This is a genomic window from Magnetovibrio sp. PR-2 (genome assembly GCF_036689815.1).
Lineage (GTDB): Bacteria > Pseudomonadota > Alphaproteobacteria > Rhodospirillales > Magnetovibrionaceae > Magnetovibrio.
Genome location: NZ_JBAHUR010000011.1, coordinates 56,009 through 138,285, shown reverse-complemented (window position 1 = coordinate 138,285; position 82,277 = coordinate 56,009). Strand labels below are relative to the sequence as shown.

58 protein-coding genes, 2 tRNA genes and 1 pseudogene (1 of these 61 cut by a window edge) are annotated in these 82,277 nt (G+C 52.7%); 19 read left to right on the top strand and 42 right to left on the bottom strand.

Features of this window, described 5'->3' with window-relative positions:
* Positions 1-322 precede the first annotated feature (322 nt).
* Entirely contained in the window at positions 323-2,950 is a 2,628-nt protein-coding gene (locus V5T82_RS13735; protein ID WP_332896224.1) for a hemerythrin domain-containing protein, read from the top strand.
* Here the strand turns inward: V5T82_RS13735 and V5T82_RS13730 are convergent.
* The 8 genes from V5T82_RS13730 to V5T82_RS13695 form a co-directional block, all read right to left on the bottom strand.
* Positions 2,947-3,378 carry a type II toxin-antitoxin system RatA family toxin gene (locus V5T82_RS13730; RefSeq protein ID WP_332896223.1) on the bottom strand — a complete coding sequence of 144 codons (432 nt, stop codon included), beginning with the start codon at positions 3,376-3,378 and terminating at the stop codon, positions 2,947-2,949. The genes V5T82_RS13735 and V5T82_RS13730 overlap by 4 nt on opposite strands.
* Before the next feature lie 5 nt (positions 3,379-3,383).
* Positions 3,384-4,241, bottom strand: coding sequence for a bile acid:sodium symporter family protein (locus V5T82_RS13725; RefSeq protein ID WP_332896222.1), 858 nt, complete (start codon positions 4,239-4,241; stop codon positions 3,384-3,386).
* 50 nt (positions 4,242-4,291) lie between these two features.
* Positions 4,292-5,233 carry a 1,4-dihydroxy-2-naphthoate octaprenyltransferase gene (menA, locus tag V5T82_RS13720; protein WP_332896221.1) on the bottom strand — a complete coding sequence of 314 codons (942 nt, stop codon included), beginning with the start codon at positions 5,231-5,233 and terminating at the stop codon, positions 4,292-4,294.
* 107 nt (positions 5,234-5,340) lie between these two features.
* Entirely contained in the window at positions 5,341-7,452 is a 2,112-nt protein-coding gene (locus tag V5T82_RS13715) for a site-2 protease family protein (protein WP_332896220.1), read from the bottom strand.
* Positions 7,453-7,461: 9 nt separating this feature from the next.
* The gene (locus V5T82_RS13710; protein ID WP_332896219.1) at positions 7,462-8,796 is read right to left on the bottom strand and encodes an efflux RND transporter periplasmic adaptor subunit; all 1,335 of its coding nucleotides are present in this window, start codon (positions 8,794-8,796) and stop codon (positions 7,462-7,464) included.
* Between the two features lie 3 nt (positions 8,797-8,799).
* Complete coding sequence (locus tag V5T82_RS13705) at positions 8,800-9,561, bottom strand: efflux RND transporter periplasmic adaptor subunit (protein WP_332896218.1); 762 nt, start codon at positions 9,559-9,561, stop codon at positions 8,800-8,802.
* 30 nt (positions 9,562-9,591) lie between these two features.
* Positions 9,592-11,520 (bottom strand): TolC family protein, encoded by a 1,929-nt coding sequence (locus tag V5T82_RS13700; RefSeq protein WP_332896217.1) that lies wholly within the window; start codon positions 11,518-11,520, stop codon positions 9,592-9,594.
* Positions 11,521-11,657: 137 nt separating this feature from the next.
* Positions 11,658-19,040: a DUF4347 domain-containing protein gene (locus tag V5T82_RS13695; protein WP_332896216.1), complete on the bottom strand. Its 7,383-nt coding sequence runs from the start codon at positions 19,038-19,040 to the stop codon at positions 11,658-11,660.
* Between the two features lie 674 nt (positions 19,041-19,714).
* Between V5T82_RS13695 and V5T82_RS13690 the strand changes: the two genes are divergently transcribed.
* Positions 19,715-20,653, top strand: a complete 939-nt coding sequence (locus V5T82_RS13690) for a phage minor head protein (protein ID WP_332896215.1) — start codon at positions 19,715-19,717, stop codon at positions 20,651-20,653.
* Here the strand turns inward: V5T82_RS13690 and V5T82_RS13685 are convergent.
* The 13 genes from V5T82_RS13685 to V5T82_RS13625 form a co-directional block, all read right to left on the bottom strand.
* The gene (locus V5T82_RS13685) at positions 20,614-21,627 is read right to left on the bottom strand and encodes a tetratricopeptide repeat protein (protein ID WP_332896214.1); all 1,014 of its coding nucleotides are present in this window, start codon (positions 21,625-21,627) and stop codon (positions 20,614-20,616) included. The genes V5T82_RS13690 and V5T82_RS13685 overlap by 40 nt on opposite strands.
* A 62-nt stretch (positions 21,628-21,689) precedes the next feature.
* On the bottom strand, positions 21,690-22,043 hold the full coding sequence (locus tag V5T82_RS13680) for a hypothetical protein (RefSeq protein WP_332896213.1): 354 nt from the start codon (positions 22,041-22,043) through the stop codon (positions 21,690-21,692).
* A 134-nt stretch (positions 22,044-22,177) separates the two neighbouring features.
* Positions 22,178-22,253 (bottom strand) — tRNA-Phe (locus tag V5T82_RS13675).
* A gap of 100 nt (positions 22,254-22,353) precedes the next feature.
* A complete protein-coding gene (locus V5T82_RS13670) occupies positions 22,354-22,572 on the bottom strand; it encodes a DNA gyrase inhibitor YacG (protein WP_332896212.1) in 219 nt (72 codons plus the stop codon).
* Between the two features lie 21 nt (positions 22,573-22,593).
* Entirely contained in the window at positions 22,594-24,057 is a 1,464-nt protein-coding gene (locus V5T82_RS13665; RefSeq protein WP_332896211.1) for a ribonuclease E/G, read from the bottom strand.
* Between the two features lie 9 nt (positions 24,058-24,066).
* Entirely contained in the window at positions 24,067-24,666 is a 600-nt protein-coding gene (locus V5T82_RS13660) for a Maf family protein (protein WP_332896210.1), read from the bottom strand.
* Between the two features lie 84 nt (positions 24,667-24,750).
* Positions 24,751-24,969 (bottom strand): translation initiation factor IF-1, encoded by a 219-nt coding sequence (gene infA / locus V5T82_RS13655; protein WP_331896949.1) that lies wholly within the window; start codon positions 24,967-24,969, stop codon positions 24,751-24,753.
* Positions 24,970-25,075: 106 nt separating this feature from the next.
* Entirely contained in the window at positions 25,076-25,516 is a 441-nt protein-coding gene (locus V5T82_RS13650) for an arsenate reductase ArsC (protein ID WP_332896209.1), read from the bottom strand.
* Positions 25,517-25,531: 15 nt separating this feature from the next.
* Complete coding sequence (locus V5T82_RS13645; protein ID WP_442917726.1) at positions 25,532-26,005, bottom strand: UPF0262 family protein; 474 nt, start codon at positions 26,003-26,005, stop codon at positions 25,532-25,534.
* 16 nt (positions 26,006-26,021) lie between these two features.
* Entirely contained in the window at positions 26,022-27,320 is a 1,299-nt protein-coding gene (gene hisD / locus V5T82_RS13640) for a histidinol dehydrogenase (RefSeq protein WP_332896208.1), read from the bottom strand.
* Positions 27,304-27,978 (bottom strand): ATP phosphoribosyltransferase, encoded by a 675-nt coding sequence (gene hisG, locus V5T82_RS13635; RefSeq protein ID WP_332896206.1) that lies wholly within the window; start codon positions 27,976-27,978, stop codon positions 27,304-27,306. Before hisG ends, hisD begins: the two co-directional genes overlap by 17 nt.
* A gap of 83 nt (positions 27,979-28,061) precedes the next feature.
* Complete coding sequence (gene murA / locus V5T82_RS13630; RefSeq protein WP_332896205.1) at positions 28,062-29,354, bottom strand: UDP-N-acetylglucosamine 1-carboxyvinyltransferase; 1,293 nt, start codon at positions 29,352-29,354, stop codon at positions 28,062-28,064.
* Between the two features lie 104 nt (positions 29,355-29,458).
* On the bottom strand, positions 29,459-29,626 hold the full coding sequence (locus V5T82_RS13625) for a hypothetical protein (RefSeq protein ID WP_332896204.1): 168 nt from the start codon (positions 29,624-29,626) through the stop codon (positions 29,459-29,461).
* 134 nt (positions 29,627-29,760) lie between these two features.
* On the opposite strand from V5T82_RS13625, the gene V5T82_RS13620 reads away from it, so the two are divergent.
* The 3 genes from V5T82_RS13620 (at position 29,761) to V5T82_RS13615 (ending at position 32,863) form a co-directional block, all read left to right on the top strand.
* A tRNA-Thr gene (locus V5T82_RS13620) sits at positions 29,761-29,835 on the top strand.
* Positions 29,836-30,216: 381 nt separating this feature from the next.
* A complete protein-coding gene (locus V5T82_RS18260; protein ID WP_442917723.1) occupies positions 30,217-30,378 on the top strand; it encodes a hypothetical protein in 162 nt (53 codons plus the stop codon).
* Positions 30,379-30,685: 307 nt separating this feature from the next.
* Positions 30,686-32,863: an ankyrin repeat domain-containing protein gene (locus tag V5T82_RS13615; RefSeq protein WP_332896203.1), complete on the top strand. Its 2,178-nt coding sequence runs from the start codon at positions 30,686-30,688 to the stop codon at positions 32,861-32,863.
* A gap of 128 nt (positions 32,864-32,991) precedes the next feature.
* Here the strand turns inward: V5T82_RS13615 and V5T82_RS13610 are convergent, their stop codons facing one another.
* Genes V5T82_RS13610 through V5T82_RS13595 form a run of 4 tightly spaced genes read right to left on the bottom strand, consistent with a single transcriptional unit; the run spans position 32,992 to position 35,015 of the window.
* A complete protein-coding gene (locus V5T82_RS13610) occupies positions 32,992-33,345 on the bottom strand; it encodes a hypothetical protein (protein WP_332896202.1) in 354 nt (117 codons plus the stop codon).
* An 11-nt stretch (positions 33,346-33,356) separates the two neighbouring features.
* Positions 33,357-33,626: a hypothetical protein gene (locus V5T82_RS13605; protein WP_332896201.1), complete on the bottom strand. Its 270-nt coding sequence runs from the start codon at positions 33,624-33,626 to the stop codon at positions 33,357-33,359.
* Positions 33,627-33,657: 31 nt separating this feature from the next.
* On the bottom strand, positions 33,658-34,761 hold the full coding sequence (locus V5T82_RS13600) for a tyrosine-type recombinase/integrase (RefSeq protein WP_332896200.1): 1,104 nt from the start codon (positions 34,759-34,761) through the stop codon (positions 33,658-33,660).
* A complete protein-coding gene (locus tag V5T82_RS13595) occupies positions 34,761-35,015 on the bottom strand; it encodes a helix-turn-helix domain-containing protein (RefSeq protein ID WP_332896199.1) in 255 nt (84 codons plus the stop codon). The genes V5T82_RS13600 and V5T82_RS13595 overlap by 1 nt, the downstream gene beginning before the upstream one ends.
* 127 nt (positions 35,016-35,142) lie before the next feature.
* On the opposite strand from V5T82_RS13595, the gene V5T82_RS13590 reads away from it, so the two are divergent.
* Positions 35,143-35,904, top strand: coding sequence for a helix-turn-helix domain-containing protein (locus V5T82_RS13590; protein WP_332896198.1), 762 nt, complete (start codon positions 35,143-35,145; stop codon positions 35,902-35,904).
* 262 nt (positions 35,905-36,166) lie between these two features.
* Here V5T82_RS13590 and V5T82_RS13585 read toward each other — a convergent pair whose 3' ends face one another.
* The 4 genes from V5T82_RS13585 to V5T82_RS13570 all read right to left on the bottom strand — a co-directional run bounded on the left by V5T82_RS13585 (position 36,167) and on the right by V5T82_RS13570 (position 40,277).
* Positions 36,167-36,598: a hypothetical protein gene (locus V5T82_RS13585; protein ID WP_332896197.1), complete on the bottom strand. Its 432-nt coding sequence runs from the start codon at positions 36,596-36,598 to the stop codon at positions 36,167-36,169.
* Positions 36,599-36,669: 71 nt separating this feature from the next.
* Positions 36,670-36,903: a hypothetical protein gene (locus V5T82_RS13580; protein ID WP_332896196.1), complete on the bottom strand. Its 234-nt coding sequence runs from the start codon at positions 36,901-36,903 to the stop codon at positions 36,670-36,672.
* Positions 36,896-37,354, bottom strand: coding sequence for a type II toxin-antitoxin system PemK/MazF family toxin (locus tag V5T82_RS13575; protein ID WP_332896195.1), 459 nt, complete (start codon positions 37,352-37,354; stop codon positions 36,896-36,898). Before V5T82_RS13575 ends, V5T82_RS13580 begins: the two co-directional genes overlap by 8 nt.
* Before the next feature lie 79 nt (positions 37,355-37,433).
* The gene (locus V5T82_RS13570; RefSeq protein ID WP_332896194.1) at positions 37,434-40,277 is read right to left on the bottom strand and encodes an AAA family ATPase; all 2,844 of its coding nucleotides are present in this window, start codon (positions 40,275-40,277) and stop codon (positions 37,434-37,436) included.
* A 286-nt stretch (positions 40,278-40,563) separates the two neighbouring features.
* Between V5T82_RS13570 and V5T82_RS13565 the strand changes: the two genes are divergently transcribed.
* From V5T82_RS13565 to V5T82_RS13550, 4 genes and pseudogenes are all read left to right on the top strand, one after another.
* The gene (locus tag V5T82_RS13565; RefSeq protein WP_332896193.1) at positions 40,564-41,109 is read left to right on the top strand and encodes a hypothetical protein; all 546 of its coding nucleotides are present in this window, start codon (positions 40,564-40,566) and stop codon (positions 41,107-41,109) included.
* A 142-nt stretch (positions 41,110-41,251) separates the two neighbouring features.
* Positions 41,252-41,899: an AAA family ATPase gene (locus V5T82_RS13560; protein WP_332896192.1), complete on the top strand. Its 648-nt coding sequence runs from the start codon at positions 41,252-41,254 to the stop codon at positions 41,897-41,899.
* A 3-nt stretch (positions 41,900-41,902) separates the two neighbouring features.
* Positions 41,903-42,199 carry a hypothetical protein gene (locus tag V5T82_RS13555; protein WP_332896191.1) on the top strand — a complete coding sequence of 99 codons (297 nt, stop codon included), beginning with the start codon at positions 41,903-41,905 and terminating at the stop codon, positions 42,197-42,199.
* Between the two features lie 32 nt (positions 42,200-42,231).
* A pseudogene (locus V5T82_RS13550) lies at positions 42,232-42,862 on the top strand (transposase); the annotation flags it as partial.
* Positions 42,863-43,159: 297 nt separating this feature from the next.
* Here V5T82_RS13550 and V5T82_RS13545 read toward each other — a convergent pair.
* Positions 43,160-48,778: an RICIN domain-containing protein gene (locus V5T82_RS13545; RefSeq protein WP_332896190.1), complete on the bottom strand. Its 5,619-nt coding sequence runs from the start codon at positions 48,776-48,778 to the stop codon at positions 43,160-43,162.
* Positions 48,779-49,051: 273 nt separating this feature from the next.
* On the opposite strand from V5T82_RS13545, the gene V5T82_RS13540 reads away from it, so the two are divergent.
* Positions 49,052-50,107 carry a helix-turn-helix domain-containing protein gene (locus V5T82_RS13540; protein WP_332896189.1) on the top strand — a complete coding sequence of 352 codons (1,056 nt, stop codon included), beginning with the start codon at positions 49,052-49,054 and terminating at the stop codon, positions 50,105-50,107.
* A gap of 4 nt (positions 50,108-50,111) precedes the next feature.
* Here the strand turns inward: V5T82_RS13540 and V5T82_RS13535 are convergent, their stop codons facing one another.
* The 3 genes from V5T82_RS13535 to V5T82_RS13525 form a co-directional block, all read right to left on the bottom strand.
* Positions 50,112-52,628: a hypothetical protein gene (locus V5T82_RS13535; RefSeq protein WP_332896188.1), complete on the bottom strand. Its 2,517-nt coding sequence runs from the start codon at positions 52,626-52,628 to the stop codon at positions 50,112-50,114.
* A 43-nt stretch (positions 52,629-52,671) separates the two neighbouring features.
* A complete protein-coding gene (locus tag V5T82_RS13530) occupies positions 52,672-54,621 on the bottom strand; it encodes a secretin GspD/PilQ domain-containing protein (protein ID WP_332896187.1) in 1,950 nt (649 codons plus the stop codon).
* 182 nt (positions 54,622-54,803) lie between these two features.
* Positions 54,804-59,996: a ricin-type beta-trefoil lectin domain protein gene (locus V5T82_RS13525; RefSeq protein WP_332896186.1), complete on the bottom strand. Its 5,193-nt coding sequence runs from the start codon at positions 59,994-59,996 to the stop codon at positions 54,804-54,806.
* A 525-nt stretch (positions 59,997-60,521) separates the two neighbouring features.
* Between V5T82_RS13525 and V5T82_RS13520 the strand changes: the two genes are divergently transcribed.
* Entirely contained in the window at positions 60,522-61,589 is a 1,068-nt protein-coding gene (locus V5T82_RS13520; RefSeq protein WP_332896185.1) for a helix-turn-helix domain-containing protein, read from the top strand.
* Between the two features lie 108 nt (positions 61,590-61,697).
* Here the strand turns inward: V5T82_RS13520 and V5T82_RS13515 are convergent, their stop codons facing one another.
* Entirely contained in the window at positions 61,698-61,910 is a 213-nt protein-coding gene (locus V5T82_RS13515) for an SH3 domain-containing protein (protein ID WP_332896184.1), read from the bottom strand.
* Between the two features lie 30 nt (positions 61,911-61,940).
* The gene (locus tag V5T82_RS13510) at positions 61,941-67,529 is read right to left on the bottom strand and encodes an RICIN domain-containing protein (protein WP_332896183.1); all 5,589 of its coding nucleotides are present in this window, start codon (positions 67,527-67,529) and stop codon (positions 61,941-61,943) included.
* Between the two features lie 212 nt (positions 67,530-67,741).
* On the opposite strand from V5T82_RS13510, the gene V5T82_RS13505 reads away from it, so the two are divergent.
* The 3 genes from V5T82_RS13505 to V5T82_RS13495 all read left to right on the top strand — a co-directional run bounded on the left by V5T82_RS13505 (position 67,742) and on the right by V5T82_RS13495 (position 71,600).
* Positions 67,742-68,794 (top strand): helix-turn-helix domain-containing protein, encoded by a 1,053-nt coding sequence (locus tag V5T82_RS13505; protein ID WP_332896182.1) that lies wholly within the window; start codon positions 67,742-67,744, stop codon positions 68,792-68,794.
* Positions 68,795-69,645: 851 nt separating this feature from the next.
* Positions 69,646-70,062, top strand: coding sequence for a sulfur globule family protein (locus V5T82_RS13500; RefSeq protein ID WP_332896181.1), 417 nt, complete (start codon positions 69,646-69,648; stop codon positions 70,060-70,062).
* A gap of 161 nt (positions 70,063-70,223) precedes the next feature.
* Positions 70,224-71,600, top strand: coding sequence for a helix-hairpin-helix domain-containing protein (locus tag V5T82_RS13495; protein ID WP_332896180.1), 1,377 nt, complete (start codon positions 70,224-70,226; stop codon positions 71,598-71,600).
* 35 nt (positions 71,601-71,635) lie between these two features.
* Here V5T82_RS13495 and V5T82_RS13490 read toward each other — a convergent pair whose 3' ends face one another.
* Positions 71,636-72,547 (bottom strand): DMT family transporter, encoded by a 912-nt coding sequence (locus V5T82_RS13490; protein ID WP_332896179.1) that lies wholly within the window; start codon positions 72,545-72,547, stop codon positions 71,636-71,638.
* Between the two features lie 43 nt (positions 72,548-72,590).
* Here V5T82_RS13490 and V5T82_RS13485 point away from each other — a divergent pair, with 43 nt between their 5' ends.
* The 4 genes from V5T82_RS13485 to elbB all read left to right on the top strand — a co-directional run bounded on the left by V5T82_RS13485 (position 72,591) and on the right by elbB (position 75,655).
* Positions 72,591-73,427: an N-formylglutamate amidohydrolase gene (locus tag V5T82_RS13485; RefSeq protein ID WP_332896178.1), complete on the top strand. Its 837-nt coding sequence runs from the start codon at positions 72,591-72,593 to the stop codon at positions 73,425-73,427.
* Between the two features lie 21 nt (positions 73,428-73,448).
* Positions 73,449-74,585 (top strand): carboxylate-amine ligase, encoded by a 1,137-nt coding sequence (locus V5T82_RS13480; protein ID WP_332896177.1) that lies wholly within the window; start codon positions 73,449-73,451, stop codon positions 74,583-74,585.
* 94 nt (positions 74,586-74,679) lie between these two features.
* Positions 74,680-74,922 carry a DUF2312 domain-containing protein gene (locus V5T82_RS13475; protein WP_332896176.1) on the top strand — a complete coding sequence of 81 codons (243 nt, stop codon included), beginning with the start codon at positions 74,680-74,682 and terminating at the stop codon, positions 74,920-74,922.
* 46 nt (positions 74,923-74,968) lie between these two features.
* The gene (elbB, locus tag V5T82_RS13470) at positions 74,969-75,655 is read left to right on the top strand and encodes an isoprenoid biosynthesis glyoxalase ElbB (protein WP_332896175.1); all 687 of its coding nucleotides are present in this window, start codon (positions 74,969-74,971) and stop codon (positions 75,653-75,655) included.
* Between the two features lie 47 nt (positions 75,656-75,702).
* Here the strand turns inward: elbB and V5T82_RS13465 are convergent, their stop codons facing one another.
* The 6 genes from V5T82_RS13465 to V5T82_RS13440 all read right to left on the bottom strand — a co-directional run.
* Entirely contained in the window at positions 75,703-76,095 is a 393-nt protein-coding gene (locus V5T82_RS13465) for a response regulator (RefSeq protein ID WP_332896174.1), read from the bottom strand.
* A 105-nt stretch (positions 76,096-76,200) separates the two neighbouring features.
* A complete protein-coding gene (locus V5T82_RS13460; RefSeq protein WP_332896173.1) occupies positions 76,201-76,635 on the bottom strand; it encodes a CBS domain-containing protein in 435 nt (144 codons plus the stop codon).
* Between the two features lie 170 nt (positions 76,636-76,805).
* Positions 76,806-79,718 carry a phosphoenolpyruvate carboxylase gene (locus V5T82_RS13455; protein WP_332896172.1) on the bottom strand — a complete coding sequence of 971 codons (2,913 nt, stop codon included), beginning with the start codon at positions 79,716-79,718 and terminating at the stop codon, positions 76,806-76,808.
* Between the two features lie 126 nt (positions 79,719-79,844).
* Positions 79,845-81,179 (bottom strand): class I SAM-dependent RNA methyltransferase, encoded by a 1,335-nt coding sequence (locus tag V5T82_RS13450; RefSeq protein WP_332896171.1) that lies wholly within the window; start codon positions 81,177-81,179, stop codon positions 79,845-79,847.
* On the bottom strand, positions 81,176-81,775 hold the full coding sequence (locus V5T82_RS13445) for an ABC-type transport auxiliary lipoprotein family protein (RefSeq protein WP_332896170.1): 600 nt from the start codon (positions 81,773-81,775) through the stop codon (positions 81,176-81,178). Before V5T82_RS13445 ends, V5T82_RS13450 begins: the two co-directional genes overlap by 4 nt.
* Before the next feature lie 20 nt (positions 81,776-81,795).
* A protein-coding gene (locus V5T82_RS13440) for an MlaD family protein (protein ID WP_332896169.1) crosses the window boundary here: on the bottom strand, positions 81,796-82,277 show its 3' portion. 454 nt of this gene lie beyond the right edge of the window; 482 of the gene's 936 nt are visible here — the last part of the coding sequence; its start codon lies off the right edge, out of view; its stop codon occupies positions 81,796-81,798.

Here is an 82,277-nt window from a genome sequence, read left to right as displayed (position 1 = left end):
AACTGTCCATCGGCGTGCTCCTCATCGTCACCGGCATCGCCATATTCACAGGTTCCTTAGCCGAAGTCTCAAACTGGATCTTGGAAACATTCCCCGCTTTTGGTGAAGTGGGTTAGATGAACCTTCGTGCCATAACGCACAGGCACACTCCCCCCTCATCTTCCCCTGAACCAATAGAAAAGGGCCCCTTATATGAAGGGGCCCTTTTTATTTTCCGCCCCTGCATTTGCCGTGAAGGGGATCGAATGGTATGCTGAATTAGACAGACAAAAAAACAACAAACAAAGCCTAAAACAGATGTGCATCCAGTAGGGCAAAAAATATGCTCAACATTCGAAAGTCCGTTGTTGATAACGGAATCTTCTGGGTTGAAATCCCACAGGCCGACGTGCGGATCTTGTGTGGCTCTCCCGAAGATAGTGTAAAGCACCTCATCCGGCGCGGTTTTATCAATTCGATCGAAGAAAACGAGGTCGTTTACGAGACCGGCCCGAACGCCATTTTGCTGTCCGACACGGCGACGCAAAATGGGCGGTTTAGCAACTTGGCCGAATTCCCGGTCCTACAAATGCTCTATCGCCAAGGCATGATCATTCCCGGCCACCCGGGCAACCGGGGCGTGAAACCGATGTTGATCGGGTCCGAGGTCCAGACTCGTGCCCAGGTCGACTATATCTTTCGCGGCAACTATGGCCTCATCAGTGAAGAGGAGTTGATCTCTGCCGGGGCCAGCCCCAGCGAAGCCAAAGACCTCATGCGTTTGAAGTTGAAGTTTGCGTTCGGGGCCATCAAATCACCACGCGAAATATTGGACATCTGCGTCGTTGAAGATGACATCGCCCATGTGCGCAACACCGTGTACATCCAACGCGTCGAATCCAATGTCTTCGAGATTTCTTATGCAGGTGAGACGGTTGAGGTTGACCTAAACCTTGCCCCCGGCACGCGCTATGAACCGCCCTATAACTTAGGCTTTCATGCTCTGGAGCGCGAATATTTTACCGTCATCCATTCCGGCGATGGCGATGGTTGGGATGTCAACCGCCCGACCATGTCGTCTATCGTCATGTACCAAGGACGCATCTATTTAGTCGATGCCGGGCCCAATATAGAAAACACGCTCAAATCTTTGGGCATCGGCATTCCCGAAGTCGAAGGCCTGTTCCTCACCCACGCACACGACGATCATTTTTGCGGCATCACAACGTTGATGCGCACCGAAAAGCCGATCAAATTTTTATCCACCACGTTGGTGCGCGCATCGGCGTTGAAAAAACTATCGGCTTTGATGAGCATGGATGAGTCCGAGTTCGACCATTTTTTTGAATTCGTCGATTTGGCACAAGGTGAATGGAACCCGGTACGCGGGCTAGAAGTAAAGCCCGTATTTTCCCCGCACCCGGTCGAAAACACATGCCTGTTGTTCCGCGCCATGGACAGCGAGGGCTATAAAACATACGCACACTTGGCGGACACGACATCCTATAAAGTCTTGCAAAGTTTCGTCACCGAAGACGACGACGCACCGGGCATTTCGCAAGAGATGTTTGACCGTGTGAAAGAAACCTATGAAGAAACGGCGAGCATCAAAAAGATCGATATCGGCGGCGGCATGATCCATGGCGAAGCCGATGACTTCATCAATGACCGCTCCCCCAAAATCGTCTTGGCACACCGCGCATCACCGCTCACGGAAAAAGAACGCAACATCGGTGAGGGCGCACCATTTGGCACATTGGACAACCTGATCGTCGGCAGCCAGGAATATATCTATCAGAATACGGCGCGCCATTTGCGGCTCTATTTCCCGAAGTTGGAATCCCACAACCTCCAATCTTTGATGAACGGCAAAGTGGTTCAGTTCAACCCCGAGACCTTCTTGGTGAAAGAAGGCACCATTTGTGAAGCGCCGATTTTGTTGATCTCAGGCCAAGTCGAACGTCTTGCCAATGACGGCAGCCAACCAGCACAACTGTCGGCGGGCTATATCATCGGCCAAGATTCGTTTTTGAACCAAGAGCCCCTAAACACAACATATCGCTCAACCAGTTTTGTCACGGCCATTTACCTACCGCGCGCCCCGTTTGCGAACCTGTTTGATCAAGGCTACCTGCATCTGGGTGATCCAGCTTTGTTGCCAATGCGCTTGTTCATGGAGCGCAATCACATCTTCAATGACAACATCTCCCGCCATACCTTAGCTGGGTTGGTGAGTGAAGCGTCCGAGCTGAAGGTTTCCAATGGCGAGAGCCTGAATTGGGATCGCGGAGATAATCTTTATCTGATCCGCAGTGGGTGTTTGAAGTTGGTTGTCAACGGACGAGAACAAGGCATTGCCGAAGCCGGAGACTGTGTGGGCGAGACCTTTATCTTATTTGGCGTGCGCCCGGTCTATCAAGCCGTTGCAGATGGAGATGTGGATGTTTTGTGCCTGTCGACTGACCAGCTGTCCGCAATCCCGGTGGTTCGCTGGAAGCTACTCAACATCTATAAACGGCGCATACATGATCTGGTTATCCACACCGATCAGCTCGGTCATACGTTTGAATGGGGCGACGATTATCTGCTCGACATCAAAGAGATGGATAGCCAACACAAAAACCTTTTCCACTTAGCTGACAAGGTCATGGAAAACCTCAACTTGGGCGCTGACGGACAGGAGGCTCAAGTTCAAGCACTCAGCGACTTGATCGAGGCCAGTGAAAAACACTTCGAAAACGAAGAAACCTTTTTGTCGGGCATCCATTACCCTCAACTCGATCATCACGGTGGTCTGCACGTGCGCTTGATCACTGATATTGAAACCATCCGGACGCGCATTTTGGGCGGAGAACGAATCTCTCACGCCGAATTCAGAAGCTTCTTCATGTCCTGGATCACCTTCCACATCTTAGGTGAAGACTTCCGCTATGCCCGCTACCAAAAGTCGATGATGAATTTCAGCATCTAAGTTTTATAACGTTGTTCAACCTGCCTGAGAAATGCCTTTTCGATGACTTCGGCTTCTGTGCGCACTGAATCAGAGACCATGTGCCCTAGGATCGGCAGGGCAACATCCACAGCCATCGTGAATTGCACCTCTGTCAGGGCTCCCTTCGGCCAAAAGGCCCAAGACAATCTAAATGAAGGTGTTTCAACGTCTACGGTTTCGATGTCGATCCGATGAGGCTGGTTCAGCACGGCACGGGTGCGAAACCGAAACGGAAAAAGTCCCCAGCGAAACACGTTGTCAACCCAAAGCACATCACCGTCCTGTTTGACAATTCTGGTCGCCACACAGTTTTTGAGGAAACGCGGATAATCTTTGATATCGGCAGCGACTTCAAACAACTGTTCAGGACGATAGGGAACGCGGCGATGGAGGTGAATGGGTGTCATGGCCCCTACTCCGCCGCCACTGTTTTTTTGGTGCGACGTACCCAAGCAATCAAACCCGCCGCCGTTACACTCATAATTAAGGCATAGGTAATTGCGGGAACGACCAATACGGGATTTCCCAACACCGTGACAGCCACAAAAATCGCCAAAGCTGCATTTTGCAACCCGCACTCCATCGCAATGGCGACACGATCCGCATGCCCTAAGCCAAGGGACAAAGCCGTGAACAGACCCAATCCCATGGTCGCGATATTGAGGGCTATTAGGCGTGGGCCGATCTCCGCAAAGTGTTGAACGATGTTATCCATTTGCCCAATAAAGGCACTCACGACGATGATCGCAAAGATGCCCGTTGCAGCTCGCCGTGCAGGCATGTGAACGGCTTGAACCAAGTCCGGCCAACGCGCGAAAAGCACCATACCCAGCCCAATCGGTACGGCTGTCACCAATATGACGGAGCCCATAATCTGTCCGATGGGCATGTGAATGTCTTGGCCTTCGCCTAACAACACAACTTGGCTCAAACCCAATATCAACGGCACAGTGACCACGCTCAACACGCTTGTGATGGCTGTCATGGAAACGGACAAGGCCGCGCTTCCCCCGGCTAAAATCGTCAGTAGATTAGATGTGATGCCACCCGGTGACGCCGCAAGGATCATAACCCCCACGGCAAACTCAACACGGCCATCATAGCCAACCAACACCGCCAAGCCGATCATCGGCAACAAAACAATTTGATTGAGCAAACCAACAACGATTGCCCGGGGGTGGCGAACGATACGGGTAAAATCTGCCACCGTCAGGCCAAGCCCGATGGCGAACATAATTAAACCCAGACCAAGGGGAAGAAGGATATCCATCCGTGTGCTGTTTAACCCGCTTTGCTCTCATGGAGCCTGTATCATAAGTCTTAAAGCGGCATCAACACCACCCCTAGCGCTGAACTCAGCGCAAGTAGGATTTGGCCCAAAACAGTGCGCGCCAATAAAGGGTTGAGTTGGGGTGCGCTGGGCAAACGCCTAACCGCACGGATGGTTTTCAGGGTAAAGAAAAAAGCCCCAAACCCAAACAGTGCGCCTGGACCGATGATTTCCACCGCGACCCCTCCCACAATTAAGACAAACGGTGCCAGCATAACAACCGCATACAACCGCCTAGCTGCAGTGTCACCGATCAAAATCGCCAAAGTCCGTCGCCCTGCTCGCCGATCGCTTTCCATATCCCGAATGTTATTGAGCATAAGAACGGCTGCTGCGGGGAGCCCCAGCACCCCACCCCACAGGTAAGTGGAAGTGGGAACATGCCCAATCAATAAGAACACGGTGCCGCCCACGGCAAAAAAACCGAAAGAGAGCAGGACGGCAACTTCACCCATTGGGGTATGGGCAATGGGCGCAGGGCCATGGGAATAGAAGTACCCCGCAAACAAAGCTGCCAAACCGCCAAATGCAATGGGCCAGCCCCCTGTTTGGGCCAAATACATGCCGCAACACAGGGCGATGAAAAAGGCCAGAAATCCCGCAATCCTCACTTGATGAGGTAAGGCCCAGCCCGAAGCCGTAACACGGGGCGGACCCAGACGCTTGGCATTATCCGTGCCGTTCGCATGATCGGCTTCGTCATTGAATAAATTGGTCCCCACCTGAATGGCAACCGCGCACAGGAGAATTATAAAGGGAATTTCAAGGTGCTCGATCTCGCCAGAGTTTTGCAAAGCCAGCGCCGTCGCCAAAATAACCGGACTGACGGCCAAACCCAGTGTCTTTGGACGAGCGGCCACCCACCAAAGCTTCAGCCCAGTGGGCTTGTCGGCTTGTAGGTCATCACAAAAAGCGCGGTCCTCTGATTGCATATTTACGCCCTATTTGGTTCGCTTCTCACCACACTATAAACACGCTTCAGGGCGATCCCAAAAAGAGTTTCCGCTTGTTGTTGATCCCTTTGTTTTAAAGGCCCGGATTAAAATCCGCTTTCGCGAATGAGCACGCCCCATACGCGGCGCACAGCGCGCACCAAGAGGCTTTCGGAGACAGCGTCAATATGTGCCGTGCCGCGCAGCACCATGCTGGGGGGGGGGGCAGGGTTGGCCAAGTCTAGGCTGACCCGATAGATACCCTTTAAAGGGATCAGCTGTTGTTGAGTGTTGGCTTCCACAGCAATTTCTCCACCGTGGATTGAGGCCAGGTATTTCAGATCCAATTGCGACGTGTTCACATCCGACACCGTGCGCACCTTGAGCGCAATCGGCGACAGCGTTGGGTCCTCGGCGTAAAACATGGCGTTTGCGCCTCCGCTGATGGCGCGGATGTCTGCATCGCTGACAAAACCCGTGACCTGAGACGCCGCCTCGCCAACGATTTGCACTAACGGTGTACGCGCGTCTACCCAGAGGCCTGGGCGTAAAGCCTCGATCACATCGCGAACTTGACCATCAATGTGCGCGCGCACGCTGAGTTTCGCATGCTGTTCCAACAACCCGGCCCGATCGGCGCGTTCTTGCTCCAAACGCCTGCGGATGACTTGAATGTTTTGTGCGTCTTCCAAACCCGCAGCTTCACGCCGGGCTTGCAATTCCAACAGGGCGATGTTGCGCTTAACCTGAGCCAAATTGTGATCCAAGTCCGGGGCCGATAAGACCATCAACACATCGCCCGCTTTGACGGATTGTCCGCGCTCAACGTTCACAGAACGCACTTCGCCCGGGACCGGAGCAAAGACCAGCGAACGGTCTTGTGCTTCCCACACCACAGGCACGCTGACCGTCGTCTGCCAAGGCACCACCAAAGCCAACAGGCCAAAACCGATAACCGTGACCATCACCACTAAGTTGGCGTTCCACGTCAACGCGGTGCGCCGTTTTTTCCATTCCCCGATCTCTTTGGTGATGGGCAGCACGATAAACCACAGGATTTCAACCGCGAATAGGATCAATCCCAAAATCTTGAAGAAAAAGGCATAGACCAATACAGCGATGCCCAAAAACAAGAAAAAGCGATACACCCACGTCGCGAACGCATAGGCAATCAGGCCGTTGCCAAGCCTCTGCCCAAACGGTTCGGGCGGGGCTTCACCAAACGCAAACAAACGCTCGCGCATCCACCACTTGGCATAGGCAAAGGCGCGGTTTTGCATGTTTTCTACATCGAGGTAATCTGCCAACAAGTAATAGCCGTCAAAACGCATGAACGGATTTAAGTTCACGCCAAGGGTCATCACCCATGTCAAAGTCGCCGTAATAAACGCCGCGCTGCGCATAGGCCCGTCGGGTAAGAAGCTCCACAGCATCGTCGCCACCACGGCCAAACCCAGCTCGGCGATCATGCCGGCCGCACCGATGGCGAGGCGTTGTTTTCTATCCGTTAGCCGCCAAGCGTCGGACGTGTCGGTGTAGAGCACCGGCCACATCACCAAAAATGCAACGCCCATGGTCGGCACACGACAGCCATAGCGCACCGCAGTGTAGGCATGCCCCAGTTCGTGAACAATCTTGGCCGCGATCAACGCGAACCCATACCACACCAGACCCTCGGCGGTGGTGAAGTGTAAAAAGGTCGTGAAGAACCCATCCCACTGCCCAACCAAGAAGTACCCGCCCAGCATCAGCAGAACCGCAAAAACCCAAAGGGCGGTCCGCCCCATGAATGCAAACGCAACGCGCTGGGTGGCCTGCAAAAACGATTGAGGACGTACCAGCGGAATGCGGAAAAACAGATAGTTGTGAACCGCCCATTTGCCCCAAGACAGTTTTGAGGCGTTGCGGATCTCTTCAATTTCGTCAACGCTGGCTTTGGAAGAACGCTTAATCAGCATGTTGGTGCGCAAAAATTGCACCAACCATTCGAAATCTTGGGGCTGGGGCCGCAGACGAGCTGTCTGTTCAACGGCTTGGGTGATTTTGTTCACATCTCCAAGCCCCCAATGGCGCAAGATGCCAAAGGCCATCTGGTCAATGCGGTAATAGCGATTGCGCAGCGGATCGTAAATGGTCCAGCTTGGTACGCCGTTTTGGGCCTTAGGTCCCGGCACCAGTTCCAAGTCGTCGCGCAGGTGTGGCAAGGCTTGTGTGGTCATGGCCCACTCCTAAACGCCCAGCCATTGACGCAAAGCCGACAAGGGGCGACGGAACAGGTAGAAGAACAAGAATACCTTTTTGCCTTCTATCTTCGCCATGCCCCGCAAACCGATACGCGGTGACGTGCCATCTGCAAACGTCGCAACCAAACGATAGCTCAACACCCCCGATGACGTGACTTCGGCCTCATACCCCGCGTACGCCAACACGGCGTCAACCGGTATCAAAGGGTCGCGGTCTAAAAACAGGCGGACAGGTGCCCCGGTCTCCAACACGACGGCGTCAGCGACGGGCAATTCGATTTGCAGTTTGGTCTCATGAGGTTTAGCGATCAACATCACCCGCTCACCCGTGGTCACGGGCCGCCCTTCCAGGCCCGCCACATCGCGGAACACCGCAACACCGCCTTGTTCGGCGTAAATGTCTTTGCGTTGCACTTGGGCGTGAATAAAGTTGCGCTCAGCCTCGCTAAGTTTCACCTGTGTTTCCAACACCGCCACCTCGGCGTTACGCTCCGCATTGCGGAACGCGCCCTGGCGTGCGGTGCGCAGAGAGGTGCGGGCAACCAGCAACTCTTCTTGTGCAACATCTAACTGGCCGGACAGTTCCGTGTCGTCAAAACTGAACAGCAAATCGCCTTTTTTGACATGGCTGTTGGGCTCGATGTGAACGGTTTCCACCACACCGTTCATGGGTGCTGCGACCAAAACCGGGTCTTTGGCAACCACTTCTGCCGGGGCCAAGGCCGTTTGCGTGACCGGGATAAATTGAACCGCCAAGGCAAGTGCTGCAACAATCTGCGTTGTGCGCCCTAAGGGCAATCGCCGACGCCGCCCCCATGTTCCCAGCTTTGCGTTCCACGCGTGTGCCCAAGCGCCCATGAGGTTTTCAATCAACGAGCGTTCGATTTCTGACAACGCCTGGTCTGAAGCAATTAACATGCCGCCACTGACGTGGCCTTCTTCAGCCAAAAAGGGACACCACAATATATTGTTCGGCAGCCAGTGCAAAGCAGCGTCACGTTTCGCCGCACCCCAACTGTTCACATCCACAACATGCAAACGGTTATATTTTGGATCGTCTTGCATATCGGCCGCCATGGATTGCAACCAGCGGACCATCGGCGCGTTCGCATCGGGGGTGGGCACGTCGGATATGGTCTGAACTTTGGGTCCGGTGCGTGTCGCCATGGTGAACACCACAGCTTGGCGAATGGGCACAAGATCGCGAATGCGGTTTGCAAAGACGTAACCTAGAGCGTCCAACGTCGGGGCGTTGCGGGCTTCTTGTTCCAATTGAAGAAACGAAACGTACGCATTGTTTTGACCTGTAGGAACCGTCATGACCTAGGGCCTTTGGAACGTTACGGTGCCGCTCATCCCGGCCATGAGCTTTGCAGTGATGTCTTCCAGCTCACCGTAAAGCGGAACCGATTGACCAACCGCATCAACCAAAGCGCCCACGCGCGCAACCCGACCTGGGATGACGGTGCCGGTTTCATCAACCAAAAGGGTAAACGGCGCGTTGATGTCCAGCCAAGACAACCAAGATGACGGCACCACGATTTTCAATTCTAACCGTTTGTCATCAATGATGCTCATAATCGGCTGGTCAACACTCACGGCTTCATGTTCGTGCGCAGCCAGTTCGACAATACGGCCGTCAAAAGGTGCGCGGATATGGCAGCGTTCCACCGGGAATTGCGCGCCGTCGGCTTCGCCTTTGGCTTTTTCATATTCGGCTTCGGCGATTCCGACTTCGTAGGGCCCGACGGAATCCAATTCAGCACGTTTGCGCACCGTATCCAAGGTCAGCCGTACGGCTTTGAGTTGGGCCTTCGCGACTTTTAAACCCGCTTCGTACGCGCGGCAATCGAAGCGGATCAGCGTGTCGCCTTGGGCGAAGGCTTCACCTTCGCGAAACGGAACCTTTTCAAGGCGGCCCTTTACTTCACTGCTCAAGACCAGTTCCGCAACAGATTGAACGAGGGCTCGCGCCTCAAAGCTTGGCGACGCAGAACCGCCACTCTCTTGCGCAAAAGCGCCCCAACCCAAAGGCAGGGGCGCTATGCAACACAACACCATCAACAGTTTTACAGCAGCATTCATGTCTTCTCACCGCTTTTTCACCGATTGGTGTTAAAACAACTCTCCAAAAAATCCAGCCAAACCCCGCTCTTGAACACCGCTGTCGGCAGATGAAGCTGAGGTCTTTTGCACATTTGCACGCAGCTCCAGTCCGTCCCAGTTGCTGTACATGTTGATGACAGCGTTCGGGTTGGTGCCCTTAGGCGTGGCGCGATAGGCCACCTCCACCGGTTTAGACACAGGCTTCACAGCAACGGGCGTTTTCACGGGTGCTTTAGCGGGCGTTTGAACAGGTGCTTTGAGCGGTGCTTTAGCGGGCACGGCAGCCTTGATGTTTAGCGAGGCTTGCTCTTGGGTTTGAACGGGCGCTTTGACCTGAGTTTTTGCCGGCGCAACCTCAGACACTTTGCGCGGCGCTGGCTCCGGTTGGGCTTCGGCCACGGGCAATTCGATCGTGCCCGTAAACCACTTCTCGTTCACAACCTTCAGCGCTTTGGACAAGGTGCCCAAATCGTGAGCCTCAACCGCATCGGGCAGCGGGTCGGCACCGACGGATACATAAATCCGACCCACCGAGTTGCGCATTTCTGCAAACGCGATGTCGCGGCGCAGCTCCGACAGCAAGGCGTCAAGCTCGGCGCTGATGGTTGTACGCTCGCCACCTTGACCGGAACGCACGTTCGATTGCGTTTTGTCGAAGATCGACAGTTCAACTTCGTTCAGCTCGTTCGCGGTTTTGTATTCACTCACCGCTTGCGAATACCCTGCCACCGCCACGTGAACCTGGCTCATCACCGCCATGCTCAACGCCATACGACGAACCTTAACCACGTCCGTGCGGGCTTTCGCCACCGCGACTTTTTGTGGACCGGTGAACACGTCAAACAAGTTCGACGTAATGGTCGAGCCCCAGGAGAACCAATTTTGTTCCCACGCATAGGAGTTGCTGTCGAAGTTCCAGGCCGTGTTGACCTCGATCCCCGGGATCATATCCATGTATTGCAATCGCACGTCTTTGTGCGAGATGCGATCTTGATAGCCCTCTACTCGCAGCTCCGGACGATGCAGCAGAGCCGCTTTTTCCAGCGTCTCAACGTCCAATTTCAACGGCGGTATACCCGTCGGAATAGCGCGGGCATCTAACTTGTAGTTGGTGCCGACCTTTAAGTTCATCAAAGCCGCCAAGTTGTATTTGGCCGTGTTCAACTCACGACGCAAAACCTTCAACTGACGAAGTGCGTCAAGCAAATCGCGGCGATAGCGCAGGGCCGACAGCGGTTCTTCGGAACCGTTGCGTTGTGCCTTGCGGGCATTGTCCAAGGCGCGATTGACCCTAGCGGTCAGCGGACCGATTTTTTGCAGCAAACGTTCGGCAGATACCGCGTTCCAATAGGCCACACGGACGTTTTGAATGACGGTTTGCAACACGGTGCGGCGGCGCTCTTGCGTGATCAACATGCGATCCGCTTGTTGTTGGGCGCGCACATAGCTCATGCCCAAATCCAAGATGTTCCACGTCAGCGTCAAATCTGCCGTTTTCAGGTCGCGATCAGAAGACCCCGAGCTTTCCAAAGATTCCGAACCGTTGGACAAGGAAACGCTGTTGGAACCCAAATGGTTATTGCGGCCGGTGTAGCCCGCACGCGCGGTCAGGTTCGGCAGCAAGCTCAAATTCGCAGATGTCAGTTGGTGTGATGCCAGCGCATTTTCCATCACCTTCAGACGGTGATCCAAGTTGTACTTGATCGCGCGCGCCATGGCTTCTTCCAAGGTGATCGGCCCGGTGATGGGCTCTTGATCTTGGAACAGCTCGCCCACATCTTTTTCAGCGCGTTTGGCGTGATCGGCCAAGCTCAAGGGATCGGGTTTTACCGTACACCCGGCAATACCCAAAGCCACGCCGACCAGCAAAACCGCGCGAAATGGCGACGACTTGCGGACGGGGAGCGTCCCGCAGCCCTCTTGTCCCTTCTTATTCAATCTGAAGGGTACAGTGTTTGTGTGTTCAGTGCCCAAAACCCACCTCGTCAATACAATGCACCGGAGCAGAGCATCCCCGGCTAATCTTTAAATTCATAACGTTATGGACGTTAAACACTGCCCATAACACGTCTAAGTTACGAAGCCAATCGTTCCATGGCTTCCACCAATTTATCCAAACTGGACTGTTGCGTTTGTGCCGCAGCTGCCAGCTGATCCGTAAAGCTCGTGCGTCCACCGGGCTGGAAGAACGCGCCTTCCTGTGCACCGGCCTCACCTTGGCCTTGACCCTGGCCTTGACCGTTTTCATTGCCTTGGCCGTCTTGACCTTGATTATCTTGGCCTTGATTATCTTGGCCTTGGGGCTCACCACCTTGTCCGGCGTCACCGCCTTGAGCTGGAGGTTGTCCACCTTGGCCTTCACCGCCTTGGGCTGGAGGTTGAGCGCCTTGACCCTCACCACTTTGCCCCTCACCGCTTTGACCTTGACCATCTTGGCCCTGACCATCTTGGCCCTGACCGCTTTGACCTTGACCATCTTGGCCCTGACCGCTTTGACCTTGTCCGTCTTGACCTTGAGCACCGTCACCAGCACCCGGTTGGCCTTGACCCGCCGGACCTTGGTCACCACCAGCGCCGCCTTGACCACCCGCAGCGGGTTGGCCGCCATCACCGCCGCTAGCCGAAGCACCACCGACACCACCGACACCTGCAGGAGCACCGCCACCTGCGGGAGCAGCACCGGTACCGCCAGCATTTCCACCTGTAGCACCGCCACCAAGACCGCCGCCCGGAGCGCCACCACCTGCGGCACCGACACCAAGACCGCCGCCAATACCACCACCTGTAGCACCACCACCTGTAGCACCGCCACCAAGACCGCCGCCCGGAGCGCCACCACCTGTAACACCGACACCAAGACCGCCGCCCGGAGCGCCACCTGTAGCACCGCCACCAAGACCGCCGCCAATACCACCACCTGTAGCACCACCACCTGCACCGCCACCTGCAGCACCGCCAAGACTGCCAAAGCCGCCGCCAATACCACCGCCCAGGCCGCCGCCAATACCACCGCCCAGGCCGCCGCCGATACCACCGCCAAGACCGCCAAGACCGCCGCCGCCGATGTTGCCGAAGCCGCTCAGACCGCTGTTTCCACGGCCACCTGGTCCATCATTGTTAGTATTTCCATTACCGTTGCCGCTGCGGTTCCCCTCGACCAACCTGTTGATGATCGTGTTTTCATTGCCCGGAGTGTCGCCGCCGTAGGTGTAGCCGGGCGTTGCATTGGGATCGGCTAAGGTCAAGCCGCCGCCGGCGCCGCCGACCGCATCGCCGCCTGCATCACCGCCCGTGTCGCCACCCGGACCATCGATACCGCCTTCATTGCCGCCGTCACCGCCGCCGTCTCCTTCACCACCAAAGCCACCTTCACCACCGCCGTCACCACCACCATCACCCGCAGGAGGCGTCGGCGCAATTTGGGAAACGTTGAGGTTGTTGGTCGTGGTGGTCGTCGGATTGGTAGCGCTGACCGTCACCCGCGCCGCCGTGGACGTTGTGCCGCCAGCCGCGTCGGTTACCGTGATGTCAAAGACCGCATTCCCAGCCGAACCGGCCTGGAACTTCAAATTTTGTAACAAGGTCGCGATACGGGCCGGTGTTGCATTGGTCGAGTTAAAGGTGATCTTCAGGCTGTTGCCGCCTTGCCCCGTATCCGTGTTGTCCACCGTACCGATGGCCGTGCCACCGACAGAGATTGTGTCGCCACCCGCCAACACACCACCGCCGGACGTACTGGTCACATTGGTGCCGTCAACGGTGAAATTCGCCGTAGCCGGCACCGTGCCCACTTTGGTGAGAGAAACATTACCACCGTTAAAGTGTGTGCTATCCGCATCCGTTATGGCCGCATCGGCACCTGCATCGATATTCACTGCTGTCGTTGGGGTCGCAGACACGGAGCTGCCACCAATCCCGCTGACGACAGGTGCTGCGTTTGCAACCGTCACCGTTACATTACCCGTGGCTGTTTTCGCACCACCAGAACCTTGGGCAACTGTGGTGCCGTCACTGAACGTCCAGTCCAATTGCTTGTTGCCAGCAGCTTCAGCCGTCGCGGCAGAGTACGCAATCTGTTGAATGGCGCTGTCCACCAAGGCCGAAGTGGCGCTGGCATTGAACGTCAACAAGAGTGTGCCGCCGGAGTTCGTTGTCACGGTGCCGATGGACGTGGTTCCGACCTTCAAAGCCCCGCCCTGGGTCAGAGTTGCGTTGTCTGCAGCACCATACAACGTGCCGGATCCGGCAAATTGATCGTTCGCGCTGGCCCCGCCGTTGCGCACGATTTGTAGCGTGGCACCATTATAATTGTTGCCATTGTCCAGCTCGGCATCAGCCAAAACGACGTTGGCGTCCAACACCACTGCCGAACCACCTTTGGTGAAGCTCGGCGTTGCGTCCAGCCCGGTCATGGTCGGCGTGTCGTTCACTGCCGCCACCGTCACCGTCACGGAACCGGTTGCAGTCTTCGCCCCACCGGAACCTTGGCTGATGGTCGTGCCGTCAGAGAACGAATAGTCGATCTGAACGTTACCCGATTCCGTGTTCGAAGAATTGGCATAGGTGATTTGCTGGAGCGCGCTGTCCACCAGGGCAGAGGTCGCACTGCTGTTAAACGTCAACAACAACGTGCCGCTGGAATTCGTCGTCACCGTACCAATGGTCGTCCCGCCCACGGTCAAGTTGCCGCCTTGGGTCATGGTCGACAGCGTGCCGGTGTGCGCGAACGTGTCGTTGGCGCTGGCCCCACCGTTGCGCGACAAGGTCAACGTCGCACCATTGTAGTTATTGCCCGCATCCAGTTCCGCATCCGAAAGGGTTGCATTGGCGTCCAACTGAACCGCCACGTTTTCGTTCGGGTTCGGTGTGGCGTCCAAGCCTGCAAAGGCCGGGCTGTCGTTGACGGCGCTCACATTAATGGTCGCGGTTGCCGAAGCCCCGGTGTTGGAATTGACGTCCCGTCCCGCAAACGTGATGGTACGCGCCGTCGTACTTGGAGCTTCTGACGTATTGTTAAAGGTGATTTCGCGGATCAAGGCTTGATAGTTTGCGGCTGTCGCCGAACCGGACAAGGTGATCACACTGGCAGACGTTTCCGTAACCGTAATGCCGTTGACCACATCACCGTTGTTGCGCACGCCGACTTTCAAAATATCACCCGTCTGTGCATTGGTGAGCGTAACAACAAACTGATTGAGGTTATCGCCATCGGGCTCGGTCACGGTGGCGGCGCTCGCGATGGTGGTCGCGCCGTCACCTTCCGTAAAGGCCACTGTGACGCCGGTGCCGGACGTCGCACCATTCAAATCGGTGACAGGAGCCGTCACCACGCTGACGGTTGCCGCCGCCGTGCTGGAGTTTCCGTCGCCGTCGTTACCCACCACATTCACCGTGCGGTTGCCCGTGGTGATGTCTGCCGCTGCATCCGTGTTGTTGTAAACGATGCCGCGCAAAATGGTTTGATAAACGCTGGTCGAAGCGGCGCCCGTGATGGACAGAACGCCGGTCCCGCTCGTATAGCCCACCGTCAAGCCTGCGTTGGTCGCCGCCGTGGTTGCCGTGGAGTTCAGCGCCAAGCTTTCAACGCTGTCGCCATCGGGCCTGGACGTGAGTGTCGCCGTTAAGCTGGCTTGCGAATCGCTGGTATCCACATCGGAATACGTGGCATCCGTATTGGCGATGGTGACGGTCGAGCCCCCAGCCGAGAAGCTGGTTGAATACGTCACACCGCCTGCGGATGCATCCAAGTCAACTACGGGAACGTCGTTGACAGCTGTTACGGCTTGAGAACCGGTAGCCGTGCCACTGGAATAGGGCGTTGCATTGCCGTTGGTGGAGGTGTCGGCATAGCGCGCTGTGGTGCCGCTGGACGCCGTGCCAGCGGTTTGGTCCCAACCGCGAACGGTCATGGTCGCCGTTTCCGCGTTTTGGCTATCGGGGACATAACGCACATAGGCTGCGGGCGCCAACAGCAAGGATGTCGCCGCAGCAGGTGTGTTGCCCGACGCAAAGCTGGTCCAAGTGCCGTCCGTGCCATTGGTGCTGTCGTGGGAGAACTGCCACGTGCCATTGCCGGACGTCCCCGTCACGGCAACACCTAACGTGTTGCTGTCCGCATCCGAAGTCGTCAAACCGGCCACGACGGTCGAGACCGTCACACCCGTCGCTGTGGTGTCTTCATTGATGGATGAGAAGCTATACGTTCCCGAAGCCACAGGTGCTGAGTTGACGATAGACAGGTTCGACGTATCTGCCGTGGTCGTGGTGTTGCCCGCGTTGTCCGTCGCGGTGACCGACGCGTTCAGGTTCGAGCCCTTGGTCGAGCCCGTCACAACCGTGTAGCTCGCACTCCACGTGCCGGAGCTGTTGGACGCCGCGACCGCAGCCCCACCGCCAAAGGCAGAGAAGTTCACCGTCACACCGGAAATGGTGTCGGAGTTGTTGTCGCCGCCTGCGGTGTTGTTCCACGCCACCGTAATGGTGTCGCCGACAACGTATGCACCACCTGTCCCGCTGCCCGAGCTGGTGACCGAAATATTGCCGTCGGAAACCGTTGGGTTGACGCTGTCGACCGTGGCGTTGGTGGTGTCCGCCGTCGTCGTGGTGTTGCCCGCGTTGTCCGTTGCGGTTGCCGAGACGTTGACGTTGGTGCCGTCAATGGCGCCTGCCGTAATGGTATACGTCGCGGTCCAGGTGCCAGTGCTGTTCGATGCCGCAACAGCTGCGCCGCCGCCAAAGCCGGAGAAGTTCACGGTCACACCGGAAATGGTGTCGGAGTTGTTGTCGCCGCCCGCCGTGTTGTTCCACGTCGCGGTTACCGTATCGCCAACCTTAAACGCGCCACCTGTACCCGATGCGCCGGAAATGGACAAATTGCCATCCGACACCGTCGGTGCGGTGTTGTCCACCGTGGCGTTTGTGCTATCCGCCGTCGTGGTGGTGTTGCCCGCATTATCCGTCGCCGTGACCGAAACGTTCAAGTTTGTGGAATCAATGGCACCCGCCGTAATCGTATACGTCGCCGTCCACGTGCCCGAGCTGTTCGAAGCCGCAACCGCTGCGCCGCCACCAAAGGCAGAGAAGTCAACCGTCGCTGAAGAAATGGTGTCCGAGTTGTTGTCGCCGCCCGCCGTGTTGTTCCACGTGGCCGTCACCGTGTCACCAGTTTTAAACGCACCACCCGTACCCGACGCGCCGGAAATAGAGATGTTGCCGTCCGTCACCGTCGGGGCGACACTGTCCACCGTCGCATTGGTGCTGTCTGCCGTGGTCGTGGTGTTGCCCGCATTGTCCGTCGCGGTTACAGAGACATTGCGGCTGGTGGTATCAACCGCGCCGGCCACAATTGTATACGTTGCGGTCCAGGTGCCGGAACTGTTGGACGCGGCAACCGCAGCCCCACCGCCAAATTGCGAGAAGTCCACCGTCACGCCGGAAATGGTGTCAGTGTTGTTGTCGCCACCCGCTGTGTTGTTCCACGTTGCGGTTACCGTGTCACCGATTTTATACGCGCCACCCGTGCCCGATGCGCCGGAGATGGAAATATTGCCGTCCGTCACCGTCGGTGCAACGCTGTCGACCGTCGCATTGGTGCTGTCTGCCGTCGTCGTGGTGTTGCCAGCATTATCCGTCGCCGTAAACGAAATGTTGCGGCTGGTGGCGTCAATGGCGCCTGCCGTGATGGTGTAAGTCGCCGTCCAGGTGCCGGAGCTGTTCGAAGCTGCAACAGACCCACCGCCACCGAACGCAGAGAAGTCCACCGTTGCCGAAGAGATGGTGTCGGAGTTGTTGTCGCCGCCCGCCGTGTTGTTCCACGTGGCCGTTACCGTATCGCCAACCTTATACGCACCACCTGTTCCAGACGCGCCGGAGATGGAAATGTTCCCATCCGTCACCGTCGGCGCCTGGTTATCGGCGGTGAGGTTGGAGGTGTCTGCCGTCGTTGCGGCCGTGCCATCCGTTGCCGTCACCGAAACGTTCAAGTTGGTGCCGTCAACACTGCCCGACGTGAGGGTGTAGCTGGCCGTCCAGGTGTCTGAACTGTCCGTAGCCGCGACCGCCGCCCCGCCGCCAAACGCCGAAAAGTCCATGGTAACCCCGGTGATGCCGGAGTTGTTGTCACCACCCGCCGTGTTGTTCCAACTGGCCGTGATCGTATCGCCGACCTTGTATGCACCGCCCGTGCCGCTTCCCGAGCTGGTGATGGAGATATTGCCATCTGAAACCGTGGGGCCAGATGTATACGTTTGGGTCGCCTTAAAGAAAAAGTCATAGCCCGACGCCACAAAGCCTCCTGACAGATAGGGCTTGCCGCCTGAATAATTGTCGGTGCCTGAGTTGTAGCGATAGATCCCAATGCTTGTATCACCCGAGCCAAAGGCGATGGTATAGGTGCTGCCGCTGGTAATCGATGCAGGCGAGGAAAACGTCAGGGTTCTCATATCCGCCGTCGATCCAGCAGCGGTAGCGTCGGCTTTAGCCCAGACCTGACTGGCCAACGCCGTACCGGACACAGCTTCACCACTGTAAATCGATACCGTTACGTCCGAGGTCGGCTGTGTTATAAGCAGAAAACTGACACTGGTGAGTGTGCCGGTTTGGGTTGCCGTAAACGATTGGGCAATCTGCGCACCGGTCGTACTATTACTCGGGGTGGCATACGCGTACTCGATCGTATCTGTTAACAACAGCCCGTCATAAACCGCCGTTTCATCATCCAAGGCCGTATCGGTTTCAATGATGCCGCTACTGGCCTCCAAGTCCCAATCGCCACCTAAGTCCGCTGAACCGGTCAAGTCATCGGATGCAGCAATGTCTGCACCTGTCGCCGTTGCTAAGGCATCAATAAAGTCCTGCCCGGCACCGTCGGCACCGACGTTACAGCCATACAGCAGCAAATCGCCATCCGCTGACAACGCATCGCCGATGGTCAAAAGCGCATCTTGGCTGTCTTCGAGATTGTCCAGCGTGAGGGCACCCCCGGAAAAGTTCAGCGCCCCGGTCTCGCCGTGGGTGATCAGGTGCACAGCATCAACACTGCTGTATCCTGACAGGGCCTGGGCCAGATCGTTCACATCCGCGCCCGGCTCCAACAAAATGACGTCGAGGCTCGGGTCCACACCGTCCAAAAGGGTTTGATAATCTGCAATTGACGAATCGATAACCACGACTTCGTTGCGTGCTGCATCATTTTGTCCGGAAGACACCGCCTGGGCCAAATTCTCGTCTTGGTCGTTGTTTTGCGACGCAACCGATTCGGCCGCCGTTTGCTCTGCCACCTGGGCTCCGGTCGCGCCGCCTGCGGCGTCGAACATAAACCGGGGCTCCAACGCCAAAGCCATGGGCGCGCGTGACGGCCAAGCGGCCTCAGCACCTAACTTGCTGGTATTGCTAACTATTTCATCAGCATGAGTCGCACGCATATGCTTGCGAATGTATGACGCAACAATCTTATTCAATCAACTTCTCCCCCCAACCTTAAAGCTGGAGCACGCGCAAACAGGGTGGCGCCCATGTAAACGTGCACTAACAATAGATATTTACAATATAAAGTAAAGTAGTTTAGGTCTTGCACGCAAATTTACGTAAAGCGGCATATCATATATATATTCATATTTTCAGTCTGTTGCATCCATAATCCGGTACATTATGCGCGCAACTACACGTCCTTGGGATATGACCCGTCGACACAATCATTCAGAACCAGACCACACCTAAACTGGGGGAGCAGATCATAAATGATTTCCGAGGAAAAATGGTCGAAAACAACCATGATTTATCTTTAGAGCCAGCACCATAATGGTGCCCAGGGGCGGATTTGAACCACCGACACGCGGATTTTCAAGGGGGCAAAACTTTTAATCCTTTCGATAGGTATTTATTCCTTACTTTGACGATTTTTCGATATACCTTTATTCCAAAGTGCCCGTCGGGCCCTCTGTGTTTGTGGTGGTTACACCCACACCGGGGATAACCCGAAACGGATAACGCTTCTCACAAAATTGTTTTCATCGGCGCACGCCGGATGAAGTGCCTGAAAAACGGCATGTCGTTTTACGACCACTTTGCCCTCCCGAACCGTAGATGTGTTTTGGGCCGTGACCGCGTGCGCCTTCAGCAGAGGGACTTTGAGATGTCACCTTTTTATCAACTGCAGTCTACCATTGGGCCGACGCACAACATGAACTTGACCGATGTTTTGGAAATGAAAAAAGTCCTCCACCAACTCGGACTTTATGAAATTCCAACGCACGGCCTGACGCAATATCCGGATGAAGCCTTTATCAAAGCCATTCGGGAATTCCAAAGTGGAAACGACTTACAGCCTGACGGTGTGATGAAACCGGATGGGCCGACGGTTCGCACCATGGAATACCGCTATGACGAGGATCAGGCTACCCCAGAAACATTGCTTCAAATCGGGCCCGCCGATGACAACGCGGTACGCACTCTTCAAGACGTAAAATCAAACAATAAAGGCTCCTACATCTGGCGCACCCGAAGCGATGGTAAGGTGCGCTCGTCTCATGCCGATCGTGATGGCAAAATCTTTTCCTGGGACAGACCGCCCGAAGGTGGACACCCTGGTGAAGCCTATAACTGCCGCTGTTGGGCGGAAGAAACAGTTGTGGATTGTGATTATTGGAGGCGATTAATTGAATCCACGGAGATCAATCTTCAAAAGGCACTTGAGGACTTCAACAAAGCCGATCAAATCTACAATGAAGCAAAGGCTGCATTAAAGATATTGGAGGATAAATGCCACAACGCTTTGGACGCAACTCCGGGAAGAATCGGCGGATCTATTGCTGAAGGCGTGATTATTGGTGGAGCTATAGCAAGTTGGCCTGGAGCGGTTGCTGGAGGAGCAAAGGGCTTAGGTGATGGTATAAACGAAGCTACCAAAGATATTACTGAATCTTGCTTGCTATCTATTGAAGATAGCCAAGAGCAAGCAAACTATGACAAAGCAAAGAAAGAGCGCGACTCCATCGAGTTTTGGATTGACTCATATCGCAAAGATATAGCCGCCTACCGTGAAGAGTACGAGCAAGGGGGCTGTGAAAACTGAGGAAGCTCACGACTTAGGCGAAGCGCTGCTACCTTTTGGTCAGCCCACCACTTTTTGCTTTCCCTGTCCTCAAGCAAGACCTGAGGCGCCAAAACCTTCAATTGCTCAGATACGCCTGCACCAAGTTTTTGTGCCATAAGTAAGGCGTAGTATGCATTGGGGAGGTGTTTTTCAAAAACATCTCCTTTTTGCAATAGCTCTGCTACTAGCAAAAAGGCATCAACATTTCTATCCTTGTTCGCTGAGGTTTCCAGTGCCCAATACGCTTGGCGTTTTGAAATTTTCACCCCATCTCCCAAAGCCAGTTGCCGACCGAGTTGGAAGCGCGCTCCTACATGGTTCTTCTTTTCCGCCTCATAAAACCACCTACACGCCAATACCTTTGACTCAGGGTAAGCGTTCTGGTCCAGCAAACTCAGCCCAACTTCATACAATGAATTCGGAGTGCGAGAGCTTATGTCTTCATACCAGACAAATGCTTGTTCCACATGCGGCGAAAGTCCTGAGCTTTCAAACCGCTTTATCATGATCTGTTTAAGTTCACTATCCCCCGCGACAGTGATTAAAGCATTGCGGGCCCTCTCGGCCCATTCCCGAGCCTTCGAACTTCCGGCTCCCTCTTCCATGAAGTAGACCTGTCCAAGAAAGAGCGCGGCGTGAACATTTCCCCTTTCAGCCGCATACTGAAACGCGCGTTTTGCCAGATCGACATCACGATCCATGCAATACCCTTCCAGAAGATGAGACCCCAAAGTAAAATCAGCCAAGACGGCTAAGCGCGTCATTTCAATGGCGTGGGCCTTTTCCAGCTCTTTGAATACGGCTGCACATTCATCTGACTTGTCAACATTCTCCCGCACCGCTTCCCATACGCCATCCTGGGAAGGCTCTGCACCTTCCGCGCGCACGTCATCGCTTTGGAACATCCAAACGCACATGGTGACAAAAATGGAAAGCCTGAGAAGATAGGTCATCGACAAAGACTACCACCGATTGCAGAACATTCAACAGCTCAACAACCGCCAAAACTGACGCGTTAAAACTTCAGCAACTTGATGGTTCCGACAATACCAAGCGTTTCTTTCGCTGCCTGAACCTTACTGCTCAAATCCGTCAATTTTTGTTGAACGTCAGCTTCTTCTTGCGCATTGTCCGCGCCGCCCTGTTCACGGTCATGCCGCAGATGGTCAATCTTTGACAGTGCCCGTCCCCGTTCGATCAAATAACGAACAAGGTTTCGCTGTTCTTCGTCAAAGGCAATTTCTTCAACATTCAAACCAAGTGATTGAAGCTCTGTGATATCCAGCGCATCAACGCTGAAGCCATACACGATCCTGTTGTGGCGATATCCATGCTTTTCGAGTTTGCATTTGGTTTGAATGATGTTCACTTCCAGGCGAAAGTCCCTTCGCGGCGTGGGTGTCAGTTTGAAAGTCTGCATTGGGTTTGGCCTGCTTAAAATGCGCATTCTTGAGGGAATGCAATAAAAAGGGCCTCAGCATCTCTGCCGAGGCCCCTTAATAATGGTGCCCAGGGGCGGATTTGAACCACCGACACGCGGATTTTCAATCCGCTGCTCTACCAACTGAGCTACCTGGGCATATTTTGTGAGGCCAAAGCCCCAACACGTTGGTGCGGCCCGGTTTATAGGAGATTCCGACGCCCCTGTCCAGCGTTCCAGTGTCTTTTTTTGTTCTTTTTCAGTCCTCATCTCCCCAGCCGTCGTCAAAGCCTGCAGGCTCGTCTGAGGGAATGCGATAGCCCTCCCCCAACCACTTGCCCAAATCGATGTCGGCGCAGCGTTTGGAACAAAACGGCTGGTAGGCCTTTTGCACCGGCTTTTGGCAAACCGGACAGCTTTTCCCCCCTGTTTTCTGGGGCTTAGAGATTTTCAGCTTCACCACGTTTTCATCACTCATGGAAGAGATGTCCTTTGTCTCTTAGTCTCGGTCTATGCGGAATGCGTCGGGTGACAAGCTGGCGTCTTGGCGCACGTCCAAGGGTTGGCCCAATTTGGCTTCCATGCGTGTGAGCGCCTCTTGTCCGTCCTGTTTGAGAACCTCAAACACACAATTCGGCACGTTCAAGACCGGGATCAAGGCCGGGTCGGCCCAGACGTCGGCCAAGACCTGATCCAAGGCGCGATAGGCCACCGAAAGCGGTGCCTCGACCGCGCCGGAGCCCTGGCACGACGGACACGGCACAGCCAGCACCTGGGCCAAGGGCGGGCGGCGGCGCGGACGGGTGATTTCTAACAAGCCCCCCTTGGTCGTCCCCAAAACTTGAGGTCCCACGGGGTCAGGCAGCATGGCGTCTTTTAAGGCCGTGACCATGCGCCCAAGGCTGTCTTTGGCGCGCATGCCGATGTAGTCCACCACAATCAAGCCGGCGATATTGCGCAGCCGGATTTGGCGCGCGATTTCGCGCATGGCTTCGACGTTGGTGGCGAGCGCCAGATCTTGGGGGCCGCGCCCGGACGCCTTAGCCTTGGCCGCACCGGCGTTCACATCAATGGTGGTCAGTGCTGCAGTCTGTTCAATCACCAAAGACCCGCCGCCCGGCAACTTAACGCGGGGGACCAACAACCCAGCCACATCGTCTTGGATGGCGGCGGTTTCAAAAATGTCGAAGTGTGTGGTGACGTGCTCCACCCCGCCGGACGGCATGACGTTCAGTTTGGTCAGTTCGGACTTGATCTGTTCGCAAGTCCCCCCATCGTCCACCAAGACTTTGGTGTAGTTGCCGTGCCCGCTTTCGTTCAAAAACTGAAGCGCAGGCGGCACATCCGCGCTGATCAAAGCCGGGGGCGTTACCCCCTTGGCGTGATCGCACAAGATCGCCCAACGCCCGCGCAACAAACGTAAGTCTTCGCTCACCAACTTTTCGCGTACACCCATGGCACTGGAGCGAATGACGCAGCCTTCGTTCCCAGCCAGAACACTGCTGAGCATGGTGCGCAGGCGCGAACGTTCCGTGTCGCCTGCGATGCGTTTGGACACGCGTATGCCGGGGTCGTTGGGTGTCAGCACGACATACGCGCCCGACACACTCACCCGGCGGGTCAGTTTTGCACCTTTGTCATCGCGCGCAGCCGCAACGACTTGAACCATGACGGCCTCACCTTCGCGCACATAGTCCGAAATGCGATCGCGTGGGGCTTCGCCGCCCATGAACGGCTGCGGGCGGGCTTCGGCTAGGCCTAAAAACCCGTCACGCTCGGCACCGATGTCGACGAAGGCGGCTTCTAAATTGGGCACGACCTTTTTCACACGTGCCCAAAACACGTCGCCCACTTCGCCGGGGATGTGTTCGCGATAGACCGCAAAGTCTTTTAGGCGCCCATCGCCATCCACGCGTGCGATGCGCGTTTCACCGGGGCGGACACGGACGACGAGGCTATCCACGGCACACTCCTAAATCAAGCCAGCAGGGCACGCGCCCAAGCCTTTAAGCGCGCCTGCGACTTCTGGAAGCGACAGCCCCACCACATTGGAATAGGAACCACTGATCTTGGTCACAAACGCACCTGCCAAACCTTGGATGGCATAAGCCCCTGCTTTGCCCTGCCACTCGCCGGAGGCCATGTAGCCGTTGATTTCTTCTGCGCTCAGACGCTTGAAGGTGACTTTGGTGGTGATGGCTTTAACCGTCTCACCACCCGGAGCCAAAACGGCCAAGCCGCCGATGACTTTGTGGGTGCGCCCGGAAAGCAGGGAAAGATACCTGCGCGCCTGTGCCTCGTCAGCTGGCTTGCCCAAAATGCGCCGCCCGACACAAACAATGGTGTCCGCACCGACGATGCAAGCATCTGCATGGCTGGATTGGATGGCGCGCGCTTTATCCGCAGCCAAACGCCGGGCGTGGTCCAGGGGACGCTCGTTTTTAAGCGGCGTTTCGTCGATGTCTGCAGGGATGATGTCGTCAGGTGTGATGCCGATCTGCGCCAACAGCTCGACGCGCCGAGGCGACGCGGAGGCCAGGATCAGTGGAACGGGGCGCGGGTCGTTGTTCATGCTCACCTATTCAGCTCAAGTAAATAGACCGGGCAGACAGACTGACCCGGTCCAGCATCTGCCCATTCTAGAGGGCGAGCGAACTTACTTAAAGCGGAACGTGATGCGGCCTTTGGTCAGGTCGTACGGGGTCATTTCCACCGTGACCTTGTCGCCCGCCAGAACGCGGATGCGGTGCTTGCGCATTTTACCAGCGGTGTGGGCCAGGATTTCGTGTCCATTTTCCAGCTCGACGCGAAACATTGCGTTGGGCAGCAATTCGGTCACAACGCCGGAAAATTCAAGAACTTCTTCTTTAGCCATCAATCTCTCTTGCTTGGTTTGCTAGGGCGGCCCAAAATTGGTCCGTTGCGCTCCAAAGGTCAAGTTTTTTCCCGAAATTTTCCCGTTTTTTCGCGATTTTTAACGATTAAATGTCTTTGGCTGTGCGCAGCGGGAAGTTCTCTTTGATTTTGGACACCAATTCGTCCCGGACTCGACGATAAGCCTCCAAGCGCTCATCACGTGAGCCTTCGACCACAGATGGGTCGAACGTATGCCAAAATACGACTTCGCAATCCATGTAGCGGGTCAAATCGACGGCTTTGTGTTGGGCTTCGGGGGACAGAGAAACCACCAAATCAAAAAAACTGTCTTCCAACTCTTCAAAGGTTTTGGGGTGGTGCTTGGAGATATCGATACCGATTTCCTCCATCACCGCGACGGCAAAACCGTCGACCTCTTTGGTGCGCACGCCGACCGAATCCACATAAACGTCATGACCGTGGAAATGACGCATGATCGCTGCCGCCATGGGAGAGCGGATTGAATTCATGGTGCAAGAAAACAAAATGGCGCTGGGGAGGCTCATCAGACGTCGCGTCTCCTAGGCTCGAATGTGCAAAACGCACACCAAGGTAAAGAGACGGCGCGCCGTGTTGTGGTCTAAATCGACTTTGTCCTTTAAGCGCTGTTCCAAGATATCGGAGCCATCGTTGTGCAGCCCCCGCCTGCCCATGTCGATGGCTTCAATCTGCGACGGTGAAGAATTGGTGATGGCTTTAAAGTAGCTGTCACAGACCATCAGGTATTCGCGCACAATGGATTTAAACGGCGAAAGGGCCAGCATGAACAGCTTCACCGGTTCGTCGTTTTCATTGCGCACGTCAAAAACCAAGCGGTTTTCTTCGATGCTAAGGCGCAAGACGTATGGGCCCTCAGGCCCCTCTAAAAGCTTGAAGGTGTTGTCTTCCAAAAGATCGTAGATCGCGACCTTGCGCTCGTGTTCGACCTGCGGGGTGCGATTCACCACCGAGGCTTCGTCGAGATAGATCTCTTTGATGCGGGCTGTGTCGGACACGGTGCCCTCCGGCAGGTTATTTGCTGTTCAAACGAATGGAAACAGAAAGTCCGTGCGCCTGCAAGCCTTCTGCGTCGGCCAACTTCACCGCCGCCGGACCGATTGCGTTCAATCCGTCCGCGTCGCACGCAATAAACGTGGTGCGTTTCATGAAGTCCAATACGCCTAAGCCGGAGCTAAACCGCGCGGTGCGCGATGTCGGCAACACGTGGTTGGGGCCCGCAACATAGTCACCGATGGCTTCGGGAGTATAGCGCCCTAAGAACATCGCCCCCGCATCGCGAATGGTTTCGGCCAAGGGGGCGGGATCTTCGACGGCCAATTCCAAGTGCTCCGGCGCCACGCGATCGACCAAAGGCACGCCTTGGCTCATCAAATCGTTCACCGTGATAACCACCCCGTGGTCTTGCCAGCTGGCGCGCGCGATGTCTTCGCGGTTCAAGGTTTTGAGCTGGCTTTCCACAGCGTCCTCGACACGCGTCGCAAACTCTTTGTCATCCGTGATCAGGATCGACTGCGCCGCCGTGTCGTGTTCGGCCTGGCTGAGCAGGTCTGCTGCAATCCAGTTGGGATCGTTGTCGCCATCCGCCACCACCAAAATTTCACTGGGGCCTGCGATCATGTCGATGCCCACCGTGCCAAACACTTGGCGCTTGGCAGCCGCGACGTACGCATTGCCCGGACCGACAATTTTATCGACGGCGGGAATGGTTTGTGTACCAAAAGCCAACGCCCCCACGGCTTGCGCACCGCCGATGCGATAGATTTCCGTAACACCCGCAACTTTGGCCGCAGCCAAGACCAACGGGTTGATCACCCCGTCCGGCGTCGGCACCACCATAACCAAACGTTCCACACCTGCCACACGGGCCGGAATGGCGTTCATCAGCACAGACGACGGATACGCCGCCAAGCCGCCGGGAACGTAAAGCCCTGCCGCGTGCACAGCCGTCCAGCGATAGCCAAGGCGCACGCCGTCTTCGTCTTTGTAATCTTCGAATTCCGGCAATTGGCGTTCGTGAAACGCTTCAATGCGCTCCGCCGCCAATTTGAGCACGGCCATAAGCTCCGGTTCGCTCTCAGCCATGGCCGCGTCGACTTCTTGGGCCGTGATGGCAATATCTGCAGCGCTTAAGCTTTGCCGGTCGAATTTGTTGGTGTACTCCACCACTGCCGCATCGCCGCGGGTCTTGACGTCTTTCAAGATGCCTGCGACGGCTTCGTTCACATCCACGTCGGCTTCGCGCTGAACGCCCAGGACCTCTTGGAATTGGCGCTCAAACTGCGGATCGGAAATATCAAGACGCTTGGGCATCGAGAGCCTCCCGGAACTTTTCAATCCAACCGCCAATTTCCGCCGAGCGGGTTTTCCACGCCGTGCGGTTCACCGCCAGACGTGAAGTGATTTCGGCAATGACTTCCACTTCAACCAAATCGTTGGCTTTGAGCGTCCCGCCTGTGGACACCAAATCAACGATGCGCGAACACAGGCCCATTTTCGGGGCCAGCTCCATGGCACCGTTCAGCTTGATGCATTCGGCTTGAACGCCACGGCTGGCGAAGTGCTTTTTGGTGATTTCGGGATACTTCGTCGCGACACGCACGTGCGACCAGGTGGACGGGTCGTCTTCTCCCCCCAACTCTTTGGGCTCGGCGATGGACATGCGGCAATAGCCAATGCCCAAATCCAGCGGTGCGTAGATTTCTGGGTTGTCGAATTCCAACAACACGTCGGCCCCAGCGACACCCAAATGGGCCGCGCCGAACGCCACAAAGGTCGCCACGTCAAAGCTGCGCACACGAATGATTTCCAAATTCGGATGATTGGTGGCAAAGGACAGCTTGCGCGATTTTGGATTGTCGAAATCGGCTTCCGGTTCAATGCCAGCACCACGCACAATGGGCATCACCTCTTCCAAGATGCGGCCCTTGGGCAGCGCCAAGACCAATTTATCGTCATTCGGTGTCGTCACGTTACGTCTCCATACTGAGCACCATGCCCAGAGGGGCGCATATATAAAGGGTTTTTGGACGAGTTTCCAGGGCTGAAGTGCCCTTAGGACGATCCGCGAACGCGTTCGATATCCGCACCGCACGCGGCCAGTTTTTCTTCCAAACGCTCATAGCCGCGATCCAAGTGATAAACACGGTTCACCACCGTCTCGCCTTCGGCCACAAGACCTGCGAGAACCAAAGAGCTCGAAGCCCGCAAATCGGTTGCCATCACCTGCGCACCGGACAGCTTTTCCACACCGCGCACAATGGCGGAACGCCCATGAACGTTGATGTCCGCACCCATGCGCACCAGTTCAGGCACGTGCATGAAGCGGTTTTCAAAGATCGTTTCGGTGATCATGGAAGCCCCTTCGGCGACGCTGGCCAGAACCATCATTTGCGCCTGCATGTCCGTGGGGAAGCCCGGATAGGGCTCGGTCATGACATCAAAGCCTTTAATCGCGCCGTTTTTGCGGCTGACGCGCAGGCCGTCTTCGACCTCTTCGATTTCAACGCCGGCCTGACGCATGACGTCCACCACGGCTTCGATCAAATCAAGACGCCCACCCTTCAACACCACATCGCCGCCGGTCACAGCCGCAGCCACGGCGTAAGACCCCAATTCGATGCGGTCAATGATGACCTCGTAGTCTGCACCGTGCAGCTCTTTGACACCGGTGACCTTTAGAGTATCAGTGCCGATGCCTTCAATCTTGGCGCCCATGGCTTGTAAGCAATGGGCCAGATCGGTGACTTCCGGCTCGCGCGCCGCGTTGGCGATCACGGTTTCACCCTCCGCCAGGCACGCGGCCATCAAAATGTTTTCGGTGCCGCCCACGGTGACGTTGGAAAACAGCACATGTCCGCCCTTGAGCCCGTTGGGGGCCTTGGCTTCCACGTAGCCTTCGGTGAGCTCGATTTCCGCACCCAGGGCTTCCAGGGCTTTGAGGTGCAAGTCCACCGGGCGCGTGCCGATGGCGCAGCCGCCGGGCAAGGACACACGGGCGTGGCCGTGTTTGGCGACCAAGGGCCCCAGCACCAAGACCGACGCGCGCATACGCCGCACCAGATCGTAAGGGGCCGTGGTCTCACACACGCCGGAGGCATCCAGGGCAAACACGCGGCCCAAATGCCCACCGCCGTCAGCATCGCCTTCCATGGAGATGGTCACACCCATATCGCTGAGCAAATGTGCCATGGTCGAAATATCGGCCAAGTGCGGCAGATTGGAGAGACGCAGCACGCCGTCGGTGAGCAAGCTCGCCGCCAACAGAGGCAGCGCCGCGTTCTTTGCGCCGCCGATGGGAATGGTGCCGTGAAGGGGTTTGCCCCCGCGAATGACGATTTGATCCATTAAAGGTCCAACACTTTATATATATATATGCGCCCGATTAACTCTTAGGCCCGGCTTTTAGCCCATGGCCCCAACGTGGACAAGGAATTTGATCAAAGTGAGGCTCAATCGGGCGTTTTTGGCCCCATTTCAGGCTGAGCTTTGCGCGCTCGGGCCTGGGCCTTGCGCTTTTTGAGATTTTCGCGAAGGGCCTCGTTCAACCGCGCCGCGCGCTCGGATTTGGCGTCTGTTTTGGGCGCTTTGGGGGTGGATTGGTCTTTGTTCTGGCTCATGTTTTATGTGTTTGGCCTGATGGTAAGTGGAGCGCTAGGATGACGGTCTAAAAAATTCGCGTCAAGGCGCTTGCGTTTATGAAATTCATATGGCATGTTCCGCGCGCTTTCGCACCCCGCTGCGCAATATTTGTGCCGCCGTAGCTCAGGGGTAGAGCGCACCCTTGGTAAGGGTGAGGTCGACAGTTCAATTCTGTCCGGCGGCACCATTTTTCTTCATTAAAAATCAATAGGTTATCACCCATCGCGCAACTTACGCGATTTTGGGTTTCGTACCAGGTTTCGTACCAAATCGAGCCTCGGTTGTATCACCTGTGACAACAGGAAATGAAGTCCTGCCCCCCTGCTGAGGCGGCTTCTTATATCTATGTGCGATGTCGAGAATTAAAGACCAACCTAGACGCATCTAAACGCTCAGTGACATGTATCTCGTCAGGCTTACATATTTTGGATCATCCCGATTGTCAGTCGAGCCCAAAATATTTTTTGGATTTTTTTTGCCACCTGTGCTGCCGACCTTCGGGCTGTTTTCATTCAACATCGTTCTGTCGCTGCCCTGAGCAGTCAACTTCAACACTGGAGACTGAAAAATGTCGGCAAAATCTTCTTCCAAAGGGTCCGGGCGGACTCAAATGACGAAATCAGATGCTAATCGCATCCAGAGCGCTACAGCAAAAGCAAACGGCGGTCAGGTGCCCAAAGGCAGTTTTTCGAGCAAGGCCTCGTCTGCTGCTGCACGAAACGGGAAGTAGCCTCTTCGGGAGTGGAGAAAATCATCTCCGCTCCCTCCCCTTTTGGAAACTATCATAATGCAGTACTCAAAAGACAAAGATGTCTCTAAAATTGTACGGACATATGTGCGTGGCGGTTGGTTGTTCCGCCGAGGAAAGAAGCACGGAAAATTGGTGGCACCCGGTGGACGATGCGTGACCGTTCCTTCTACGCCGAGCGACAGGCGTGCCGTATATAATTTCTTGGGGGATTTACGACGCTGCCATGGTTAATCACGAACACAAGCCAAAGCCTCCATATCCAATGATCGGGGAAGTGTGTCGGTTGTTGGCAGACGTATTCGATACAAAATCAGCGAACCCAGTTCTTAGAAAGAAACTTGATCGATTAGCTCGTGACGGAGATTACGACTGGAGTCTGCCGCAGCAAATTGTTGACGGATTGATATTGAAGCCACTTCAAGATTTCGACCAAGAATATGCAGATTTTGTCAGCAAGTTCATCGACTACCTGCGCGATGAGCATATTAGCCTGCTGTCACAAGTGTCTCTTGATGCCCTGTCTAGAGAAGAGGCAGCTCCTTTGCTGATCAAAGCGGTCGGTGCTAGTTATACGGCTAGTTTTCTGAATGCTATGCGGGATCAGTTCGGCGGGCCAGATCTTGGTGACTTCTTGCTGGAGGACGTCAAACCAGTTGATGTGGTGTTCCAATGGGGAGAAACATTGTTCGACCATAACGTCACGACCTTGACGTACCCGGACAACAAACCAAAACGCGATGGCATAAGCCGATGGCGTCGTGAAAAAACGCCCCCCAAGTTCTTCGCATCAATCCGACCATTGCTAAGCGATCTTGAGGAGAGCTGCCCCGACCGAAAACCGGACATTTCTCTGTTTGGCAAATGGCTCCTGACCGCAAGGGCGTTGGCATGGCTGGACAGAGAGACCGAAGAAGCTGGTTTCGGGTCTTTGATCGAGCTAGTCCGCCAGGAAATCCTCCTGAATTGCCCCCGACGTGATGTCGGCAAAGAATTGTCTATCGCCAATATTGAGGCGGGTAATCGTTTGCAGGTGGTGAAGGAGTTTGGCTTACCCCTACTAAATATCAGTTTGACGCGAACAAACGCGAAGAACATTGAGGATCAGGAAGCGGCACGTCTGAAACTTAACCGTTTCAAAGACTTGCTGGACCAGAACGACACCGATGGTCGCGCACGTTACATGTTGGATTGGTGCGAAGGTCGCTGGCACGTCCTTGCTGGCGACGAAGAAAAGGCGCTTAAATTCTACGAAAGAGCATCTGATCTAGCCTTATACAGAGCAGGCCAGAACCAAAAGCAAATTTTGCAAGAAGCCCTTGCGCTAGCAGCACATCTCGGCAAAAAAGCGGCGTTAAAGAGATTCAAGCATCGTGCCCTGGCCATGAGGATGTTTCCAACCCATTTGGCAGAATTTCCTGACAACCTAGACGTCATTTCAGACTGGGAGGTCGAGCAGATGGCACAGGCGTTCGCCGGGATCTTTCCACATCATGCGCGTTTCCCAGAGGCAATGGAGGGAAAAGTATCTACAAGCCCTCTTCCATTCCGTGCCTTCTATCAACCTGATACCGATAAGATCAAGCCTGACCTAACCAGACCGGATCGGGTCATCGGCATCCCGTCTTTGGATGGCAGTAAGTACAGACGCCCGCAATTGATATGGTTTGCCTCCGAAGACCGAGTGAAAGATGTGGAACAACTTCTAGAAGCCGGTGCCGACGTGAATAAATTGGATGGACAGGGTGGCTCAGCCCTGTTGAACGCCTTGCAGTGTGCCGAGGACGGACGGGGACGCCAAGCTCTTGACCTCTTGTTGGAGCATCCTCATCAACAAGAAACTCTTGACCGATTGACAGCCAAGAAACGTTTGTCTCCCCTCTATATGTCTATAATTTTAGGGGACCCTGCAATCGTGGCTCGGCTAATCGAAATGGGGGCAAGCCCAGACATGCCTGCGAGCTACCCACCTCAGTCCCCTCTGTATGTTTGTATTGAGCGTTTCACATTTTACCGCGACGGTTTAGCGCAAGCTGAACTGATGCAACGGCTGGCCTTTCCTGGACCGGAAGATGCGGAAATAAGGCGACGTTATACGGGCGTTTTTGCAGGCGTTATGGGAGATCAGCCTTCAATTCCAAACATGGCAAATCCGCGTCACGCCGAAATCATGCGTCAAATTATCGACCATTCTGCTCAAAAGCCCGCCCAAGTTCCCCGAGAGAACTATTTGGAAATCACGAAGATACTTCTTGAGCATGGCGCTGACCCCAATCGCAAGCATTCTTCCCCGGGACCAGGACGCACACCGCTGATGGTCGCAGCCGAAAACAATGCCGCAGATGCCTTCCACCTTCTCGTCGAGGCAGGAGGAACCCCGTATCTTAAAGACGATGAGGGACATGACTGCCACGACATCGCACGTGCATTTCAAAGTCGAGAGATCATGGAGTATTTGTCTCAATAATTCATAGATGGCAAAGCGCCCCTTGTATTTTGTATTGATTTGATTTGCAGGGCTTTAGGTTATTATCCCAAAATCAAAAGCCCCGCATCATAGCGATGCGGGGCTTTTGACGTTGAAAATGACCTTGTCTAGATGGTCTTCAACTCTTGTTGTGATCTCCATGATTTATGAGCCAACTCCAGCGACATAATGAAATAGCGGACTGCGTACTCAAGGTCGGGAGCGTCAAAAAGGCAATGCTCAATATCTCGCTTCGTCGCCCAGCCATTTTGAGACATTACTTGGACCTTTTCAGGTGTTACGTTTCCGTCCAACTCGTCCATTAAAAGGTCAACATCGATCATTTTGTTATTCAACAAAACTGAATAGATGTGTTCGTTAAGCTCATGCAAACTCACATCGATGCCATCATAAAACAGCCATGGCGCATTACTTGGATCATAATTAAATCCATCTTTCCGAGGAGTGAAACAATCATTCATATCTATTCTCCTTATCCTCTAGCCGCTTGAGACTGCCGTTGTGGCGCAAGAAACTCGTCCAGTGTCATGCCACGAGTGCTGGCCCAAGCTTCAGCCAACTCGGTCGTCTCAACAATGCTCTGATGCACCTGAGCCTCTATCCTTATCTCGATAAGCTCTGCGATTGTTTCTACCAATGACAAGTGTGCTTGTCCTAATGCAGTAAGTTCATCGAGACTCATTTCGCCAATCGCCTTGGCTTCAGCATCATTCGATTTTCTTTTACGATTTTCTTTCTTCATATTTTTTTCTCCTTATGAAGAGGGGGGGGGATTAAAAATCAGTAGCCTTTTGGGCATCTTTCGTCAGTGACGGGTCATGGTGACCGTAGTGTTTTTGAATAACTTGGGGGCTTGTGCACGTCAGCTGTGCAATCCGCTCATATGACATGCCCTTATGAACCATCCATGTGATGGAGGTGTGCTTGAGAACATGGACGGTATACTTCGCCTTCTTTTGACCGTTCGAATACGTGCCAGAAACGAAACCTGCTCGGATGACAGCTTTATTAAATGCCGTGTCGATGCTTTTGAGCGGCTTTCCGCCATATTCGATGACATGGTCCGTGCAGCGAATTTCATAAGCTTCGCGCAACAATTTCAGCACCTTTTTTGAAACCTTTGTCGCTGGGCGATCCTTATTGCCGATAGCTTCACCAAAATCGATTTCGCCGGTTTCCAGATCCACCATATCCCATGTCAATTCGAGAATAGCCGTATGGCGCGCAGCTGATGCAATGGCCAATTTGATGAACAAAAGACAGTGCGGTTCCGCAGCCTTGGCAATTGTGCGCATCTTTTTTTTCTTCAACCACTTGTGACGGCGAGTGGTCTTGCTTTTCACGGGATAGCGAAAATCGTCATGGTATCCTCTGCCCATGAACCAGTCTTTTTCCCGTTCGCGCTTGGCCCATTTCAGGGCTTGGCTCAGCGTCGAAAGCTCGCGGCGAACGGTCGAGTCTGCTGCACCTGTTTTGGTGATCTTTGTGTTCGGGATTGTGTAGGTGTCTTCTTGGCGGAGCTTCAGATATCGTTCAAGGGTTTGGTCCGAGACCTGCCACGGTTTCACGCCACCGAGATGGCGTCGGAGGTGATTTAGGTTCTGCACTAACGTCCCTTTAGACGAAACCTTCTCTTCTTTTGTACGCTGGTACGCATCTAGGAGGTCTCTCAATGTCGGATCGTGGCGTTTCGGAATGCCGTTGGAGGCATCGACACCAGCCAAATACTGCGCCAGATAGTCCTGAGCCTTTTCAAGATCGCCCGTGCCGGTTTGCTCGCGCAAATCCTCTCCCGATATAGGGTGCGGGCCTACCATTTCGTACTTTTGGGTATCTTTACGATAACGCAAGCGCAAGGGTTTCGGAGGACGTGACATTATGACCGCACTCCTTTTTCAAAAGCATCTAAAGAGCTCTTGGCTTCGACTAATTCATCTTCACCTGTATCGTTAGCCGCATCGCGACCGTCAAATGTACAACGCTTGTTAAATTCGTCTTCATCGCAAGGACGAATGCGGATTACACCTCGGACCTTAAGGCACGGTAGGTCTCCGTTATCGATCCACGCGTAAATGGTGTTTGGGTGAACTTCGAGGCTTTCTGCAAATTGCTTAACTGTTTTATTTGTCATGGGTAAAAATCCTTGTGTTTCGTTCTTATCCAGAATGTTGGATCGCTTTTTGAAAAATGTGCATTATAATAATTCATGTTTTTTAATAATTTATACTAGAAACACATTATTTCAATGAGTTAGAGATATGAAAAAATTTGTAGAAACCCTAAAAAAGGCACTTTCCGCAGCTGAAGAGCCTGATGAATGGAACAAATTGCCTCACCCGATAGGGGCAATGGCAAAACTGATTTGGGTGTATCGGCGCCACCAAAATGGCGAAGCGGTTTCGAGGGAAATCGAGAAAATTGATGTTCACCCCTTGCGCTGGGATGAAGCTCTTATGGTGCTCGCTGGCCAGCACGACTGGTGGAAATATTCCGAGATACAGGCGAAAGAGCTCGGAACTGAGATCAAATGCGTTCTTGAGCAGTCCGTAAAAGACGCCCCCTCTATCGACCTCACAACAATCGTCAGCAACCGCATTGTCAGCACACCCCAAGAAGCCAACATGATTATCCAAAGGCTTTTAAAGAGGGATCGAGCGCAAGCCCAACGGTCAGCTCTCGACCTTGGCCTAACGGAAGCTTTGGCGAATTGGAGTAATTACAAGGCACATGGGTTTTTAATGCCGGAACAACTGAAAGCGATCCGTAAATCCCCGCCTTTGAATTTGACGCAAGAGGCCATGGCCAGAGAAATAGGGATGACTTTACGCCAATACGTGAAATACGAAGCCGGCACGACGCCCATACCGGATGATAAGGTTGAACGGATCAGAACACTTATCGAAGTGAAGAATAAAAAAGGCCTGAACTCATCAAGCTACCAAGCCACGCCGAAGAGCGCGTCATTAACCCCCATTAGCAGCGGCAGGTTTGCTCTGTGGCTCAGTCCCTCAAGCACATAGGAATAATGAAAGCTGTGAACTCATGTCCCAGCCCATCAGTGCGGTTTCCTTTTTGATGTTTCCGAATTGCTCTAATCTGACTGTAATTGTTGATACCCAGTAGTAGGACGTCACCACCTGTAAATTCAGCCTGTCCGTTATTGTCGATGTAACGCCCAGAGCTAGCTCCGCATTGACAGCTAACAAGCGTGCCAACACGGAGCGCACGGACATCACTGCAGTTCATACAAAGCAACAGTTTCATTGATGTACTCGTTCGCAGCTAAAAATAGACTGGTGGCATGCCTAGGACTTGACCGATGCCCCACATATTAAAGAGACCTGCAATGAACATAACTCTGGAGATGTCCGCAGGAACCTCACCGGCAGGTCCATTAAGCATGTAGAGCGAGCCACTCTGCGTTACGACCCAGCCTTGTTCTCGATTATAATTGATGACTGGACTTGTTCCGGTATAACCATCTGACCTTACGCCCGTTAGGATGACTTGTGATATATTCTGCTCACGGTCCTCGAAGGTAATAAACACCCAGCTGACGAATTCGTCTTTAACCATTCGGCCATCAGCTGGGTCTGAGGAATCACATTCCACCCCTTTAATGTCACTCTCTTTAGAATACCGCAGATCAAAACGACTACGGTGTCGACTGATTAGCGTTTCAAGTTTCAAATTTTCTAAATCTTCGAAATTCATAGTTTTGCTCCTAATTAGATATACTGAAAATGAACAACCCCCACAGATGACTGTAGGGGCTGTTGTGAAAATCACTGGCTATCAAGATATGTTCGCAAAGCATCGACTGTGTGCTGTTGATTGATGTCACAACATCTCCTTACCTCTGGCGCCACGTCGATGGGAACAAGTCCCGCATCAATCAATGCTTCGCAAGCATCCATTACGCTTCGCTTGATATGTACGCTATTAGCTTTTGAGATATCCGCAACGGCAAGTTTGGTGGCCGCATTTAGAATGTCGGCAACACTGAGTTCGTTATGCATTTTGAAGTTCCTTCAATTGTTCGGACGACGGTGTCCAAGGTTTCTGCTTTTTTCGTCCAAAACGGCGCGCGGCCTTGCGCAGCCCTTCTTTTTCGTTATTGAGAAATATCTTGAGAGCTTGCTTGAAACGCTCCGGCACGCTTCCAATTTTTGATTGGACGAAGCAACTTCTTGCCGGAACGATAGCTCGTTTCCCCAACAAGAATTTTGTAGGGCGATCTAAACCAGATCTTGCCATACATTCCGCATCACTCACTGTGACAGATGCACCAGGCTTTCTTTTTTGGACCGAAGTCCCATACGCAACTTCAACCGTTTCACACGAGAACATCGTCTTACGGCGTGTAGCAACAACCAAACATGGGCGCAGTTTTGGGCCAGGCAGGCCTGGCCTTTCTTCAGTCGGGAATGGGCAAAGAACCACATCTCCAACTTCTAACTTTTTTGACAATCTCATTTTCCTCCTTCGCTTGTAACGAGGGAGGACATCCCCCGCGTTTGCAAAACGACGCGGGAGATGGACTTCCGATTTATCCTTTCTGTCGGCCTTGGTTCTGCGCCTGTTTTATTGCGTCCCTTCGTTCTACATCTCGTTTTTTAGCAATGGCTATGCGGGGGTCATCTGAGAGATCCAAGTTATTTGACGAAGCGATATCTTCCAGAATCTCTTTCTTTTGCAGTGCTACCCGGCGCGCATCAGGTCTTTCAGTGAGCTCTATTTGTTCGGCAAGGCTGTTAAATTCATCAATGAGATTGTAGCGAGGCTTTTTGCGCATTTTCTGATGATATTGCTCTGTGTCAAAAGCATCGTCGTCACGGGTTTTCTTTGGCTTATAAAAACTTACTATCTCTCGAATTGCCGTTTGGGCAGTATCTGTGAGCAAAGATACCGTATCGGTCGTTCGCACGACAAAATCAGCCCAAAGCTTGCCCCATGTTGTCTTATATGGATCCTCAGAAGGGGAAGAGTTGGTTTTTGCTATATGCCTAAACTCAACCATCTCGGCTTCTGTTGCCCAGTTTAGTGAGGCGCCATCCCTCCCCTCACGGCTAACCTGACGAACAAGGTGTTCGAAATCAGGTGCCAGATCTCTGGGAACAAATAGATCGACCTGCTTCTTATGCCTTGTCATAGCGACATACGCCGATTTTGCAGACCACGCGAATTTGTTGTCATAGAGGCAATAGGACTGTCCCACCGTTTTGCCTTGTCCACGGTAAACGGTTCCGGCGTATCCGTGTCCAAAGTTTTGATACTCCGTTGGGTTTATGGAAACGTGTTCTCCTGAATCTGTTTTTACCTGAATTTCCTCAGGTAAGACGGAGATAACAATTCCCATGAGGCCATTGATGATACCGTCTTGTTTCTGGTTTTCGTAGAATTGAATACGGTCACCAATTCCCATCAAGATAGGTCCGCGTTCCGTTTTAAATTCATGAATGTTCGTGACCTCCCCTCGCCGTACACGCATACCATGGACCTCCGCGTTTACCGTATTTACCGTGGTGTTCGTGGATACATATATAAAGCGGACCATGTCTGGGGACATTTCTAAGTCTTGCTCGAATTTCTGAAGGAGGTCTCCAAGCGCTTGGTCGAGGTTTCCATTCCAGTGTACGTATCCTTGATCGTCATACGCACGGATTGCATCACCAACGCGTCCTTCTGAAAACGCAATGCTGGCGCTTTTCTGGCAATCCGTTACTTGACGATTGATCTGATTCATCAATGATGTGTCATGGCGGTCTGTCATCAGGGGCCACATACCGCCACGTCTGACAGACGACAGTTGCCGATCATCGCCGACCATCACTAGCTTGGCGCCGGACTTCGCCACTTGGTTTAAAAGCTTCAGAGTAACTTCGGTATCCAGCATGCCAGCTTCATCAACGATGACCAAACTATGCTCATTCCAGTCGAGTTTTCCTTTCTCTCCTCTAAAAACGGCAACATGAACCGTCGCAGCCGCTGCAAATCCATCCTCTTTCATATCCGAAGCAACAGAATTGGTCGGCGCCAGACCTATGACGTCATACCCTGATGCCTCGTGCGCCTCTCTGACGGCGCCGAGCATGTAACTCTTGCCTGCTCCAGCTCTACCCTGCGTAAACGTTATGCCATCACCCGACACATGACGTCGAAACGCCTCGACTTGTTCAGCGTTCATGGTCCGAGATGCTATGGCATCATGGAAAGCTTCCTCTTTTATGCTAAAGCGCCGCGCCTTTATGGCGTCGGTAAGTTGTAGAACCAGGCGTTCTTGGTGGCGTACATCTGTGCGGGTATAGATCTCTCGCACCTTAGATGTCATGACGTCATGGAGTTTTATGACGTCAGAGCGCTCGAACGCTATATCAGCATAACGTTGTGCTTCCCTGGGCGTCATACCTGCACGACGCAAAATGTAGCGAAGATCTTGGACGCTGAATGTCGCTTGATGTTCTAGCGCCAGATCCAACAAGAAATCTGGTTCTTCCTGCAGGCGCCTAAGCGTTTCCACGCGGATTACCTCGGCTTCTTCAAGGCCTGCAGCAGTATTATGCGCTTTCCCCACGTACTTACGATCATAGGAGCTGGTTTTGACAACACGGGCTGATACGCTACGGGCACTATACCATTCGTTTTGGTGCAGCACCCATTGATCCGTCCAGTCGTCACCATCTATAACCCGTCCATTGGCAAACGATGGGTTTAGGTGTCGCGCTTTGCGTTTGCTGAACCCGTCAGGCGTTACAGTACGCGTCGATATGGTCAGGTGTGCGTGGGGCATATAGATGAAGTGGCGACCATCAGACAGTCGGAGGATATGCTCAGTATCACATAGAGGTTCATCTGGAATGCGGGAGACATCAATTATCTTGGTATTGGGATAGTGCTCAAATTCCAGAGATATCTTTGTTTGATCTTCATCATTCTGGTCCGGATAAAGCGGCGAACCGTAGGGATGCACATCAATCTGAACAACGAGACCTGGATCAACGAACTGTTGCTTACAGAACGCTTCCAAGCAGGCAACTTGCCCCCAGAGCGAAACACGAGATACCCGGTTAAAATGAACTGTGCCACATTTGGCCAGTTGCGCATTCTTGCGATACTGGCCCGTGGACTTAGCAACCTCAGCTTCCTGGGCTGTACCCCAAACGATTTCTGGATTGTTCTTTAAAGTTTCTGGAGCGTGAGGCGGCATGAGCAGCACGCTTGTGTAGAGTTCGTCTTTTCGATCTGAAAAGTCGAAGGTGTGTTTGGTGCCTCCAAGTTCCTCGAGGACCGGATCGTGCATTCTACTTCGTGATGTGTATGCGACGTGACCAATGATACTGGATGACGCTCTGTCATCTGCACCAAGCACACGAATGTTGAAGTAATCTGACATGTAAATCTCCTTACTATTTGTGAAGGAGATTGAAGTGAATTTTAGATCTGCCTACCCCCGCTGGAGGCGAACACACAAATTTGATTGCCGACAAATTTGTATAGTGTTGCTATCGCCCCCAAAGAGATCAAACACGGCAGCTCCGCGCCGTGTCATTTCCAGACCACAAGGAACGTCACATAGGAAACGCAAAAAGAAATAATTACATCACCTGTTGCTTTTTCCAGCACCAGCTCAATGTCCTCTTTAGATCACCACAACATGAAGAAACTCTAGAGGACTAAAGATGCGTAAGGAACAAGCCAAAATTGAGAAGGCTATCGAAGAGGCTGAAAAAGCGATAAATGCGGGAAAAGTTGCGGAGCAGCAAAAACGTAAGGCGCAACGAGAACTTAGTGAGCTAAAAAGCAAGGACCATTTAGACCGCTTATATAACATTGGTCGCATAGCCTTTGACATTGGAGTTCACAAATATGATGACGCTCTACTCGCTGGCGTCTTTGTTCGTGCAGCAGAACTGGACATTGAGGGACATGAACGTCTACGGGAAAAAGGATTGGAAGCCTTGACCTCATCACAGCTTAGGCATGATATCGAGTTATTCCTTCCAGGTCGTGCTGACCGATCTCAGGCAGCAATCCTTCGTGAAGCAGGCTTGAAAAAAGACCGCCAAACCCGAAAGGATGGAAAAACATTCACGGTATACAAGGGTAATGCATCCAAAAAGTATTTGGAAAAGCGTCTAAATGATCCGCACATCGTTATTAACATCGTGACGCCAGTGCATAGAGATGTTGAGCCATCGTCACATCATGGTGAAGCGCAGTTATGACGTCATGCCACGTTGTCGTTGCAAAGTTTTATCACCATAGTTTCAAAATGTTATAGCGTCATAATGCAAAAAAGCTTGGGTGCTCTGAGCGATTTCCTTATCTGAGATTGTCGCCGATTTTTAGATTTTAAGGAGCCCCCGGATGACCACACTCATAACAATACATTCGCAAAAAGGCGGGAGTGCAAAAAGCACTCTTGCCGCAAATCTGTATATCGCCTGCATGCAGGACGGTATTCCCAGTGCCATTTTAGACCTCGACCCTCAAGCAAGTATTACCCAACGTTTTGACAAACGAACTCAGACTATCATGGACCTGAGCTATGGTGACGTACCTCGCACCATGTCTATAGATAAGGTCTTTGACCAAGTTAAGAAAACGCACAAAGAGATTATTTTTCTAGATACCGAACCGCGCAGCACTGAACGCTATCAAGAACTTGCGTGCTTTTCGGATTTGATTGTTGTTCCAGTACGCCCAACCGTCGTTGATCTTGAAGCGGTGGGAAACACCTACGCGATTTTAAAAAACGCTGGTTCTCTTGACCGTACAGTGTTCGTCATTACACAAGCTGCCTCTAAACGAGGTATGTGCGAAAACCCGGACGTCATCGAGGCACAAGCCGTTCTTGAACAATATGGCCTAACGCTTGCCCCAACCATCATTCGTAATCGTCTCGATTACTCGCGTTCACTCAACGACGGACGTGGCGTTCTTGAGGCATCTCCACATAGCAAAGCTGCGGACGAAATCCGTGGCCTCTGGAACACCATCAAAGAAAGGATTTAAACCATGGGAAAAATGAATATCGCCACGTTCGAAAACAAGCAGCCGCTTGAAGATGAACAAGAACCGCATAAACCGCTCACCCAAAAACTGAAGGAGGGGGAAGCCGTAAAAACAAGCCTGTACCTCGATCCGGAGACACATCGTCGCCTGCATTATTTAGCCCTCGATTTAAGTTATGCAAACGGTGGGCAGAAAACTAAGCGTAAGCAGGTTCGTGTGAACGATCTCATCTTAGAAGCTATCAGTATGTATCTTCGAAAGAAGGAGGGGCAAGCCCCTAGTACCCTAGACACTTTTTAGCATACCAATTACGCAACAGAGAGGTGTTTGAGATGAGTGGCAAACGTTACACAGAAGAATTCAAGATTGAAGCTGTCCATCAAGTTACGGAACGTGGTTACAAGATCGGGGAAGTGTCAGATCGACTTGGTGTGACCAGCAAAAGCCTACGTGACTGGATCACCAAATACGGCGACACAGGTACCCAGCATCAAACGATTACAAGTCAGCAAGATGAACTTCGCCGACTGAAGTCGGAGCTCCGCCGCGTGACTGAGGAGCGCGATATATTAAAGGAGGCCGCCGCGTTCTTTGCCAGCGATTCCCGCAAAAGTACGCGTTCATAAAATCTCCGCTCAATAAATATAGGGTGATGGTTATGTGTCGTATTCTCGGCGTTCACCGCAGAGGATTTTTGCATGGCTTAAGTGTCCACAAAGCCCAAGAGCCCTTGAAGACCAAAGGCTTCTCGGTTTGATCAAACAATTTTGGTTGGAAAGTGGCTGTGCTTATGGCTATCGCAACATCACCAAGGATCTGCAAGATCATGGCGAAAGCTGCGGTAAAAACCGCGTGCATAGAATTATGAAATCCGCAGAAATCCGCTCTCAACGTGGCTATAAGCGCCATAGAGGTTTTAAAGGTGGTGGTATCAGTCACGTCGCTCCAAACACTTTGGATCGCCGGGCTTTGTGGTAATCTTGCTCATGGTGGCTCCTTGGTCTGGTGTGGTTGATCTCGCAATCACCACCTTAACCAGATCGAGGCCACCAACCTCAAACAAATGTGCGAAAGAATTTATACGTTATCCTAAGCCCATGTAGGCGAGGGCCATATCTCGCGCAGTCGCTCGACCGAACGCGCTTTGGGCACCCCACACAGTGTATGAGATGGCATGAGAAGGCATGGGAAGAGATGAGACTGAGCTATTGCAGCCTCTCTCCCCCAGTCTTTTACAAAACCAGACGCTAATCAGCGGCTTTAATTGGGGCGCAAGAATTCCCACTGTTGTGTTTTGAGCGTTTCGCTGCATGAGGTCAACAACAACTCTCCGCCCTTGCGCGCTTCTTTCGTGACGTTGATGCACAAGCCTGATTGGACATGCATGATGTGATTATCAAACACACGTGTCCATTTCTGACGTTCAAACGCTTTGCCTTTGTCGGCGCAGCCCCACAAAATCAGACGCTCCTCCTCATCAACATCTGGATCGGTCGTATCTAAGCACAGATTGTTTTGTGACCGGATTTGACCATTTTCGTTCAAGGAGAAGAACTGGCGCGGCAGTTGATCGCAGCCCCACGCAATCATCTTGCCGCCTTTGGACAGCTGACCACTTTCCTCATCTGTGCACATACCCGACTGATTGTGGATTTGATAGACCGAACGCCCATTGTACCCTTCTTCTCGGCCATGCTCACGGAAATGCTCATACGCGGGCATGAAATCCATGCCTATGCTGTCGTAAAGGCCTGGGTACGCCATGATGTAGGAGGCAATATCGAAGTCAGGATGGCCCCGTTTGCCTTCTTGCATGCCATAGATTGTCCAGTGACGGATTGCGGATTGGTATGAACCATCGAAACCAGCGGCGTTGTGGTAGCCTTTGTTGGTTTTACGATAATAGTCGGGATTGAAGTATTCCGGGTCCAAGAAGACGTCTTCGTGGAACTCAGTGCGCACACCGCCCCAGTCTTTTTCGTCGGAATAATAATATCCCCAACGATTGGCCTCAGGGTGACCTGGATGCTCACAGTTGACCGCAATCGCTGTGGCATGTGACTTTGATCGGTTGAAGGCCAAACATAATTTTCCGTCACCATCTTTGGTGAACAGATGCAATTGCCCATCGGAATCGGCCCAAGCGCGGACGGCCCCTGGGTCATTACACCCCCAGATCACAAGCTTCACACCATGAACGTAACGATCTCTCGTAACAAGACATTTGCCTTGTTGGTTTTGAATGCGGCCATCCCTGAGAACGCGCCATTGTTGGTTTGAGCGCCCATGACATTTGTAAGAAATGACTTCCGAGCCGTCATCTTCGCCACACCCCCTGACATCAAGGCAGAGATTATTTCCTTTATTCAAATTGGACCGATCAACCGCACGAAACATCCGCAGGTCCTTGGTTCTTCCGCCATCACTGCCACAGCGACCAGGAGACAGGGCTCTTGCAATGTCACTTGCCACACTGCCAAGAGTACGTGCGCCAACGCCCAGCGTATCTTTGGTAAAATCAAAGGCAATGGAAGCACCTTTCACAGAATGATCAAAAGCCACTTCGCTGGTTTGCTCAAAGGCTTTGCCCACATTGCCCACGGCACCGATAACGCGGCTGCCGCACTTGAGTGCATCACTTGGACCGGGCAAGCTCACATCCGGTTGAAAGTCGATGAGGGAGACAAAATCACCGGGTCCAGGGATCTGGCCTTTGGTAATGCTTTGTTCCATGGCCTTAATGCTGCCGCCCGAAACGCTGGTGCTGCCACTAAACTTGGCGCATGGGTTGGTGGATCTATAAGCAACCTTCAGATTGCTCAGGCTGCCGGAGAAATCGAAATCAATGGTATCTTTAAAACCAACCGCCTTGGTGCTTACAGTCATCTGAGACGCCATTTTGTGTTTCGCCCAGTTCACACCGTAATGCAAACTGGCTTTGGCGGCCCCCATGTCTTCCAGATTGCCCAGCGCGCCGAGCTCGAGCGGAATGGCCAACGTTGTGGTGGAATCAAATTCCATACTGTTGTCTTTGAAGAACGATATCTTGGTTTTCGAGAACGGCAAACCCATGGCCGTGACGTCCCCGCGCAGGAAGTAATTGCCATCTTCGGCAAACAGTTTGGCTTCTTCAACGTTCACCAATCCCAAAGGCACCCGGCCAAGACTGACTTGGTTGCCTTCGTTTAAGTATTCAATAAAGCTGGCCGCCATGGCTTTGGACACTGCAGCGTGCGGGAACGCCGCGGCAAGATCGTCCGCCTTCCAAATGGGTTTAACATTGGCGACGGCTTCACGCACTTTGCTTTCGCCGAAGAAGCGGTGTTTGATCCGGTATTGAAGCGGTTGGTTGCCTTTCAAGAACTCAGCAACCGTGCCACGAATTTTCAGACCCGTGACCTCAACAGGAAGTTTTTTCGCGACGATATCAACAATGACACTCGGCAATCCGACAGCTGGCAGAACCTTGTCGGCCAGAACTTCTCTAAAGCTGTGCTCCATATCCACATCAACCATAAAGTCGTTGGTTTTCAGCAGATTTTTCCCAACCGTTTGTGCATTCACTTTGGCATGGGCAATGTCCCAGAGCTTCTTGTTATAGAAGAAACCGATTTTCTCTTTGGATAAATTGATATCCAGTTCTTCTTGCAAGCCCAGCATTTCCACACCGCCGCTGATTTTAAAGTACGGCACTTCGTTGAGGCTTGCGGAAATGTCTATGACGGGGTCGCTCACGCGTGCGACAACAAAATCCTTACCGTTGATTTCGACAATCCGCTCATTCGACTTTGTCGCTTTTCGTTTTGGTGCGCCATTTTCATCCATCACAACTTTGGACCCACCAGACAGTTTCACGCCACCCAACTTAAACCCAGGCACCGTGGCAAAAAGCCGCAATCCGTCGTTGATGGTCAAGCGAGCATCCAGTTCGGCCAGTTTGTATTTTTTACCCAGCAAATCCAAACGTGCACCGCCGGCAATCACGGCACCAAAATTATTTGTGTGCGCCCGCCCAGGAATAAACGCGCCCGGTGTGGCAAACATGAATTCAGGATTGATCAGCGTCATCAGCGGAATGGGAAGATCGTCCAGTCCGATCAAGGACGATACGGTCGTATCGGTTTTTCTCAGCTCTTTTTGAAGCACCTGCAGCGCTGATCTTTGGTCGCTGGGAACAACCTTCACAATCTCAGAGGCCCACGGTCCCGTCAGTGCGCCTTTGACAAAGGCCAAGTTGAAATCAATGCCGGTAAGCATATTGTACTCACCATCAATGGCCGCACGGAGTCCAAGCTTTTTCGGTATAGGAATACCACCGGCGGAGAAGTTGATGTTCACCAGCATGTCCGCTTCTGCTTGAACGGACTTTTTGGCGTTCAACTGCGTGATCGTCGTGCCGCCAACACCAAATTCAAGCGATCCTTCCGTATCCGCACCAATGACCATTGCGGGGTTTTGATAAGAAAAGTTTTCGCTGATGCCAAACGGGGCATTCCATGTACCATCCATGTAACCAGCGACTTTGAACGAGCCTGTTAACGACACCAAATCCGCACTGGCCATCAGTTCGCCAACAAAGTTCAAATCTCCGTCCTGCGCCGGCCCGCCGAGTTTTTTCGGATCCATCAACATATTGCCGCGCAAGCCCAATTGGAATGATGTGCTGGCTGGCATAAAGCGGACAAAGAGCCCCGCCCCGCCGCGTTTCAATTGCAAGAAGTCACTAAACGGTTTCACGATAGGAATGTTGACGTCCGGCAGTTGTGCATAGGCCGTAAAGCTGGGCACACTGCTTTTGCCCTTTTTCGCTTTTTTCCCAGAACCAGACTTGCTCGTCTTCACAGACTTCATCGCTTTTTGAGCTTTAGTTTCTTTAGACTTCGTTGACTTCAGGCTTGGGAAGATACCATCAATGGACCCGCCCAAAACCAATGGGCCGTCCAGGGTTTCAAACAGATTCAGTTTGTCGTTTAGAAAGTTACGCAGATCTTTCTGAATGTTGTCTTCATCAAACGTTGCCAGCACACCAAGGCCTTTATAGATCGGCAAACCCTTGTCCAGATCATCCGTAATATGATTGGTCATTTTTTGAACCAGCAACGGCATCTTTTTTCTGGGAATATTTTGCAAGTCATGTGTGCTGACAAACAAAATGGAGTTCGCAAATTTCATACCCTTAAAGAAATCCGGTATGTTGGGTACAAAATCATCAATACCCATTTGTTTGGGGTTGAGCAGCATCGCAAAGCGACTGCCAATCCGCACAATCGCACCACTGGCCTCCATACCTACTTTATTCCAGGTGATTTTGCCTGTCACACCAGATGAGCTGATGGCCATGTCGCTCATGGAGAAATCTGACAACGCACCGAGTTCCTTCAACCCCGGAAGTTGTTTTAGCGAATAAGCACCATTTACGCCTAAGATAACGTCTTTCACAAACAAGGGCTTTTTAGCCCCATCGGATGCCACAATCAGTTGGGCCGTGCTGGGGATTTCTTTTTTCACAATTTCCGTTGTTGTGTTGAGCGCCAGTGAAACTTGACGCGTCTTCGGTGTTGCGGAACCTGTCACCGAAATATTTTTCAGATCAATAAATGGAACGCCCAAAGCCTTTTTCCAAACGAAGTCTGTTTTGGAAGATACCGTTAGCGTGTCATCAGCTTGAAATGAGATTTTAGTGACTGTCGGAATATCCAGCCCAGGTAGCTTCAATTCTGCAAGTCCTTTAAGGCTTTGCGTCAAGTCGCCTGTAATCGTGAAGATACCCGTACTGAAATCAAAAATATGATCCAGAACCGGAACTTTGGGCTTGTCTGTTTTCACCTGGATTTTGGTCTGTTCAATGACATCGGCAGATTTGGCCGAAAATAGTTTTTTAGCGCCATCCGCCTTGTTGTGGTTCACCGTTACCAAAAGGTCTGTAAGCTTGATGATCGCCGGCAGCTTTGTTTCGCGCACATTGAACGAATTCAAAAACGTCTTAAAGCCACTGCTCTTCACATCCATGGTCGAAAACATGGACAGACCGGAATTAAAATCAAACTTCGCCTTGCGTCCAAATTGTGCCGTTAAAATATCGCGAAGTTGTGGAGGCAGTTTGTTTGCATCCACTTGTTTAGCCGCCGCATCTTTGTAAACAACGTTCACGACGGGTTGGCTAAAGGTTGATTTGCTCAATGGCATTTTATCAAAGGATGGGATCAGTTTTTCCGCGTCCGCCGGTTCCATAAATATGGACAGAATTTTTTGACGTTTGTTTTCCGGGCTAAAGATAACGCCAGAACGTGTCATACCGGCAAACGTGACCTTGCCTTGAATATGCGTGCGCTCTTCAGCCTCAATGAGAAAATTCATTTTCCCAAGGTTCGATAGGTCGCTGGCCTTAACCCCCATCAGTTTGTATAGGGGGGTCGTATTGGGTCCAGCTGCGATACCATCACCCACTTTCTTCGTTATAGCCTTTTGAGCTGTTTTTTTGTCGGCTTTTGCACTCTCTTTTAGGAAAGCCATTTGCGGAGCTTTTTCACAATCAACCAATCGTGCAACCGTGTTTTTGCCGATTTTATCTGTGCTCCAGCCCAAACATTTCCCGTTGCCCGTGTTGCGCAGGGTTCCGTTGTCGATCTCCCAAGCCTTTTCTCGGTGCGGTGTGCAATCGTAGAGGAACAGCACGCCCTCTTCTTGAGGGTCCAGGCACGTATCTCCCGTTTGCAATTGCGCCGTGTTGCTCAATTGAAACCCGAGCGCATTTTTATCAGAACAGGATCCGGGAACGATGTATGGCGCCTTTCGCTTATTCGCCTTTTTCGATTTGGCAAGGCAGATGTTGTCGCCGCCCAACTGAACAGGAACGCCCGACGATGCCGCATGGGCCACTGGTGCGCCAACGACACCCCCAAATAGGATTGGGAATAAAAAAACAATCGAAAAAAGCCGGATAGACATGAGAAACTCTCAATCAATACGAAATACAATGGAACTAAAGGAATGTACCAAACTTTTGCGTTTGTACGCTGACCTTGCGTCAGGTTTTACCAACAATACGTCCTTAAGTGGTTACGACAAAAGAAGCAGAGACAAATCACGGCAAAAGGACTACTGTGATTTCAAGATTTCTGCGGAAGGGGCAGATTTTGATGGATAAAACGAATGACGAGTACGTCCGACAATACCCCAGGCAGCGTCCCCAGAGCACTTTTTAACCTGCACGGCATCAATAACCGTGAAAAATTCGCCGTCTGGCGCGAAAGCATTGCGTGTATTTTTGAGGTTGAGGCGGAAAAATCCGTCCAAAACGACAATTTTCACGCCGAAGTCGATGCACATATGTTCGGGCCGTTGATGTTGGCGCGGACGCATACGATTTCTCAACGCTGGGACCGCTCTCCCTTTCTCATCGGCCGCGACGGTATGGATCACTATATGATCCAACTTTATGAAAGCGGCAATATGGCCTGGGAACATGGTGGTCAGCACCACATTTTCCCCGTTGACGGCCTATTGGTTTTCGACCTCGCCCAGGGCATCGACCTTCAAACGACAGAATTTACGAATCTGTCTCTGATCATTCCCCGCGACTTGATGGAAGACCAGTTAAAGTATCCGGACGATCAGCATTTGCGCATACTTTCCGGGCGCCAGCCCTTGGTCAAGATGCTTCGGGACTTTATGTTGTCGCTGAAACGCAACGCGCCCGAAATGACGTTCGTCCAGGCCCAAGAGCTCTCGCCAGCGACCATCGGTCTTGTTGCAGCCTGCATCAACAGCTCCGTTTCTGATCACCCGGATCAACGCGCAGGCACCCAGATGGCCCAGCTCACCATTTTGCGGCGCTTGATCGAAGATAACTTATCGAATGTTGAGCTTTCCGTGGGCTGGCTCGCGCGAAGAGCGGGCATGTCGCGCACCAAGCTCTACGAATTATTTGAAAGCTTTGGCGGCGTTGCAAACTATGTTCGCGACCGGCGTATGCGCAAAGCGTTATTGATTTTGACCGACGAAGGCATGCGCCACCGCCCTCTTTTGGATGTCGCCATGGACGTCGGTTACGCCAACGACACGTCTTTCGGCCGGGCCTTTCGGGCGCGTTTTGGATTGTCACCCGGAGACGTGCGTGGCACACGCCCAGAAAGTTTCCTGAGCACCGCGCCGGAAGACGGTATCGATCGGCGCTACGAAAACTGGCTACACCACTTATCTCTGTAAAAGCTTATTTTGCCCGGTAAACGGTGTAGACAGAATTCGTTGCGGAATCGCGCGTGACGATCCATGGACGCCCATCCGGGGCGACGGAAACCCAAAACGGGTCCTGTCCGGACGGCAGCGAAACTTCGTCAAAGCTTTCGTTGCTGTCGTTCCATTTCAACAAACGGGTGTAGCCAAATTCAACCACGTACATGGAACCATCGCTGGAGAACCCAATGGAATCGATGGTTTGCCCAGCCGAAGGTTTCTTTTCAAATTTCGAACCGGTATAGGCATAGAGGTTGTAGCTGTCATTGATGTCATAGGTCCATGGATAGCCATCTGGCCTGACCGCCAAATCACCGCCTTTGATGTCGTCCGCGTTGTCGTACTTGGCGAACTTGTCTTTATCAGCGTTGTATTCATGCACGACGCCGTTCGGGTCTACACCGACGACAACATTGTCAGCATTAATGCCGATCATACGAATGTTTTCACCTGTTTCGACTTTGCTTGCTGGAATTTGTTTCCAGTCATTCGCCCCTTCTGGGCGCCACAACTCACCGTCCAAATAAGACAGCCACGGCCGACCGTCTGGGTCCAAGGCCATGCGGCGAATGCGCTTCGTGTCCTTGCGGGGTAGGTCCGATGTCGACATTTCTTTGAACTTGTTGGAGCCGGTATCGTATTCCAAAATCGTCAGATAGTTGTTAGAGGAATCACGGGTCAGGACAAAGGCTGAATTGTTGGTGCCCACAAAAATGATGAAAGGTTCGTGTGAACCGGAAATGTTGATTTCTTCCCAAGCTAGATTCTTTTTGAAGGTAAATGTCGATGCCGCCGTCGTCGTAGACGTTGCTGCGGAACTGCGCGCCGTCGCAGCTTCAATCGCTTCTGCTTTCAATGCAATTGATTGATCTTTGCTTTCGTCGCGCTTGAAGAACGCACTGGCGTAGACTTTTTTGTCCATGTCGATCATCCACGGCATGTCACCCGGGCCAATCGCCAGATCACGAACTTTTTTGCGCACCAATGTCCAGCTTTTACGATTGGGATCAAACTGATGAAGTTCGTTCTTATCGTTGGTTTTGAGCACCAAGCCAGATTTGGTCACAAAGATGTCTTCGGCTTCACCCCGGATGCGACGGCAAGCCGTTCCTTTGCAGTGGTAAATGGTGCGATCCTTGCGCACAAGCCATGCTCCGCCTTGATGATCGAAGGTCATGCGAAATGCTGAAAGGCCTTTCCGTTCGCGAAAACGATTTGAGCGTTTGTCGAAGGCAAAGACCGCTTCATCTTGATCCGTGGCAAACACGGTGCCATCCGGAGCCAGGGCCACATCAATGGCGTTGGTGACTTTTGTCGCTTTCCACTGTTTGCCGTCAAAGCGACTGACCACGCCGTTGTTGGTGACGGCCCACAATTTATTTTTTTCATCGACAATGAGGCCTTTAGCCGTGCCGGGAAAAGATTCAAACTGTTTCGTGCTGTTGCTCCAATAGAAGATATTACCGCCGGTTTCATAGGCAAACACCCGCCCATCAGCGCCAACAGACAAACCTGCTGCCGTTCCCGAGACCAGTGTGTACTTTGGTTTCAGCAACGCTTGAGGTTTTTCAATTTCGGCTTTTTGGGGCTTGTCCGCCTTTTTCTTTGGCGTCTTCGTTTCCTCATCAACCTTTTTGGCCTTGGTCGCTTTCTTCTCTGCCTTGGCAACCTTTTTCACATCCACAACAGGGATGTCATCCGACTCCACGGCCTTCGGTGTCGCAAAAATGTCGGCGTGAAAGATCAGACGATTGCTGTCTGAATGCCAGATATTGCCGCCCGTCCCAGCGGCAATCGCGCGCACTTCGGTGGCATGTTCAACCCGCGTCCAAGTCCCAGAAGAAATATCAAGACGTTCAATCAGTCCATCACCCATCAACGATAAAACACTTTGACGATCAGAAGAGACAACCACATCTATGACATTGTTTTTTGCCACGGTGTAGGATCTGTTTTCCAGCCGATAAAGCGTTTTATTATCCGCAACCACCCAGTACGTTGCAGGTGATTGGATATCAAGACGCATCACACGTTGCCCTTTGGGAGAGGGCATAATGGAAAACCATTGTGAGCTGGACACATCCCATGCCCACAACTGACCATCCACGCCTGCAGCAATTAACGACCCGTTTTGATCCTGCGCTAAATCAACGGCCTTCAGGTTGCCGAGCTGCTTCCACTGGCTGCCTCTGTTGAGGTAAACGCCTCGATCACTGGATTGAATGCCGATTGCACGGCCGTCTTCGTTGCCCACGACCCGGACAAAAGTCCCGCCGCGAACGGACATCCAACGCTGACGACCTTTGGTCGTTAAGCGCTTCACGCCTCGCTTTTCATCAATGGAAAAAACAGTCCCGTCGAGCCCAACGGCCAAATCAATGGCCTCACCTTTGATCTTCGCCCAATTGGTTTCGGCTGCTTGAACAAAGGGTGCCGAAAAAAGACAGGTGGCCAGTATCAATCCTACCGAAAGAAAAGCCCGTTTGAAGGTCAATTTTGTTCTCCCCAGAAACACCACGACGGTTCAGAGTTTGTGATCAGTAGTAAAGATACTCCAGTACGCTGAACAGACGCTGAATGTGACCTTTCTTTCCACGCCAACTTTCCATGGGGAAATCGCCTTCGCGGAACTCACGATACAGGTCGTTGCCTTGCATGTGCTTGAAAATACTGTCCACATTCGGGCGGGGCTGGAACCAATCGCGAAATTCATAAGAAAGCCGTTCGATGGTGCGCTCATTTTCTGTAAACTTTGAAATGGTTTTTTCAAACTCTTCCGGTGACTGATCAACCGGCAAACTGCGGCGCGGCGTGATCAAGATCAGAACAGATTTGTTGAAATCGCGTGTGGTCTGTTTTGAAAACAGATACTGAACAATGGGAATGTCTTGTAAGAACGGAACACCGTCACGGTCATTTTCACGTTCACGCTCGCTCAAACCACCCAAGATGAGGGTTTGACCGAACTTCATAGATACAGCAGCGTTCACGTTTGTTTTTGTGGTGTCCAAGCGGTAGGTAAAGCTGACAGAGCTGCTGGGCTGGGTCAAAAAGGTGCGCTCGGCTTCGACGTCCAAACGGACATAACCGTCATCCAAAATTTCCGGCGTGATCCCGAGCTTCACACCGATTTCTTTGTCAACGGAAACGCTATCGCCTTCACCCGATGAAACGGCAGCCGCAGCCACTTGCATGCCGGAAAAGAACTCAGACGTTTCGCCGGACATGGCCACCAAGGTCGGACGTGCCAAGATTTCGTTGCGACCATCTTGGGCGTTGGCGATGTTCAAGGAGTACGTCACCGACGGAATGCTGATGGAGCGCGTGATCGCACGAGTGTAATCGGTGTTGGTGGTGTCGATGTAATCGCTTTTCTTGAAGTAATCATAACCGATGGCCGCTGTACCCGACAGTGGGTCGCCAAATTGAACTTTCAAGCCGGACAGCAAGTTCACACCTTTGGATGTGCTGTTGTCGTCTTCCGTGCGAATGATCACGACATCAACGGCAACCATAGCGTTTTGCAGTTCGTTCTCTTCGCTTTCCACCTCTTGAGCAGCAGGGCTTGTAAAGCTGTCCCCACCAAATCCGCCAAACGGTGAGCTTTCGACAGGCGAAGCCGGGGACGGTGATGGGGCGGGCGGTTCAGCCGGTTCATCGAAGGAGAACTGCGCCAGCTTTAGGTTCTTGCGGTTTTGTGCGCGCTGGTGAAAGTCGGTCCATTCTTGCATACGGCGTTTGATAAACTTCGCGCGACGCTCATCCCCACCCTTGTCGAGGTACGTGTCCAGATAAACCGTGGCCTGTGCCGGTTTGTTTTCACCAGCACTCACGATGGCATAGACCTCGGCCATGCGGCCCAACTCTTCTTCGCTGAGGTCCAGCTGGGACAGTTGGCGCAACGCACTTGACGCGGTTTCGATATCGCGTGCGTAATACGATGCTTCCGCCAAATGGTAGAGGGTGTCTGGGTTGGTACGGTTCAACAACAATGCACGGGCAAATGAGTCTTGTGCTTGGCCGAAGTTCTTCATGTCCTTAAACAACAGACCTTCATAAAACGGCACCATCCAATTGGTCGGCCCGAACTGTTCGGCCAACTTATAGCCGGTCTGGGCCAATTCGAACATTTCCGCACGGCCATTCAACGCTTGTAAGTGATACGTCAGCGCATTCAAGAACTGCAGGTGCGAGTTCCGAATGTCCATTTTTACGGCCAGATTGAAGTTGTACTGGGCGTCTTCCAGATCGCCGTCTTCCAACGCCTCAAGTCCCTTGAGGGCGTGTTTGCGCGGCTCGGTGTTGACGGTGCGCATGTCGACCATGGACGCGAAACTGGCTTGCGACACTTCCGACGTCTTGCCCGGAGCCTCCATTGCCGCAAACAAATCGGTGGTCTGGCACGACGACAACATCGTCGCCATCAAAAAAGCGCCCGCGATTTTAACCGGCAGAGCGCAGCCTAACATGTTTGAATTTTTCGTCATTTTATGCCCATTTTCCCTCAACAGATGTCGACAGCACTCGGTCAACGCTCGTCAGCGATTAAACACCTGTTAACTCTCCCTCTTTGTAGCCAATTATCACATTATTCGCAACCGACGTTTCGTTCATTTTTTTCAACAATTTATCTACCCGTCGAAAAATTATATCACTAATTATCAACCACTTAGTACCTAATCATGATATCGTTCGCGAGCGCTGAAAAGCGCGAGCACGGATCGGCTTCTGCATCACCCATTTCTTTAATCGGATGGCCATACGCACGGACACATTCTTGACGGTGAGGGTTGTATAGTTGCCCATCGCGCAACTGCCACTTCTGGTTGGGATGGCCAGAGCAACTCGTCAGACCCAACCGAAGGTCTTGGTCATAAAACCCCATACAGTTGCGGGAATGATCACGAATTTCGCCATCCGCTGTGAGAATGAAAGTCTGTTGGAACGAATAGTCGCAACGACGAAAGTCCACGCGCTCATAGTTTGGGTCTTCTGCGCGGGCTTGTGCACGGGTGATACACAGTTCCAGGGGGATTGAGCTGGACGTCTGTGTTTTGATCTCCAACATGCGTGCCTGTGAACCATACTCACTGAGCCGCCAGTTGATGAATTTTATGCGCTCGCGCACATCGACGACCTTGGCGGAGCGATACTGACAGCGATCAACCTCGGCCCACATTCCGGGTTTGATGGGCGCGCCCGCCGCACGTAGACATTGCCCCTTGTTGGGATTGTAGAGCTGATTGTCGTTGATGGTCCAATGCATGTCCGGGTGGCCCGTGCAATCATACAGCCAGACTTTACCTTCTTCTTGGAAGTCTAAACACCGCCCGGCGATGTCGTGAACCAAACCGTCCTCGGACATGACAAAAATTTGGCTTGGCTTGTCTTCGCATACGTTGAAGATCACCTTGTTTGCACCTCGATGGTTGGTTTCGGTGGTGGATTCGAAACACAAGTCATAGGGACGATCCCAATCTTCCGCATGTGTACGGATGCTCAGCAACGTTGCCCCGTCCCCAAATTTCTCCAGCGCCTCAAGGCCGCGCTGCGTGCGATTACCCAAGCTGACAATTTGCGTATTCATCAAACGCTCGCGCTCAGCCACTTCTGCGGCTTGGCGTGCTTCACGTTGATTGAGGATTTGGTTGGAGATCGAGGCAGAAACAACATCACTGTCCAAGTCCACACCATTTGTGTTTGCCGCGTTCTGGAATGCAGCATCCAGTTGGGCACGTTGTTTCATGTACTCCTGCTCAACACCGTCCAAAATGAAGTGTGGAATAACCCCAACTTGCCGCGCGGAATCCAAAAACGGTTTAATCGCCAGACCAAATGCAAAGGTCGTCATTTGACGCAGATTGAAATCCGGGTCCGTCATCGAAAGAGCCATACGTTCTTTGTAGGACGTGCCTAAGCTACGATAGGCCAGCTCAACGATCACAGGCTCACCACCGATGGCTTCGCGCAACGACCCACGGACCTTGCTGGTTTCCAGCGCAAAGATGTCCGGCGTTTGCAATTTGGCGATCTCATCTTTCACAAGAGAATTAAAAGCTGTCGCACCTTTGGCAGCCAGTTTCGCTGTATCCAACGCGACAAGCGCCACATCGCGTGCAGCCATAGGTCCCGTGACACGCGGGTCCATATCAATCGGTAAGAAATCGTGCCCTTGCTTGATGGCCTCGAGAACCTTGTCAGCCGTTTCTTTGGCAACTTCGAGAGCGGCAAGTTCCGTTCCATAACCGGTGATTTTCGCCAGCGGGCCCGCAGCACATATGCCACTGCCAATCACATCGAAAATGGGACCGATCCACTTTTGACAGTTGTTCTCGATATATGACTTTTCCTGTCCGATCCACGAATGCAGGCTGTTGATCCGGTTTTGCAGTGTCCGGACCTCCGCCTGTGCATCGCTCAACTTCTTTGTGGAATCACGCCGTTCGGTGCGCACCTGATTGCGCATGGCCTCGATGGTGTCGTTAAGCTTGTTGACCTCGTTTAGTGCATGTGTGAGATCTTCTTCCGCTTTACGATTTAAGTGGTTGAGGCTGTCGAAAATTTTCTGTACTTCACTGACACCCGTCGTGCGGATCCATTCACCCGGATCGGAACTCAATTCGCTGCTGATGCGGAAATCTGCGTTCGCCAGATCGTTTAAGTCCGTCAGGCTTTCGGTTCCGGCAAAAGCGTTAAAGTCAAACTGCAACAAGTCCCCAAAGTTTTGTTCGGAACGAATGGTGGTGAGCGTCGGTTTGATTTTGATGTCCACGTCGCTGGTCGAACCAAATAAACGTGCTTTGGATTTGAACTCAAGTTTCGGTTCTTCCGTCAAGCTGGCCACGGCATGAAATTTCGAATCCGTCAGAGCCACGGGACCAAACTCATGATCTGCGATTTCGGTGCGCAAATTCAATCCGTCTTTAAGTGTGATGCGGTTTTCCGTTTCACCAAGCTTGTGGACATGGCCTTGCATATGCAGTTCGGCCTCACCGGCAACGACGGCTCCGACGGTATCCAAGGTTTCACCACGTCCTGGAATGACCGCCCCGGGCGTGGCAAAGAACAGTTCCACATCCCGGTATACCATGTATGGGAATGGCAGTTTGTCGATCTGCAGCAGGCTACGTAACGACGTGTCATTTTGCGCAATTTCTTTGCGCATGAACAAGGCAATGTCGCGTTGGGGGGGCGGCAAGATTTCGACCAGCCCATGCGCCATCGGGCCCGTCAACACGCCCTTAAACATGGAATCCGCCATATCAAGATAGTTGAAGATGCTGACCTGATTGGCTTGAAACGCGATACCCAATTTCTTCGGTAGCGGTATGGAGCTGGTGAAGTTGATGTTCACCAAGAAGTCGCCCTTCAATTCAATACTGTCGCGCCCGCCCTGAGTTCGGAAATAAGAGTTACCGCCAACACCGAACTCGATAGAACCTTCGGTATCCACACCCATAACGATGGCGGGATCTTCAATGGAAATGTTTTCGTTGATGCCAAACGGCTTGTCCCAACGCCCATCCATGAAAGCTGCGACTTTGACCGAACCTGCGACAGAAACAATATCGACATTGCCCATGACTTCACCGCGCATGCGCAGTTCGTTGATGTTTTGCGGGTTGCCGACTTCCGGCACGGACACCGTCATTTCACCACCGACACCGGCTTGGAACACACCACCTGCCGACAGTTTTGCGCGCAAGAAGAAGTCTGCGCCGACTTTGTCAAAATTGACGACTTTGGCCAGAGGTTGGTTCTTGGGCAAACTAAAGCCCGGCATGTTGGCTTTGAGCACCAAGTCCGGCAAGCTACCAAACAAATTTTCAACCGCGCCCACCAGCCGTAACGGCCCATCCACCTGTTCGAACACACCAATGTCATCCACCAACAATCCGCGCAGAGGTTGAGGGATATTGTCTGGTGTTAATGTGGCGATCATGCCTACACCGTTATAGATGGGAGCCTTTTCCTTGGGGCTTGCAACCAAGTCGGTCAACAAAGCTTGTGCCGGTTTTGGCAGCTCCGATATCATAACTTTTTCCAATGTCTTGGAGCTTAAGAACAAGGCTGTTTTTGGGAAATTGATGGAATTGAACGGGAACGGTGCCGCCGGCAAAAGCTTGCCCACTGAAAGGCCATCGCTTTTGAGCAAGACTGTAAATGCTCCCTTATGCTCCATCAGTACGGCTTGACCTTTAAGGCCCAAGCGTTGCCATTCGATGGTGCCGGTACTGGCATGGAGGCCGACCCGCAAGTCTGACAGTTTTAATTCATTAACGCCTGGAATCTTGTCAATCCCTGGCAAGCGCGTAATCGGGACTTCGCCTTTAAAGCCGACGTTAAAATCTTTGATGCCTTTTTTCGTAATCACCAAATCATTTTCGGTGTTGAACTTTTGACCGCCCAGTTCCGTGGTTGAGGTCAAAGCAAACTTGACGGTCTTGTTTTTCCCCAAGGTGGCTTTAAAGCCGATATTTTCCATGTTGATGAACGGAATGCCCATGGGCTTATCCCAGCTGATATTGGATTGCCCGCTGATGGCCCAACCGTTCTCTACGCTTTCGATACGCCCTGTGAGGGGTATGCTCTTTCCAGGTAGTTTCAATTCAGCATTGCTGAAAAGTACCGGAGCGCGGTCTTGCGTTATCGCAATGGCATTTTGGCCAAGCTTCAACACCGGGTCTAGCCCCGGAAGTTTGGGAGACGGCAAAGACAGCCGGAAATCTTGACCTTTGATCAAGGCATCTGCTTTTTCTTTTAAGAGCCTTTCGCGTCCAGCCGAAGATGTATGATCCGCAACAACAAACATCGGGGATAACGAGCCCCACATTTGGTGTTTACCCAAACTGATGCCCAACGGCTTAACAAAACCGGCCAAACGATTGTTTTCGCCGATGTAGTTGCCGAAATACGACAGGCCTGACGGGACACTAAAATGCGTCGAATCGCCAAATGAGCTTTTCAACGTACCGCGCAGTTGTTCGGGCAGCGTGTTCACATCAATATTTTTGGCGTCCGTTCCTTCAAGCGCAATCATAAAGACAAAGTTGCGCACGACACCGGCAGCCAACACTGTTTTGTCAAAGCCAGGGAACAGTTCGCTCAGATCGATTTCATGCGGCATCAAAGCCAATACGGACTTTGTTGCACCTGCTGGCTTAAACACCGTTGCGTCTGTCAAACGCCCCAAAAATTTAACTTGGCCGGTGACATAATTGCGGCCCTGCTCGTGTAGGTAAAACGGCATATCGCCAAGACTTGGTAAATCTGACGACCGAACACCCATCACTTTTGCCAGTGGTGCGCTATCTTTACTGAACGTAAATGCAACAGCGCTTTCACACCCTGTTATCTTCAGGCGAACACCATCATTCTTTGCATCCCCATCTAGCCCAACGCATTGGCGTGTTTTGGGGTTATAGAGCTGCCCGTCTAAATGTCGGAACACTTTTCCGGCGTGGCCGTCACATCCTGCCATCCAAAGGATGCCTGCGCGTTGAATATCCAAACAGGCATCATGCGCTTCAATGTTACCGTTCTCATTGTGATAAAACGCCTTGGTGTTGGCGTCTTCGCAATCAATCACCGTGAGCAGATGTGAATTGTTTTCGTTTTTTTCACGCCCGACAACGACACATCGTCCGCTATCCGAAACTTCCAGACGGCCCAGGCGTTTGTCTTTAGGATTTGGCCGCAACGGTTGAAATGTTTGCCCGCCAGGTGCTTTTTGATGTGGCTTGGCTGCGGCGAGCTTGATGGGCGCGCGATCACTAAAGTCACCGAGCGCGACCCCCGGGGCCTTGGCACAATCCCCCATGATCACTTTTGCATCCCGCGCGCCGGGTGTGCCCTTGGGCATCAAGCACGAATCATACCCTGGAAGATAGAACTTCCCATCTTTGAGTTCGAAAATTTTCCCTTTGTGAAACCCACAATTGTGTAGCCAAAAAATATTGTTGGCCTGAACATCAAGACACAACCCCTGGGCAGTGATTTGTTTAACGTTATTGTAGGCAAAAACATGCGTGTCAGGGTCTTGGCAAGACGCAAAGACGACTTCTTTGGATTTATGGCGGTTTTCTTTTTTGCCCATTTTCAGGCAATACCCGCTCTCACCAATATGAATCTGTAACTTTCCTAAATCCGCAGCAAAAGCATGGTTCACACTGCTAAATAAAAGCAGCGTAAAACCCATAATAAATGCAGCCTACTTCGGCTGCAGCTTTCCCTGCGTGTAAACCCTAAAGCCCATATATCACGTTCCCGGTATGCAAATTTACACAGAAAATGCAGCAAATGATTCCGCAAAACTATACAATCTGTCCATAATTTTTTATCGTTGAGGGTGCCAGATAGGTTCATAAGGGCTTTAAAAGGTTAAACAATGTCGCACGACGAACCCAATGGACACGCGTCCGCATCCTATTTTTCCGTAGACGAATTACCGCAAAACGACCGCTTTGAAATCTGGGAAGCGAGCATGGGCTGCATGTTTGACATTGACGTCACACCAGAATTGCGTGCGAATTTTCGCGCCAGTGTTCAATCCCATATTGTTGGTGATTTGATGATGTCACATACCCAAACCACGGCACATACGTTTAACCGCCAATCCTATCAATTGGCGAAAAATGGCCTAACACACTATCTTGTGCAATGGTTCGAAAAAGGCACGATTCATTTTGAAAATGGCCAAGATAGCCATCAGTTGCAGTCAGGTGAAATCCTGATTTGCGACCTTGCACGACCGACCTATTGCCATACAACGAACTTTGCGGATTACACCATGGTCGTACCGCGCAACATGATCGAAGACGCTCTAGATGATCCCGATGATCACCACATGCGGATTTTGCCGGCCTCATCCCCGCTTTCGACGATCATACGTCAATGTATTGTGGCCCCACTTTCAAAAAATGGCTCGATGACGCCAAAGATCGGGCAGGACATCTCCAAAATATTTATCGACACCCTCACACGCCATCTCAATACAGTTGCAACACACCCGCAAGATGAAAGCCTTCACCACCACCTTGGAAAACGCCGTGCTATCCAATCTTACATTGAACTCAACCTGCATGATTCGCGTCTGAGCCCGACAACAATTGCGAAAGAGTTTGGAATGTCACGCTCGAAGCTCTATCAGATGTTTGAACATACAGAAGGGATTGCAAACATCATTCGCCAAAAACGTCTAGAAAAATCTTTGGCCATGATCCTTCAGCCAAGCGACCACAAACCATCCATCTACGACATCGCATGGGACTGTGGTTTCTCCAATGATGTATCTTTTATCCGGGCATTCCGCCAACACTTTCACATTCCACCAGGTTACCTGCGCAACAGGATTGCCGAAACGAACTCCCCGTGGTCAAAAGCTGGGGCAGAGAATGGCGAAGGTTTTGACCAATGGATACTTAGGCTGCAATCCCAAGGTCCAAATCAACTTTAATGCTTTAAACCAATATACTTTGAGGACCGTTACAGTTTTGGGGACATGTTCGTGACGCGGCTCCAATTTCACTCAAAAAACTGACTGTGGTTTAAAGCCCTGCACGCCTCAACCGCCAGTCATAGCCATGGCGATTGCATCTTCAATTTTGCCTTCTTTACACAGCTTTACGGCCGATTCTGGCGGGGTCCCGCCCGACATTTGCGCAATGGTCTCAAGACACATGTTGATCTCGTCTTGAGAAACTTTCGTTTGTGCAAACGAAGCCGTGGTCCACAAGACCATGGGCACTGCGACAGTGGCGATAAGTAAGCGTTTCATTTTAAGGTTCTCCAATTCAAGCGTTCAGCTTTAATATTTGATTTCCATAGGCCTTACGACAGCAGAATCGGTATTGCAACGGTAATGTGTTTCCGCATCTGCACCATTTCTAATCGTGCTGCCGTATGCCCGAACGCAAGCACCTGTGTCGTTATTTTTGAGGTACGAACCTTCAAGTTTCCAGATCTGCGCAGGATGGCTCGTACAGGTGTACATCCACAGTGAATCATTTTCTTGGATATCAAGGCAGTATTCACCTTGATCGCGAATTCTTCCCTCCGGATCGATGATGTAAGCTTGATTTTCTTTGAAGTTACACTCCGTGAAAATCACTTTGTAAGCCTTCCTGTGGTTCCGCTCCGTTGTTGTTTCCATGCAGAGCTGTTGAGGAATTTCCTTGTCATTGGTTTGGGTCCGAATTTCAAGGAGTTTTGCGCTACGGCCATATTTACTTTGCCGTTTTTTCACTTCAGCCAGGCGCTTGCGGACATCAACTGCGTCAGCGGAACGGTCCGTACACTTATCGATTTCGGCTTGTGTGCCTTCTTTAATGGGCGCGCCAATGCCACGCAAGCATCTCCGTGTATGAGGATTGTATAGCTTATGATCCCCTGAAATTTCCCAACGCATGCCTGGGTGGCCTGTACAAGTGTACATCCACACTTCGTCACGTTCTTGCATATCCAGACAGCGCCCGGTGATGTCATGAACTTCACCGCTGCGGTCCATAACAAAAATTTGGCTGGGCTTATCTGCACATTCTGTAAAGATGACTTTCGAAGCGCCGCGATGGTTCTTATCATCCGTTGATTCCAGGCACATATCTCGAGGTGCGGACTTATCCTCGGAATGCGAACGCAGACTCAACAATCTAGCACCCTCACCAAATTCTTCGAGAATTCCTGACGCGTACTTGTTGCGATACCCAATGATATTGGTGCGCATCTTAACCATGCGTGCGGAAGCTTCCTTTTCGCTTTGCAAGCGAGCTTGACGCACAGTGTCAATGGCACTGGATATGGAGCCCCCCTCCTCCAACGAGGCCACTTGGATGTCTCCGGTCTTTTGAATAACCTTCAATGCCTCTTTTTCGGATTGAGCTTTGCGGTTCATGTAAAGCTGCTCCAGCTCGTTGAGCATGAAGTGCGGAACCAATCCGCCCTTGCGGGCATCATCCAAGATCGGCTTGATGACCAGTCCCAATGCAAACGTCGACATTTGTTCAGCATTGTATTTGTGGTCATACATGGACAACGCCATCCGTTCGCTATAACGATCGCCAAAACTACGATAGCTCAGCTCGATCAGGACCGGATCGCCATCCAATGCATCTTGCAGGGAACCGCGAATACGACTTTTTTCCAGAGCAAAAATATCCGGGTTCTTCAAATTCAATAGCTGCTTTTCCAAAAGCTGATTGAAAACCGAAGCCCCTTTGTTGGCCAACTTGGCACCATCCAAAGCAACCATGGCAACATCCCGTGCGGCAATTGGCCCGGACACCCGTGGATCAAGATCAATGGGCAGGAAGTCAGTCCCTCGCTTGATGGCTTCCAAAACACCGTTCGCTGATTCCATGGCCACGTATAACGGACCTTGTTCAGCCCGGAACGCGGCAATTTTTGCGATGGGATCGATGTTACGCACGTGGCAAGCACTTCGCTTGACCAGGTCAGCCCAATCTTTGCAAATTCCAAAAGCACAAATGCGGATCGTTTGATTGCACGATTGTATGTTTCGCTCTTCGCTCTGAATCCAGCGATTGAGGTTGTTGATCCTATTCATAAGAGAACGCACGTCGCGTTGCGCATCAGCCAACTTATCGGTGGCGGAACGACGTTCATTGCGGACTTGGTTGCGCATGGCTTCCACGGTTTTATCAAGCTTAGACACTTCCCGTTTAGCCGCATCTAAATCCGAAGCCACCTTGCTGTTGAGGCCGTTCAGTCCCGCAAAGAGACGCTTAACCTCTTTTTGGCCCTGATTGTGAATCCATTTTCCCGGGTCAGCACTCAACTCGCTGGCCAAACGGAATTTTGCCGCTTTGAAAATGTCTTCCAAGCTTTGCGGTTTGTCCAGGCGAGCATATGCGTTGAGGTTGTATTGCAAGATGTCCCCAAAGTCTTGGCGCGACTTGATCGTCGTCACCAATGGGGTGATTTTTCCGTCGAACTCGCTGTGCGCACCAAAGAGCTTGGCCTTAAAGTAAGCTTCAACCTTTGGCATTTCCGTGAGATTTGCGACGGCGTGATATTTCGAATCAGACAGCTTAATTGGGCCAAGCTCGAACCCAGCCAATTCCGTATGAAGTTTAAAGCCATCCCGCAGGGTCAGCCGATTATCCGTTTCACCAATTCTGTGACGTTTACCTTTGAACAGAACCTCAGCCTTGCCCGCGATGACTGCCCCCATGGTGTTGAGCGTATCTTCACGGCCCGGGATGTAAGCCCCCGGCGTTGCAAACATAAGTTCCATATCTTTGTAGACCAAGAACGGCATTGGAATTTTATCAAGTTTCAGTGCCGTATAGAGAGAGCCTTGGTTTTTCTTCAATTCCGCCTGAAGAATTTCGGCCACTTTACGTTCTGCTGGCGGCAACCCCTTGATCACCGTTTTTGCCATGGGGCCCGTTAGGGTGCCTCTGAACAAAGAGTCAGCAATTTCCATATAACCGATGAGGCTCAGTTCGTTAGCCTCAAAAACCACACCAAGCTTTTTGGGGATGGGATAACTGCTGGAGAAATTGATGTTAACCAGGAAGTCGCCTTTTAGATCGACAGGCTTCTTACCCCCTTGGGTCATAAACGTCGTGTTGCCGCCGACACCAAACTCGACGGAACCTTCCGTGTCATACCCAATGACAAATGCTGGATCTTCAATAGAAAGATTGTCATTCAAACCAAATGGCTTGTTCCACTTACCATCCATGATCCCCGCAACTTTTATAGATCCAGCCACGGATACAGCATCTAAGCTCCCGATCACTTCACCGCGCATCTTCAGCTTGTCAGATTTTTTGGGATCACCCAGCTCTGGGACAGTGATGGTCATATCACCGCCCACACCTGCCATCATGATGCCCGTGTACATCTGAACTTTGATGAAGAAATCGGTGCCGACTTTGTCAAAACTCACGACCTTATCCAGCGGGGTTCCTTTCGGAAACTTAAATGCTGGCAGGGCTGCCTTCACCACCATGTTTGGAGGAGATTTACCCAACAAACCCTCAATGCCGCCAATGACCATCAGGGGACCGTCAACATAGTTGAAGACTCCCAAACGGTCTTTGAGAACCCCTCTGAGAGGGTTGGGGATGTGCTCAGGCGTAAGCGCCCCCATGATCCCAAAGCCTTCAATCAACGGTGCCCCAGCATCAGGCCCACCTGCAATATCTGAGAGCATATCTTGCGCAACTTTCGGCAATGCCCCCACCTTTAAAGCTTGTGGAGCATCTTTGTTGCTGATGAACAAGGCAGCATGTGGAAATTTAATGCTGCGAAAGGGCTCTGGTACCTTTGGCATAAGTTTGCCGATGCTCAGATCTTCGCCTCGCACCACCACAGAGGTCACAGACTGACCGCCCACCTTGTTCTTCATAATGACGGCGCGGGTTTTCATTTTGAACCGATCCCAGGCCACCTCACCATATATGGCACGCTTGCCCACCACCAAATTCTGAAACACCAATTCTTTGGCGCCAGGGATATCTTTGAGAAGAGGTATTTTCCCCGCCGGAAGTGTTCCGCTGGTCTTAAACTCAATATCGGTGACACCCTTAGAAGTCAGCGCCATGGGATGCTTGTCGCCCAATGGCAAGCCCAGCATATCGCCCGAAGATACAAGCGACAGCTCTGCTTTGCGGTCTCTTCCAGACCCTTTAACTTCACCCTCAAAGCCAACGGCCTTGAGGTTCACCATCCGCAAGCCCAAGGCACCTTTCCATGTTTCTTGCGATTGTCCGCTCAAACGCCATACATCATTGTCGAGAAATTCGATGCTCGTCGGCATTGCGAATTTTTTGCCCAATGCAGTCAGTGTGGCATAGGTTTGCAAACGGGCTGGTCGATCATAGGTAAACGCCAAGGCAGCTTCTTTAAATGCCAAGGCTTTTTCCGTTTCTTTAATGGCGAATTTATTCAACGCGATGCGAAAATCTTGGCCGCCAATCAACTTATCAGATTTGGTTTTGAAAAGCTGAGCCGCAGCGTCTTCGTTGCGGTGATCCGCCACAACAAAGAGCGGGGACAACATTCCCCACATTTGATGTGACTTCTGACGCACACCTAAGCGCGATAAGAGCTTAGTAAGGTCGTTGTTCCCGTTTTCAAAGCTTCCAAAATAAGATAGTCCGGGAGATATGGAAAATTTACGGGTGTTGCCCATAGACGCTTTCAAGCGCTCTTTTAAGAGTTCCGGAAGGCGATCAATCGCAACGTTGTTTGCATCCGTTCCTTTTAAGGCAACAAACAAGACGAGATCATCCGTTTTTGATTTCGCAAACGCCGTCTTATCATAATCGACAATCAAATCTTGCAACCCAAGACTGTTGGGCATGAGTGCTAGAATGTTTCGTTTGGCCCCTTGCGGACGGAAGACCACCGCATCCGTCAAGTGACCAAGGAAACGCACCTGACCAGCGTGATAATCTTTTCCCTTTTGCGAGACAAAGAAAGGCATGGCCCCGAGGCTAGGCAATTCCTTGGCTTTGACGTTCATCACTTTGGCCAAAGCTTCGGCCTCAGTCCCCATGATCATCTCAGGCGCTTTTGCACATGACCCAAGCTTAATGCCGACATTCTTCTGTGTCGCCTTGCCGTCAGGCTGGACGCATTTGTTGTACGCCTTGGCCATCAACTTCCCATCTTGGAAGGTGAAAACTTTCCCTTCATGATCAGAACAGTCATACATCCACAGCACGTCGTTTGCTTGCGGGTCGAGACATTTGCGCTCGGCCAAGAGCATGTTGTTTCTGTAGAAACCGAAAAGTTGGGTGGAAGGGTCTTTGCAGTCTCCCAATGTGACCTTGAGCGCACCCAATTTGTTGCGCTCCGTCCCGAGCGCCAGACAGCGCCCCGTTCCAGCGATAGCGATCTGAGCACGTTGGTCGGCTGGGATTTCTGGGCCTAAGTTGGACAACGCTATGGGCTCCAGCCCCAAGAACATATCGGCAGCTTTATCACAGGGGCCAACCACCAATCGGGTTGCCTTGAGCGCTGGGTCACCATTGGGCGTCAGACAAGTTTTTGTGTAGGGGTTGTAAAGTTTGTTGTCTTTCGGCTCAAAAACTTTGCCTTCATGGAGATCGCAGTTGTGCAACCACACAATATTTTCAGCTTGTGGATCGACGCATTTCCCGCCGATAGAAATTTGTTTTTGATTGTTAAAGACAAAGCCCTTTGTTTTGGGGTCTTTGCAATCGACAAACAACAGCTCTTTAGATTTATGTCGGTTGGTCTTCGACCCGACTTTGACACAGTATTCAGACCCCAAAAGCCGAAGTTGAAGTTTCTCTTCAGCTGCCTCAGCCGGGCTACCATCACTTAACCCAACAAAACAAATTGTAAGGGTTGCCGCCATAAACTGCGTAACGAAACCATGCCAACTGCGATATTTTTTCAAGGTACCCCCCCCCCAATATTTCTGCCCGGAAACTTGGGAATCAGTATAGGTCCTTAAGTGTCCAGAAATTTGACTGAAAGTATCAAATCCATTGACCACATACGACTTAAGGATAATATATAGTATACAAGCACCACATCAGGTGGCGTTCTTCCTTAATGCTCTACCATACTGACACATAAATATCTGGGGCTGGTCATAAGGGCTGTTGCATGAGCAAAGAACACAGTAAGACTGTGGAGAAATCTTTCTTTTCCACGCGTGATGCCCCCGAAAAAAACCAACCCCAGGTCTGGCGTGACGCCATCTCCACATTGTTTGATGTGGAACTCGATGCCACAAACACGGAGGATGGGTTTGATGCATCGCTAACCAGTTACCTGCTGGACGAACAGATTGTGTTCACGCGATGTGACTCAATGGCCCAGAAGTTTTTGCGCGGCTCACTGCGGGTGGCTCAGGACGGTTTGGATTATTATTTGATTCAAACTCACCTCTCAGGAACTCAAAATATTTGCCGTGGAAATACGCTCACCATAGCGGAACCCGGCGATTTGCTGGTCATGGATCTTGCTGATCACCATTTGGCGGAAACTTCAGACTTCACCAATCTGACATATATTGTGCCGCGCCATATGTTAGCTCCCCTTCTCAACTCTCCAGACACTCAACAAGGTCGAGTTCTGAAAGCTGGGTCCCCATTGGTGACTTTGGCTGTTGAGTACATGAAAACAATGAATAGGGTGGCCAATACGATTTCCAGTGAAGATGCAGCTATGACCATATCTTCCACTCTGTCACTTTTGGCCTCCGCCCTCAATGGCAGCCCCGACACGGTAAAGGACGGCATTTCAAACTTGTCGCACTCCACCCTCATGCGTGCGAAACTGGAAATTGAAAATAACCTTCAAGATGCAGATCTAACCATAACGACTTTGTGCGCAAAACTTGGCCTGTCCAGAGCAACCCTTTTTCGCCTTTTCAAACCTTATGGCGGGGTGAAAGCTTACATTCAAGACCGTCGCCTAAAACGGTGTGCTAAGGATCTTATATCGCCAAGCTTAAACGAGCGCCGCATCTTTGAAATCGCTTACAGTTGGGGCTTTGCCAGCGAGGCACATTTTTCTCGGGCTTTTAAATCCAAATTTGGCATGACACCTGGCGAAGCAAGAGAAGCCCCAAACCATATAAAATCGGACAATACAATCCTCAAAGAGAGCGACACAATTGATCCACATTTCACATGTGGGTCAAAGAAACACTGAAAGTCTGATTTGAACCATTGATCAGGCTGGAAATGTCCAGTAGTGGCTAATTTTCACCGGTTCTCCGGGCGTGTATATTCTTCGGCTGCTGAGTACATAGTAAAAGTCAGAATTCCGCTTTCGCCAAAACAGATACACTAATCCCGCGCATTCGTTTCGTACCAGCCTGGTACAAAACCCCATAAAATGGCCTCAAATGGATGAAAAAACCGCAGTTTTCCGTGGTGAAATGTGAGGAAAAGTGCGGGAATACAGGCCCTTGGTAAGGGTGAGGTCGACAGTTCAATTCTGTCCGGCGGCACCATCTCCCCAAAATCATGAAGTTATGCCTATGTTGCGACAGTGGGTCACCGAAAGGGACACACCGTGCGAAATCCTGCATACATTTCTCGTGCAAGTCTGATGTGAAGCCGAGCTGGCGGAATCCGGTCGCAGCCGTACCATGTTTTGTCTTGGCGAGTCTGCGCTCCTAGCAAGAAAATTCCACTCAAACGAATTTTTCTGGACTTTTAAACCCCTTTAGAACACACACGCAAGGCCTCACATGCCCCACAGAACCGTTATAATTGTCGCTTTCCAGACATTCTAATGTGGTCATTTTATATCGATTTATCAATTCATTATAGACTTTTATCCACAGCGATCACAAAACCGTTATCAAAAAATTTGGAATATCTGTTGACGGTTGTATTAGATTTCTCTAAATAAGTTACAGCTAATAAATCAAACGGCCTTAAAGAGCCTGAACAAATAACAAACTCCCAAATGGAACTACCAAACTCGGTGCATGAGTGGTCAGCACCAATCATGAAACGCAAAACACATTGCAAGTTTTAGTAAGGAACTACGTTATGAAAAACATCAAAACCATCGCATTTGCAGCTGCTATCGGTATTGCAGCTCTGTCCGCTACCTCCGCTCAAGCTTTCTGGGGCTGGAACAACGGCAACGGCAACGGCTACAACAACGGCAACGGCTGGGGCAACGGCTTCGGTAACGGCGACGGCTCTTTTGACTTCTCCATGTCCGGTCGCGGCAACGGCAACGGCTACGGAAACGGCGCTGGCAACAACGGCTGGAACAACGGCTGGAACGGTTACAACGGTTATGCTCCGTATGGCTACGCTCCGTATGGCTACGGCGCTCCTGGCGCTCCGGCTGCTCCGGCTGCTAACGGCGCTGCTCAAGCTCCGGCTGGTTACGCTCCGTACCCGTACGCACCGTACGCTCCGCAGTTCCAAGCACCTGCTGCTCCGGCTGCGAAATAATAAGACGTTTATGACACCGGGGCATACTTTGCCCCGGTGTTGTCTTATACTAGGGCTTGTTCGGGGCTCTCGCCTATCTGACTTGCCCGAGCGACTTGAACCAGCCGACTCACCGTCGGCTTTTTGCGTTTAATCGCTTCATATAAGGGGGAACGCGTTCGATGGAAAAACCGACACTGACCGATATCAAAGGCGTGGGCAAAGCTGCCGCTGAGCGCTTGTCTAACGCCGGACTGAAAACCATCGACGACGTCGCCAACGCCGACCCGGCGAAACTGGCCACCATTGAAGGCTTTAGCGGAGACCGCGCCACGGGCGTCATAGCCGCAGCCAAAGAACTCAACGGTGAAGACGCCCTCCCCATTTCTGTAGAACCGGAGGTTACCCAAATGGCCAACGACGATAAAAAAACGGAAGACAAAGCTGAAGTGAAGGCAGAAGCCAAACCGGCAGCAAAGAAAGCTGCGCCGAAGAAAGCTGCAGCGAAAAAAGCTGCGGCGAAAAAAGCGGCACCAAAAAAGGCTGCGGCGAAAAAAGCGGCTCCGAAAGCAGAAGCTGCTAAGCCCAAAGCCGAAAGCAAACCGGCTGCGAGTGCGGCGCCCGCTGCGGCTGCAACCGCCACGGTTGTTGCGAAAAAAGCTGAACCTACTAAAGCTGAAGCGAAGAAGCCTGAGCCGAAAAAAGCTGAAGCCAAACCGGCTCAACCCGCTCCTGCTCCTGCTCCTGCTCCTGCTCCGGCTCCGGCTCCGGCAGCCACCGCACCGAAACGCCCCTTCTACAAAGAGCCCGGCATGATTGCTGCTGGCGTTATCTTGGCATTTGCCGCTTACGGCTTTGCCAGCCAACCTGACGTGATGGAAAGCTTGGGCCTTGAAGAAGACAGCCTAAGCATGTCCTCCATGACTGCGGCCTTGGGTTTCGGTGACGACAGCTTGATTGAAACCGGTGACGTTGCAACGGATGAAGCTGACGCTGAAACGGCGACGGCTGGTGATGAAGCGGCTCCGGCGGCTCAAGCCGACGCATCTGCCGCAACCCAATCCACGGCTCCGACGGCACAAGCTCCCGCCACGGCGCAAGGCATGCACCCGGGAATGTCTCAGGGCATGGCCCAAGGCATGCAACCCGGCATGATGCCTGGTATGCAACGGGGTATGCACCCGGGCATGGGTAAAGGTCCGCACATGGGTCCGATGACGGGCGCACCGCTGCAAGCCGCTGCCAACGATGAAGACGGCAAAGCCGGTGGCCAAGTGACCCCTGCTGGTGTTCCGCTGGCACCCTATGGTCCCTACAACAGCTCAACGCTCACGGGCAACAACTATGGCTACGGCAACGGTGCGGGTTCGGGCAACATGGACGGTGCCTTCAACATGCGCATGTCCGGTCGTTCAAACACCAACGCCAACGCTTACGGCTATGGCAACAACGTGAACCGCTACAATGGTTACAACGCCTATGGCCCTTACGGATATGCACCGTATGGCTACGCGCCGTATGCTCCGGTTCCGCGCCCTGCGGCACCTGTTCAAAAATAATCGAGACTGACGCGACCAACAAAACAGCGCATGCCTTACGGTGTGCGCTGTTTTTGTTTGAGGCTACCTTGCCGCGCCAAAACCACACCTGCAAGAACCACCGCCGCCCCAATGCCCTGCAGCGGCCCCAGGGCTTCGGAAAAAATCACCCAAGCCGCCAAAGCCGCGATCACCGGTTGGAACAATAAGCTCACCGATCCAAACGAAGCAGGCAGATGCGCCAAAGCATACGCGATCAGGCCTTGCCCAAAGACTTGTGCAACCAACGCCAAACCGATCAGCATGCCCCAACCGTTGAACGTCACCGGTAGCCAAACTTCGCCGGACAGCGCCGTCAGAACCCCTAAAAATCCGGCACAAAAGAGCGTGCTCCAATACATAATCACCCGCGTCGCCATGCGCGCGCGCAAGCGTCCCACAGCTAGAATATAGCTCGCATAAAACACCGCCGTGATGACGCCTAAGATATCACCAAAAAACGTTTGTTCTGAAAGCTCCAGGCTCTCACTCATCAACGTCACGGCCCCCAACAAAGCCAACACCATGCCACCCACAAACAACTTTGAAACGCGGTCTTTGAACAACACAAAGCCAAACAGTGTGACAAAGATCGGGGCTAAGTTCGCCAACAAGGTCGAATTCGCCACGCTGGTGTAGTGGATGGAAAAGTGCCAAACCGACATATCGCCCGCGAAGAAAAAACCAGCCAAGGCCAAACGGGTGTATTCAGGCTTGGTGAGCTTAGGCGCGTCATCGGTTTTCTCCCCCCACTTGAGCCATAACCACAATGCGGGCATAGCCAAAAGCATGCGGTGAAAGGCCGTCGCCGTGGGGCCCAATTCCGACAGGCGGACAAAAATCGGGGCAAACGCAATGCACGCCGCACCAACCATCAACAGCACGAAGGCCAGCCGTTCGGTTTTGAGATTCTCTGCGCGTTGCGTCATTTCACATCTGCCATCGGAGAAAAGAAGGGACTATACTTATAGGATGGAAACACAAAACACGACCCGTTCTGTTGACATACCCGCCCCGAACTCTGGCGATAGCTTCCTTGCACCCGACGATCCCGCACCTTTTGAGGTCTACAATCCAGGCGGACATGCGCCATTGGTGATCGTCTCTGACCACGCCAGCCGCCGGGTGCCGACTAAACTTGGGGGTCTGGGTTTAACGAGCGAGCACTTCGAAAAGCACATCGCCTATGACATCGGCGCGGACATGATCACGCGCTGCTTGGCGGATCGTTTGGATGCGCGTGCCGTTTTGGCGGGGTATTCGCGCTTGGTGATCGATTTAAACCGCCAGCCGGGCGATCCGGGATCCATCCCCGAAGTCAGCGACAGCATTGTTATTCCAGCCAATCAAAACCTCAGCCGCACAGATGCCGAGGCCCGTATCCACGCCCTGCACGCGCCCTATCACGCCGCCATCAACGCAGAGATCGCCGCCGTGTGGAAGCGCGACGGTCGCCCGCCTGCACTGTTTTCCATCCACAGCTTCACCCCGTCCATGAACGGCGAAGACCGGATTTGGGACATCGGTGTGTTGTGGAACCGGGACGAACGCATGCCTTTGCCGTTGATCAAACATCTCAGCGCCTGGGACGGCCTCACTGTGGGAGACAACCAGCCCTATTCCGGCAAAGAGATTGCCTACACCATCGACACCCATGGCACATCCGGCGGCTTAGCCAACTGTGCGGTGGAAATTCGCCAAGACCATTGCGCAACGCCGGAAGAAGCGTCCCACTGGGCCGACATCTTGGCCGACGCCCTGCGCCATATTTTGTCACAAGACGGCCTGCACGAAGTGATACACATGTAACAACGCCAAGGGGAGGGAACCATGGCGGTCAAAGAACCCAGTTTTACCATCGGCATCGAAGAAGAATATCTTCTGGTGGACGAAACAACCCGTGCGCTGGCGAGCGAGCCGCCGCCGGAAATGTTAGCCGCCTGCGAAACCCGCATTAAAGACTTGGTCCGACCCGAATTTCTCAAAGCCCAAATCGAGGTCGGCACCACGGTGTGTAAATCCGTTGCCGAAGCCCAAGGCGAACTGGCCTATCTGCGCAAAGAAGTCGCCGCCATCGCCGATGAATACGACTTGGCCCCCATCGCTGCCTCCACCCACCCGTTTTCAGAATGGACCGCCCAGGTTCACACCGACAAAGAACGCTATAACGAGCTCGCCGAAAACATGCAGGGTGTGGCCCGGCGTTTATTGATTTGTGGCATGCATGTGCATGTCGGCATCGATGACGACGAAATGCGCATCGATCTATTGAACCAGGCCAAGTACTTCCTGCCGCATATGTTGGCGCTGTCGACCTCATCGCCGTTTTGGCGCGGTGACAATACGGGGCTGAAGTCGTATCGGCTGAGCGTGTTCGACGAGCTGCCGCGCACAGGGCTGCCCAGCCGGTTTGAAACCTATGGCGATTACCGCCGCCATGTGGACGTTTTGGTAAACGCGGGCGTCATCCCGGACGGCAGCATGCTGTGGTGGGACCTGCGCCCGGCGGAACGCTTCCCCACCTTGGAGATGCGCATTTCCGATGTCTGCACGCGCCTCAAAGACGCCAGCGCCATCGCAGCCCTGTTCCAATGTTTGCTGCGCATGCTTTATCGCTTGCGCAGATCAAACCAACGCTGGCGCAGCTATGCCCACATGTTGATCAACGAAAACCGTTGGCGCGCACAGCGCTACGGTGTGGACGAAGGTATGATCGATTTCGGCCGCGGCGAAATGGTGCCGTTCCGCGAATTGATGGCGGAATTGATGGACATGCTGGCTGAAGACGCCAAGGTTTTGGGCTGCGAAAAAGAACTTGCGCGCATTCCCACAATTTTGGATCTGGGCACCAGTGCGCATGAACAAATCAAAGCCTATGACACCGCCCTGGGCCTGGGTGCCAGCCATGAAGAAGCCCTGCAAGCCGTGGTCGATTGGCTGGTCACCACCACCGTTGAGGATCTTTGAAGTTATCCCCTGTTACCCCCAGGTTTTCCACATGGACGGAACAGGACTTGGCGGCTAAGTTTCCGCCAACGTAAATGCATCAAAGGATTTCACCATGACCGACGTTGGTGGCATTGCAGGCGATCGCTTGCGCTCATTTGTGGAGCGCATCGAACGTCTCGAAGAAGAAAAAGCGGCGCTGGCTGCAGACATTCGTGAAGTCTATTCCGAAGCCAAAGGCACGGGCTTCGACGTCAAAATTTTGCGCCAAGTCGTGCGCCTGCGCAAAATGGACGTGTCTGAGCGCCAAGAGCAAGAAGACCTCTTGGACATCTACAAGCGCGCCCTGGATATGTAGAAGTTTTGGCGATAAACTTTTCTTGCCAGACAAGAGGAGCCTTGCCATGACTTCATCCACATCCCCCAAAGTTGCCGTCATTCTTTCCGGTTGCGGCGTTTTCGACGGCGCGGAAATCCACGAAAGTGTGTTCACGCTTTATGCGCTCGACAAACGCGGCGTCGGCTATCAGTGCTTTGCGCCCGATGTGGAGCAAGCCCACGTGATCGACCACACCAAGGGCGAAGTCGCCGAAGGTGAAACCCGCAATGTCTTGGTCGAAAGTGCGCGCATTGCGCGGGGCGATATTCAGCCGTTATCCGCATTCAACATCTCAGATTTTGACGCCGTGGCCTTCCCGGGCGGGTTTGGCGCGGCGAAAAACCTCTCCTCATTCGCATTTGATGGAGCGGACTGCACCGTCAACGACGACGTCACCCGTGCGGTGAACGACACAGTCGCAGCCGACAAACCCATCGCAGCCCTATGCATTGCCCCTGCGGTCATCGCAAAGGTTTTGAACGCACCTGAGGTCACCATCGGCCAAGACGAAGGCACCGCCGCCGCCATCGAAGCCATGGGCGCAAAACATTCCCCCACCGGCCACGTCGGCATCGTGATTGATCCGAAATACAAACTGGTCACAGCGCCGTGCTACATGCTGGAAAGCACCATCACCCAAATCGCCGACGGCGCGGATGCGGCGATTGAAGCTTTGTTGGCGATTGTTGAGGATGGGGTGGCGGTGAAGTAGCTAGTTTACTTCCCTCGGCTCGCTCAGGGGCAAGTACCTGTGAACAACTACCCCAACGCCAACAACATATGATCCCTCAGCTCTTCCGGCTTTGGCGGTTTGACGATGAACGCGTTGATTTTGTGGATGCGGCCTTTGCGGATGTTGTCTTCGGTGTCGGCTCCGGTCAGCATGAGAATCGGCACAGACTTAAAGCGTTCCACTTGGCCGTAGCGCACACGGCGCGCAAACTCAAAGCCATTGAGTTCCGGCATTTCGATGTCCGTGATGATCATGTCCACATTGCGCGTGTCTTCCAACACATCTAAGGCCACTTGGCCGTTTTCGGCGCAAAGTATGTTTTGAACACCCAACCCTTGCAACACCTTGGTCACAACCGTGAGCGAGAACGCTTCGTCCTCGACCACCAAAACGGTGAGCACTTTAAAATCAACAGCCATAAAAACCTCCCATACTCAAGCCGCCAACAGTGTCCCAGAACATAAGAAACCCGGCAAGGGGCCATTCCTTGCCGGGCAGCACGCTTGGTCGCGTTTTTAAGTTTGTTAGCCGCGAGCGATGGCGAGTTCGCGCATCACATTGGCTTCGGTTTGTGCTTTTTCAATGCACATGTGCATGACGTCGCCTTGGGAAATCACACCCAAAAGCTTGCCGTCTTCGATCACAGGAATGTGGCGAAAACGTCCGTTGTGCATTTTACTTTGAACATCCACGACTTCTTCATCCAAGGTGCAGGTCGTAACCTTTTCGGTCATCAAATCGCGAACGCGGTTGTTGATGACGTCTGCGCCATTGGTGTTTAAGCCTTTAACGATATCGCGTTCGGACAAGATGCCGATCAACAAATCTTCGCCATCACGAACCGGAAGAGCACCGATTTTATTCATGGTCAAAATCGCAGCTGCGGTTTGAATGGTGTCTTCGGGGCGCAAGGACAGAACTTTATTGCCTTTGCGTTGGAGGATCGTTTCAACTTTCATACAAAGTCCCCTTCTTCTTTATCAACTTTTTGTACTTCCAAAAACCATGATACAGAAATAGTTGATGAAATCCATATATATTGGAACTTTCATATAAAATTGGCTCAAAAATGCGTTATAAATGCAAAACCGCCCACACTTTTGGGTAAGTTTTGAAACATAATTAGCCGCTAGCCAACGGCACCTGATATGTGCGCGACGGCGATGGAGATGCGCCGGGTCATGTCATAAAGCTCTTCCAAGGGGGCAAAAAGCTCGCGGTGTTCCTTCTCATAGCCGTGTTCGGCATCCGTCCGGTAGGTCGCTTCTTCGCCGAACGCTTTGGCGTCCGTATCCGCGCCCGAAACCGGGAAAGCATTGCGCAGAACGTTCAGCGCGTGCTCCACATCCAGGTTCAACAGCGCCTGAATGGTTTCATCCGACGAAGACACCTGACGGTCAGAGAACTTCGGCAAGCGCGCCGCCAGCAAAAACATTTCGTGGATCAGCGCAATGCGCACCGCATGCAACAGCAACAAATCGGGGTAACAATCGTCCACCAACGTCGGCAGCATTTCATCCGCGCCAACGGCTTTGAGGCCACGATCCAGATAGAGTGTATCGTTCAAGAAAATGCGATAGACCCGGTTGACCTTTTCGTGACGGCTGGAGTGGCGCAAAAGATCGGCCAAGGTCTGCATTTGCTCGGCACGCTCAGGGTTTTCTTCGATGGCCGCACGGCGCAGCCATATGGCTGGGTCAAACAGGGACACATACCCGTGCAACGCATCCAAGTTTGAAAGATGTCTTGCATAAGCCACCATCGCGGTGAAGCGGCGACAGCGATCCGACAATTGGAAGACTTCGGCAAAGCGGTCTTGGTCTTTGGCGATGGCTTTGCCGTGCCCGCTGATGGTGTTGGAAAAATAACCCAGCTGTTGCAAGATCGCATTGTGCGGAATGGCACGCACTTGGCTGGGGTGTTCCAAGTCCACCTGCGCCCCGCCTTCGTGCTGGCGTTTAACTTTGCGCGAACCGGTCGGGTACAGCAAGTTGGTGCCGAACAAGTTCAACGTCGCGGCATAGTTCGGGTTTTCCATGAGCCGCTCATTAAAGCCCGTCACGGTCATGAAATAATCCAACGAATAATCCGTGTCTTCGTAAAACACATCTGCCGACACAGGTTTCGTTTTACGGGTCAGCGCGTGTTCCAACAGACGGCACACCGTGGCGAAGGCTAAGTTCGGATGGGCAAAATACACATACCCATCGCCGCCTTGGAAGCTGACTTCTTGTTTCACATGAATGCCGGCGGCTTGGAACTTCGCGCGGGCTTGGGGTGGATAGGTGTAATCCAGACGGTCCGCAAAGCTCAAGGGATGCGCGCCGCGGCCAATGGATTCCCCGTGGGTGTCGAAGATCAGGAGCGAAACACCTTCAACCCCGCTGGCCTTGATGCGTTTGGCAAGTTTGATGCGGATGCGCTCAATCGCGAGGGATGCCGGAACTTGACCGATGTAGCGCCCCGCGTCCGAAAAGCCCGTTTGAATGCAAATGCGCCCGCGCCCTTTGACATAGTCCACATAGGTCGGGTTTTTCAAAAGCTCGGTGACGATCTCGTGCCCTTGGTCCAAGGCAAAGCCGGTTTCGAACAAGGGGGAGATATCGATTTTGTCGTCCACCCCAAACAGCTTGGCAAAATAGAGCGCCGTCAGCACCGTGAACGGCGTGTTGCATTCGGCGATCAAGAAGCGCACGGGCTCGTCTTGATCCACATACGTCAAAAATTTGGCGACCAGCATGAACACACGCTTCGCCGTGGCGCGTTCGTTCATAATGGTGCCGAAGTTGACAGACACCGGCTTGACGTTTTGCAACAAGCTTGCGATCTCCACCAAATACCGGCGGCGGTTGGCGGGGTCTTCGGGCATGGTGGTGATGTCGATGTTGTGGCGAATGGCGTTGGTCAGCTGTGTGGCATTGATGCGCATGTGCGTTTGCGCAAAGGCCAGACCGAAGTTTGCCATTTCCGCACGCAACACGGCTAAGTCCACAGCGTGTTCGCCGCCTGCTTCTATCGTGTCGGTCAACACATCCGTGACGCCCGCAATGCTGACCAAGCGATCTTCCACGCCTTCAGCCAACGCACGGCTAAACGCGCCAACTTCGTCAATGGAGTTGGGGTTCAGGGCCAAGCGCTCCAAATCGCCGTCCAACTGCACAAGTGCGGTCCTTAGCATAGCGCGCGCGTCGTCCACACCAGAAACACCGTCAAGGCTGTCGAGATAACTTTCCAACGCCAAGCGTTCCACACTCATGCGCATGAACAACGTATCGGACCACCCAATATCGGCGCGGCCGTCCAAGTCATAGCCCACCCAACTCGCCACCGACAAAAGCTTCGGCGTTAACGTGAGCCACTGGTAGGGGTAATGCTTTTGGGCAACCGCAAACACCACGCGATAGACCCGGCGCAAGGCCAGGTGAATGTTGCCGATGGCCATGGTGGCAAACTTTTGTTCGTCCGCCAGACCGATTTGGTCCGGCGTGCCATGGGGCTTTTCAGCGATGGATTTCACCAGGGCGTCGAACTCGGCCTCGCTCAATTTAGAGCCATCCGGATTGCACTCAACGGCCAGCGCCGCTTCGGCTTCGGTCAGGTCTTGGGACACGGTAAACGTCGGGTGCGCGGTAAACACCACGCCAAAGACTTCCCGCTCCACCCGACTTTTGAACACATCAAAATCGGCCTTGGCGCCGTCGTCTTGGGTCAAGCCTTCGAACAAATCGTGCAAAAGCTGTTCGTTTTTATCGACATCCAGCTCCCCAACATAATCACGCAGGCGCTGGGCGCGGTATTTAAAGGCACTGAGCGTCAACAGTCGAACCAGGTCGGAAAAGCCGCCTGTCGACACGTCGCCCGATTGACGCAGACACGACACATACAGAGCCATGCGCCGGATCGGGGATTGCAAGTGATTTTCCCGCGCTTCGCGCTGGAATTGCTGGAGCTTGTCGGCCAGCTCGTCACGCAAATGACAGGCGCGGGGAAGAATTTTGTGTTCGGCACCGCGAAAAGCGTCGTTCTGGGGCGTATCGGGCATGGGAATACCTATGTGTCCTCAACTCAAACAAAATCTAGCCGCAAAGCAGCTATGGGATGGGGAGGCCACATATATTTGAGGGTTTTATAATGAAGCTCAGAGCCTTTTAAAACACCCCTTTGGGTATTAACGGCGAAATTGAGCAACGAGCTCCACATGCGGGCTGTAGGTGAATTGGTCGATGGGCTGAACGGAAATCAGCTGAAATCCACCATCCACAAGAACCCGCGCATCCCGGGCGAACGTCGCCGGGTTGCACGACACGCCAACCACGTGCTGCACATCAGCCTCAGCCAATTGCTGGGCTTGGTCCAGCGCACCTGCGCGTGGTGGGTCGAACACGACGGCGTCAAAGACGCACAGCTCTTTGCCGACAAGCGGATTATTGCCCAAATCGCGCACATGGGCAGAGATACGCCCGCCTAAATCTGCACGCCCGGCGCCACGCTCCAACGCCTTCAACGATGCCTCGGTCACATCAAACGCGTCCACCCGGCCTTGGCGGGATAAGGGCACGGAAAAGCTCCCAAGCCCGCAAAAAAGATCGGCAAAGCGCCCAGAAACTCCCTCCAGGCCCGCCAAAACGGCATCACGGATGGCATGCTCACCCACAACGCTCGCCTGTAAAAACGCGCCTTGGGGCAGCTCGACCTTGACCCCCGACAAATCGATCAGGGGCGTGGCCGCCTGCACAATCGGTTCGGGGCTCTGGCCGTCTTGTTTCCAGCCGATACGCGCGGTCTCACAGGACTGAACAAACGCCGCCAAAGCTTCGCGTGCAGCCAAGTCTGGGGTCTGATCACATTCGATTAAAATATCCGCACCGTTTTCGCAGTCTGTGACATGAATGCGCGCCCGCGCCCCGTCTTGCAAAAATGCACCGAACGCGGCTTGCATGGGGGCAATCAAGGCATTGAGCTCTGCCACCAACAACGGGCAATTTTCCACCGCCACCAGATCATGGGATGCGCGGGCATTAAAACCAAAAAACAGCTTTTTGCCGCGTTTGAGCGCCGTGAACGTGACGCGCCTGCGCGTTCCTTCACCTATGCGTATAGGGGCCGAGACAGGCACAGTGTCAAAGCCGCGCTTTTGCAAGGCCTCGACCACACGCGCTTGTTTCCAAGCGCCATAGGCCTGATCCGTTAAGTGTTGAAGCGCGCACCCACCGCAGGTGTCAAAATGCGGGCACGCGGCGTCTTTGCGATCTTCACTTTTAGAAGCTATGTCCAAGAGTTGGCACAACACACCCTCGCCACGTTTGGCACGTGTTTCGACGCGCACACTTTCACCGGGCAATGCACCGGGGATATAGAGCTGTTGCAACTTGCCTTGAAATTCAGCGTGGGCAATGCCGTCGCCTTGCGCGCCCAAGCTTTGCACGCTGACATCCAGCTGTTCGCGCACAAGCTTTGGGGCCGTACGCTTACGGCCACGGTGTTTCTTTGGCCGTCGACTCACGGTTTGTGCATGTCCAAAACGAAGTCGTCGAACACCTTCTTCACGGCCGCGTCGATGGCGGCAACGGAATGTTTGACCGCGTTGGTTTCAGCCGGGATTTCGGTGCTGTACTCACCCAAGACAACAAGCTTGCCGGAGTTTTCATCGCGCAACGCCAGCTCAAATTCGGCAATGCCCGAAGAGTTGTCACCGTGCACGGTGTCCAACCGGATCAAGCGCCCCTGAACGGTGTAATCCGGACGCACCCGCATATCGGGCGTCACCACTTGTTTGGCCACACCGGCAGAACGCAAGTATGACACCAAAGCACTTTGCAACATGGTGGGTGGGGCTTCGATCCAGAAGTGGTAATGGTATTCCGTCACCATGGGCGTGCCGTCTTCTGCGTACAGGATCGGACGGCTGGATGGTGAGCCGGCGGCAGCGAAGCGGTCAACCTCAACCACACCGTCCAAGATCGGCGCGTCCATCTTTGCATCCGCGCGCGGCGACAAGCGATAATAGATGTCTTCGGGTTGCGGTGGTGGCGCGGCACATGCCGTCAAGCCCACCGACAACGCCACTGCGGCCAGGGATGATTTCAACAAGCTGTTCATGGTCATGTTCCTTACACCCCTTATTTGCCTTTTTGCTGCGGGTTGGAGCCCGACAGCAACACGCCCGGATTGGCCCGGATTTCACGTGTAAATTCATACATGTTACGCGCAGCCCCTTCGACGTTGAGGTTCACGCTGTCGATGTGACGCGCTAAAGATTCCGTCACGTGCTTCAAGTCGTCGATGGATTTTTCCACATCGTTGCGGTTTTCGCCCACTAAGGTTTTGCTTTCATGCAACAACTGGTCAAGCTTTTGGCGCGTGTCGTCAAGGTTCGCCGACAAGTCCGCAAAGTTGGCTGCAGAGGTATCCACGTTTTCAGCAATGCGCGGAATGCGCTGATTCAGATCGATCACCAACTTAGACAGATCATCCGCGATCATGGCGAACTGTTTGATCATGCGCTGTCCGTCTTGGTCCAACAATTCGCCCACCGTTTCCACAGTAATCGCAAAATTCCCCACGGCGGTGTTGATGGTTGCCAGCAAGGGGCGTAGATCAT

Coding starts and splice junctions, on each gene's coding strand:
- V5T82_RS13705 (WP_332896218.1), bottom strand. CDS start 9,561: ATGAATGCTGCTGTAAAACTGTTGATGGTGTTGTGTTGCATAGCGCCC.
- V5T82_RS13475 (WP_332896176.1), top strand. CDS start 74,680: ATGACCGACGTTGGTGGCATTGCAGGCGATCGCTTGCGCTCATTTGTG.
- V5T82_RS13610 (WP_332896202.1), bottom strand. CDS start 33,345: ATGAATGATTGTTTCACTCCTCGGAAAGATGGATTTAATTATGATCCA.
- V5T82_RS13525 (WP_332896186.1), bottom strand. CDS start 59,996: ATGCCCAAGGGCACACCCGGCGCGCGGGATGCAAAAGTGATCATGGGG.
- V5T82_RS13625 (WP_332896204.1), bottom strand. CDS start 29,626: ATGAGCCAGAACAAAGACCAATCCACCCCCAAAGCGCCCAAAACAGAC.
- V5T82_RS13660 (WP_332896210.1), bottom strand. CDS start 24,666: ATGAACAACGACCCGCGCCCCGTTCCACTGATCCTGGCCTCCGCGTCG.
- V5T82_RS13565 (WP_332896193.1), top strand. CDS start 40,564: ATGCGTAAGGAACAAGCCAAAATTGAGAAGGCTATCGAAGAGGCTGAA.
- V5T82_RS13560 (WP_332896192.1), top strand. CDS start 41,252: ATGACCACACTCATAACAATACATTCGCAAAAAGGCGGGAGTGCAAAA.
- V5T82_RS13520 (WP_332896185.1), top strand. CDS start 60,522: ATGTCGCACGACGAACCCAATGGACACGCGTCCGCATCCTATTTTTCC.
- V5T82_RS13480 (WP_332896177.1), top strand. CDS start 73,449: ATGGCGGTCAAAGAACCCAGTTTTACCATCGGCATCGAAGAAGAATAT.
- V5T82_RS13585 (WP_332896197.1), bottom strand. CDS start 36,598: ATGAATTTCGAAGATTTAGAAAATTTGAAACTTGAAACGCTAATCAGT.
- hisD (WP_332896208.1), bottom strand. CDS start 27,320: ATGCCCAAGCGTCTTGATATTTCCGATCCGCAGTTTGAGCGCCAATTC.
- V5T82_RS13500 (WP_332896181.1), top strand. CDS start 69,646: ATGAAAAACATCAAAACCATCGCATTTGCAGCTGCTATCGGTATTGCA.
- V5T82_RS13460 (WP_332896173.1), bottom strand. CDS start 76,635: ATGAAAGTTGAAACGATCCTCCAACGCAAAGGCAATAAAGTTCTGTCC.
- V5T82_RS13490 (WP_332896179.1), bottom strand. CDS start 72,547: ATGACGCAACGCGCAGAGAATCTCAAAACCGAACGGCTGGCCTTCGTG.
- murA (WP_332896205.1), bottom strand. CDS start 29,354: ATGGATCAAATCGTCATTCGCGGGGGCAAACCCCTTCACGGCACCATT.
- V5T82_RS13685 (WP_332896214.1), bottom strand. CDS start 21,627: ATGACCTATCTTCTCAGGCTTTCCATTTTTGTCACCATGTGCGTTTGG.
- infA (WP_331896949.1), bottom strand. CDS start 24,969: ATGGCTAAAGAAGAAGTTCTTGAATTTTCCGGCGTTGTGACCGAATTG.
- V5T82_RS13505 (WP_332896182.1), top strand. CDS start 67,742: ATGAGCAAAGAACACAGTAAGACTGTGGAGAAATCTTTCTTTTCCACG.
- V5T82_RS18260 (WP_442917723.1), top strand. CDS start 30,217: ATGTCGGCAAAATCTTCTTCCAAAGGGTCCGGGCGGACTCAAATGACG.
- V5T82_RS13580 (WP_332896196.1), bottom strand. CDS start 36,903: ATGCATAACGAACTCAGTGTTGCCGACATTCTAAATGCGGCCACCAAA.
- V5T82_RS13605 (WP_332896201.1), bottom strand. CDS start 33,626: ATGAAGAAAGAAAATCGTAAAAGAAAATCGAATGATGCTGAAGCCAAG.
- V5T82_RS13690 (WP_332896215.1), top strand. CDS start 19,715: ATGTCACCTTTTTATCAACTGCAGTCTACCATTGGGCCGACGCACAAC.
- V5T82_RS13485 (WP_332896178.1), top strand. CDS start 72,591: ATGGAAACACAAAACACGACCCGTTCTGTTGACATACCCGCCCCGAAC.
- V5T82_RS13715 (WP_332896220.1), bottom strand. CDS start 7,452: ATGACCACACAAGCCTTGCCACACCTGCGCGACGACTTGGAACTGGTG.
- V5T82_RS13600 (WP_332896200.1), bottom strand. CDS start 34,761: ATGTCACGTCCTCCGAAACCCTTGCGCTTGCGTTATCGTAAAGATACC.
- V5T82_RS13595 (WP_332896199.1), bottom strand. CDS start 35,015: ATGACAAATAAAACAGTTAAGCAATTTGCAGAAAGCCTCGAAGTTCAC.
- V5T82_RS13540 (WP_332896189.1), top strand. CDS start 49,052: ATGACGAGTACGTCCGACAATACCCCAGGCAGCGTCCCCAGAGCACTT.
- V5T82_RS13735 (WP_332896224.1), top strand. CDS start 323: ATGCTCAACATTCGAAAGTCCGTTGTTGATAACGGAATCTTCTGGGTT.
- menA (WP_332896221.1), bottom strand. CDS start 5,233: ATGCAATCAGAGGACCGCGCTTTTTGTGATGACCTACAAGCCGACAAG.
- elbB (WP_332896175.1), top strand. CDS start 74,969: ATGACTTCATCCACATCCCCCAAAGTTGCCGTCATTCTTTCCGGTTGC.
- V5T82_RS13730 (WP_332896223.1), bottom strand. CDS start 3,378: ATGACACCCATTCACCTCCATCGCCGCGTTCCCTATCGTCCTGAACAG.
- V5T82_RS13495 (WP_332896180.1), top strand. CDS start 70,224: ATGGAAAAACCGACACTGACCGATATCAAAGGCGTGGGCAAAGCTGCC.
- V5T82_RS13570 (WP_332896194.1), bottom strand. CDS start 40,277: ATGTCAGATTACTTCAACATTCGTGTGCTTGGTGCAGATGACAGAGCG.
- V5T82_RS13555 (WP_332896191.1), top strand. CDS start 41,903: ATGGGAAAAATGAATATCGCCACGTTCGAAAACAAGCAGCCGCTTGAA.
- V5T82_RS13445 (WP_332896170.1), bottom strand. CDS start 81,775: ATGAACAGCTTGTTGAAATCATCCCTGGCCGCAGTGGCGTTGTCGGTG.
- V5T82_RS13455 (WP_332896172.1), bottom strand. CDS start 79,718: ATGCCCGATACGCCCCAGAACGACGCTTTTCGCGGTGCCGAACACAAA.
- V5T82_RS13650 (WP_332896209.1), bottom strand. CDS start 25,516: ATGAGCCTCCCCAGCGCCATTTTGTTTTCTTGCACCATGAATTCAATC.
- V5T82_RS13530 (WP_332896187.1), bottom strand. CDS start 54,621: ATGACGAAAAATTCAAACATGTTAGGCTGCGCTCTGCCGGTTAAAATC.
- V5T82_RS13465 (WP_332896174.1), bottom strand. CDS start 76,095: ATGGCTGTTGATTTTAAAGTGCTCACCGTTTTGGTGGTCGAGGACGAA.
- V5T82_RS13515 (WP_332896184.1), bottom strand. CDS start 61,910: ATGAAACGCTTACTTATCGCCACTGTCGCAGTGCCCATGGTCTTGTGG.
- V5T82_RS13670 (WP_332896212.1), bottom strand. CDS start 22,572: ATGAGTGATGAAAACGTGGTGAAGCTGAAAATCTCTAAGCCCCAGAAA.
- V5T82_RS13725 (WP_332896222.1), bottom strand. CDS start 4,241: ATGGATATCCTTCTTCCCCTTGGTCTGGGTTTAATTATGTTCGCCATC.
- V5T82_RS13590 (WP_332896198.1), top strand. CDS start 35,143: ATGAAAAAATTTGTAGAAACCCTAAAAAAGGCACTTTCCGCAGCTGAA.
- V5T82_RS13710 (WP_332896219.1), bottom strand. CDS start 8,796: ATGACGGTTCCTACAGGTCAAAACAATGCGTACGTTTCGTTTCTTCAA.